Genomic DNA, 112,127 nt, shown 5'->3' with positions numbered 1-112,127 from the left:
GCGCCGCCCTCGACGACGGCGAGCGCACGCTGATCGAGGTAGAGCGGAATCAGCTCGGCGAGCAGCGAGCTGGTCGCGCCGGCGAGCTCGCTCGGCTTGACGACGGCGGCGTTGCCCGCCGCGAGAGCGCCCACCAGCGGATTCAGCACGAGCTGGAGGGGATAGTTCCACGGGCCGATGATGAGCACGACGCCGAGGGGCTCCGGAACGACCCGGCCACGCGCGGGCGCGAGCATGAGCGGCAGGGGCACGGTTCGCGCCCGCATCCAGCGACGCAGACGCGGCAGCGCGTAGTCGATCTCCGCGATCACCATCCCGATCTCGGTGATCACCGCCTCAAGGGGGTGCTTTCCGAGATCGTCGTGCAGGGCCTGCTCGATCTCGGGCTGGTTCTCGAGCAGCATCCGCCGCAGCGCCCGCAGCTGATCGCGTCGCCAGCGGCGCGATCGGGTGATGCCGGCGTCGAAGGCGGTTCGCAGCTCGTGGGTCGTCTGCTCGGCGCGGCTCACGACGCCGCCTGCCGGGTGCGGCGCTGCGGCGTGCCCGTCTCGTCGTCGTCCGGAAGCGGCTCGGCCAGGCTCGCCACGGCGCGCGCGGCGGCTCGCACGGCATCCCGGCTGGCCGCGTCGTCGCGGTTGACCAGCCAGTTCAGGGTGAGGCCATCGGTGAGGGCGACCAGCAGCTGCGCGGCCGTCGCCAGCGGTACGGTCCAACGCGACCCGGAGTGCGAGGCCGCCAGCGTCAGCGACTCGCGCGCGATGCGCAGGTACTGGTCGTACTGCTGCTGCGCCAGCGGGCGGCGAGTGCGCAGCGCGTGCTGGGTCAGCTCGAGCATGGCCTGCTCGCGGGCCGGCTCGGCCTGCAGATGCTCGAGGTAGCCGGTCAGCCCGTCGGTGAGCAGCTCGGCGAGGTCGCGCCCCTCGAGGTCGGCCGGCAGCACGGCCTTCTCTTCCGTGGCGAGCACGTCGAGGATGAGCCGGTCGATCAGCTCGTCCCGCGACTCGAACGCGTAGTGGAAGCTCGCCAGCGACATGCCGGCCTCGGCGACGATCGCGCGGGTGGATGCCTCGTGCAGCCCGCGAGAGGCGACCACCCGCAGGGCGGCGGCGATGAGTTCTCGGCGGCGTACATCGACGGGGGTGCGGGCCATGTCTCCTCCTTAGCACGGATGCTGTCACGCAGGTTGCTGGTTGCCTGGCGCAGACCTACTATATTCGTGATGTGGGACACTTGACCCACTCTTCCCGTTCCGCGGTCGTCGACGCCCGCGAGAGAGGTCGAGGATGACCGTCACGCACACACCCTGGCGCGAATGGGCGCAGGCCACCGCCGACGAGCCCCCGCCCTACGCCGTGCTCGACCGGCAGGCCCTGCTCGCCAATGCGGCCGACCTCACGCGGCGTGCCGGAGGCGTGCCGCTGCGCATCGCCAGCAAGTCGTTGCGCGTGCGCCCGGTGATCGAAGAGCTGCTCGCCATGCCCGGCTTCGCCGGGGTGCTCGCCTTCACCCTGCCCGAGGCGCTGTGGCTCTCGCGCAGCTGCCCCGACGTCGTCGTCGGCTATCCCACCGCCGACCGCCGGGCCATCGCCGCGCTCGCGCGTGAAGAGCAGGCGACGCGTGCGGTCACCCTGATGATCGACAGCGTCGCGCAGCTCGACCTCATCGACGCGGTGGTCTCTCCCGGGCAGCGCCCGCCCATCCGGGTCTGCCTCGAGCTGGACGCGGCGTGGCAGGGCCCGCCGCCGCTGGGTCGTCTCGGCGTGCTGCGCTCGCCGGTGCGCACACCGCAGCAGCTGCGCGCGCTCGCCGTCGCGGTTCAGCGGCGGCCGGGGTTCGAGCTGGTCGGGGTGATGGCATACGAGGCGCAGATCGCCGGGGTGGCCGACCGCGTGCCGCATCGTGCGCCGATGAACGCGATCGTGTCGTGGGTCAAGCGGCGCTCGCGCATCGAGATCGCCGAGCGACGAGCGCGGGCCGTGGCCGCCGTGCGCGAGATCGCCGACCTCGAGTTCGTCAACGGCGGGGGCACAGGGTCGATCGAGAGCACAGCGGCAGACGCGTCGGTGACCGAGATAGCCGCCGGCAGCGGGATGTTCGCGGGTCACTACTTCGACGACTACACCGCCTTCCGTCCGCGACCGGCGACCGGCTTCGCCCTCAGCGTGGTGCGCAAGCCGCGGGCCGACTGCGTGACACTGCTCGGCGGCGGCTGGGCCGCATCCGGACCACCCGGGCCCGATCGTCTGCCGCAGGTCGTGCACCCGGCCGGGCTCAGGATGCTGCCGCGCGAGAGCGCGGGAGAGGTGCAGACCCCGCTGCGGGGCAGCGCCGCGCGCAGCCTGTCGGTCGGCGACCTGGTGTGGCTGCGCCACACGAAGTCCGGCGAGCTGAGCGAGCACGTCAACGAGTTCCTGGTCGTCGACGCGGGACGCGTCGTCGACCGGCATCCCACCTACCGAGGCGAAGGGAAGGCCTTCCTGTGACCACCACCACGAGCATCACCGACGGCACCAGCACCGGCACGCGACGCGCATGGCAGAACTGGGGCCGCACGGTGCGTGCGCACCCCCGCGACGTCGTGTGCCCGACATCCGTCGAGCAGGTGTGCGAGATCGTCGCGACCGCCGCACGGTCGGGCCGACGGGTCAAGGCGGTGGGGGCGGGGCACAGCTTCACCGCGATCGCCAAGGCCGACGACGTGCAGATGAGTCTCGACGGGCTGAGCGGGCTGCGCAGCGTGGATTCTGCGCAGCAGACCGTGACGCTCGGCGCCGGAACCCGGCTGCACGAGATCCCCGCGCTGCTCGCGCCGCTGGGTCTCGCGATGGAGAACCTCGGCGACATCGACACGCAGTCGATCGCGGGTGCGGTGTCGACCGGCACGCACGGCACCGGCTCGCGCTTCCGCGGCATCGCCGCGCAGATCGCAGGGGTCACGCTCGTGACCGGCCGGGGTGAGGTGATGCGGGTGGATGCCGAGCACAGCCCGCAGCTGCTGCCTGCCGTGGCCGTCGGGCTCGGGGCCCTCGGCATTCTCGTCGAGGTGACGGTACGGTGCGTCCCGGCCTTCGACCTGCGTGCGCGAGAACGCGCCGAGCCGCTCGCGGCCGTGCTCGACACGATCGAGAGCCGGGTGCGTGACGCCGATCACTTCGAGTTCTTCTGGTTCCCGCACACCGAGACGGCCCTCACCAAGATGAACACCCGAGTGTCTGCCGGCGAGGGCCGTGCGCCCCTGCAGCCGGTGCGGCGCTGGTTCGACGAGACCCTCATGGCGAACGGGATGTTCCGCGCCACGTGCGCGCTGGGGCGGCTGTCGCCGGCGGCGGTGCCGACGATCAACCGCGCCGCAGCGTGGCTCTCGGGCGAGCGCACCTTCTCCGATGTCTCCTCGCGCGTGTTCGCCACCCGGCGCACCGTCCGCTTCACCGAGATGGAGTACGCGATCCCCGCCGATCAGGTGGTTCCCGCGTTCATCGAGGTGCAGGACGCGATCGCGAGAGGCGGCTGGCGCATCACGTTCCCGGTCGAGGTGCGCTTCGCCGCCGCCGACGAGCTGTGGATGTCGACGGCGTATCAGCGTCCGTCGGCGTACATCGCGGTGCACCGGGCCGTGGGTGAGGACCCGCAGCCGTACTTCCGCGCCGTCGAGCAGATCATGCGCGCGCGTGGCGGACGGCCGCACTGGGGCAAGCTGCACGGACGCGCGGCAGCCGATCTCGCCGAGGCATACCCGCGGTTCGCGGAATTCCGCGAGGTTCGGAACGACCTCGATCCGCAGCGGGTGTTCGCGAACCGGTATCTGGAGCGGGTGCTGGGCAGCTGAACAGCGGAGACGAGAACGCCGAGGCCCGGCATCCGATCAGCGGATGCCGGGCCTCGTGCGGTCGTGGGTCAGCGCGCCTCGGCGCGCGCCGCGATCAGCTGCTGCAGCCACCGGAACGACGACTTCGGGGTGCGCTCGCCGGTGGTGAAGTCGACGTGCACCAGGCCGAAGCGCTGCGTGAACCCGGCCGCCCACTCCCAGTTGTCCATCAGCGACCATACGAACCAGCCGCTCAGATCCAGACCCTCCGCGGGCCCGCCGGGCGCGACGGCCGCCAGTGCCGCCGCGAGGTGGTCGCGCAAGAAGGCGACCCGCTCGGTGTCGTCGACGGTGCCGTCGGGGCCGACCTCGTCGGGGAAGCTCGCGCCGTTCTCGGTGATGTACACCGGCGGCAGCACGTCGCCGTAGCGCTCCTGCATCTCGGTGAGTGCGCGGGCGAATCCGGCGGGCTGGATCGGCCAGCCGAAGCCGGTCGTCGGCACGCCCTCGAACTCGAGCAGCCGGAACGGCAGATCCGCCATCGCCGCGCTCGTTCCGTCGGGGCTCTCCCCTTCGCCGGCGCCGGCGGCGACGAGGGTAGGCATGTAGTAATTGAGTCCGTAGAAATCCAGCGGCTGATGGATCTGCGCGAGATCCTCGGACGGGACCTCGTCGAAGGCCGCCAGCGCGTCGCCGAGGAAGTCGGGAGCCTCGGGGTAGCGGCCGAGCAGCACCGGGTCGGCGTAGATCCGGTTGTGCACGAGGTCGAACAGGGCGGCCATCGCGTGATCCTCGGGGGAGTCGGAGGCCGGGATCACCGGGCTGTGCGTGTTGGTGATGCCGATCCGGCCGGGAACCCCCGCCGCGCGCAGCGCCTGCACGGCCAGGCCGTGGCCGAGCAGCTGATGGTGCACGGTGGGCAGCGCGTCGAAGAGCAGGCTGTGTCCGGGGGCGTGCAGGCCCAGCGCATAGCCGTTGAGGGTCACCGTGGCCGGTTCGTTGATGGTGATCCACGAGTCGATCCGGTCGCCGAAGCACTCGCCGAGCAGGCCGGCGAGGTCACCCAGGCGCTGGGCGGTGTCACGATCGAGCCAGCCCTTCGCGTACTCTTCCGGCAGGTCCCAGTGCGAGATGGTCGCGAAGGGGCGGATGCCGGCGGCGTGCAGGCGGTCGAGCAGGCGATCGTAGAAGTCGGCTCCCTCGCGGCTCAGGCCGCCCGACCCGCCGGGCTGCACGCGCGTCCACGAGAACGAGAAGCGATACGCGTCGGCGCCGAGCTCGCGCATCAGCCCGATGTCCTCGGCGTAGCGGTGGTAGTGATCGGCGGTGCGGGAGGTGTCGCTGCCGTCGATGATCCGGCCGGGGTCGGACGCGAAGCGGTCCCACACGCTCGGGGTGCGGTCGCCCGCGGTGGTCGCCCCCTCGATCTGCGCCGCGGCGGTGGCGGTGCCGAGGACGAATCCTTCAGGCAGCGCGCGGGCGAGGGCGTGCGGGGTGGCGGCGGCAGTGGCGTCAGCGAGCATCGTCGTCTCCTGGTGGGCGAAAGTGGGACACTCGTCCCACTTTGACCGATACTAAGCCGCGGAGGCGTCACGGTGCAAGGATGAAGGCTGCTGGACGATTGACTGGGACGCTCGTCCCACAGTACGGTGCTGGACACAGAGCAAGGAGGCTCATCGTGCATCAGGCATCCGTCAGTCCAACCCCCTCCCCGCGCGGGTGGCGATCCCCGACTTCCCGGATGCGACGGCGCCGATCTGGCGGCGCTGCGCTCGCCGCCGCGGCTGTCGTCCTCGGCCTGGCGGCCGCACCGGCCGCCGCGGCCGCACCCGATGGGACAGCCGTGACGACGGCGCCGGGCGCCGGCGCCGTGGCATCCGCTTCGGCATCCGACGGCTGGTGGGATGCCCCGAATCGACCGGCCGAGGAGGTCGAGCTCAACGTCTCCGGCGCGCCGACGACCTCCGGCCCCGGAGAGCCGGTGCGCGGATACATCGACTCGCACACGCACCTGAACTCGAACGAGGGCTTCGGGGGCCGGCTGATCTGCGGTGCACCCTTCTCCCCAGCGGGCGTCGCGGATGCCCTGAAGGACTGCCCCGACCACTACCCGAACGGCGAGCTGGCGATCTTCGAGAACCTCACCGGGGGTGCGAACGGCACGCACGATCCGGTGGGCTGGCCGACGTTCGCGCACTGGCCGAGCACCACCTCGCTCAGCCATCAGGCCGCGTACTACGCCTGGGTGGAGCGCGCCTGGCGTTCGGGACAGCGCGTGCTGGTGAACGATCTCGTCACCAACGGCGTGATCTGCTCGCTGCCGATCATGGTCAAGGATCGCTCGTGCGATGAGATGACGGCGATCCGGCTCGAGGCGAAGAAGGTGCGTGAGATGGAGGCGTACATCGACGCCCTCTACGGCGGGCAGGGCAAGGGCTTCTTCCGCATCGTCACCGACCCCGCGCAGGCGCGTGAGGTGATCCAGCAGGGGAAGCTGGCGGTGGTGCTCGGCGTCGAGATGAGCGAGCCGTTCGGCTGCAAGATGATCCTCGACGTCGCGCAGTGCTCGAAAGCCGACATCGACCGCGGGCTCGACGAGTTCCAGGGGCTCGGCATCTCGAGCATGTTCCTCTGCCACAAGTTTGACAACGCGCTGTGCGGCGTGCGCTTCGATCCCGGCACGATGGGCACGATCATCAACGTCGGGCAGTTCTACTCGACGGGCACGTACTGGAAGACCGAGGCGTGCCGCGGGCCGCAGCACGACAACCCGATCGGCAACGCTCCGGTGCCCGACGGGCTCGAGGGCGCCGATCCGCCGACCTACCCGTCCGGCGCGCAGTGCAACGTGCGCGGCATGACGAAGCTGGGCGAATACGCGCTGCGCGCGATGATGGATCGCAACATGATGGTCGAGCTCGACCACATGAGCGTGAAGGCGGCAGGTCAGGCGCTCGACGTGCTCGAGGCCGAGCAGTATCCCGGCGTGCTGTCCAGCCACAGCTGGACGGATGCCGGATGGACCGAGCGCCTGTACCGCCTCGGCGGCTTCAAGACCTCCTACCCGCACGCGGCCGAGGAGTTCGTCGCCGACTGGCGCGACGAGAAGGCGCTGCGCGAGAAGTACGACAAGGGATACGGATTCGGGCTGGACTTCAACGGGCTGGGCGGACACCCCGCCGGCGGCTCGGCGCCGGTCGAGGTGCAGTACCCGTTCACCGCGGCCGACGGCTCGACCGTCGTCGACCGGCAGGTCAGCGGGCAGCGCACCTTCGACATCAACGTCGACGGCTTCGCCCACACCGGTCTCACGCCCGACTACCTCGAGCAGGTGCGCCTCGCCGGCGGCGGTGCCGAGATCGTCGACAGCATGATGGGCGGCGCGGAGTCGTACCTGCAGACCTGGGAGGCGACGCGCGGGTTCCAGAGTGCGACGAACATCGCCACCGGCAAGGGCGCGTACGCCAGCTCGAACGAGAACAACCCGTTCACGAGCTACGCCGCCAGTCGCGCCGTCGACGGCAAGGCGTCGACCCGATGGGCGAGCGGCAACTGGGGCGCGAGCCCGCAGTGGATCCGCGTCGAACTCGGCGAGCAGCACCTCATCGACCGGGTCAGCATCGACTGGGAGAAGGCGGCGGCGAAGTCGTACGAGATCCAGGTGTCCGACGACGCCGCCGCCTGGCGCACGGTGTGGTCGACGACGACCGGTGACGGCGGCCTCGACACGGCGACGTTCGACGCGGTGACGACGCGGCACGTGCGCGTGCTGTGCACCGAGCGCACGACGACGTACGGCTATTCGATCAAGGAGATCGGGGTGTACCCCGGCTGAGGCTGCGGTCAGTCCAGCCCCGCGGAGATCTCCTCGATCATCTGCGTGATGCGGTGGCGGGCCTCGAGCAACCGGCGGACGTCGGTCTCGAGGCTCGCCAGCCGTGTGGTGGTTGCGTCGTGCCTGCCGGCGATGTGCAGGTTCGCACGGATGCTCATCGCCGCCCCTGACAACCCCGCGGCGAGCGATTCCATCGCCACCGCCAAGTCGACCGCGATGTGCGGATTGCCTGCCGAGGCGAGCACCTGCGCGTCGGAGGTGAGCAGGATGCCGATCGCCCCGAGCCTCGCCACCGACTCGGCGGCGTCGACGGCGGCGGCGCTGACCTGCTCGTCGCGCTGCGGGTCGTCGGACGGCAGTGCCAGTGCCGCCCCGAATCGCACCGACAGCACCCCGTCGGCCTCGACGGCCTGCAGCACATCCGCGCGGTTGCGCTCGAGCCGCGCCGCGCAGGCCGACGCGGCAGCGCTGTCGGGCGTGTACGCCGCCACCATGCCCATCAGGGCGGCGGCGACACCGAGCAGCACGCCGGTCGCCGCCCCGCCGCCGGGGGAGCCGTTGGGCTGGCTGAGGGCGTCGAGCCAGGCATCCATCGGTCGGGATGTCGGAACGTGTGCGGAGTCGGGATCGGCCATGCGGGCCACACTACGACGGTCTCATCCATGACGCCGCTGTTGGCGACTTCTTCATGCGCGACGTCGTCGGCGGTGCGATGCGCGAAGCGCACTGCACCGCCGACGTCGCAGAGCTGTGTGGAGGATGGTGCTGCGTGCTGAGCTTGTGACCCGCGCGCATCGGGTCGCGACGTTCGTGGGCCGACCCGACCATTCCGCTGCTCTGTGATGAACGTTCTGTTTGCTCAGTAAAGACCGATGACCATGCGTGCGCAACCGATGGGTCACCGGCTGGACAATATGACTAGTGTTGTGAGCGAACAGACGTCAGGAGTGAACACCATGACCGCTTCGCTCGACGCGACCGATCGACGCATACTTCTCGCAATGGACGACGACCCGCGGATGCCGGTGGCGATCCTGGCGCAGCGTCTGAACCTCGCACGCGGAACCGTCCATGCCCGGCTGGAGCGGATGAAGACGGCCGGCCTGCTGCGCCCGCATTCCACCCGCCTTCGCCCGGAGGCGCTCGGCCGACCGGTCGCCGCGTCCGTCCGGGCGGAACTCGACCAGCACCAGATCGCCGAGGCCATCGACGCGCTGAAGAACATCCCGGAGGTTCTTGAATGCTTCGCTCCTGCGGGCGATGATGATCTGCTTCTGCGCGTCGTGGCGGCAACTCCGGATGACCTGTACCGAGTCAGCGAGGAGATCCGGCTCTGCCCCGGTATCGTGCGTACCTCGACGAGCCTGTTCCTGCGCGAGGTCATCCCGTACCGAGTCACCGGTCTGCTGAGCACGCCCGAGACGCCCGAGAAGAGGTAGCGGTGTCTATCCCCGCGAGAGATGAGGCGGCAGCCGGTTCCGTGCGGTCAGGGCAAAGCAAAACCCCCGCCATGTAGAAGCTAGGCGAGGGTTTCTGGGCTGATTGTAATGATCAGCCGTGTGGCTCCGACCGGCATCGATCCGGTGACCTTTCGATTTTCAGTCGAACGCTCTACCAACTGAGCTACAGAGCCGTGCGGCACATCGTGATCTGCCGCATCTTAGACGAAGAGCCTCCTCGAAAGAAGGCTCATCGCTCAGAGCGACCCTGACGGGACTTGAACCCGCGACCTCCGCCGTGACAGGGCGGCACGCTAACCAACTGCGCTACAGGGCCATAACTTTTCAATTGTATCGGAAGAGTGACCCCAACGGGATTCGAACCCGTGCTACCGCCGTGAAAGGGCGGCGTCCTAGGCCGCTAAACGATGGGGCCGAAGAGATTCCCGGGGGTTTCCCTTGCCGACGCTCAAGCATAAGGGCTGTCGCGGCGAAAAACGAAATCGAGGGCGCGTCGGGTTACATCCCGGGCGTTTCGGGAGGACTATGTACAGACGAGGCGTGTGCCTCTCGTCTTCCTGCGTGGTTGCGGGGAAGCCGGCACCTGGTGCGACTGTGACGAATGTTGTTACTGTTACAGCTGTGAATCCGGCGAAAGGAGCCGAGTGAACGAGCACGTTACTGCGGATGCCCGGTCCGCAGGGGCCGACTGCGGCTGCGCCCCGACTGCTGCAGAACGCGAGGCCCTCTGGTCGCGCTCGAAGCTCACCCGCCGAAGCGCTCTCACCGTCGGAGCCCTGAGCGCCGTCGCCCTCTCGGCCTTCGGCGTCTCTGCGACCACGCACAGCGCCCGGGCCGCCGGCTACCCCAGCTGGGATGACGTGCAGCGCGCCAAGGCCAGTGAAGGGGCGAAGGCGTCGGAGATCACGCGCATCGAAGCGCTGATCCAGCAGCTCACCGACCAGGCCGCAGCAGCCGAAGCAGCCGCCCGTAAGGCCGGCGAGGAGTTCTTCACCGCGCAGCAGGCGTACTTCGACCAGGCCGCCAAGGCGGACGACCTCCAGGCGCAGGCCGACGAGCAGGCGAAGATCGCCGCCGACAGCGCCCGCAAGGCAGGCCAGGTCGCCAACCAGCTGTACCGCAGCGGCGGAGACGAGGCGGCCCTCGAGCTCTTCCTCTCCGAGTCCTCCAACGGGGCCGACGACCTGCTCGCTCGCCTCGGCAGCATGGACAAGCTCGTCGAGTACAACCGCACGGTCGCCGAGCGTGCGGCATCCGCTCGCGACACTGCTCAGTCGCTCAGCAATCAGGCATCCACCGCCCGCGACGAGCGCGACCGTCTGCAGAAGATCGCCGAAGAGAAGATGCAGGCCGCGCAGCGCGCCGCCGACGCGGCGCAGGCCGCGCTCGAAGAACGCCAGGCCAACCTCGTGACGCTGCAGGCGCAGCTCGCCGCGCTCAAGGACAACACCACCGCGACGGTCGCCGGCTATCAGGAGGGCGAGCGCATCCGGAAGGAAGAGGAAGCGCGTCGTCGCGCCGAAGAGGCCGAACGGCTTCGCCGCGAGGCCGAGGAGGCCGCCAAGAACAACCAGGGCGGCGGCGGCGGTGGCGGCGGTGGCGGTGGCGGAGGAGGCGGCGGAGGTGGCGGCGGCGGGTCGGGGTCCGGTGCCTGGCGACGTCCGCACGGCGGGTACATCTCGTCGCACTTCGGCCCGCGCCCGCCGGTGTGCACCGGCGGCGTCTGCCGCTCGACCAACCACGGCGGCACCGATTTCGCGAACGGGTGCGGCGCGCCGATCTACGCGGCATCATCAGGCCGGGTGGATGCCGCGTTCTACAACAGCGGCTTCGGCAACTGGGTGCGCATCCAGCACGGCGGCGGCATCGCCACCAGCTACGCCCACATGTCGCGCTACGCGGTCTCGAACGGCCAGCAGGTCAGCGCCGGTCAGGTCGTCGGGTACGCGGGCAACACCGGCGCCTCCCAGGGGTGCCACCTGCACTTCGAGGTGTACATCAACAACAACCGCACCAACCCGTACAACTTCCTGGCTGCTCGCGGCGCGCTCTGATCCGCACCCGAGGTGAGAACCGAAGAACCCCCGGCCGAGCGGCCGGGGGTTCTCGCTTCGACAGGCTCAGCGACCTATCGGACAGGCTCAGTGCCCTTCGCCGGCGAAGCGCTCGATGGCCTCGTCGAGGATGCGCTGCGCCTCGGCGGCGTCGCCCCAGGCGTCGACCTTGACCCACTTGTTGGGCTCGAGGTCCTTGTAGTGCTCGAAGAAGTGCGCGATCTCCTTCTTCGTGTACTCGGGCAGGTCGTCGATGTCCTGGATGTGCGCCCAGCGCGGGTCCTTCGACAGCACGGCCACGAGCTTGTCGTCGCCGCCGGCCTCGTCGCTCATCTTGAGCACGGCGACGGGTCGCACGTTCACGACGACGCCGGGGAAGATGGCGTGGTCGAGCAGCACGAGCACGTCGAGCGGGTCGCCGTCCTCGCCGAGCGTGTTGTCGAAGTAGCCGTAGTCGGCCGGGTATCCGAAGGTGGTGTACAGGACACGGTCGAGGTGGACGCGACCGGTCTCGTGGTCGACCTCGTACTTCACGCGGCTGCCGCGCGGGATCTCGATGACGGCGTCGTGTGCGCCCATGTGCTGTTCTCCTTGAAATGACGGTCGGATGCCGGGCACCAGCCTACCCGCGCAGCCGCAGCAACCCCCGCTCGAGCGGTCCGACCAGCACGAGCAGCAGCAGTGCGAGGTAGCCGATCGGGTGCACCCACGCCGCCAGGGCCAGCGCGACGAGGAAAAGGATGATGGCCGAGATGTCTCCCGCGCAGCCGCGTCGCAGCGCTTCGACGGGGATGTCGGCGAGATCGCGATGGCGCAGCAGGTAGAGCTTCGAGGTCAGTGTGGCGACCTGCGTCAGGATGAGTGTGCCGATGTATACGGTCGCCTGCACGGCATCCATCGACAACTGGCCGAGCATCGCAGTCGGCACCGGCAGCCACACGATGGTCAACAGCCAGCCGATGTTGATCCACAGCAGGGCGGGCGTGATCGCCGCCACCCGGAGATACATCCGGTGGTGCTCCATCCAGAACGTGGCGATGAGCACGAAGCTGAGGACGAAGCTGATCAGCTGTCCCGACGTCTCGTGAAGGAATTCCGCAGTCCGGATGCCGCGACCGGCGGCGTCGGTGACCGATTCCAGCAGCGGCAGGATCAGCAGGGTCATCGCGATCGCGACCACGGCGTCGGTGAACGCCGTGAAGCGCTCTCGCGCGAACCGGGTCGGCGCCGTCGCCTTGCTCACGGCCCCAGGGTACGTCCGCGCGCGCTGCGCGCGCCACCGCTACCGTGGAGTCGTGCCCTCGCTCGACCCCGCCATCGCCGAAGTCCGCCGCGCTGTGCGCGCCGCCCTCGGATCGCTGCCCGACGGTGCCACGGTGGTCGTCGCTCTGTCCGGCGGTGCCGATTCGCTCGCGCTGACCGCTGCCACGGTGTTCGAGGCGCGAGCTCGCGACATCACGGTGCTCAGCCTCACCGTCGACCATCAGCTGCAGCAGGGCTCGGGCATGGCTGCGGCAGCCGCAGCCGTCACCGCCGAGGGCATCGGCGTGCACGACGCGCTGCAGACGAAGGTCGCGGTCATCAGCGACGGCGAGGGCATCGAGGCCGCCGCCCGCGGATCCCGCTACGCGGCGATCGGCAGCATCGCCCGCGCCGAGGGTGCCGCCGCCGTGCTGCTCGGGCACACCCTCGACGACCAGGCCGAGACCGTGCTGCTCGGCCTCGCGCGAGGGTCGGGGGCGGCGAGCCTGCAGGGAATGGCGCCGGTTCGCGCGGGAGACGACGGGATGCTGTGGATCCGGCCGTTGCTCGGGGTGCGCCGCGCCACCACGCGGGCGTGCTGCACGGCATCCGGACTCGAGATCTGGGACGACCCGCACAACCTCGACGACCGCTACGCCCGCGTCCGCACCCGTGAGCGGGTGCTGCCGGTGCTCGAGGCGGAGCTCGGACCCGGCATCACCGAGGCGCTCGCGCGCACAGCAGAGCAGCTGCGGGAGGATGCCGAGGCGTTCGACGAGATGATCCACGAGACCATCGAGGACATCGTCGAGCACGCCGAGGCGGGCATCGCCGTGAGCGTCGCGGCGCTCGCCGCGAACCCGGCGGCGCTGCGCAACCGCATCATCCGTCTCGTCGTCGACAGCGAGTTCGGGGTGAGCCTGACGCGCACGCAGACGCTCGAGGTGGCCCGCCTGGTGACCGAGTGGTCGGGTCAGGGGCCGATCGACCTGCCCGCCTGCACCGCGCGGCGGGCCGGCGGGCAGATCGTCTTCACCGCGCGATAGCGACTACTTCCGGCCGCCGAACAGCCCGCCGAGGATGTCTCCCAGGCCGCCGAGACCGCCGCCGGACGAGCCCGGCGCGGTGCGGTCGCCGCCGAGCAGGCCACCCAGGATGTCGCCCAGACCGCCGCCGCCACTCGAGGCGCCCTTGCTGCGGTTGGCGATGATGCCCATGATGATCGGCGCGAGGATGGGCAGCAGCTTGCCGAAGTCGATGCCGCTGGCCGTCTTCTCGCTCTTGTTGAGCGTCTCGGCGACCTCGCCCTTGCGCTCGCCGAAGACGTGCTTCACGATCTTCTCGCCATCGGCCTGATCGACGTCATCGACCGTGGATGCGCCCGAGAAGCCGCCGTGGCGGTTCAGCGCCTTCTCGATCGCGGCCGACCCCTCGCCGCTCTCGGCGTTCTTGGACAGGCCGCCGAGCAGAGTCGCGCCGCCCTCCTGCACGGCCTGCCGCGCCACCTCAGGGCTGACGCCGAAGCGCTTCGCGATGTCATCGATCGGCACCTGCTTCAGGATCTCGTCGACGTTCATGTCTTCCTTCCCCGCAGGACGGATGCCCTGCTTCACCGCTCACAGTAGTGGGGGCGCATGAGCGGATCGACCTAAGATCGATCCATGCGCGCTGCCGACATCCAGGACGACCTCAGCCAGATCCTCGTCACCGAGGAGGAGATCCTCGCGAAGCTCGATGAGCTCGCAGCCCGGGTCGCCGAGGACTACGCAGACAAGGACCTCATCCTGGTCGGCGTGCTCAAGGGGGCAGTCATGGTGATGGCCGACTTCGCCCGCGCGCTGCCGATGGACGCCCCGATGGACTGGATGGCGGTGTCGAGCTATGGTGCGAGCACCAAATCCAGCGGTGTGGTGCAGATCCGCAAGGACCTCGACACCGACCTGCACGGCAAGCACGTGCTCATCGTCGAGGACATCATCGACTCGGGGCTGACGCTCAGCTGGCTGCTCGAGAACTTCGAGTCGCGCGGTGCGGAGTCGATCGAGGTGCTCGCGATGCTGCGCAAGCCCGAGGCGGCGAAGGTGCAGATCGACTGCAGGTACGTCGGTTTCGACATCCCGAACGAGTTCGTCGTCGGCTATGGACTCGACTACGCCGAGAGCTACCGCAACCTGCGTGATGTCGCCGTGCTGGCTCCGCACGTCTACAGCTGACCCTGCGGTGGGCTCAGGACCCAGCGGGTGCGGTACGCCCGTGGTGAACGTTCAGCGGACGCCTGAGCGCCGAGCGGTACGCTGAACGCATCATGGACGTCAAGAAGGTCTCCCGCAACCCGCTGATCTACATCGCGTTGATCGGCGTGCTGCTCTTCGCCGGTTTCCTGCTGATCTCGAACCTCTCGGCACCCGCGCAGGTGACCGTGCAGCAGGGGCTCCAGCTGCTCGAGGGCGACACGGTGATGAAGGTCGTCAACACCGACGGCGACCAGCGGGTCGACCTGACGCTCTCGAAGGAGTTCGAGGGCGCGAAGAACGTGCAGTTCTACTACGTCGAGGCGCGTGCCGACCAGGTCGTGAAGGCCATCGACAGCGCCGACATCAAGGCGAAGGACGTGACCGACGTCGTACCGCGCGCGACGTGGTTCGACGGCTTCATCTCGCTCCTGCTGCCACTCGTGCTGCTGGGCCTGCTGTTCTGGTGGCTGCTCTCGTCGATGCAGGGCGGCGGCAGCAAGGTCATGCAGTTCGGCAAGTCCAAGGCCAAGCTCGTCAACAAGGAGACCCCGACCGTCACCTTCGGCGACGTCGCCGGTGCGGAGGAGGCCATCGAGGAGCTGCACGAGATCAAGGAGTTCCTGCAGGATCCGGCCAAGTTCCAGGCCATCGGCGCCCGCATCCCGAAGGGCGTGCTGCTGTACGGCCCTCCCGGCACAGGCAAGACGCTGCTGGCCCGCGCCGTCGCGGGTGAGGCCGGAGCGCCGTTCTACTCGATCTCCGGATCGGACTTCGTCGAGATGTTCGTCGGCGTCGGAGCCTCCCGCGTGCGCGACCTGTTCACGCAGGCGAAGGAGAACGCCCCCGCCATCATCTTCATCGACGAGATCGACGCCGTCGGACGTCACCGCGGTGCCGGCATGGGCGGCGGCAACGACGAGCGCGAGCAGACGCTCAACCAGATGCTCGTCGAGATGGACGGCTTCGACCCGAACGCGAACGTCATCGTGATCGCGGCGACGAACCGCCCCGACATCCTCGACCCCGCCCTGCTGCGCCCCGGACGCTTCGACCGCCAGATCGGCGTCGACGCGCCCGACATGAAGGGCCGTCAGCAGATCCTCGAGGTGCACGCCAAGGGCAAGCCGCTCTCCCAGTCGGTCGACCTCGAGGTCGTCGCGCGGAAGACCCCCGGCTTCACGGGTGCCGACCTCGCGAACGTCCTCAACGAGGCCGCTCTGCTAACCGCCCGCTCGAACGCACAGCTGATCGACAATCGCGCGCTCGACGAGGCGATCGACCGTGTGATCGCAGGTCCCCAGCGACGCACCCGGGTGATGAAGGACAAGGAGAAGCTCATCACCGCGTATCACGAGGGCGGTCATGCCCTCGCGGCGGCGGCGATGAACTACACCGACCCGGTCACGAAGATCACCATCCTGCCGCGCGGCAAGGCGCTCGGCTACACGATGGTCATGCCGCTCGATGACAAGTACTCCGTCACCCGCAACGAACTGCAGGACCAGCTGACCTACGCCATGGGCGGCCGCGTCGCCGAGGAGCTCGTCTTCCACGACCCCACCACCGGTGCCTCGAACGACATCGAGAAGGCGACCAGCATCGCCCGCAAGATGGTCATCGAGTACGGCATGACCACGCAGCTCGGCCCGGTCAAGCTCGGTTCCGAGGGCGGCGAGCCGTTCGCCGGTCGCGACATGGGCCGCGGACGCGAGTACTCCGAAACGGTCGCCGAGCGCGTCGACGCCGAGGTCCGCGCGCTGATCGAGCAAGCGCACAACGAGGCGTACCAGGTGATCAGCGAAAACCGCGACATCCTCGACCGCCTGGCCCTCGCGCTGCTCGAGGAGGAGACCCTCGACCACAACCAGATCGCCGAGATCTTCACCGAGGTGCGCAAGCTCCCCGAGCGTCCGCAGTGGCTCTCGAGCGAGGAGCGCCCGGTGTCGACGCTGCCCCCCATCGCGGTGCCCCGTCGCGTCGAGGAGGGCGTGGCCGCGCAGAGCGTGCATCCGACCGAATCGGCCCGCACCGCGAGCGCGCCCGCGACCGGCGGGCAGGCCCGACCGGCGACGGCGTGACGTGAGCGTCGACAGGGCGCGCATCGAGCGGCTCACCCGCGAACTGCTCGAGGCGATCGGGGAGGATCCCGACCGTCCCGGGCTCACGCAGACCCCGAGTCGCATGGCCGAGCTGTACTCCGAGTTCTTCGCCGGCGTCGGCGAGGATCCGGCGACGCACCTCGCGCGCACCATCAGCGTCGCGCGAGGGCCCGCGCCCGACACCCTGCCCTCCGGTGCGGTGCTGCTGCGCGACATCCGCTTCCGCTCGGTCTGCGAGCATCACCTGCTGCCCTTCGCCGGCGTGGCGCACATCGCGTACCTGCCGGGCGAGCAGGTGGTCGGGCTGGGGGCGCTGGTGAAGGTCGTCGAGACGCTCGCCTCCCGCCCGCAGGTGCAGGAGCGGCTGGGTGAGCAGGTGGCGGATGCCATCGCCGACAACCTCGACACCCGCGGCGTGCTGGTCGTGCTCGACGCCTCGCACGGCTGCGTGACGACGCGCGGCGGCCGGCAGCCGCTCGCCACCACGGTGACCATCGCGGCCCGTGGTGAGTTCGTCGAGCCCGCGGCGCGGGCTGAGCTCATCGTCCTGATCGGCGGCCCTTCGGCAGGCTCGGGGACCCAGGGTGGCGGGGGTCACGGATGACGGGCATCTGGGGCATCCTGAACATCACCCCCGACTCGTTCAGCGACGGCGGCCGGTATGTCGAGCTCGACATCGCCGTCGCCCGCGCCCGCACCATGCGGGCACTGGGCGCGACCATGATCGACGTGGGCGGCGAGTCCACCCGGCCCGGCGCGGAGCGCATCGGCAGCGTCGAGGAGCAGCGGCGAGTGCTTCCCGTGATCGAGGCGCTCACTGCCGACGGCATCCCGACATCGATCGACACCCTCAACGCCGACACCGCCGCAGCGGCCGTGCGCGCAGGATCCCGCATCGTGAACGACGTCTCGGGCGGACTCGCCGACGAGCGGATGCTCGCGACGGTCGCCGAGCTGGATGCCGACATCGCGATCGGTCACTGGCGCGGGCCGTCGGCCGACATGTACGCCCGTGCGCAGTACGTGCGGATCGCCCGCGAGGTCGCATCCGAGCTCCGCGCACGTGTCACCGCGGCGGCCGTCGCCGGGATCGCCCCGTCGCGCGTCATCCTCGACCCGGGCATCGGCTTCGCGAAGTCGGGCGAGCAGAACTGGGACGTGCTGCGCGGGCTGGACGAGATCGTCGGGCTCGGACACCGCGTGCTGATCGGCACGTCGCGCAAGCGCTTCCTCGCCGAGACCCTCGACGGGGAGGCCGACCAGTCGCGCCGTGACCTCGCGACGGCGGTGACGAGCGCGCTCGCCGCCCGAGCGGGAGCGTGGGCGGTGCGGGTGCACGACGTGGGCGCGACCCGCGATGCTCTCGCCGTGGCGACCGCGTGGGATGGAGTCTGACATGAGCGAGCTCGACGAGATCACCCTCACCGGACTGAGCGTGTTCGGGTATCACGGCGTGTTCGACTTCGAGCGCCGGCAGGGCCAGGAGTTCACGATCGACCTCACGCTGCAGCTGTCGCTCACGGCGGCGGCCGCGTCGGACGACGTGGCAGACACCGTGCACTACGGCGAGCTGGCGGACAGGGTCGCGGGGATCGTCGCGGGCGAAGCGGTGAACCTCATCGAGACTCTCGCGCAGCGCATCGCCGATGCGACGCTGGACGACCCACGCGTGCACAACGTCACGGTCACCGTGCACAAGCCGCACGCGCCGATCGAGCAGACGTTCGCCGATGTGTCGGTCACCATCCGGCGGGGGAGGCGATGATGGATCGACGTCTCACCCACCTCCCCGAACTGCCCGACCCGCGGCCAGGGCGCGAGCCGCAGGTCGCGGTGATCGCACTCGGCTCCAATGAGGGCGACCGCGGGGACATGCTGCGCGCCGCGGCCGAGCGGCTGCGCCGTCTGCCGCTGGTCGACGAGCTCGTGATGTCGGAGCCCATCGAGACGGTGGCGGTGAAGCTCGACGGTCCCGACCCCGATGCACCTGCCTACCTCAACGCCGTCGCCCTGATGACCACCCGTCTTGCACCACAGGTGCTGCTCGGCATGCTGCATGCGGTCGAGGAGGAGCAGGGCCGGGTGCGACGGGCGCGCTGGGGTGACCGCACGCTCGACCTCGACCTCATCGCGTACGGCGACTTCACCAGCGACGCCGAGCATCTGCAGGTGCCGCATCCGCGGGCCGCCGAGCGGCTCTTCGTGCTCGAGCCCTGGCTCACCATCGACCCCGAGGCCGTGCTCCCCGGAGCGGGACGCGTCGACGAACTGGTGCGCACGCTGCGCTCATCGGACGATCGATGAAGCGCACCTCCGCAGCGTCGCTGCTCGTGCTCGCGCTGCTGGCGACCGGCGCGGGCTTCGCCTTCGACCACATGCTCACCGTCACCGGCCGCGCCACCTTCACGCCGTCAGGCTTCCTGCCGGTGCTGCTCGCGCTCATCGCGGTCGCCGTGCTGCTGCTGGCCCTGCCCGTGCGTCGCAGCACCCGCGGCGGCCGGAGGATCGATCCGTTCCGCGCGCTGCGCGCCGCGACGCTCGCACGCGCGTCGAGCCTGCTCGGTGCGATCATGCTCGGTTTCGGAGCCGGCCTGCTGCTCTTCCTCTCCACCCGCCCGGTGCCGGCGCCGGTAGGGTCGGTGGTGGCGATGATCGCCCTCATCATCTGCGCAGCGCTGCTGGTCGGGGCGGCCCTCATCGCGGAACAGTTCTGCACCCTGCCGAAGGATCCTGATGAGCGACAGCCAGACGACCCCGCCTCGTGAACCGAGCCTGACGCCACCCGCTCCCGTAGCGGCCGACGTGCTCGACGAGGGGACGTACTCGGGCATCCGCGCCCCGCGCGGCAGCGGCGCCCTGGCGCTGGACGGCACGTGGCATCAGATCTCGCCGCGTTACGTGACGTCGCAGTTCGTGCAGAACGCGATCATCATCCTCATCGTCGCGATCGCCGCGGCGGTGGCCGCCTTCGCGCTCGACATGACGTGGGTCTGGATCCCCGCCGGCGCCGTCATCGCGATCGACCTCGTCACGCTCGCCATCCTGCCCCGACAGGCGAGGGCGCTGGGCTACATGATGCGCGCCGACGACATCGTCTTCCGCCGCGGCATCCTGTGGCAGCGGATGGTGGCCGTTCCCTACGGGCGCATGCAGCTCGTCGACATCACGCAGGGTCCGCTCGACCGCGTCTTCGGGCTCTCGCAGCTGAAGATGGTCACGGCCGCTGCCGCCACTGGTGTGCAGATCCCCGGGCTCACACAGGCTGCGGCCGAGGCGCTGCGCGATGCCCTCATCGAGGTCGCCGAGACCCGACGGACCGGTCTGTGAGCACTCCCGAGCACCCCGACACCGCGCCCGGTCCTGTGCCGCCGGGCGGACTGCCGCCGGGCGGATCATCGTCGCTCGCCGACGGCGACTGGCACCGGATGCATCCGCTCACCCCGCTGTTCAAGGGCGGCCTCACGCTGCTGGTCGTGGCGGGCATCATCATCGCCAACATGCGCGACAAGCTGATCGACTGGGTCGTGCGGCTCTTCGCCCCCGACTCGGGCTTCCGCACCAGCGGGGGTGACCCCGTCGACTGGGTGCTCGAGAACGACCTGGTGCTGCTCGCACTGCTCGCCGTGCTCGGGCTGGTCGTGCTGCTCATCGCCGTCTTCTGGTTCCTCTGGCGCTTCCAGCAGTTCCGCATCACCGGAGAGCATGTCGAGATGCGCAAGGGGCTGCTGTTCCGGTCGCACCGGCGTGCCCCGCTCGACCGTGTGCAGGGCGTCAACCTCACCCGTCCGTTCCCCGCGCGTCTGATCGGGCTGGCGAAGCTCGAGGTCGTCGGCGCGGGCAACGACGCCAACGTGCCGCTCGAGTACCTGTCGACGGGGGTCGCCGAGGCCGTGCGCGCCGACATCCTGCGGCTCGCGGCCGGCGCCCGCAGCGCCCGCCAGGTGGCATCCGGAACGACGCCTGCCCCGACCGCCCGCGAGGCGCTCATCGGATCGATGAACGCGGGAGTCTCGGGACTGATCGAGGGCGTCGACCTCGCCGACATCGCACCCGAGAGCGTCGTCAGGATCCCCGCCGGGCGGCTGAGCGGATCGCAGCTCGTCTCGGCGGTGCTGTGGGTGCTCTTCTTCGGTGCCATCTACGTCGTCTCCATCGTCGCGATGTACCTCGGCATGACGGCCGACGGAGAGAACCCCGCCGACATCGCGCTCGCGATCCTCGCGCTCAGCCTCGGGATGGGCATCCCGCTGATCATCGCCGTGGTCGGCATCACCTGGGCCCAGATCTCGAAATCTCTGCGCTACTCGATCGCCCCGACGCCCGACGGCGTGCGCATCACGTTCGGTCTGCTCACGACCATCACCGAGACGCTGCCGCCGGGAAGGATCTTCGCCGTCGAGGTGTCGCAGTCGCTGCTGTGGCGCCCGTTCGGCTGGTGGACGGTGAAGATCAACCGCATGACCGGCAAGAGCGTCGCGCAGCAGTCCTCCAGCAACGCGCAGCAGTTCAACATCGTGCTGCCGGTCGGCCGCCGCGCCGACGTGGAACGCGTGCTCGCGCTGGTGCTGCCCGGGATGACCCCACCCGAGGTCTCCGAGCTGTGGGAGAACGGCGTCGTGGGTCCGGCGGCCGACGACCCGTACCGCACGATTCCGGCGCGGGCCGCCTGGCGGCGCCCCCTGTCGTGGAAGCGGCACGGGTACCGCCTCACCGAGCACACGGTACGGGTGCGCCGCGGCTTCCTGTGGCGCCGTCTCTCGGTGTTCCCCCTCGCGCGGCTGCAGAGCGTGTCGATCTCGCAGGGGCCGATCGACCGGCTGCAGCGCGTCTCGCACGGGCAGATCCATTCAGTCGCCGGTCCCGTCACGGGCACCATGTCGGGTCTCGAACGCGATGACGCGATCGCGCTGCTCGACGGCGTCAGCCGGGCTGCCGCCCTCGCGGCATCGGCTGACCGCACGCACCGCTGGGCCGAGCATCACGTCGATCCGGTGCCGTCCGACGACGAAGCAGCACAGCCGGGTGCCGAGGCGGTGCGCACCGACCACGGGCAAGCGCAGCCGCCAGGATGGGCGCAGCCATGACGCGAGACGGACGTCTGGGCATCGGCATCATCGGCGCGGGGCGGGTCGGACCGATCATCGGCGCCGCGCTCGCCGGCGCCGGCCATGCGATCACCGGCATGACCTCGGGTTCGGATGACGACCGCGCGGCCGCCGTCCTGCCCGGCGTGCCCGTGCTGGACGCTCTCGAGGTGACCCGGCGCAGCGAGCTCGTCATCGTCGCCGTGCCGCACGACGAGCTTCCCCGACTGGTCGGCGGCATCGCCGAGGTCGGCGGCTGGCAGATGGGCCAGCTCGTGCTGCACACCGACCCCGCCTACGGCATCGAGGTGCTGCGCCCGGCCGCCGAGCGCGGGGCGATACCGCTCGCCGTGCATCCGGCCATCGCCTTCACCGGCACCACCATCGATCTGCGGCAGCTGCAGGCCGCCTTCGCCGCCGTGACCGCACCCGCGGCCGTGCTGCCGATCGCGCAGGCGCTCGCGGTCGAGATGGGCTGCGAGCCGGTCGTCATCGCCGAGGAGGATCGGCCGATGTACGCCGAGGCGATCGCCACGGCATCCGAGTTCTCCCGCTCGATCGTGCAGCAGGCGACGAGCCTGCTGCGGGGCGTGGGAATCGACAACCCCGGCGGCTATCTCTCGGCCCTGGTCGGCTCGACCGTCGAGCAGGCGCTGCGCGCGGCATCCGACCCGCTCTCCCCGCCCGCCGAGCACTGAACCCGTCGGAGAGCAGCGGTCAGCGTCCGCCGGAGAACCCGCCGCCTCCGCCGCCGCCCGAGAAACCGCCCCCGGTCGACCCGCCGGACGATGAACTCGAGGGCGTGTAGGTGGCTGCGGTGTTCATCGAACTCGAGTAGCTCGACAGGCGCGATGCGAGCGAGACGCCGACGTAGGTGCTGACCCAGTCGGGGTCGCGACCGGTGTCGGCGTACGTGGTCTCCAGCACCCTCGACCAGCTGCGCTCCTCGCCGAAGAGCATCGCGTACGGCAGCAGCCTCTCGTACAGATGGATCACGTCGATCGAGCCGTCGGAGCGTCGTTCGGCACCCTCGACCGATTGCAGCATGCGCAGCCGATCGGTCTCGGCGACGCGGATGAACTCCCGCACGCCCAGCAGGTACTCGGCCTGCTCAGCCCCTTGCGGGGTGAGCACGGTGTGCCGGCTGAACGCCACGATCGCCGAGACGCCGACGCCGACGGCCGCGAGGATGAAGGTGATGACCGACAGCGGCAGCAGGTCGCGATCTTTCGAGGCCGTCCAGATGAGCAGAGCGAGGGTGACCACCAGCATCCCGACCGACACCCAGCCGATCGTCATCGCCGCGCGGCTGCGCTCGGAGGCGAGCCAGCCGCGTCTCTTCGCTTCGGCGGCACCCTTCGCGACGAGCTTCTGCATGCGCTTGGCGAACTTCGCGTCCTCGCTCGGGATGCGCCGGACGGTCGTCTTCCGGGGGAAGAGAGCATCGATCATGGCCGAGTCCAGCGGATGCCCGGACCGGGTCCTGTCGATCAGGCGCAGGGCCGGACCATCCTCGCCGTCGTCCTCCAGGCGCAGTGCGCCCCGCACCGCCAGGTGCACCATCTCGGCGGGCGCCGGGTTCGGTGCCCGCACGATGAGCGGAGCGGCGAGGAGGGGAGGCACGTCTGCGGGCACGTCGAACTGCGCGATGACGATGCCCGTCGCGGTGCGGCGTCGGCGGCGCATGCCCGCGACCGCGATCCAGGCACCGGCGGCGGTGACCAGCGTCGCTCCGCCGGCGACCACCGGCGCGAAATCCGCCACGGGATCGGGCTCGCGGGCTGCGGGCTGAGCCACCGTGCCGGCGGCGAATCCGATGGCCACCGTCACGCCCTCGCCCGCCTCAAGGGCGCCGGAGCGCACCCGGAACGTGGAGCCGTCCTGCGGCTTCTCGAGGTCGCAGGCGCGACGCTCGCCCTGCAGGCCGGAGTAGCAGGCGGTGTCGCCGGTGGCCGCGGCCGCGAGATCGGGAGCGAAGCGGATCTCGGCGTCGAAGCGCCCGATGTCCTGCGTGCTGTTCAGCGGCAGCAGGTTCCAGTAGAACTCGTCGTTGCCCGACTCGGCGCCGTGCATCATGAAGTCGCGCATGGTCGACCGGATCACGTACGTCGTCGAACCGTGCACGTAGTCGTCGGTGCCGGTGAGCACCAACACCATGTCGTCCTCGGTCTCGACCTCGAAGGGCACGTCGCGCCCCTCGGCATCCGTCACCGAGACGATGTCGATGTCGAGTCCCGCACCGAGGTAGCGCTGCGGGTAGCCCCGGATGATGCCCTTGTTCTGATCGTGCTGCGGGAACTCGGCGACCAGCGTCTCGGTGACATGCGCGAACGCGCGACCCTCGTCATCGAGCGAGACGTCGTAGCGCGCATCCCACGACGAGTACGAGAAGTCGTCCACATCGGCGGCCGCCGGGGCGACGGGCAGCAGCGCGGCGAGCAGCCCGACGGCGAACGCGAGAGCGCCGAGCGCCCTCCGGGCATCGAGCAGGGCGGGAATTCGCTGAGCACGCATGTCGAGAGGCTACCCCGCAGCCGACGACAGTCTCAGGGCCGCGGCGCGCGCGCCGGTAGACTCGAGGGGACTTTCCAAGGAGCCACACCCATGACTGACGCGCCCGCGCCGACCCCCGCATCCGCCGAGCTCGTAGACGATGTCTTCGAGCAGAAGGCGGTTCGCCTCGCGAAGCGGGAGCGGCTGATCGAGAAGCGGATGGACGCCGGTGGCGGCGCGTTCCCCGTGTCGGTGCCGGTGACGCACAGCATCCCGGCGCTGCGCGCCGAGTACGGCGAGCTCGAGCCCGACACCGCGACCGGAGTCGTCGCGGGCGTCGCCGGTCGTGTGGTGTTCAGCCGCAACACCGGCAAGCTGTGCTTCGCGACGCTGCAGGCCGGCGACGGCTCGCGCATCCAGGCCATGGTCTCGCTGGCGAACGTGGGCGAGGAGTCGCTGGCCGACTGGAAGGCGCTCGTCGACCTCGGCGACCACGTCTTCGTGCGCGGCGAAGTCATCTCCAGCCGTCGCGGAGAGCTGTCGATCATGGCCGAAGCCTGGCAGATCGCGTCGAAGGCGATCCTGCCGCTGCCGAACGCGTACTCGGAACTCAACGAGGAGGGCCGCGTGCGCAGCCGCTTCCTCGACCTCATCGTGCGCGACCAGGCCCGCACCACCGTGCGCGCCCGCGCCGCCGTGAACGCCAGCCTGCGTGCGACGTTCACCTCGCACGAGTTCCTCGAAGTCGAGACCCCGATGCTGCAGGTGCAGCACGGCGGAGCCTCGGCGCGCCCGTTCATCACCCACTCGAACGCGTTCGACACCGAGCTGTACCTGCGCATCGCCCCCGAGCTGTACCTCAAGCGCGCGGTCGTCGGCGGCATCGAGCGGGTCTACGAGATCAACCGCAACTTCCGCAATGAGGGTGCCGACTCGACGCACAGCCCCGAGTTCGCGATGCTCGAGGCGTATCAGGCGTACAGCGACTACAACGGCATCGCCGATCTCACCCAGGAGCTCATTCAGAACGCGGCGATCGCGGTCGCTGGCTCCACGACGGTCACCTGGGCCGACGGCACCGAGTACGACCTCGGGGGCGAGTGGGATCGCATCTCGATGTACGGCTCACTGTCGGCCGCCGCGGGGCGCGAGTTCACCCCGCACGACGATGTGGCAGACCTCATCGCGTACGCCGAGTCGAACGGGGTCGACATCCCCCCGCACCCCACGCACGGCAAGCTGATCGAAGAGCTCTGGGAGCACTTCGTGAAGGTCGAGCTCACGCGCCCGACCTTCGTGATGGACTTTCCGGTCGACACCTCGCCTCTCGTGCGCGAGCACCGCTCGATCCCGGGCGTCGTCGAGAAGTGGGACCTGTACGTGCGCGGTTTCGAGCTGGCCACCGGGTACTCCGAGCTGGTCGACCCGGTCATCCAGCGTGAGCGCTTCGTCGAGCAGGCAGGGCTCGCCGCCCGCGGCGATGTCGAGGCGATGCCCGTGGACGAAGAGTTCCTGCGCGCGCTCGAGCACGGCATGCCGCCGTCAGGCGGCATGGGCATGGGCATCGACCGTCTGCTGATGGCCATCACCGGCCTCGGCATCCGCGAGACCATCCTCTTCCCACTGGTGAAGTGACCGGAGCCCGGGCATGACGCCGAACGTCGTCGACCTGCTGATCGCCGTGCTGCTGATCGCGTCGGTCGCGACAGGGCTCGGTGCGGGGCTGTTCGCCGTGCTCGGCTCGGTGTGCGGTCTGGTGCTCGGAGCCGTGGCCGCCCCGTGGGTGCTGCCCCTCGTGGCGCGCACCGTTCCCGAGAGCGGGCCGAGAGGACCCCTGCTCGTGCTCACGGCCGTCGCGCTGCTCGCCGTGGGCGCGAGTATCGGCGCGGCGATCGGCCGCGTCGTGCGCCGCGGGGCCGACCGGCTGCGGCTTCGGCTGGCGGAGCGGCTGCTCGGCGGGCTCACCGCCCTGATCGCCGCAGCCCTGGCGATCACGATGGTCGGCTCCGCGATCGCGTCTGCGGGTGTTCCCGTGCTGTCTGCCACGGTTGCATCGTCGAGCGTGCTGCGCACCGTCGAGCGGTACATCCCGCCGCCTCTCGCGGAGGCGGCGGCCCGGCTCAACGCGTTCGCTTTCGGCGAGACGGTGCTCCCCACTCTCGAGGGGCTGCTGCAGCCCGGGCAGCTGGATGCCGCTCCCGAGGCGACACCGATCGAACTCGCCACTCCCGAGCTCGAGCGCGCGGCCGGTTCTGTCGTGAAGGTCTCGGGCGCGGCGGACGGCTGCGGGGTGATCTCGACGGGAACCGGGTTCGTGATCGCTGAAGACCGGATCATGACCAACGCGCACGTCCTGGCCGGTGTGCGCGCCCCGATCGTCGAGGTGCCGGGCGAGCCCGCACGCGACGCCACCGTGGTGTACTTCGACCCGATCGACGACATCGCCGTGATCGCCGCCGACGTGCAGGCACCGCCGCTCGGGCTGGCCGAGGCGCTGGCTCCAGGCGAGAGCGGCGCCGTCATGGGGTACCCGTTCGGCGGACCGTTCCGCGTGACGGCGGCCGGAGTGGTCTCGTCGTCGAGCGCGCCCGTGAGCGACATCTACGGCGGCAGCACGGCTCCCCGCAGCGTCTACGCGCTGCGGGCCCAAGTCGAACCCGGCAACTCGGGCGGCCCGCTGCTCACCGCGGGAGGACAGGTCGCCGGGATGGTGTTCGCGAAGGACGCCGCCACGCCCAACGTCGGCTACGCGATGACGAACGAGGAACTGCTGCCCGTCGTCGCCCAGCTCGGCACCGCCTCGGCGCCCGTGTCGGTCGGCGCCTGCATCCGCTGACCCACGTGCGGTCACGGCCGGCGCAGCGCCCACTCGGGCAGCATCGCCGCAGCGAGGATGCTCGAGATGAGCGACGCCATGCTGTGGCCAGGCTCGAGGCGCAGCGCTTCGTCGACGTAGGCACCCGCGTGCGACGAGCGGCCCATGGCCCACGCCAGCCACGCCGCGGCGGTGAGCGCGCCGGCCTTGGCGTGGCGCGGTGCACGCGCGGCGGCAGAGCGCACCACCTGCAGCGCGCACCCGAGCCGGTCGAGATCCGGCCGCGGGCCGCGGCCCATGAACACCTCGCCGATGGCATCCGGCACCGTGGTGCGATCACTCGAGAAGGCGAGCTGCGCGTCGAACGCCCGATACCCGAAATCGAGGTCGGTGGCCCACTGCACGAGGATCGCGTCTCGCAGCGGCGGGCGGCTGAGGCACCACAGCAGGGCGGCGCAGGCGAACGGGTCGTCGTCGAGGGGGGAGTCGAGGAGATGCTCGACGAAGTGCGGCAGGTCGTCGAGCAGCACTTCGGCGGCCACGATCGCGAGGGGAGTCCCGGTGCCGGTGCCGGTGCCGGTGGCTGTGCCGTGGGTCCTGTGCTCGATCGCGTCGCCGAGGTCGCGCAGGGCGCGGCCCACGCTCTCGCGCTCGACGAGATCGCTGCGCGGCAGCTCGGCGCCGGCGAGCTGATCGCCGCTGACGTCGCCGACGCCCGGCACCGCGGGAGCCGCGGGGATGTCGTCGAGCGGGCGGATCTGCGGGACGTCGTCGAGGTAGTCGCCCCAGCCGTGCGGGGTGACGCACAGCGCCTCGACCACCCGCAGCCCGGCGTGGGCGCACACGTCGACGATCGCCTCGGCGACGGAGAGGTGCGGCAGCAGCAGCCCGTCGGGTACCTGCGCCGCCCCGTCGTCCGTGTAGGCGACGACGGCGACCGCGTCGGTGTCGGGCACCTGCAGCAGGGCGCGCAGTGCGACGTCGGCGAAGTCGTCGGGATCGATGTCGTCCGTCGGCAGGTCGATGCGCATCGCGCCCTGTGTGCGTGTGCCGCGGAAGGGCAGCATGACGATGCTGTTGCGCGGGGTGAAGCCGGCGAGCGCCGGTACGAGGCCGAGGAACTCGGCCGGATCTGTGGCGTGGATGATTGTGGTCATGAAGGGGAGTGTGCTCGACGCCGCCTACACCCGATCGGAGGCTGGGGCGCCCTCCCCGGCTGCGGTGCACAGGTGCCGGCAGAGGCCACGGTGTGGAGGAAGGATACCCGCGCATGCGCCCCCGGCGGCCCGCTCACAGACGCGGGCGGTACGATGGCAGCGTGGAGAGTTTCTGGGTTGCTGTGGCGTGGTCACTTCTGCCGACCGTCGCCGTGAGCGTGGTCTTCGTGATCGTGCTCCGCGGCATCCTGCGTTTCGATCGCACAGAGCGCAAGGTGCACGCCCAGATCGAGGCCGAAGAGCGCGCAGCTCGCGGCCTGCCGCCGCGCGTCTGAAGCACGGGCTACGCTGAGCCGAGGCTATCGGCAGGGGAGGGTCTGTGCTCGACGTGAACAGCTGGCCCTGGTGGGCGGTGCTCGTCTACGTCATCATCGACCTCAGCGTCCGTGTCTTCGCGGTCATCGTCGTCCCCCGCAATCGCCGCCCCACCGCGGCGATGGCGTGGCTGCTGGCGATCTTCTTCATCCCCGTCCTCGGCATCCTCCTCTTCCTCCTGATCGGAAACCCGAGGCTGCCCCGGGCGCGCCGGCGCCAGCAGGAGCGGATCAACGAGTACATCGCCGACACCGCCAGCAATCTGCGTCTCGGCTCGCTGCGCCCCGACCCGCCGGAGTGGTTCCCCCCGCTGGTCAGGATGAGCCAGGCGATGGGCGCTCTGCCGCTCTCCGGCGACAACTCCGCGCATCTGATCAGCGACTACCAGACCTCGCTCGACGACATGGCCGAGGCCATCCGCGGCGCCGTGGACTACGTGCACGTGGAGTTCTACATCCTGCAGGCGGACTCCTCGACAGACAACTTCTTCCGGGCGATGGAAGAGGCGGCGGCCCGCGGCATCCCGGTGCGCGTGCTGCTCGACTACTGGGCCAACCGCTGGAAGCCGAAGTACCGCGAGACCATCCGGCGCCTCGAGAAGATGGGGGCCGACTGGCACCTCATGCTGCCCGTGCAGCCGCTGCGCGGCCGCATCCAGCGACCCGACCTGCGCAACCACCGCAAGCTCCTCGTCATCGACGGCGCGGTCGGCTTCCTCGGTTCGCAGAACATCACCGACTCCTCGTACAACCTGCCCAAGAACATCCGTCTGGGGCTGCACTGGGTCGACCTCATGGTGCGCGTCGAGGGGCCGGTCGTCGCGAGCCTCAACGCCGTGTTCCTCAGTGACTACTACGCCGAGACCGACACCGTGCCCGAGGGCATCGACATCACGCGCGTAGAGACCAGCCACGGCGATCTGGACTGCCAGATCGTGCCGTCCGGGCCGGGCTTCGAGGTCGAGAACAATCTGCGCCTGTTCCTCGGCCTGCTGTACGCCGCGCAGGATCGGATCATGATCGTCAGCCCCTACTTCGTGCCCGATGAGGCGCTTCTCGCGGCCGTCACGTCGGCAGTGGACCGCGGCGTGCAGGTCGAGCTGTTCGTCTCCGAGCAGGGCGATCAGGCGATGGTCTACCACGCGCAGCGCAGCTACTACGAGGCGCTCCTGCGCGCCGGCATCCGCATCTGGATGTACCCCAAGCCGTACATCCTGCACACCAAGAGCCTCACGATCGACGATCAGGTCGCGGTGATCGGCTCGAGCAACATGGACATCCGCTCGTTCGGCCTGAACATGGAGGTGTCGATGCTCGTGCGCGGGGAGGAGTTCGTCGACGAGATGCGGGTCGTCGAAGACGACTACCGCTCGCTCAGTCGCGAGCTGACGCTGGAGGAGTGGATGCAGCAGCCGCTGCGCTCGACGGTGCTCGACAACCTCGCACGCCTGACCTCCGCGCTGCAGTGAGCCTCGGGCGACGCCACCCGCTTTGGGACGTTCGTCCCCACCGTGACACCATCAAGACATGAGACTCCTCCGCGCATCCTCCGCCGTCGCGGTACTCGCCGCCGTCGCCCTGCTCGCCACGGCGTGCGCAGGAACCCCCGGTTCGGACGCGCCGACGAGCTCCCGCACGCCGAGCGAGGACTCGACCCCGCCGATCGCCGACGGAGTCAGCGAGGTCGACGTGGCGTGGCTCGACGGCGGCCGTGCGATCGCCGTGCTGACCTGGGGCTCGTCGTCATGCGCTCCGACGCTGGGTGATGTCGCGAAGGCCGAGCACGGCATCCGGGTGACCCTCGCCGCAAGCGGCGAGAAGGCGTGCACCGATGACCTGGCGCCGCGTGCGCTGATGGTTCCGGTGCCCGAGGGAGTCGACGTCACCTCGGACGTCGAGGTCGAGATCGTGCACGGACAGCGCACCGACACGGTCGACCTGAGCGCGCTCGCCGAGGCCCCGCAGGAGCAGACCGAGTACCAGCCGTCGGCGAGCTGGTTCGACGACGGCGGCATCGTGCTGTTGACCTGGGGGTCGAGCTCGTGCCCGCCGGTCGTGAACGACATTCAGACGACCGATGCCGGTGCGACCGTTACGCTGCAGGACATCGACCGCCCCTGCACGATGGACGTCGCCCCGCGCCTGACCCCCCTCTCGATCCCGGAAGCTCACGACGGCGGTCCCTACGAGCTGACCCTGGTCGGCGGAGGTCTCGACGGAAAGGTCGCCGTCGAGGGCTGATCGTCGCCGACGCTCAGAAACCGGACGTGTCGTGTCCGTCGGGCAGCACGATCGTGAGTCCACCGCGCTGCACGCGGCACACCATCCGCACCGCGACGCCCAGCTCATCTCCGTCGAGCTCGATCGAGGTCGGCCCGATCATGGCGGCATCGGCCTCGGCTCCGCGCAGGTAGCGGATCGACGCGTCTCGGCCGCGCCGCTCGAGCACCCGCCGTCCCGCACGCGTGCGGCGCAGCACGGAGTTGTCCCACCACACCTTGCGCCAGATGCCCAGCCATCCCAGGGGGCCCGTGGCCTGGATGAGAGCGATGTCCATCGCGCCGTCATCGAGTGAGGCATCCGGCAGCAGAGCGATACCCGCCGGCAGGGCGCCGCAGTTGGCGAACAGCATGCTGTGCACCTTGGTCGAGTGCAGCCGGCCGTCATCGACCTGATAGACCACGCGGAACGGCTTCGCGCCCGGAAGGGATCGGGCGGCGCCGTCGAGATAGGCGACCCAGCCCACCGAGCGCTTCAGGTCGGCTCGCGTGTTGGCGATCATGTCGGCATCGAGCCCCATCCCCGCGAGCACGACGAAGCCGTGCTCGGTGATGGTGCCGTCGGGGCGGTTCAGCCGAGCCCATCCCATGTCGACCGGGTAGGTGAACCCGGTGAAGACGGCCTGCATCACCTTCTCGATGTCGAGCAGCGGCAAGCCCAGGTTGCGGGCGAAGAGGTTGCCGGTGCCGCCGGGAAGGACGGCGAACGGGATGCCCGTGCCGGCCATGCTCTCGGCGACGGCCCGGATCGTGCCGTCACCGCCCGCGGCGATGACGGCCGCTGCTCCCGCCTCGATCGCGGTGCGGGTGATGCCCTGGCCGGGATCCTCGATGCTCGTCTCGTAAAAGCGCGGGGGAGCCCACCCGTGCGCGCGGGAGAGCGAGACGAGTCCGGAGCGCAGCCGCTCGACGTCCACCTTCACCGGGTTGAGCACGAGGGCCGCGTGCGCGTGCTCGCTCCCGGATGCCGACATGCCGCCACTCTACGACCTGCGCGCGCTGGTTCCTCACCGCCCGAGCGCGGCGAACGCGCTCGGTAGACTTGGCCCATGATCGATCTCGCCCTGCTCCGCGACGACCCCGAGCTCGTCCGACGCTCACAGATCGCGCGCGGGAACGCCCCCGAAACCGTCGACGCGGCGATCGAGGCCGACCGATCGCGCCGTGACGCGCTGAACGCCTTCGAGACGCTGCGCGCCGAGCAGAACGCCTTCGGCAAGACGGTCGCCAAGGCGCCCAAGGACGAGAAGGCGGCCCTGGTCGCCCAGGCGAAGCAGCTCGCCGACCGCGTCAAGGCCGCCCAGCAGGCGTCGAACGAGGCAGCGGATGCCGCGACCGCGGCGCTCGAGCGCATCGAGAACGTCATCATCGACGGCGTTCCCGCCGGCGGCGAGGAGGACTTCGTCGAGCTGCGCCGCGTCGGCGACGTGCCCTCGTACGACTTCGAGCCGCGCGACCACCTCGAACTCGGAGAGATGCTCGGCGCCATCGACATGGAACGCGGCGTGAAGGTGTCGGGCTCGCGCTTCTACTTCCTGAAGGGCATCGGCGCCCGTCTCGAGATCGCGCTGATGAACCTCGCGCTCGACAAGGCGCTCGCGAACGGCTTCACGCCGATGATCGTGCCGACGCTCGTGCGGCCCGAGATCATGCGGGGCACCGGGTTCCTCGGCGAGCACGCCGACGAGGTCTACCACCTCGACAAGGAGGACCTGTTCCTCGTCGGCACCAGCGAGGTTCCGCTCGCCGGATATCACAAGGACGAGATCCTCGACCTCGGTGAGGGAGCGCACCGGTACGCCGGCTGGTCGACCTGCTATCGCAGCGAAGCCGGCTCGTACGGCAAGGACACCCGCGGCATCATCCGCGTGCACCAGTTCAACAAACTCGAGATGTTCGTCTACACGACTCCCGAAGACGCCGAGGCCGAGCACGATCGCCTCGTCGCACTGCAGGAGGAGATGCTCACCGCTCTGGGGCTCGCATACCGCGTGATCGACGTGGCTGCGGGCGACCTCGGCTCGAGTGCGGCACGCAAGTTCGACATCGAGGCATGGGTGCCCACCCAGGGCGCTTTCCGCGAGCTCACCTCGACCTCGAACTGCACGACGTATCAGGCCCGCCGCCTCGACATCCGGTACCGCCCGGAGTCAGACGATGTGGCACCGGCGAAGACGCGCACCGTGGCCACGCTGAACGGCACCCTGGCCACGACGCGCTGGATCGTCGCGATCCTCGAGACGCACCAGCAGGCCGACGGCTCGGTCACCGTGCCGGAGGTGCTGCGGCCGTATCTCGGCGGCATCGACGTGCTGCGGCCGATCGGCTGGTCGGAGCCGTCGAACGCCGCGCAGGGCACCGAGTGAGCTCCCGGGGCCTGGTCGGGCTCGACGTCGACGGCACCATCCTGCTGCAGGATGAGACGCTCAGCCCGGGCGTCGCCGAGGCGATCGCCGAGGTGCGCGATGCCGGGTACGAGGTCATGATCGCGACGGGACGCAGCTGGAGCGGCACCAAGAGATACGTCGACGAGCTCGGCCTGACGGCCGATCACGTCGTCTGCTCGAACGGTGCGGTCGTGATGCGCCGTGCGGGCGGGGGATGGGAACGCTGGCGCGTCGAGGTCTTCGATCCCGCTCCCGTGCTCGGGCTGCTGCGCGATACCCTGCCCGAGGCGCGGTACATGGTCGAGCTCGGATCCGGTGCGCGGCTGTACACCGATGTGCTCGACGACTGGACGCTCGACGGCGGTCGTCGGGTGGAGTTCGACGAGCTCATGCGGCAGCCGGTCTCGCGCGTCGTGGTCGTCTCACCCGAGCACGACGAGGCCGACTTCCAGCGCATCGTCGCCGAGGCCGGGCTGAACGAGGTCTCGTACGCCGTCGGCTGGACGTCCTGGCTCGACATCGCCCCGAAGGGCGTCGACAAGGGGACCGCGCTGGAGCGTGTGCGTGCGCAGCTCGGGGTGGCGCCCGAGAACGTGCTCGTGGCCGGTGACGGCCGCAACGACCTCGGCATGTTCGCCTGGGCGCTCGCCGGCGGCGGGCGGGCGGTGGCCATGGGGCAGGCGGTGGCGGAAGTGCAGGATGCTGCCGGCGAGCTCACCGGCGCCGTCGAGGACGGCGGTCTGGCATCCGCCCTCCGCACCCTGCTCTGACTGCTTTTTCGACCGCCTTGCCCAGAAGATCCCCAGGCGGCCGCGCGACAATGAGTCGTCCTGATGGGCTTTCCTGAAACCGATAGACTCGACGACTGACCGTCCGGTGCGAACCGGCGTCGGGAGGGTTGTCCGAGCGGCCGATGGACCTGGTCTTGAAAACCAGTGGGCAGCAATGTCCCGTGGGTTCGAATCCCACACCCTCCGCTTCCTGTCGAAAGGCCACCCGAGTGAGCACGTCCGTCAAGCGGCGCCAGCCCGTGGCGCGCCATGGTCAGCTGCGGTCGCCGAGTGCGGTGGGGCAGCTGCTCAAGATCGTCGGCGTGGTGCTCGCGGTCGTGCTCGTGAGTGGCGTGGGTGTCGCCGGGTACGTGCTCAGCAGCTTCACGACCACGGTGAGCGCCAACGCGGTCGAGCTCGAGGACACCAAAGAGCTCCCGCCGGACATCGGCGCGTATCCAGGCGGGTTCGACATCCTCCTCGCCGGCGTCGACACCTGCGAAGAGAAGTACGCGCATCTGTTCGGCGCGCGCTGCACCGGAAAGGACTCCAGCGGGACACTCAACGACGTGAATCTGCTCGTGCACGTCTCGGCCGAGCCGCGCCGCGTCACCGCCGTGAGCTTCCCACGAGACCTGATGCTTCCCATCCCCGCCTGCACGGACGCGAACGGCCGCACCAACTCGGCCATGAGCAAGCAGCCGCTCAACGTCGCATACGAGCACGGCGGTGAGGGCGGCGGGCTGAACTGCGTCGCCCAGACGATCTCGAAGCTGACCGGCGAAGACATCGAGTTCGCCGCGAAGGTCACCTTCGGCGGAGTGATCGAGATCACGGATGCCATCGGCGGCGTCGACGTGTGCCTCGCGAACCCCATCAAGGACAAGTACACCGGTCTCGACATGCCGGCCGGCACGCACACCATCCAGGGCATGCAGGCGCTGCAGTTCCTGCGCACCCGTCACGGCGTCGGCGACGGGTCGGACCTGGGCCGCATCGGCAATCAGCAGCAGTACATGTCGAGTCTCGCCCGCAAGATGATCAGCGGCGAGGTGCTCGGCAATGTGCCCACGATGCTGCGCCTCGCCGACACCGGGCTCAACAACCTCGAGGCGTCGACCTCGCTGGCCGACCCGATGAAGATCGTGCAGATCGCGTTGGCCGTGAAGAGCGTGCCGTTCGAGGACATCGTCTTCGTGCAGTACCCGACCGCCACAGACCCCAACGATCCCAACAAGGTCGTCCCGGACAAGCAGGCGGCCACCGCGCTGTGGGATGCGATCGCCGCCAACAAGCAGCTGCAGATCACGCACGAGAACACGAAGGACGACGGCGTGGTCGTGCAGCAGCCGGAGGCTCCTGCGGCGCCGGAGACCGACGCACCGGACCCGACCGCGACCGAGACCCCGGTGCCCGACGACGTCGCGCAGCTGCCGAGCTCGATCAAGGGCAACTCGGCCGCGGTGCAGACCTGCTCCAACGGCAACGTGCGCCGCTGATCGCGGCGCCGCACGCTGAGCGGGTCGCTGGCGGTGCGGGTCGGTAAGATCGTCGGGTGACCACCCTCCCCATCGCTCGCCGCGGCGAGGGCGGCTACGCGCAGTACCGCATTCCCGCTCTCGCCGTGACCGCCCGCGGAACTCTGCTCGCCGCTTACGACGGCCGCCCGAACCTCGACGATCTGCCCAGCCCGATCGACCTGCTGCTGCGGCGCAGCGTTGACGACGGTGCGACGTGGGGTCCGCAGGAGGTGGTGCGCACCGGCACCGGGCTGCAGGGCTTCGGCGACCCGTCGCTGCTGGTGGACACCGCGACCGAACGGGTGTTCATGTTCCACGCGGCCGGCACGCGGGCCGGCTTCTTCGAAGCGGTCGAGGGCACCGAGCCCGTGGATGAGGTGCAGCACGTCGACGTATCGGTGTCGGACGATGACGGACTCACCTGGGAGCACCGGCGCCTCACCGCGCAGCTCAAGCGGCCCGGCATCACGGGCATCTTCGCCGCATCCGGCACAGGCGTGCGCATCGATGAGGGCGAGTACGCCGGGCGTCTCGTGCAGCCCATGGTGCTGCTGGACAGCGGCGAGATCACGGCGGCCGCCGCGTACAGCGATGATCACGGCGAGACCTGGATGCTGGGAGCCGCCGTGCGCGCCGGCACGAACGAGTCGTCGATCGCGGCGCTGCCCGACGGGTCGCTGCTGCTGCACTCGCGAGGCACGCCGCACCGGCTGGCCTCGCGCTCGACCGACGGCGGTGCGACATGGAGCGCCGTCGAGCAGGTCGCCGGTCTGCCCGACCCCAGCGACAACGGATCGCTGCTCGCCCTCACGGACGCGTCCTCAGCGCCCGGAGCGCTGCTCGTCACCTCGAACCTCGACCCCCAGATGCGCCGCAACACGGCGGTGAGCCTGTCGTTCGACGGTGGAGTGACCTGGCCGCACCAGCACGTGATCTGCGAGGGCAGCTCGGCGTACTCGTGCGCGACCGCCCTGCCCGATGGGCGTATCGGGGTGCTGTACGAACGTGAGGGATACTCCGAGATCGTCTTCACCACCGTGACTCTGCCGCAGATCCAGGATGCCGGCCCGATCGACCCCGAGACCGCCCGGGTCGGTGCGCCGTCCGCGCCCACCCTCGAGGTCATCCTGCGTTCGATCACACCCGGACTGCCCGACGAGTGGGTGCACGTCGGCGAACATCACGTCTACCCCGTCGACGCGGGAGGCGTCGCCGCGAGTGCGTGGAAGGAAGTCGGCCAGGCCTACGGGGCGGCAGGCGGCATGATCCTCGGCACCCGCGAGGCGCAGCTGCGCAACTACGGGCCTCCGCAGCCGGGGCTGCGCGCAGGAGACATCCTCGCGTTCCACGTGCGTGTGCGTGTGCCGGCGGATGCGGGGGCTCGGAACGTCGTGCTCGAGCACCCGGGTGGAAGCACCCCGCCGCAGGACATCCCCTCCGGAGGCCGGCTGCTGTTCTCTCAGCCCTACCCCGCACTCACCGTGACGGACGCCGACATCGCTGCGGGCACCGTCACTGCGCGGTTCACCGTTCCGGCGCTCGGGCTGGCGCGCGAGCTGCGATTCGACTGCGCGACCGGTCGCCCGATCTGACCGTACGGACTCGATTCGTGGGGAGCCTCGCCCAACCGTTATGATTGCAAGGCGCATCCGGTGGAAGTCGGATGCCTGGAGACGTCGCATAGTCAGGCCTAGTGCACCACCCTGCTAAGGTGGAGTCCCCTTATGGGGACCGAGGGTTCGAATCCCTCCGTCTCCGCCAATCGAAACCGCGCCCCGCACTCGCTCCTCGGTAGAGTGCACCGCATGACTGCGTTGAAGGTGCTGTTCATCGGCGGAACGGGAATCATCTCCTCTGCGGCGAGCGAACTCGCAGCGCGGCGTGGCATGGAGGTGACGCTGCTGAACCGCGGGCAGTCGCGCCGAGCGCCGGCGGACGGCATCGAAGTGCTGACGGCTGACATCTCGGATGCCGATGCCGTCGACGCTGCGCTTCGTGGTCGCGAGTTCGACGCGGTCGCCGACATGATCGCCTTCACTCCTGATCAGGTGCAGCGCGACATCGACCGCTTCGAAGGCCGCACGGGTCAGTACGTCTTCATCAGCTCAGCATCCGCCTATCAGAAGCCGGTTGCGCGCCTGCCGATCACGGAGTCGACCCCGCTTCGCAATCCGCATTGGCAGTACTCGCGCGACAAGATCGCGTGCGAGGAGCTGCTGACCAGGGCGTATCGCGATCGCGACTTCCCGGTGACGGTGCTGCGTCCCTCGCACACCTACGACAAGTGGACGATCCCGGCGTTCGGCGGGTGGACAGCGATCGACCGGATCCGCCGAGGCGAGGAGATCGTCGTCCACGGCGACGGCACGTCGCTGTGGACCCTCACCCACGCGAAGGACTTCGCCGTCGGATTCGTCGGACTCCTCGGTAACCCGCTCGCCTACGGGGACACCTTCCAGATCACGAGCGATTTCGTCTACACGTGGAACGAGATCTATTCGATCCTCGGGCGGACCGCTGGAGCTGAGCCGCGGCTGCGGTACGCACCGAGCACCGAGATCGAGCGGCTCGCTCCCGAGCGGGCGGGCCAGCTGACCGGCGACATGGCGCACTCCGTCGTCTTCGACAACACCAAGATCCGCCGCCTCGTCCCCGATTTCGCGCCGACCGTCGCCCTCCATCAGGCGGCGCGCGAGATCATCGATTGGCATGACGCGCATCCCGAGCTGCAGCGGGTCGACCCTGCTCTGGACGCCCTGTTCGCCGAACTCCTGTCGCCCAGCCGCCGCGGCGCCGACGATGCGGCCACGCCCTAAGCTCGATCGCATGCAGCATCGCACTCTGGGTCGCACTGGTCGCGACGTCTCCGTCATCGGTCTCGGCACATGGCAGCTCGGCGCCGACTGGGGCGAGGTGAGTGAAGCGGATGCCCGAGCCGTGCTCGATGCGAGCGCCGCAGCCGGCGTCACGTTCTTCGACACCGCCGACGTTTACGGCGCCGGGCGCAGCGAGTCGCTGATCGGGGCATGGCGGCGCGACAACCCGGATGCCCCGCTCACGGTCGCCACCAAGATGGGGCGCCGCGTGGAGCAGATCCCGGCGAACTACGTGCTCGAGAACTTCCGCGATTGGACCGACCGGAGTCGCCGCAATCTCGGCGCCGCCACGCTCGATCTCGTGCAGCTGCACTGCCCGCCGACCGCGGTCTACGCCGATGACGCCGTGTTCGACGCGCTCGACACCCTCGTCGCCGAACAGGCGATCGCCGCCTATGGCGTGAGTGTCGAAACGACCGCCGAGGCGCTCGCCGCCATCGCGCGTCCGGGTGTCGCGACCGTGCAGATCATCCTCAACGCCTTCCGCCTGAAACCGCTCGACGAGGTCCTGCCGGCAGCCGTCGACGCGGGCGTCGGCATCATCGCCCGCGTGCCGCTCGCGAGCGGGCTGCTCTCGGGGCGTTACTCCCGCGACACGGAGTTCGCCGCGAACGATCACCGCAGCTTCAACCGGCACGGCGAGGCCTTCGACCAGGGTGAGACCTTCTCGGGCGTCGACTACGAACAGGGGGTGGAGGCGGCGCAGGAGTTCTCCGCGCTTGCCGCAGGAGCAGGTCTCGCTCCTGCGACCGCGGCTCTGGCATGGGTATCGCAGCTTCCGGGTGTGTCGTCCGTGATCCCCGGTGCGCGCAGCGTTGCACAGGCGGAATCGAACGCGGCCGCGGGGTCGGTTCCCCAGCTCGGCGAGGCCTTCACCTCTGCCGTGCGGGATCTCTACGACCGTCGGTTCCGTGCGGACGTCCACCCGAGGTGGTGAGCAGCAGATGCTGGCCCCCGGGCCTCTATCACGCTCGTCGCTCAGCGGCCAGGGTCTCGCCCGTGCCGCCCGCGTGCGCGATGGTCGAGACATGAGCGAGAAAGATCACGGCGTCGACGGGATGACAGACGAGCAGAAGCTGCGCGATCAGTTCCTCCGTGCCGAGCACTCGACCGAGGCCGATGCCGCACCCCGCATCGAGGTCACGGAGCACGAGGGCAACGTGCGCATCGACATCGCCGACACCGCGGCAGTGCGTCCCGGGCCCGGCCCCGGCGTCGACGGGGCCGATGACTCAAGCGCCGATCTTCACGGCTGAGCGCATCGGCGGGGCCAGCCGTCAGATCCCGGCCCTCCGGTAGCCTCGGAACATGGCGAATGCAACGACGCACACCAGAAAGCGCGAGGCCTTCGGGTCGCGCAACGTCTTCATCATGTCGGCGATCGGATCTGCGGTCGGGCTCGGCAACATCTGGCGGTTCCCGTACGTCGCGTACGAGGGCGGTGGCGGTGCGTTCCTCATCCCCTACCTGTGCGCGCTGCTGACCGCCGGCATCCCGCTGCTCTTCTTCGACTACGCGATCGGCCACCGCTTCCGCGGGTCGGCACCGCTCGCGTTCCGGCGGATGAGCCGCGCGGCCGAGCCGCTCGGCTGGTGGCAGGTGCTGATCTGCGTCGTGATCGCCACGTACTATGCCGTGATCATCGCCTGGGCGGCGATGTACACCTGGTTCTCGGCCCAGATCGCCTGGGGCGAGGGCAACGAGCAGGATTACTTCTTCTCCGACTTCCTCGAGATGGGCGACATCAAGAACGGCATCTCGCTCGAGTTCGTGCCACAGGTCGGCATTCCGCTCATCGGCGTGTGGCTCGTCGTGATCACCATCATGGCGCTGGGCGTCAAGCGCGGCATCGGTGTGGCCAACATGATCCTCATGCCGCTGCTGACGCTCATGTTCGTCACCCTCGTCGTGCAGGCGCTGTTCCTCCCCGGTGCCATGGACGGGCTGAACGCGTTCTTCACCCCGAACTGGGAGGCGCTCGCCGACCCGGGCGTGTGGGCATCGGCCTACGGCCACATCTTCTTCTCGCTGTCGGTGGCGTTCGGCATCATGGTCACCTACTCGTCGTACCTGAAGCGCAAGACCGATCTGACCGGGTCCGGTCTCGTCGTCGGCTTCGCGAACTCCGGTTTCGAGATCCTCGCCGGCATCGGCGTCTTCGCTGCGCTCGGCTTCATGGCGCAGGCCCAGGGCACCGACGTCTCCGGCGTCGCATCCTCGGGCATCGGTCTGGCGTTCATCGCCTTCCCGACGATCGTCTCGCAGGCGACCGGCGGCTCGATCTTCGGCGTCCTCTTCTTCGGCGCCCTGGTGTTCGCCGGCATCACGTCGCTCATCTCCGTGCTGGAGGTGGTCGTCGCCGCGCTGCAGGACAAGCTCGGGTGGGGCCGGGTACGCACCACGCTCACGGTGGCGATCCCTGTGGCGCTGATCTCGATCGCGTTCTTCTCGACCACCACCGCATTGCAGGTGCTCGACACGACCGACGCGTTCATCAACGCCTTCGGCATCATGGCCGTGGCCCTGGTCGCCGTCATCCTCGTGGCCTGGATCCTGCGCAAGCTGCCGGTGCTGCGCGAGCACCTGAACAGGCGATCGAGCTTCCGGCTCGGCTGGACGTGGATGCTGCTGGTCGGCGCGCTCGCCCCGGTCGTGCTCGGCTACCTGTTCGTCAGCGAGATCATGGCCAAGGTCACCACGCCGTACGAGGGCTATCCACTGTGGTTCCTGGCGATCTTCGGCTGGGGGACGGTGGTCGCGATCATCGTGTTCGCGATCCTGCTGTCGCTGCTGCCGTGGAGCCGTCGCTCGCACGCGAAGGACGATCCCGAGTACGACGAGTTCCTCGACGTCGAGAACTACGAGCCGGATGCCGAGACCGCGAGCATCGCCATCGCGGATGCCCGCACGAAGGGAGCACGACCATGACCCCCACCGCTGTCGTCATGATGATCGTCGCGATGGTCACCGTGTGGGGAGGGCTCGCCGTCGCCGTCGTGAACCTGGTGCGTCACCCCGAAGTGGCGGAAGACGGACCCGCACCGCCCGCCGAGCTCTGACGGACTCGCCGGAACAGGCGGAATGCCGGAACACTGGCTGAATCGGCCGGGTGGTGGTTGAATCCGATCATGCCGTCAGATGAAACGTCCGGCCTCGAATCGGAGCGTGTCGCGGATGCGCTCCGAGAAGACATCATGTCGGGTCGACGCCCACCGGGTTCCCGACTGGTCGAGCGCGACATCGCCGCCGAGCTGCAGGTGTCGCGGTTGCCAGTACGCGAGGCGATCAAGTCGCTGGTCGCCGACGGGATCGTCGTGGCACGGCCGCGCAGCTGGGCGACGGTCCGCGAGTTCTCACCGCACGACCTGCAGGGCTTCTTCGAGGTCCGAGAGGCGCTCGAGACACTGTCGTTCGTGCTCGCCGCCCAGCGCGTCGACGAGGTCGGCATCGCGCTGCTCGAGTCGCTCGTCGCGCAGGAGGCCGCTGCCGCGGCGCTCGACGACGTCGAATCCGCGCGGCACGCGTCGACGGCGTTCCACATGGCCGTCGTCCGGCTGTCGCAGAACGCCATGCTGGTCGAGTTGGCGGGCTCTCTGGTCACCAGGCTGCGCTGGCTGTTCGGGCAGCACGACGACCTCGCCGACATGGCATCCACTCACCGTGAGATCCTCGACGCGATCCGCGCGCGAGACATCGAGGCCCTGCGGCGGCTGGTTCCCGCGCACCTTGCGGAAGGACGGACAGCCGCTCACGAGCGCATGTTCGGGGCATCCGCTCCGCGCGAATGAACCCACCCCACCGCTGTCGGTGGGGTGCCGGTACGCTCGACTCGGGAGGTACTCGTGGGACGAACAGCTGATGCCGTCGCCGAGGGCGTCGCGATCGCCACGGCGGCCGTTCGGCTGACCGTGAAGAACCAGATCCTGGTCGGTACGATCGCACAGGGCGGTGCCTTCGAGATCGACCACTACATGGACGAGGCACGCGTCGCGCTGCGTGCCATGGCCGACGAATCCGAGCAGGCCGCCGAGCACCTCACGGCCCTGCGCAAACGGGCCCGGGGTCGGCACTCCGACCCGCACGGCACGCACGACTACCGCGATCGCGACGTGCGCAATCTGCGTCGTCGCGCGAAGCAGTCGCTCGGGGTCGCCAACCACCTGCGCGAGATGACCGAAGACCCCGAGAGGCTGCGCGCCCTGGTCGAAGAGGCGAGGGCGGCGGCGTGGACCGACGTGCGCAGCAACCTCGATCGCCGGCTGCGCGTCGAGGGGATGCGGGCGGATCAGGATCCCGAGTACGAGCAGATGCGCGAGGCGCGGATGCAGGCCCTCAAACTCGTCGACCTGCAGGCGCTCTCGTCGGAGCAGCGCGCTCGCCGCAAGCGCGAGAAGGCGGCCGAGAAAGTGGCGGAGAAAGACGACTCGCGCGCCGAGCGAGACGGCAAGCGTGCGCTCTGGACGCGCCGGGCGTGAGCCCGCCCTGCCCGGATTTCGCTTCTCGACGAAACGTGTTGTAGGCTGTTCTTCGGCCCGCTGAGCGGGTCGTGCGCCCCTAGCTCAATGGATAGAGCATCTGACTACGGATCAGAAGGTTGGGGGTTCGAGTCCCTCGGGGCGCGCACTGTGTTGAGACAGTAGTGAAACCCCCGTCGCGAGAGCGGCGGGGGTTTCGCCTTTCCTGCGGGATGCTGCGCAGGACCGGGCGGGAGCGTGTCGGTATGGATCCCTGCAGGGGGTGGCCGATCGGGCGGCGGCCCGGAAGAGCCCTGGTGGACGTAGGCTGGAGGCGTGACTGCGTACGTCTCGGCTTTCGATCTGTTCTCCATCGGTGTGGGGCCGTCGAGTTCGCACACCGTCGGTCCTATGCGCGCCGGCGTGGACTTCGCCGCTCGTCTGAGGGCCGAAGGACTGCTCAGTCGCGTCGCTCGTGTTCGGTGCGAGCTGTTCGGCTCGCTGGGAGCGACCGGGTTGGGTCACGGCACTCCGGATGCCGTCGTCGCCGGTCTGCAAGGACTGCACCCCGAGAGCTGCGACCCCGACGAGGTGCGCGAGCTGTGGAGCCGCTGGCCCGAGGCGCGCGATCTGATGCTGGCGGGGGAGCACAGGATCCCGTTCGCGAAAGACGACATCGCCTTCGTCCCGCGCACGCGGCTGCCCGGCCACCCCAACGCGATGACCCTGCAGGCGCTCGATGCCGAGGGCGCGCCGGTGCTCGAGCAGACCTACTACTCGATCGGTGGCGGCTTCATCCGCCGCGACGGCGAGGAGGCGCGGGTGGCCGCGGCCCCGCAGCCGTACCCGTACGACACCGCCGAAGAGCTGCTCGCACTGTGCGACGAGACGGGCATGTCGATCGCCGAGATCGCCCGCGGGAACGAGATGGCGGTGCGCTCCGAAGAGCAGGTCGCGACGGGTCTCGACGCGATCTGGGATGCCATGGCGTCGTGCGTCGATGCGGGACTGCACTCCGGGGGCACACTGCCCGGCATCCTGAAGGTGAAGCGCCGCGCGGGCGACATCCGCCAGCAGCTCGAGGCGGCCGAAGCCGACGGGCATCCGGCGCTTCCCGGCGAATGGCTGGGTGCCTTCGCACTCGCCGTGAACGAGGAGAACGCGGCGGGCGGACGCGTCGTCACCGCCCCGACGAACGGTGCGGCCGGCATCCTGCCCGCGGTGGCGATGTACTGGTGGCGCTTCCTCGCCGACTCCGGCCTGGGCGTCGGCAACGCGGTCACCCCGCACGGGGAGCTGGTCGGCAGCGCCCTGCTCGGCTTCCGCCCTTCGGATGGGTCGATGAGCACACCTGCTGGGTCGATGAGCTCCCCCGATGGGTCCCTGAGCCCACTGGAGGGCGAAGCGGTGGCAGAGGCGAACCGGCGCCGCGGCATCCGACGGTTCCTGCTCACCGCGACCGCGCTGGGCTCGCTGTTCAAGGCGAACGCGTCGATCTCGGGTGCCGAGGGCGGCTGCCAGGCCGAGGTCGGCTCGGCATGCGCGATGGCGGCCGGCGGCCTCACCGCGGTGATGGGCGGCACGGTGCGGCAGATCGAGAACGCCGCCGAGATCGCGATGGAGCACCACCTGGGGCTCACCTGCGACCCGATCGGCGGGCTGGTGCAGATCCCGTGCATCGAGCGCAACGCAATCGCCGCCTCGACCGCGGTGACGGCGGCGCGTCTCGCGCTGCGCGGCGACGGCCACCACTACGTCTCGCTGGATGCCGTGGTCGAGACCATGCGCCAGACCGGTCTCGACATGTCGACGAAGTACAAGGAGACCAGCGAGGGCGGCCTGGCGGTGAACGTCATCGAGTGCTGACGATTGCTCACCCGTGAACTCGTGCGCGGGTGAATAATCGACGCATGATGAACCCGGCGGACGCCGTCGTCATCGACGGGCTGCGCGTGCGACGCGGGCACCATGACGTGCTCGACGGGCTGTCGGTGCGCATTTCCGGCGGGCAGGTGATCGGCCTGCTGGGGCCGTCGGGGTGCGGCAAGACGACGCTGATGCGCTCGATCGTCGGCGTGCAGCGCATCCACGGCGGCACGGTGACCGTGTTCGGCGAACAGGCCGGTTCGCCCGGGCTGCGGCACCGTGTCTCGTACGGCACACAGGGCTCCGCCGTCTACGACGACCTGAGCGTGCGCGAGAACCTCCGCTACTTCGCATCCGTCGTCGGCGCATCGCGCTCCGACGTCACCGGCGTGATCGAGCGAGTGGGGCTCGCACGCCACGCGCAGCAGACGGTCGCCGATCTCAGCGGCGGTCAGCAGAACCGTGTCTCGCTCGCGGTCGCGCTGCTCGGCGACCCCGAGCTGGTCGTGCTCGACGAGCCGACGGTCGGTCTCGACCCCGTGCTGCGGGCCGAGCTGTGGGGGCTCTTCCGGCAGATCGCCGACGCAGGCACGACCATGCTCGTCTCGAGTCACGTCATGGACGAGGCGCTGCGCTGCGACCGGCTGCTGCTCATGCGCGACGGACGGCTGATCGCCGACACCACGCCACGGCAGCTGCTCGAAGACACCGGGCAGACCGACGCAGAGAGCGCGTTCCTCACCCTGATCGAACGCGACGCCGGTCACGAGACGCGCCGCTCCCGGCGCGGGGTCGAGCGATGAGCATCCGCCGCGCGATCGCCACCGCCGGGCGAGTGCTTCACCAGCTGCGCCACGACCCTCGCTCGATCGCTCTCATGCTGATCGCGCCGAGCCTGCTGGTCGGGCTTTTCGCCTGGCTGTTCGCCGATCAGGAAGGCATCTTCGACCGGTTCGGCGGAGCGATCCTCGCGCTCTTCCCGTTCATCGTGATGTTCCTGATCACCTCGATCACCACCCTTCGCGAGCGACGCTCCGGCACGCTCGAACGACTGATGACGACACCGCTCGGCAAAGCAGACTTCATCATCGGCTACGCGCTGGCCTTCGGGCTGATGGCCGTCGTGCAGGCGATCATCACGGTGACCTTCGCCGTGTACGTGTGCGGTCTGCAGGTGGACGGCCCGCTCTGGCAGCTGGGTCTGGTCGCCGTGGTCGACGCCATTCTCGGCACGGCACTCGGGCTGCTGGCAAGCGCGTTCGCGCAGACGGAATTCCAGGCGGTGCAGTTCATGCCGGTGCTCGTGTTTCCGCAGATCATCCTGGGCGGGCTGTTCATGCCGCGCGACCAGATGCCCGACGTGCTGTACGCGATCTCGGACTGGCTGCCGCTGAGCCACGCGATCGACGCGATTCAGGCTGTCACGGCGGGCGAGGAGGGCTGGGACGTCGGTTCGCCGCTGCTGATCGTCGGGGCTTTCGCGGTCGGATGCCTCGTGCTGGCGCCACTGACGCTGCGCCGACGCACGCCGTGAGCGACGGGTTCAACGCCGCGGCGGGGAGTGACAGGGCATGCACCCGTCACTCTCGGGCGGTGCGCTTCGTGGTGCGCCGGGTGGGTGCGGCGGCCCAGGGGTCCTCGGGCCACGGATGCTTCGGATACCGGCCGCGCATCTCCGCTCGCACCTGCGCGTACGGGCCCGACCAGAACGAGGCCAGATCGGCAGTCACTGCGAGGGGTCGACCGGCAGGGGACAGCAGGTGGAACAGCACCGGCACGCGCCCGCCGACGAGCCGTGGTGTCTGCGCCCAGCCGAAGCACTCCTGCAGCTTGACCGACACCACGGGTTGCGCGTCGGGTTCGTCGAGCGGGGGATAGCCGATCCGGATGCGCGTGCCGCTGGGTACCTCGAGCCGTTCGGGAGCGAACGCGTCGAACTCGGCGGCGGCCGGCCACGGCAGCAGCCGGCGCAGCGGCGTCACGAGGTCGATGCGATCGGCCGGAGTGCCGCCCGCGAGGGCCGTGAGCTCGGGATCGAGCCACTCGCCAAGGCGGTCCAGCAGGGCAGCGTCTGAGACGTCGGGCCAGGGCTCGTCCAGCTCTCGGTGCAGCAGGGCCATCCGTCGGCGCAAACCGTCGGCGGCATCCGACCAGGTGAACACGTCGAGACCGTCTGCCTGCACGGCGCGCTGCACGGCATCCCGCCCCGCTGCGGCAGACGCACGCACCGGGACGGACGAGCGCACGATCGCCCCGACGCGTCGCTCGCGGCGGGCGCTGACACGGCCGCCGATCAGCTGCGCCTCGACCCGGTCGGTGATCAGGTGATCGGCGGCGCGTTCGACGTGCTGCTCGGTGATGGCCGCGGCGGCGCGGATCACCGCGCCCGAGCCGGCGGCGACGCGACCGGATGCCCGTGCCACGTCGGCCACGGCCAGCCACTCGGCGTCGGCGAGGGGGCCGCTGATCCCCGCTCGGGTTCCGGATGCCAGCAGGAACGTCGCCCCGTCTGACGAGCGTTCGACCCGCTTGGCGATCCGTGCGGGGAAGGCGAGCGCGACGACGAGCCCGACGTCATCTGAGCGGCCCCGCGCAGACCCTTCCGATGGCAGGAGACGCACGAGGCGGTCGACCTCCCGAGCCCACCGCTGCGCATCCGGGCTTCGACCGTGACGCAGCGCGCCGATCGCGGCGGCGATGTCGGCATCGCGCACGCGGATGTCACCGCCGACCAGCGCGACGACTTCGGCCGCCGCCCGTGCGCCGACCAGGCTCGATCCGTCGCGCAGCGCCCGGGCAAGGCGCGGATCGGTCGGGATGCGCGCGAGCGCGCGCCCCTCGTCGGTGACGCGGCCCGCGTCGTCGAGCGCGCCGAGGGCGTGCAGCACCGCGGTCGCGTCGCTCAGGCTGTCGGCCGGCGGCGGGTCGATGAGTCTCAGGCCCACGCCACCCGGGGCGCCCCAGCACGCGAGCAGCAGCGCGGCGTCGGCGAGGTCGGCCGTCGCGATCTCGGGGGCAGGGCGAGCCGGGACGGTGGCGTACGCGCGCTGGTCGAGGCACCGCACGACCGTGCCGGGACCCTGCCGGGTGGCGCGTCCGGCGCGCTGCACACACGACGATCGGGATGCCGCGGCCGTCACGAGTCCGGTCATGCCGCGGGCAGCATCCCGCTGCGGCTTCCGGGCAAGGCAGCTGTCGACGACGAGGCGCACGCCCGGCACGGTCACCGACGACTCGGCGAGCGACGTCGTGACGATGATGCGCGGTCGGCCACCGGCGTCGCGGCCGCGGATAACCGCATCCTGAGCGGCCGACGGCAGCTGCCCGTGCAGTTCTCGCACATCGAAGTCCGGCGCCATGTCGGCGATGCGGCGGGCGATCTGGGCGACCTCCCTGGCGCCCGGGGCGAAGACGAGGGTGTCGGCGCCGGGGGCGCTGCCGACGAGAGCGCGAGCAGCGGATGCCGCGGTGCCGGCGACATGATCCAGGAAGGACCGGGTCACGCCGCGCTCGTCGAGCCGCGGTGCCGGGCTGGGCGCCCACCGCTCGGTGAGCGGATGCGCGGGAACACGGTGCTCGACGACCGGCGCGGGCGAGTTGGGGGTGCCGATGACGGAGGCGACCCGCTCGGCATCGAGCGTGGCCGACATCGCGACCAGCGTGAGGTCGTCGCGCAGCTCACGCACCTCGCCCAGCAGCCCGATCAGCAGATCGGTCTCGAGCGCGCGCTCGTGCACCTCGTCGATGATCACGGCATCGATGCCGTCGAGGCCGGGGGCATCGAGCATCCGGCGCAGCAGGACTCCCGCCGTGACGAACTCGACGCGCATCTGGGGACTCGTTCTGCGCTCGCCGCGCACGGTGAAGCCGACGCGGCTGCCGAGCGGTGACCCGTCGAGTTCGGCGAGGCGCCGGGCGGCCGCGCGGGCAGCCACGCGCCGCGGCTGCGTGACGATCACGCGCCCTCGGGTGCGCGTCGCGAGCAGGGGAGGCACAAGCGTGGTCTTGCCCGTGCCCGGCGGGGCGCTGATGACCAGCGCCGTGCTCGTGTCGAGGGTGCGGTCGACGTCGTCGAGCGCTGCCGCGAACGACAGCCCCGCGCTGATGCGGGCGAGGTCGAACGAGCGGGAGGTCACGGTTCCAGTCTGCCCGCTCGATTCCGGTTCGGTGAACCTGGGGCCGCTGCGAGGTCGATTGTGTACGCCCGCGGCGCGAGAAGCGTACGAAAGTGACCCCGGATGCCGGATGCCGGATGCCGGATGCCGGATGCCGGATGCCGGATGCCGGGCGACACTCCAGATGTCGGACGGATCCCGTGCATCCGGCCGACATCTGGAGTGTCGGCCCCCGATGTGTGTGCGCGAAGAGCCGCCTCGCATGGCGAGACGGCCCTTCGCGGGCGGCGGGCTACTCGGCGGCGGGGCGCCCGACAGCGGGCTAGCCGTCAGCGGGCTACGCGCCGGCGTCGGGTTCCGCCGGGTCGTCGAGGGTGCGCTCGACGACCGCGGTAGTCGCGCCCGTGGTGGAGGATGCCGAAGGCGAGGCATCCGTCGACTGAGCGACACCGGCGCCGAAGCCGCGGCCGACGGCCTGACCCTGGATGATCGCGGCGAGGTCGAGACCGGTCGCGGCGCTCACACTGTCGAACACCGAGCGCATCGCTTTGGCGTTGTCGCTGCCCACGACGCTGGATGCACCGTCCTCGCCGTTGCCGCCAATGATCGAGACGTTGCCGATGGCGGAGTAGCCCTTGGCGAACTCGGCCATGATCTGGGGCAGCACCTCGAGCACGCGCTGCGACAGGAACGCCTCCTGGTTCGAGGCGATCGCCTTGGCCTCAGCCTCGACGGCGGCCGCGCGCGCCTCACCCTCGGCGCGGATCGCCTCGGCCTCGGCGCTGGCACGCAGACGCCGGGCCGCAGCTTCCGCGTCGGCCTGCGCCCGTAGCGCGTTGGCGTCACCGGTGGCCTTCGCCTCTGCTGCGGCGGCCTCACCGGCGGCGCGCGCACGGTCGGCCTGGGCCTGCTGCTCGGCGATGCGGGTGCGGGCCTCGGCCTGCTTCACCTGCTCGATCGCGGCGGCCTCTGCGGCCTTCTCACGGGTGAACAGCTCCGCCTGCGCACGGGTCTCTGCCTCGTATCGCTGCGCGTCGGCGACGCGCTTGACGTCTGCGTCGAGCTGGGCCTGCTTGTTCTCGGCCTGCTGCTGCAGAACAGCCTGCTCGGCCTGTGCGCGAGCCAGGTATTCGGCCTGCTCGGCCTCGGCACGGGCGCGACCGATGCCGGCGTTGGCGTTGGCCGTATTGGTGTCGAGCGCGGTCTGCTCGATCAGGTTCGCCTCGTTGTTGGCGATGTTCTTCTGGTTGATCGCGCGGTCGGCGTTGGTCTGCGAGATCTCGGCGGCCTGGCGCTTCGCCTGGATCTCGGGAGCGCCCAGCGACTGGATGTAGCCGACCTTGTCGGTGATGCCCTTGATCTGGAACGAGTCGAGGATGAGCCCCTGATCGGCCAGTTCACTGGAGACGTCGGCGGCGATCTGGTCGGAGAACTTCTTGCGCTCGCGCATCAGCTCGACAACCGACAGGGTGGCGACGATGCCGCGCAGTGCGCCCTCGAGCTGCTCGGTGGTGAACTGTTCGATCGCCTTGTCCTGCGAGGCGAAGCGCTCGGCGGCGCGACGCACGTAGAGGGGGTCGGAGCCGATCTTGACGATGGCGACGCCGTCGACGTTGAGCGTGACGCTGTCGAGCGACTGGGCTTCGGCGTTCAGCAGGACCTGACGCGAGCGCAGCGAGATGATCTCGTGACGCTGCGTGATCGGGTTGACGAGCGACTTCCCGTTGACGATCACCGTGACCGGTGACTCGGCCATTTCAGAGCTGGTGCTGCCGTCGGCATTGATGACCGCCCGTTGCACCTTCTGTTTGCGGCCCGAGATGACGAGCGCCTCATCGGCTCGGGCGACCTTGATCCAGCTGCGCGCGAACAGCAGCAGGATCAGTGCGATGACGATCGCGGCGACGACCGCGATTCCGATGATGACCAGGATGCCGATTGCTCCGGCGATCTCCATGGTGACCTTCCCTTCCCCCTTGCAGGTGTCAGGTACACCCTGCCAGAGTCTCGGCGATCATATTCCCCGCAGCTTCTGCGTGAGGCGCAGCAGGGTGGCGAGCTCGGCGTCGTCGAGGGGCGACATCTTCTCGGCGATGGTGCGCCCGTGCACCGTCGCCAGCTGACGGAACGCCTTGGCGCCGGCATCCGTCGCGGTGATCAGCGCACCGCGACCGTCGTCGGGATCCATCGCCTTCGTGATGAGGCCGCGCGTCACCATGCGGTCGATGAGCCTCGACACGCTGGGCTGGCTGATGAGTGACTTCGCGGTGATGTCGCGCAGCCGTGAGGTCATCTCGGGCGCACGCGCGACGGTGAGCAGCACGTCGTATTCGCCTTGCGTGAGGTCGGATCCGTCGAAGTCGACGGCCATCTCCGCCAGCAGCTGGTGCTGCGCGCGGAACAGGCTCTCCCAGGCCTGCAGGGCGAGCTCGCGGTCGGTCATGATCTCAGCGTACTGTCGCGCACCGACGTCGGATGGCAGCAGTAAGGGCCGGTCGGAGAGGCTTCCGACCGGCCCTTGTCCCTTGCACCAAAGAGAGTCCTGCAATCACATGCGGTGGATGCCACAGCAAACATTCACCGCGCGATGAGCATATAACGGCCGGGTAACGAATGCAACGGTTTGGTTACGAAACATCTCCACCTCCTTGCTCCGGCGCGTTTCCGATGACGCGTGGTCGACAGGCGAACCATCCTGCGACGACCCCGACAGCCGCTGTGATGCCGAGGACGAGGAGCGGGAGGGTCCAGGACCCGGTGCCCTCGCGCAGGAGGCCAAGTCCGATCGGTGCGAGGCACGCGACCCCGTATCCGGTGCCCTGGACGAAGCCCGACACGGCGGACGCGTCCTGCGCGGTCCTGGCGCTGCGGTTGATGAGGGTCATGCAGAGGGGGAAGGTGCTGACCCCGATTCCGAGCAGGCAGACCCACAGCAGGGTTGCGTTCAGCGGCGAGAGGAGCAGGCCGAGGTAGCCGAAGACCAGGGAGACCGCGCAGACGAGGACGATGAGGAACGGGCTCGCCATGCGCGTCACGAGACGGGGTACGACGAACGCGGCGACGACACCCCACCCGGAGTAGAGAGCGACCATGGTGCCGCCCAGGGCGAGGTCGGCCCCCGCGTCGGTCAGGATGGTCGGCATCCAGGTGATGATGCCGTAGTTCGATACGGACATCATCGCGAAGAGACCGACCAGTCCCCACGCCACCGACGAGCGGCTGACCTTCGTCGACGACCCCGTCGTCGGTCCAGCGGGAGGGCGATGATCGGGGGAATGTCGACGCGTCGTGACGATGAACCAGATGGCCGCGGCCGCGGCGATGGGTACCGCCCACACGCCCACCGAAAGCCGCCAATTCGTGGCCTCCGCGACGGGGACCGCCAGTAGCGGAGCGAGGAACTGTCCGGTCTGCATCGAGACCAGGTACAGCGATGTCCAGAGGGCGAGGGTGTTCGGGAACCACGCCTTCACCAGAGGGACGATGACCACGTTGGCCGCGCCGATGCCGGCCAGGGCGAGGGCGGTCGAGAGCGTCAGGGTGAGCGGGGTGGGGGAGAGCGCCCGCAGCAGGATCGATACGGCCGTGACCCCCAGCGCGATTGAGGCGGTGCGTTCGAGCCCGAACCGCCGCGTCACGGTCGGCGCGAGGTATCCGAACACCGCGAACGACGCGGCGGGTAGCGGCAGCTCTCAGGCGGGTCCCGTCGTGACTACCTCGAGCTGCGCCTCGCGCTCGACAGCGCTGCGCCGTCGCTCGCAGCCGCCCACCGAACGGACGCCGACGTCGAGCTGCTGGCCGATCTGCTGAGTCGACGGCGGGCCAGCTGGTCGACCGATGACCTCGACCTGCGCGCCAGCACCGACCTGGATCTGCACAAGGCCATCGTCGCTGCGACGCACAACCCGCTCTTCGTCACGCTGTACTCCAGCATGCTTCACGTTTTCGCCGCACATATGCGCCATGAAACCAGCGCAGATGCGGACATCGCGCACACGCTGCACGCCGACCTCGTCACTGCGATCGCCTGGGGAGATGCCGACCATGCCGCCGACGTCGTCGCCGCGATCTTCGCACCGCACATGAGCTGAGCCGCGTCCCGGCCTATAGGCAGGACGGGAAGAAGCGCGATTGCCGATGACTTTCGTGAGACGACCAGCGCTCTCGGCAGCGCACCACTCACCTGTCTTTCGAGGGAAGTCGTGTCTCGGCGACTGACGCCTTCATGAGATCGGATATCCGCCAGATGACGCTGGGCGAAGATGGCTTCATGAGCTACGACGCAGAGGAGACGTTCTTCGAGCACGCGGGACTGCGCATCACGCTCGAGACGAACGCCCAGTTCGATGCGATGACGGCGGCGTTCGAGCGGGCAGTTCCCGCACTGTCTCAGGAGCAGGCGCTCGAAGAGCTCCGCAGCGGCGATTGGGCCGGATTCGTGCGCGGTCTGCAGTGGGAGACCCCGAACGGATTCGTGCGGGTATGGACCTCGCGTCCTGACGAGCTCATGCAGCACGCGGGCAACGCGGCGCGCAGCGTGGTGTGGATGATCTCGCACCACGCGATCGCCGCCCGGCTGTACCGTCACGATCCAGGTGCGGTGCTCTATTCGCCGCTGCGCATTGAGGCGCACACGACAAAGCGGCCGGGAACGACCCTGAGCTTCGAGGTGCCCAGCGCTCAGCTTGCGGGGTTCGGCGTCAACAAGATCGCGCAGGCCGGCGCCGAGCTCGACCGAGCGCTCGGCGACCTGATTGAAGAGCTCGGTCTGCCGAGACCCTCTGCACTGAGGCGCTGAGCCGGCGCGAACTCGTGCCCGCTCGACGACCGTCGCGGCGCACCGCGCGTCAGCGCCCCACCACGCCCAGCTCGTACGCACGGATCACGGCATCCACACGGTTGCGCAGCTCGAGCTTCGAGAGCACCCGACCGACGTGGGTCTTCACCGTGGAGTCGCTCAGGTGCAGGGCAGCGGCGATCTCGCCGTTCGTCCGCCCCCGACCGATCAGCATGAAGATCTCGCGCTCTCTCGCGGTGAGATCGCCGAGCGCGCGTTCGGCATCGCGGGGCTGCCGGCCGCCGAGGTGCGGAGCGGCGGTCGCGATCAGGTGCGCGGTGATCCGGGGTGAGACGACGGCATCCCCGACGTACACAGCATGGATCGCGGCGATGAGCTGTTCGGGTCTGGTGTCTTTCAGCAGGAATCCCGCCGCGCCGGCGCGCAGCGCTCCGAAGGCGTACTCGTCGAGGTCGTAGGTGGTGAGCACGAGAACGCGGGTGCGAGGCAGGCGGGCGAGGATCCGCCTAGTCGCCTCGATGCCGTTCGTGCCAGGCATCCGCACATCCATCAGGATCACATCCGGATGCAGGCGCTCCGCCGCCCCGATCGCCCGCTCGCCGTCGTCGGCCTCGCCGACGACGACGATGCCGGGCGTCGCATCGAGCATGAGCCGGAAGCCGTAGCGCACGAGCTCCTGGTCGTCGACGAGCAGTACGCGGATCTCGTCGTTCGTCATTCTCTCTCTCCCCGTTCGTCCCGTCGAAGGCGAGCGGAGACCCGCCACCCTCCGCCGTGCGGGCCGGCCTCGATATCGCCGTCGTACAGCGCGACACGTTCTTGCATGCCTACCAGGCCGCGACCCGGCGAGCGCTCGGCGGTCGGCAGCAGCGGGGCAGCTGAGAAGTCCTGCACGATGATCCTCACTTCACCGTCGTGCCACGCCACCTCGACCTCCACGGAGCGGATCTCCCGGCCGTGTCGAAGGGAGTTGGTGAGCGATTCCTGCACGATCCGGTACACCGTCAGCCCGAGCGCAGCGTCGGCGGGCGGGCTGCCCGTGACAGCGAGCCGCACCGGCAGGCCGGCAGCAGCGAACTCCTGCACAAGCGAGGGCAGGCGAGCGGCGTCGGGTTGCGGAGCCTGCAGCACGTGCGGCTCGGTGTCGTCGGCACGCACGCTCCCGAGCAGCCGCCGCACCTCGCCGAGCGTTCTGCGTCCGGTCTCGGCTACCCGACCCATCGCCTCCTTCGCCTGCTGCGGCTTCTCGTCCGCGGCCAGGCGCGCGCCGTCCGATACGGCGATCATCACGGTCAGACTGTGCGCGATCACGTCGTGCATCTCGCGCGCGATGCGCTCGCGCTCCTGCGCGCGAGCCGTCTCGGCCTGCTGATCGCGTTCGCGCACCAGCTGCGCGGCGCGTTGCCGAAGCTCCCCGAGCTGGCGTCGACGGTGCCCCGCGTTGATCCCCAGCAGTGTCGTGATCAGCAGCAGCGCGGCGAGCAGGCTGAAGAAGTTCAGCCAGTCCAGCAGGGTGTCCCGCGCCTCGATCGGAGGCGCGGACCCGAGCATGTGCGGCAGTCGCGTGCCGCGCAGAGTGAGGGCTCTCGCACCCGCCGCGGCGAGCAGCAGCGCCACGCCCAAGGCCGACCAGGCCGTCATCGGCCGGGCTCGCAGTCCGACCAGGTACATGGCGCCGACGGCGAGCATCCCCTCGGCCCCCGATCCGACCGCCGTCGACGCCAGGGCGAGGGCCATCGCGCCCGCGAAGGCTGCGGGGGGATGTCGATGCCGCAGGACCAGCACGACGATCCCGCCCACTCCGAGTGCGACCAGCGACCACAGCGGCGTGACGAACGGCGGCTCGAGCGAGAGTGCGGCCATCGTGATGGCCGTAATAAGGTACAGCGCCGGCAGCACGGCATCCGCGATCGAGAACCGGCGCGACGGACGCGGCGCCCCTGGAGAGGCGCCGCGCACGCCGGCCGATGCGGTGTTCAGACGTCCCCCCGGCGCAGGCGCAGGATTCCCAGCACCAGGAACACGGCCGCCCAGATCGCGGCGATCATCCACCCGGCACCCCAGCTGATGTATCCGTCGACGAGGTTCACGAGCGCTCCTTGGTTCTCGGGTGCGTTGCTCATGGCATCCCCCGCCTTCGACATCGTGAGCAGCTGAATGTTGCGCACCGTCTGCGACGCGGGCAGCGCCGACAGCACCACCGGCAGCAGCAGCGTCAGCACGACCGCTCCCGCCACACTGGGCGCGACAGCGCGCAGCAGCGCGCCGATGCCCAACCCGAGGATAGCCGAGAGCCCGAGGTAGAACGAGGCGCCGATGAGCGCCGGCAGCACGCCAGGCGCCGACAAGCCGACCGCGAGATCCAGAGCATCGAAGAACGGCAAGGTCACGGCCCACGAGCCGAAGGCCCCGAGGAGTCCGGTGGCGGTGGCGGCGACGAACACCACGCAGGCTTTCGCCACCAGCACCGGGGTGCGGGTGGGCACGGCGATCATGGTCGGCTGGATCGAACCACTCGCGTACTCGCCGCTGATCGCCATCACGCCCAGCACGACGGCGACCAGCTGGCCGAACAGCACGGTGCCGAGAGTGATCTCATCGAGCATGAAATCGACGGACGGCAGGTCGGGAACCCCCGCACCGACCATCGTCACGGCCAGGGCCAGACTGGCGCCCATGCCGAGCAGGACGATCGAGACGAGCATCGCGACGTTCGAGCGCAGGCTGAAGAGCTTGATGAACTCCGAGCGCAGGATGCCGGGGAAGCCGAGCCTCGTAGGGGCGGGGATGAAGGTCGTGCGCTTGTGGTCGATGGCGGTCATCGAAGTGCTCCTGCGTCGGTGGCGGTCGAGGTGAGGGACGAGCGGTATTCGACGTCTCCGGCGGTGAGTGCGAGATAGGCGTCTTCGAGGGACCCCGACGAGGTCATGACCTCGTACAGCACGATGCCCGCAGCCGAGGCCGCCGCGGCGACGAGCTCGGCGCTCAGCCCGGTGATCTCATAGGCGTCGTCACCGACCGTCGACACCGACACATGAGCGTCGGCGATCGCGGCCATCAGGCGCGCTCCATCGTGGGTACGCACTCTCACCACCTGCCGGGTGACCTTCGCCACGACGTCGCCGACCGTGCCGTCGGCCAGAATTCGACCCCGCCCGAGGACGATCAGCCGGTCGGCGGTCTGCGACATCTCGCTCATCAGATGGGAGGACAGCAGCACCGTCCGGCCTTCGGCGGCAAGCGTGCGCATCAGCGTGCGCACCCATCGCACGCCCTCCGGGTCGAGCCCGTTGACCGGCTCGTCGAGGATGACGATGCCCGGGTCGCCGAGCAGCGCCGTGGCGATGCCGAGACGCTGGCCCATGCCGAGCGAGAAGCCGCCCACCCGTTTGCCCGCGACCGACTCGAGGCCGGCGAGCTCCAGCACCTGGCGTACCCGCGAGGCGCCGATACCGTGCGTCGCGGCGATGGCGCGCAGGTGCTGGTACGCGGTGCGGCCGCGGTGGGCCGCCTTCGCGTCCAGTAGCACGCCCACCTCGCGCAGCGGTGCCCCGTGCTCGCGATACGCCCGCCCGTTCACCTGCACCGACCCGGAGGTCGGTCGGTCGAGGCCGACGATCATGCGCATGGTGGTGGACTTGCCGGCACCGTTCGGGCCGAGGAACCCGGTCACCTGACCGGGCTCGACGGTGAAGTCGATGCTGTCGACGGCGGTTCTGGAGCCGTAGCGCTTGACGAGCGCTTCGGCCGATATCACTGGTTTCTCTTTCGCATGCCACCGACAGTACGAACGTCGCCCGGTCGGCCACATCGGACGTGAGTGCACCCTTTCCGGAGCGACCGGTACCTGGGTGCCGGCCACTCCGGAAGGAAATCAGCGCCGGACGATCGCCGCCGACTCCGCGAGCAGAGTCGTGTCGCCGGCCGTCGACGCGACCTCGCGCGTCGCGAGCAGAACCTCCCCGGCGACATCGAACGCGACATCGGCGGAGGTGAGGTTGATCAGGATGCTCAGACCCCCGCGATCGATGCGGAACGCGCGGTGCTGCGGCTCGTCGCTCGGCACGATGAGGGCGACAGACGGCTCCCGGATGCCGGGCTCGGTCAGCTCGGGATGTTCGCGCCGCAGCGCCGCGAGCCGTCGGTACAGGTCGAGCAGCCGGGCGTGGTCGGGAGACGTCAGCTCGTCCCAGTGGAGATGGGATCGTTCGAAGGTCTCCGGATCCTGCGGATCGGGGACGACGGCGGGATCCCATCCCATCCGGGCGAACTCGGCGATGCGGCCCTCGGCGGTGGCCCGGCCCAGCTCGGGTTCGGGGTGCGAGGTGAAGAACTGCCAGGGGGTGGATGCTCCCCATTCCTCGCCCATGAACAGCATCGGCGTGCCCGGCGCGGTGAGCGTCAGCACGGCGGCGACGGCGAGACGGTCGTCGGACAGGGTCTGGCTGAGCCGGTCGCCGGTGGCTCGGTTGCCGATCTGATCGTGATCCTGCGCGAAGGTGACCAGTCGCCAGGCGGGCACCTCGTGCGGGATCGGTGAGCCGTGCACCCGGTCGCGGAACGACGAGAAGGTGCCGTCATGGAAGAAGCCGCCGTCGGTGACCTTCTCGAGGGCATCCGCAGCGGCGAAATCGGCGTAGTAGCCGGAGGTCTCACCGGTGAGGGCGACGTGCACCGCATGATGCCAGTCGTCGGACCACTGAGCGGTCAGCCCGTAGCCGCCCGCCTCGCGCGGCAGGATCAAAGCCGGATCATTGAGATCCGACTCGGCGATCAGCGTGAGCGGCCTGCCCTCGTGCGCCGAGAGGGCGTCGACGCGCTCGGCGAGCTCCTTCAGAATGTGCACGCGGCTGTCGTCGTGCAGCGCGTGCACGGCATCCAGGCGCAGGCCGTCGACGTGCCGGTCGCGCAGCCACATCAGCGCATTCTCGATGATGTACTCACGCACGGGGGTCTGATCGAGGTCGATCGAGTCGCCCCAGGTGTTGCGGCTGCCCTCGCGCAGGTACGGCCCGAACTCGGGCAGGTAGTTGCCGCTCGGTCCGAGGTGGTTGTACACGACGTCCTGGATCACGGCGAGCCCCTGCGCGTGGGCGGCGTCGACGAACCGCTGGTAGCCGCGCGGGCCACCGTATCCCTCGTGCACCGCGTACCAGAGCACGCCGTCGTAGCCCCAATTCCACTGTCCGTTGAACGCGTTCACCGGCAGCAGCTCGACGTGCGTGACGCCGAGGTCGACGAGGTGCCCCAGCCGCTCGATCGCCGCATCGAAGGTGCCTGCCGGGGTGAAGGTGCCGATGTGCAGCTCATAGATGAGCCCGCCGGCCAGCTGCCGCCCGGTCCACCTGCTGTCGGTCCAGGTGAACGCCGTCTCGTCGAACGCCGCCGATGCCGCATGCACGCCGTCGGGCTGCCGGCGAGAGCGCGGATCCGGCCGCAGCTGGTCGCCTTCGTCGATGACGAACCCGTAGCGCTCGCCGTCGGCCAGCCGGACGTCGGCCTGCCACCAGCCGCCGGCGGCGGTCATCTCCCGCTCATCCAGTGTCGAGCCGTCGTCGCCCACCCGCCGCAGTCTCATCCGGGTCGCGCGTGGCGCCCATACGTCCATCACCGCACCTCCCGCAGCAGCGCGATCGGGTAGTGCTCGAGCAGTTCGGCCAGCCGCACCGGACCGCCGCCGAAGCGTCGGCCGGTGAGCACGTCGACCGACGGCATCTCTGAGCGCATCAGCACCGTCTCGCCCCACCCGCCACGTCGTTCCAGTTCGACGGGCAGGCGGGTGGTCACGACGGTCAGTCCGCCGCGGTCGACCGCGACGGCGTGCGCCGCGGCCGGCCCGGCGACCGTCTCGGGGCGGTAGGTCGTGAACAGCTCGGGGTGATCGCGGCGCAGCCGCAGCGCGCGCGACGTCACCAGCATCTTCGCCGCGCCCGAGTCGTCGATCGCCGGCAAGGCGCCCTCCGCGACGGCCGCATCGAGCTCCGCCAGCATGCGCTCGCGCTGGGCGAAGTCCACCGGCCGGCGGTTGTCTGGATCGACGAGCGACAGATCCCACAGCTCGGTGCCCTGATACACGTCGGGCACACCGGGGCCGGTGAGCTGCAGCGCCTTCGCCGACAGTGAGTTCGATCGCCCGTGCCCGATGATCTCCGCCACGAACCGCTCGAGAACAGGTTTCGCGGCACCGTTCGCCGCCTCGGCGATCGCCTCGAGCCCCTTCTCGAACTCGGCATCCGGATGCTGCCACGCTGTCGACTCAGACGCCTCGCGGGCCGCCTTCTGCGCATACGCGAGCAGCCGCTCCGACGAGATCGGCCAGGCGCCGACCGCCGCCTGCCACAGCATGCTGTCTAGCGGGCCATGCCCGGTCGATGCGATGCCGCGCAGCTCGTCGAGAACCTCGGCCCAGCGCTCGGGCACCTCGGAGAGCACGGCGAGGCGGGCACGGACGTCCTCGGAGCGCTTGGTGTCGTGCGTCGACAGGGTCGTCATCGAGCACGGCCAGGCGGCCAGGCGCCGCTGCTGCGCGGCGTGGAAATCCGCGACTGAGAGCGACGCGACCGACGGGTCGCCGCCGACCTCGGTCAGCGTGCCGAGGCGGGTGTACCGGTAGAACGCGGTGTCCTCCACGCCCTTCGCCATGATCGCGCCCGACGTCTGCTGGAAGCGCCGCGCCACGGGCAGACCCGGATCGGCGAGCAGAGGCTCGAGCTCGTCGATCGCAGATGCGAGATCGGGCCGTCGACGGCTCGCCTCCTCCACCGCGTGACGCAGGTGCTCGCGCCCGGCCGGCAGGTAAGAGCGGTAGACGGGGAAGCAGGCGAGCAGCTCGGCCAGGGCGTCCCACGCCCGCACGATCCCGAACGGCAGGTCGTGCACCAGCCGGCGCACCTCCGACTGCAGCAGTCCGTCGGCCATCGCCCGCTTGGTGTCGTGGATGAGATCGTGCCAGTCCTGCGCCTCGGGAAGGCCGCTCTCCGCCCGCAGCCGGGCATCAAGGGCAGTGAGCTCGTCGACTCCGTCGGGATCGATCAGCACCCGGTCGATCTCGCCGAGGGCGTCATACCCCGTGGTGCCGTCGGTGCGCCACCACGGTGGCAGGTCCTCGCCGTACTCCAGGATCTTCTCGATCAGCGTGTACGCGCCGCCCGTGGCATCGGCGAGCCGCTCGAGGTACCCCTCCGGGTCGTCGAGGCCGTCGGGATGGTCGACCCGGATGCCGTCGGCGAGACCCTCGCGAATCCAGCGCACGATCTCCTCGTGCGACTGCGCGAAGACATCGGGAAGCTCCACGCGCAGCGCCGCGAGCTCGGAGACGGCGAAGAAGCGTCGGTAGTTCAGCTGATCGTTCTGATCTTCCCAATGGCGCAGCTCGTAGTGCTGCGCGCCGAGCAGGGCGGTGAGGTCATCGCCCACCCGCCCCGTGCCCGGCGCCAGCGGGAGAACGTGCTCGAAGTACGACAGCGTGCCGTCGGGGGCATCCGGGGCCGGGGTCGGATCGACCACGATCTCGCCGCGCTCGATCACCTCGACCGGCGTGCCGCCGAGGATCGGCAGACGCACCCTGTCGCGCCCGCGCTCCCAGTCGATGTCGAACGCGATGGCGTGAGCCGAGCCGCGTCCGAGGCGCAGCACGTCCCACCACCACGGATTCTGCCGCGGCGACGCGACCCCGACGTGATTCGGCACGATGTCGACCAGGATGCCGAGGCCCTCCGCGCGCGCAGCGGCCGAGAAGGCCGCCAGGCCAGCTGCCCCGCCTCGGGACTCGTCTATGCGAGAGTGATCGACCACGTCGTAGCCGTGGTCCGAGCCCTCGGTCGCCGCCAGCAACGGGGAGAGATACGCCCAATCCGCACCGAGACGGTGCAGGTAGCCGGTCACCTTCGCCGCCTCGTCGAGCGTGAAGCCCGAGGTGATCTGCAGTCGGTAGGTGGAATCGGGGCGGCTGGTCATCTCACACCTCGGGTTTCGGCGCGGGGGAGCGGGTCGCGGCGTTCTCGACCTGCATGCGCAGCGACGCCTCGACGGAGTCGTCGGTCGGCTCATCCGCCCCGTCGACCTCGCGGAGCACCAGCATCGATCCGGCTGCGAGCTGCACGGCCCCCGCAGCCGACAGCGGGTCCGCGTGGGTGAGCTCGCCGGCCGTGTCGACCACGGCTTCCCAGCTCGCGCCGTGCCTGGCATCCGGAAGCACGACGTCGACCGACTCGTCGCCGCTGTTGAAGTACACCAGGAAGTTCACGTCGTCGACGGGGCGGCCCTGACGGTCCTTCTCGCGGATGCCGCGGCCGTTGAGGAACATGCCGATCGACAGCCCGAAGCCCGACTCCCAGTCCTCGGGCTGCATCGTGCGCCCGTCCGGGCGCAGCCACTCGATGTCGGGCACCGAGCCGTCTTCGGTGCGCACGGGCTTGCCGTCGAAGAACCGACTGCGCCGGAAAGTCGGGTGCAGGGCGCGCAGCCGGGTGAGCGCCGCGGTGAACTCGACGAGCGGCAGATCCGCAGAGTCCCAGTCGATCCAGGTGATCTCGTTGTCCTGCGCGTAGCCGTTGTTGTTGCCGTTCTGGGTGCGCCCCAGTTCGTCGCCGTGCGAGATCATCGGCACGCCCTGCGACAGCAGCAGAGTGGCCAGCATGTTGCGCTGGCGCATCGCGCGGCGGCGGTTCACGTCGGGATCATCGGTGTGCCCCTCGACGCCCAGGTTGTCGGAGCGGTTGTGCGATTCGCCGTCGTTGTTGTCTTCGCCGTTGGCCTCATTGTGCTTCTCGGCGTAGCTCACCAGATCGCGCAGGGTGAAGCCGTCGTGGGCCGTGATGAAGTTGACGGATGCCACCGGGCGTCGCCCCGAGTGCTCGTAGAGATCGGCCGACCCGGTGAGGCGCGAGGCGAACTCGCCCAGCGCCTGCGGCTCGCCGCGCCAGAAGTCCCGCACCGTGTCGCGATACTTGCCGTTCCACTCCGACCACTGCGGCGGGAAGTTGCCCACCTGATAGCCGCCGGGCCCGATGTCCCACGGTTCGGCGATGAGCTTGACCTGCGAGACCACGGGATCCTGCTGCACGAGCTCGAAGAAGGTCGCCAGCCGGTCGACGTCGTAGAACTCCCGCGCGAGCGTCGAGGCGAGATCGAACCGGAATCCGTCGACGTGCATCTCGGTGACCCAGTACCGCAGCGAGTCCATGATCAGCTGCAGCGCGTGCGGGTTACCCACGTTGAGGCTGTTACCCGTGCCCGTGTAGTCGGTGTAGTACCGGCGGTCCTCCTCGAGGCGGTAGTACGCCTCGTTGTCGATGCCCCGCATCGACAGGGTGGGGCCGAGATGGTTTCCCTCGGCGGTGTGGTTGTAGACCACGTCGAGGATGACCTCGATGCCGGCGGCGTGCAGCGCGCGCACCATCGCCTTGAACTCCTGCACCTGCTGGCCGTGCTCGCCGCTTGACGAGTACGTGTTCTGCGGCGCGAAGAACGACAGGGTGTTGTAGCCCCAGTAGTTCGACAGCCCCTTGTCCTGCAGGGTGCTGTCGTTCACGAACTGGTGCACGGGCATGAGCTCGATCGCGGTCACGCCCAGGCGCGTCAGATGGTCGATGATGGCCGGGTGGGCGACGCCGGCGTAGGTTCCCCGCAGCTCTTCGGGCACGTCGGGATGCCGGATGCTGAGGCCCTTCACATGCGCCTCGTAGATGACCGTCTGCGCATAGGGCGTCTTCGGCAGCCGGTCGCCGCCCCATTCGAAGAACGGGTTGATCACGACGCTCTTCGGCGTGCTGGCCGCAGAGTCGTCCTCGTTGTGCGAGTCGGGGTCGCCGAAGTCGTACGAGAACGGCGCCTGCCCCCACTCGACCTGTCCGGCGACGGCTTTCGCGTACGGGTCGAGCAGCAGCTTGCTGGGGTTGAAGCGCTTGCCGTCGGCGGGTTCGTACGGGCCGTGCACGCGGTATCCGTACAGCTGCCCCGGCTGCACTGACGGCAGGTACCCGTGCCAGACGTACGCGTCGACCTCGACGAGATCGACGCGGATCTCTTCGCCGGCATCGTCGAACAGGCACAGCTCGACCCGTTCGGCGCACTCGCTGAACAGGGCGAAGTTCGTGCCCTGACCGTCGAAGGTCGCACCGAGCGGATGGGCGGATCCGGGCCACACGTCGACGGTCATGCCGCGAAAAGCCCGTGGCCGCGGGGGGCCGGCGAGTGCGGCGACGCTTCGCGCACCAGGCGCACGGCCTGCTCGAAGTCGAAGACCTGCGCCATCTCGATCGCCTTCGGGTAGGGGTGGCCCGAGTAGCAGATGAACAGGGGCGGGATCACCTCGACGTAGCCCACAGGGCCGTGGTCCAGCACCTCGTAGCGATCGATGTCGACGAGTTCGTACGCGGGCTCGACGGAAGCGGCCGGGGGCGGGGAGGTCGGCTCGGCCGACCGAGCTATCGCGTGTCCGGTGGGTGTGCGTGCGGCAGACATGAGGGCTCCTGTCTCGACTGCCTTCCGGCGATGCGCCTCGAGGTCACTGCTCTATGAGGAGAAGCTACGCGGATGGCGTGGGTGCGGCTACGGGGTTGTCACACGAGGAAGTTCGGGGTAGCACATACAGCGGGCACCTTCTAAAAGACGTGATGCTTGCTTTTAGAGCGCGGCGGGTGTCTGATGGAAGGAGGCACAGGAGGTCGAAATGACGATGGCAGCGATCCATGAACGGGACGAGCTCGCTGGGGCGCCGCAGGCACCCCAGCGCGTGCGGATCGAGGCTGCTCCGCAGCCCGTGGATCTCGTCGCCGCCGAGCGCGCGGCGCATCTGCTGCTCGCGGCGCTGGGGGTCGACCCAGACGCGATCGACACCCCCGACCTGGCACGTACGCCCCGGCGCTTCGCGGAGGCGTACGCCGAGCTGCTGTCGCCCCAGCCGTTCGACTTCACGACGTTCGCCAACTCCGAGGGCTACGACGAGCTCGTGCTCATCCGCGACATCCTGGTGCGCTCGGTGTGCGAGCACCACCTGCTGCCGTTCACGGGCATCGCCCATGTGGCCTACCTTCCGGGTGAGAGCGTGGTCGGGCTGTCGAAGATCCCCCGCATGGTCGACCACTACGCACGTCGGCCGCAGACGCAGGAACGCCTCACCGTGCAGATCGCCGACGCCCTCGCCGCGCGGCTGCAGCCGCGCGGCATCGGCGTCGTCGTGGAAGCCACCCACACCTGCATGACGCTGCGCGGCGCTCGCGCCGTCGGCTCGACCACCACCACGTCAGCCCTGCGAGGCACGCTGCGCGAAGACGCGCGCTCGCGGGCCGAGTTCTTCGCGCTGACTGCCGACCGCAGTCGATGAGAACCATCCACGCCGGAGGAAGGAAGACCATGAGCATCGCCATCGTCGGCGGCGGCCTCGCCGCCGCCACTGCAGCCACGGAGCTGCGAGAGCGCGGATACGACGGCGACGTCGTGATCTACTCGGGCGAAGACCATCTGCCCTACGAGCGTCCGCCGCTGTCGAAGGACGTGCTGCTCGGCAAGAAGGACATCGACTCCGCGATCGTGCACGACGAGGCCTGGTACAGCGCCAACCGTGTGCGTCTCGAACGCGGAGTCACCGTCACCTCGATCGACCCGTCGGCGCGCACCCTGTGCGCCGAGCCGACGGGTGGCGGCCTGAGCACAGAGCACGGCTACGACCGACTGCTGCTCGCCACCGGAGCCACCCCACGCCGCTTCGCCCTGGCCGACCGGGTGGCCGATCCCATCTACCTGCGCACCGTCGAAGACAACACGCGCCTGCGCGCGGCGCTGCGGCCCGGTGCGAAGGTCGTGATCGTCGGCGCCGGGTGGATCGGCTTGGAAGTGGCATCCGCCGCCCGGCAGAAGGATGCCGAGGTGACCGTCTACGAGACGGCTGCACTGCCCCTGGTCGCCGTGCTCGGGCCCGAGGTCGCGCGGCTGTTCGCCGACCTGCACCGCGCGCACGGCGTCGATCTGCGCCTCAGCACCGTCGTCGACGAGGCCGCCCTCGCCACCGCTGACGTGGCGGTGGTGGGCATCGGCGCGATCCCGTCGACGCAGCTCGCCGAGCAGGCCGGCCTCGACGTCGACAACGGCGTGCTCGTCGACGAGCGGCTGCGCACCTCCGACCCTGACATCTACGCCATCGGCGACGTCGCGAATCATCAGCATCCGGTGCTCGGGCGACGCATCCGCGTCGAGCACTGGGACACCGCGATCGAGCAGGCCAAGGTGGCCGCGCACAACCTGATGGGCGGCGACGAGCCTTATACGCACCTGCCGTACTTCTTCACCGATCAATACGATCTCGGCATGGAGTACTTCGGCAGCGTCGGGCCCGACGGCTGCGACCGCGTCGACTTCGAGGGCGACACCGACGTCGCGAACGGGGGCGCGTTCCGCGCCTACTGGGTGAAGGACGACACCGTGCTCGCTGCCATGCACGCGAACGACTGGGACTCCTCCGAGGCGGTGCGCGACAGCGTGGGCAGCGAGCGGTGATGCGCCGGTGACGGTTTCCCGAGCCGAGTCCGCGATGCGCCGCCGCATCGGCGCCCGCGAGTTCGACTTCGCGCGGCAGGTCGCAGTCATGGCCGTCGTCAACCGCACGCCGGACTCGTTTCACGATCGGGGAGCGACGTTCGTTCTCGACCGCGCGGTCGCGAGCGCGCTGCGCGCCGCCGACCTCGGCGCCGACTGGGTCGACATCGGCGGCGTGCCGTTCGGCCGCGGACCGGTGGTCAGCATTCGGGAGGAGATCGACCGCGTGGTACCGGTCGTCGAAGCGGTCGCCGCCGAGCGGCCCGAGCTGGTCATCTCGGTCGACACGAACCGCGCCGATGTCGCCGAGCGGGCGATCGCGGCCGGCGCCGCCGTGATCAACGACACCAGTGGCCTCGGCGACGCGCGCATGGCCGACGTCGTCGCGGCCGGTGAGGCTCACATCATCATCACGCACAGTATCGGCCCGCCGCGGACCGAGAAGCCGCCGGCCGCCTACCAAGACGTCGTGGCCGAGGTGCGTGGCTTCCTCGCCGAGCGCCTGCAGCGGGCCGAGGCCGCCGGCGTCGCGCGGGAGCGCCTGATCATCGACCCGGGCCACGACCTCGACAAGAACACGCTGCATTCACTCGAGCTCACCAGGCGACTCGACGAGATCGCGTCTCTCGGGGCGCCGCTGCTCGTCGCCGTGTCGAACAAGGACTTCGTCGGCGAGGCGATCGACCGGCCGCGGGGCGAGAGGCTGGCGGGCTCGCTCGCGGCGATGACCGCGTGCATTCTCGCCGGCGCCCGCATCGTCCGGATGCATGATGTGGCCGAGACCGTCGACTCGGTCCGCATGATCGAGATGATTCTCGGCTGGCGTGCTCCGGCCCGCCTCGAGCACAACATCCACCCCACCTGCAACGTCTGAGAAGGGCATCCCGAGCATGTACACCCCCATCGACCGCATCTGGCCCGACCCGGCGGCCGCTCTCGACGACGAGGCACTGCTCGAGGCGACCCGTTTCCCCGCCGAGGGCACCTGGATGCGGGCGAACTTCGTCTCAAGCCTCGATGGCGCGGCCACCCGCGACGGTGTCTCCGGTGGCCTCGGCGACGATGCCGACCGTCGCCTGTTCGCGCTGCTGCGCCGCGCCGCCGACGTTGTGCTCGTCGGCGCCGGCACCCTGCGCGATGAGGGGTATGACGGGCTGCGTGTCGACGACGCCTCGGTCGCCTGGCGCGGAGCGGCCGGGATGCCCCCGCATCCCACCCTCGCGATGATCAGCCGCAGCCTGTCCGTCGACCCCGAGTCGCCGCTGCTGGCCGACGCCCCAGTGCGGCCGATCGTCTACACCGTGGCATCCGCTCCCGCCGCGCGGCGGGATGCGCTGCAGTCGGTGGCCGACGTCGTGATGGTCGGCGAGACGGATGCCGATCCCCGACGCATCCGCGACGACCTGACCGCGCGAGGCCTGCGGCGCATCCACGCCGAGGGCGGCCCGCGCGTGTTCGCGGCGCTGCTCGCTGCGGGAGTCGTCGACGCCCTGCACCTCACGCTCGCGCCGACGCTGGAAGGGAGGGATGCCGGGCGCATCGTGCGCGGTGACGTGGCCGGTGACCTCCCGGTCAACGCACGCCTGGCGACGGTGCTGCGCGCCGGCGACGAGCTGCTGCTGCACTATTTGCTGGGTTGAGGGTTCGAGTCCGGCGGGAGCCCCGCTGAATCAGCTTCCGCCTCCGGCGCGAGCATGAGCAGGATCCGCTGCAGGTGCATCGCGCTCAGCACGCCGGGGCCGGCGATGGCATCGGTCTCGAGCGAACGCGTGTGCACCGCGCGCAGCAGAGCCTCGACAGCCGTCGTCGCGCGCGCACGCAGCTCCTCGGCATCCTCCTCGGTGCCCGCGAGCAGATCAGCGACCGCCTGGCACGCCTCGGCGAGGGGATCGACCAGCGCCGGATCGAGGGGGAAGCCCGACGGCCGATCATTGATCGTGTCGCTGAGGCATCCGGAGACATCCCGGATCTGGTGACCCACCTCGACCAGCATCTCGAGACGAGCGTGCTCTCTGCTCGTGTCGCCCCGGCCGCGCCAGGCTCGTGGATTCCCGCGACGACTCTCGTCGGCTTCGGCGACGGCATCGCGCAGCGACCGGCTCGTCTCCGCGAGCGCCCCGGCATCCCGCATCCATCCGTCGCGTTCCGGCGGCCAATCCTCGGTCAGCGCGGCCGCGATGTCGTCGAGATGTGCGGCCAGTCGCTGCTGGAAGGCATCGATCCGGGCCGCCGCCTCCGACACCAGGGGCGCCGGCGGGATGACGGCGTTCACCAGGAGGCCGACGACCACACCCACCGCGGTCTGGGTGACGTACCCGAAGGAGTAGTCCTCGGCATCCGCGCCTCCGATGATCAGCACGAACAGCGCCGCCATCGGGATGTACTCGCGGCCGGCGCCGAACCAGCCCGTTCCTGAGACGATCACCCCCACACCGACCACCGCGGCGATCGACCAGAGGCTCGGCCCGACGGTCATCAGCACCAGTGTCGCGAGCCCGATTCCCGCGCCCAGGCCGAGCAGGGTCTGCAGACCGGTCTTCGCCGACGACATCAGCGTCGGGTACATGCTGATCAGCGCGCCGAACGGGGCGTAGTACGGGTACTGATCCGCGCTCCCTGGCATGTGCGGGGCGATGCTCCACGCGATCCCGACGGCGAGCGCGGTCTTCGCGGCGAAGAGCAGGCGGGCGCGGCTGACCGCGCCGCGCGCCGCCGTTCCGATGCCTGCGCCTCGCAGGCGGATCGGTCTTCTCATTCGCACTCTTCTCGATCACTCCATGTGGGTTGCATCCTGTGCCGCGCCGGCGACCTTCTCGACGATGTTCGGCATGTCGGTCGTGCCGTACAGCCTGGCATCCGGACGCGTGTGCGGGGGCATCGGCGCGCGGGTGGTCGGGCCTTCGTGGTAGCTGAACTCGCCCTTGCCGTCGGGGGCGGGGCCGGATGCCCACCTGCCCTCCGACGCCGCCGGGCCGTCGCTGAAGTTCAGGTACTGATACGACACCTCGGTGTGCTCCTTCGACTGCGGGAAGTTGCTCGGTACCGGCAGCTTCTCCGCGCCCTCAGCCTTGAGCTCTGCGACAGCGGCCTCCCACTGGTTCTGGTGCATCGTGTCGCGGGCCAGCAGGAACGCGAGCATGTCCCGCACGCCGTGGTCGTCGGTCATGTGGTACAGCCGCGCGACCTGCAGGCGGCCCTGCATCTCGGCATTGGCGTTCGACGTGAAGTCGGCGAGCAGATTGCCGCTGGCGGTGACGTACGCGCCCGACCAGGGATTGCCGTTGCTGTCGACGGGACGGGCTCCGGCACCGGCGACGATCGCGTGCTGCACGTCCGTGCCGCCCACGATCGCAGCCACCGTCGGGTCGTCCTGTACCGCGTCTTCGGTGATCCCGAGCGGCGACTTCTCGAGAAGCTGCGCGATCATCACCGCGAGCATCTCGACGTGCCCCATCTCTTCGGCGCCGATGCCGAACACCAGGTCGCGGTACTTGCCTGGGATGTGCATGTTCCATGCCTGGAACTGGTACTGCATGGCCACCGTGATCTCGCCGTACTGACCGCCGAGGACCTCCTGCAGCTTTCGGGCGTACACCGCATCGGGGGCCTCCGGCGTCGCCGAGAACTGCAGCTCCTGCTTGTGGAAAAACATCGTGTCGTCCTTCGTCTCGTGGGCAATGAACGGCCCACGTAACGCCTCGTACTCGGATCCGGGGAGGGGCTTTCGCGAAGGGATAGCGCCTGCGACAATCGCGGTCGGACGACGGGGCGAAGCTACGGCGGCAGGGCTTTGAGGTCAAGCCCCCTGCCTCGCCCGCGTGACCGGGTCACACTGCCCGGATGGACCCCATCGGCGACCACCTCGACCGGCATCTCGACGAGCTGACGGAGAGGTTGGCCGAGTGGGTGACGATCCCGTCGATCGCCGGCGACACCGAGCACCGCGGGGATCTGCGGCGCTCGGCACACTGGCTCGCCGACGAGATGCGCGCGGCCGGGATCGAGGCATCCGTTCTGGAATCAGGCGAGTCCTGGGCCGTTCTCGGCGAGTTCGCCACCGACCCCGGCGCGCCGACGGCGCTGGTCTACAGCCATCACGATGTGCGGACGGTGAAACCCGAGGAGTGGGCCGAGGCCGAACCGTTCACCCCCGTGCGCCGAGACGGGCGGCTGTACGGCCGGGGAGCATCGGATGCCAAGGGGCAGGCGCTCGCGCACGTATGGGCGTTGCGCGCCCTGCGCGACCTCGAGGGAGGTTCGCCGATCAACGTTGTACTGCTCATCGAAGGCGAGGAGGAGATCGGCTCCCCGAACCTCGCGGCCCTGCTGGAGGCGCACGCCGAGCGGCTCGCCTGCGACGTGATCGTCTTCTCGGACACCGTGCAGTGGCGGGTGGACGCCCCAGCAGCGGTGACCTCGATGCGCGGCACCATCAACGCGACGCTGACCGTACGCGGACCCGACCGAGACGTGCACAGCGGGGTCGTGGCAGGCGCCACGGTCAATCCGGCCGCCACTCTCGCTCAGGCGCTCGCAGCCCTGCACGACGAGCAGGGCCGAGTGGCGGTGCCGGGGTTCTACGACGATGTGGCGGAGCTGACCGACCAGCGCCGTGCCGAGTTCGCTGCGCTGCCCTTCGATGAGCACGACTGGATCACTCGCACCGAGACGCGCACGATCAGCGGTGAAGACGACTTCACAGTGCTGGAGCGACTCTGGGCTCGGCCGTCGATCGAGGTGATGTCGCTGCTCGCCGGAGATCCGCTGGGGCTGCCCCGCTCGGTCATCCCGCGAGAGGCGACGGCCAGCCTGAGCATCCGTACGGCCGCCGGTCAGCGCATCCCCGCCGTCGCCGAGCAGCTGCGTGGCTTCTTCGCCTCGGTGCTGCCTGCCGACGCCGAGTACGAGCTCTCGATCGGCGAGGCACTCGGGCAGGAGCCGTACGAGACGCCGCGCGGGCCTCTCCTCGGCGCGCTGGAGCGCGCGCTCGAGCGCGGTTACGACATCCCGCTGCGCGGACGGATGGGCAACGCGGGTGGCGGGCCCGCCGACCTGCTCACGCGCACCTTCGACGCCCCCATCGTCTTCCTCGGCACCGGGCTTCCCGAAGACCACTGGCACTCCAGCGACGAGAGCGTCGACCTGCGGATGCTGCAGCGGGGCGCCGCGTCGATCGCGCATCTCTGGCATGAGCTGGCCGAGGTTCTCCGGCAACGCCGCTGAGTGCGGTCGCCCGGCCGCGCCGGCCCCGTCGCGGGCCTGTGCTGGCCGTCGGCGGCCCGGGATAGGGTCGGGCTCATGAGCGCGGACAGCGAGACGGGGTGGCTTCGACGCAGGCATCCGGTCGCCGCGGTGAGCCGGAATGACGACGCCCCAGAGCCGGGCGAGCGGTGGCCGACGAGCATCCCGGCGGTCGCCCAGCTGCTGCGCGACGGGATCCGCCTCTCACCGGGCGTGACGTTCCTCGTCGGCGAGAACGGCAGCGGCAAGTCGACGATCGTGGAAGGGATCGCGCTGGCATACGGGCTGTCCCCGGAGGGCGGGTCGCGCAATGCCCGTCACAGCACCCGGCCCACCGAATCGCCGCTGTCGGACTGGCTGCGGATCGAACGCGGCATCGGTGCGAGTCAGTGGGGGTTCTTCCTGCGAGCCGAGACGATGCATTCGTTCTACACGTACCTCGAGCAGAACCCGTCCTCGAGTCCAGAGGCCTCGTTTCATGAGATGAGCCATGGCGAGTCGTTCCTCGCCCTTCTCGACACCCGGTTCGATTCGCCCGCCTTCTACTGCCTCGACGAGCCCGAGGCCGCCCTGTCGTTCGCCTCGACCCTCACCCTGATCTCGGTGCTGCGGCGCATCGCCGACGATGGCGGACAGGTGCTCTGCGCCACCCACTCACCGGTGCTCGCCTCGCTGCCCGGTGCGACGATCCTCGAGGTCGGCGAATGGGGCCTGCGCAAGACGACCTGGGACGAGCTGGAGCTGGTGCGGCATTGGCGGTCGTTCCTCGGCGATCCGGATCGCTACCTGCGGCACCTGCTCGACTGAGAGCTCAGGCGGGCTGCTGCGAGAAGGCGCGAGTCAGCTTGTGCGGGTTGCAGACCTGGCGGATGCCGCGGATCATCCCGGTCCGATCGAACTCGAGTGTCAGCACGTCGACGCGTCCGCTGTGGCTCAGGGCCAGGGCGAACTCGCCGTTCACCTCGATCGGGCTGATCGAGAACGGGAGATCGGGATCGTATGCCTGTGCCTTCTCACGCACGCCGAGATAGAAGCGGTGCACCTTCTCTGCTCCGAAGATCGGATTGCGCGTCGCCGCCACCACTCCGCCGCCGTCGGTCCACAGGATGCTCTCGTCGGTCAGCAGGGAGAGCAGCGTGTCGAGGTCGCCGTCCTGCACGGCGGTCAGCAGTCTGCTGAGGGCCTCCGGATCCGCGGGATGCGGTGCAGCGGAGTGCTCGTCGATCTGCAGCCGCCGCTCGGCGCGTGAGATCAGCTGCCGCACCGCCGCCGGCGACTTCTCGATGACCTCGCCGATCTCGACCGCGGTCATCCCGTACGCGCGGTGCAGCACGACGGCGGCGCGCGCCTCGGGCGAGAGCTGCTCGGCGAGGTGCAGCAGAGTCAGCGACAGCAGCTCGCGATCGGCCACCGCATCCTCCGGAAGCCGATCGGTGGACACCGGCTCCGGCAGCCAGTGCCCGGCGTACTCCTCGCGCACGGCGACCAGCGAACGCACCCGGTCGATCGACCGGCGCACGCACGTGGTCGTCAGCCATGCCGGCCAGGAGCGCACCGCTGCGGCATCCGCCCGCTCTGCCTTCAGAGCTTCGATCGCGACCTCCGACACGACGTCCTCGGCGTGGCCGAAGTCGCCCAGCATCCGGTACGCGATCCCGATCAGCCGGCCCCGCTCGGCGTCCCAGGCCAGGGCGGCGGACGTGGCGACGGTCATGTCGCTCACGCTACCGCCCGGGGTGCATCGACGGCCGTCGTGCTCGGCGACTGCCGTCGTGCTCACACGACCGGGTGCTTGTCATCGACCGGCGGTGCGATCTCGGTGGCGATCGCGATGCGGTTCCACACGTTGATCGTGCAGATCGCCATCACGATCGCACCGAGCTGCGCGTCGTCGAAGTGCTCGGCTGCGGCATCCCAGATCTCGTCGGTCACCGTGTCGGGGCCGAGCTTCGTGATCGCGTCGGTCAGCGCGAGAGCGGCGAGCTCCTTCGGCTCGAAGAGGTTGCGCGCGTGCTGCCATGCGCCGACGGCGTGCATCGTGCGCTGCGGGATGCCGTGCTTCGCGCCGGCGGTCGCGTGCATGTCGACGCAGAAGCCGCAGCCGTTCAAGATCGAGGCGCGCAGCTTGATGAGCTCGTACAGGCGCTTCTCCACAGCCCTGCTCGAGTACGCCTCCATCCCGATCACGGCGGCGTAGCCGAGCTTGTTCGTGCGAGCCATGTCGATCCTGGTCATGATGGTCCTCTCTGCCTGGCATCCGATCGATGCCGTCATGTGTGTGTCGTGCGGGGTGCTCGATGTGTGACAGGTGTCATCCGGCCTCGTCGTCGCGGCGATCCTGCGAGAATGGAGGCCCGACGACCCGAGGAGCCCTCGTGCTGTACATCTCCACCCGCGGCGGCATGCAGCCGCAGCCGTTCAGTGAGACGCTGCTCGAGGGGCTCGCGCCCGATGGCGGGCTGGCCGTGCCGCAGGAGCTGCCGCAGGTCGGCAGCGAGACGCTGGAGCGCTGGCGGGCCCTCACCTACCCGCGGCTCGCCACCGAGGTGCTCTCGCTGTTCGCCACCGACATCCCCCGCGAAGACCTCGCGCGGATGACGGCTGCGGCATACGCCGACTTCCCGGATGCCGTGGTGCCGCTGCGCTCGATCGGCGGCGGGCTCACGCTCGTCGGGCTCTCGGAGGGGCCGACGCTGGCGTTCAAGGACATGGCGATGCAGTTCCTCGGCCAGGTGCTCGAGTACGTCCTCGAGAAGAAGGACCGCGTGCTGAACATCGTCGGTGCGACCTCGGGCGACACCGGATCGGCTGCAGAGCACGCGCTGCGCGGCAAGGAGCGCGTGTCGGTGTTCATGCTCTCGCCGCAGGGGCGGATGAGCTCGTTCCAGCGCGCGCAGATGTACTCGCTGCACGACGAGAACGTGCACAACATCGCCGTCGACGGGGTCTTCGACGACTGCCAGAACCTCGTCAAGAAGCTCGCCGGTGACCTCGAGTTCAAGCGCGCGCAGAATCTCGGCGCGGTCAACTCGATCAACCTCGGCCGCATCGCCGCGCAGGTCGTCTACTACTTCTGGGCGTGGCTGCGGGTGACGGATGCCGTCGAGCCCGAGTTCCGTGAGGGTTTCGAGGTCTCGTTCACCGTGCCGTCGGGCAACTTCGGCAACATCCTCTCGGGCTTCTTCGCCAAGGGCATGGGTGTGCCGATCCGCCGTCTGGTGCTGGCCGCGAACGAGAACAACGTGCTCGACGAGTTCTTCCGCACCGGTGTCTACCGCCCCCGCTCGGCCGCCGACACGCACGCCACGTCGAGCCCGTCGATGGACATCTCGAAGGCATCGAACCTCGAGCGCTTCATCTTCGACCTGGTCGATCGCGACCCTGCTCGAGCGGTCGCGGCGTGGGACGCGCTCGACGCCGTCGGCGCCATCGACTTCTCGGCCGAGCAGCCTCGCTTCGAGAGCGAGTTCGGCATCGTCAGCGGCACGTCGACCCACGCCGACCGCCTCGCCACGATCCGCTCGGTGTACGACGAGACCGGCGAGATCATCGACCCGCACACCGCGGACGGCGTGAAGGTCGCCCGCGAGCACGTCGAAGCCGAGGTGCCGATGCTCGTGCTGGAGACGGCGAAGCCTGAGAAATTCGCCGAGACGATCACCGAGGCGATCGGCGTCGAACTGGAGTTCTCACCGGAGCTGCGCGAGATGATGGCCGCTCCGCAGCGCGTGACCGAGATGGCCGACGACGAGCAGGCGCTGCGCGCCTTCGTCGCGGAGCACGCGCTGCGCTGACCTCCGGGGTCCTGCGCGCGCTGTCAGCCGCGCGGCTGCGCGGCCGCGTGGTCGAGCGGCTGCTCGCGGGGGTGCAGCAGCCCCGAGAGGGCGCCCAGTGCGGCGCCCGCGAGAGTGTCGATCACCCGCTCCAGGGCGACCGACATGTCGCCGGTGCTTCCGGTCGCCGCGCCGAGAAGAAGCAGCACCAGCGGCGTGATGAGCATGAGTGCCAGCGCGTAGTGACGCACGACCACCAGCTCGATCGTGAACTGCAGCACTCCCAGCAGTGCCGCCAGCCACAGGCCGCTCGGATGCAGCAGCGCGAGCAGGGCGTACACTCCGGCGCCCGCGATCGTGCCCAGCATCCGGTGCGTCGCGCGCTGCAGCGCCGCCCGCCTGCTCGAGGCGATGCCGATCACGGCGACCGCGGCGCCGACGATCCAGTAGGCCCGCGCGGGGTCGAGGAAGAGGCTCACGATCACGCCGGTCACGCTCACGAGCACGACGCGCAGCACCAGCATCCGGGCATCCGCATCCCATGACGGGCCGTGGAAGAGCTGTCGCAGTGGACGAGCGGGGCGGGCGCGGACCCTCGCCAGCACCAGCGGCGACACCGCGATCAGGTACGAGAACGCGCATCCGGCGGCGATCGCGACGATGTAGCCGGCGGGCGTGATCGGAGCGGATCGCATCACTGTGGCCGACAGCCCGAACACGAGCACGAAGAACAGCGGGCCGGGTGGACCCAGCCGGTACCCGAAGGCGAGGGCCGCGCTCACGATCGCGACCAGGACGATGCCGATGCTGACCAGCAGGGGGGTGTGTGCGGCTGCGACGCCGAGCGCCGCGCAGATGATGAGACCGCCGCCCACGAACGGCAGCATCATCGCCCGCTCGACGACCGGCAGAGATCCGGCGAACAGCACGGTGAACGCTCCGGATGCGGCGATGTAGCCGAGCATGGGCTGGCCGAGCATCGTCATCACCGCGACCGGTACCGCGATGCCCAGAGCCGCCTGCAGCCCGAGCTGCCAGCGCGGGCCGCGGGAGGGACCGAAGGCGAACAGGCTCACCCGACCATTCTCCCAGCGAGCGGGCGCGTGCCCGCTGAATGCCGACGGCACGACGGCTGCGGTCGGCGATCACGCCGGCCAGGCCGCGCAGTGCATCGCGACGTTGCGCGGCGCACTCGCAGCAGCGGTCGCCGATCTGACCGATGTGATCAGCACACGTGTGCTCGTCGCCTCGACGCGCCAGGCCGTCACGGTGCTCGGGTGCGACGATCAGCTCGTCGAGATCGAAGCCGTCGCAGCGCTCGTCGACTGATTCACGACCCGGTGTCGATCGAGAGCATCCAGGCGACGCCGAACCGGTCGACGAGCATGCCGAAATCGCCGCCCCACGGCGCGGCACCGAGCGGCGCTGTCGCGGTGCCGCCGTCGAGCAGCCCGTCCCAGATCGCGCGCAGCCGGTCGACCTCGGTGCCGCTGATCGAGATGGCGACGCCCTGCGGTTCCTGGTACTCCATGTGCGCCGGAGTGTCGGAGGCCATCAGGATCAGGCCGTCGTCGGTGGTGAGCTGACCGTGCAGGACGAGTTCGCGCTCGCTCGAGTCTTGAGGCAGTTCCGGCATCGAGCCGAACGTCATGATCTGCAGCTCGCCGCCGAGCACATGCTGGTAGCGCTCAAGAGCCTCGCGTGCGTTGTCGCGGAACGAGAGGTACGGGTTGAGGATGGGCATGATTCCTCTTTTCGCAGGCGGATGTCGGACGTGGTGGCGTCGATAAGTATTCGCCGCGTCGCCGGCCTGCGCAATGGCTGTTGCCTGCCGCCAACGCGGCACACGAATCACAGTGGTTCGCGTGAAATGGAGGAGCGATGTCAGGCATCCCTCCTGCATTTCGTGAGACCTCCTGCGTTTCGCGAGGCGCTCAGGCCGAGCGCCGGTCGAGAACCCGGAGGATCTGCGGCCATGCTCGTTCGCCGAGCTCTGCGTCCGCCTTCGGCGTGCCTCCGCGAGCCATCCGCATTCCACCGGTGGCCGGCTGCTCGCCGGGCAGAAGCAGCCGGTGCCCGGCATCCGGATGCGAGACCAGCGTGCTACGGAGCCCTGCTTTCTCTCTCGCCGAGATGATCTGCTGCGCGAAGCAGGCGGATGGCCAGACCTGATCGTCTCCGCCCGCGACCAGCAGCACGTCACCCGTGATCTTCTCGACGGGGATGCGGGCTGCCGCCGCTTTCTTGGGGAAGCGCTGCATGCTCGAGGAGTAGAGGCTGCGGAACGCGGGCGGATCGGCATCCGGAGCCCAGTCGTGATCGAAGGATGTGTATGGCAGCGGATCACCGGCGAGTGTCCAGTGCGACGACCAGGCGCCGTCGTGTGCACCTGCCCACACGATCGAGGTCGGAGCTACAGCGATCACCGCGTCGACCGAGCAGAGGGTCGCCGTCACCAGCGCCGCTTCTGCGCCGAAGGACGTTCCGAATGCGATCACGCGGTCGCAGTCTCGGCGGAGAACGCCTATCTGCTCGATAAACAGCTCGATCGGCACCTCATGGGGGGTGGGCCGCTGATCCTCGCCGCCGAACCATCGCACCGCTCGCACTCGAGCGCCGTGCGTCGCGAGCAGCATCGCTCGGCCGCTCTCGAGTCGTCCACTGGAGCCGGCGAGCAGCAGCACCCCCGTGCCGTTCGACTCAGCCGGGTGCGCGTCGAAGAGATCGGCTTCGGCGAGCACGGGCTGCACGCGAGAAGTCGGATCAGGCATGCGTTCAGTCTGTCGCACGCGTTCCCACCCCGGCGGGTGCTCGAGACTTGCGTTCCAGCACGAGCCTCAGGTTCAGGGCATCCGTCTGGTGCTGGAAACCAAGTCTCGCCGGAACGCACTAAGGCGAGAGCGGCAAAGCGTCAGTGTGGAGCGTGGTACTCCGCCTCGTCGCGCTTCCAGTAGCCCTTCACGATCGCCTTCGACACGTCGACGTCCCAGCGAGCCAGCAGCGCGCGGCCGGGTCTGACGATCTGCTGCTCGGCGGCGATGAAGACGAAGGGGTCGGCGCCCACGGCATCAGTCTCGTCGAGACCGTTGAGGAAGGCGATCAGCGACGACCCGGCCGGCGCGTCTCCGCGGTGCAGCCACTCGACGGCGACCGGCGCGTCGATGTCGACCTGGTCGGCCGGCGAGACCACCTCGACCACGATCCGCGCCGGCGCACCTGCGGGAATCATCGCCGCGAACCGACGGATCGCCGGGATCGCGGTCTCGTCGCCGACCAGCATCCACGAGCCGGGCGTGCCGGTCAGCACCGCAGAGCCGCGCGGCCCGCCGACGCCCACGAACGAGCCGAGCGGAGCGGATGCCGCCCACGGTGCGCCCACACCCTCGCCGCCGTGCACGGCGAACTCGACGTCGAGCCAGTCCTCGCCCCATGCGAGCGGGGTGTACTCGCGGCTCGGCGAGGCGCGCAGCTCGTCGACCGATTCGGTGGCCGAGGCAGCGAAGAACAGGCGCATGTGGTCGTCCGCGCCCAGCGATTCGAAGCCGGCGAGCTCCGCGCCGGTCAGCCGCACGCGCACGTAGCTCGGCGCGAGCCATTCCCGCTCGGCCAGGGCGGCGGCGCGGAAGCGCAGATCGATTCCCTGCCGTTCGATCGAGAAACCTGATTTCACTTCGCTCATAAAGTAAGGCTAACCTAAGTCGCGGCGAGATCGCACTCGCCGCCGCGCGGCTCGCGCACCATCCCCGCAGAACAGGAGACTCTCCATGTCCATGCCCCGAATCCTCGGCGGAACCGCACTCGGTCTCGTCAGCGTCCTCGCGCTCGCCGGCTGCGCCGCGGGCCCCGCTGCCGAAGCCGAAGAGGCCGCGCCCACCAGCGCCACCGTCACCATCGAGGACAACAACGGCACGCACAAGATCTCCACCCCGCCGAAGTCTGTCGTGGCCACCGACAACCGCACCTTCCAGACCCTCAGCGACTGGGGCGTCGAGCTCAGCGCCGGAGCCGTCGCCCTCATGCCCACGACCGTCGACTACAAGGCCGACGACAGCATCATCGACCTGGGCAACCACAACGAGCCCGACCTCGAGTCGATCGTCGCCGTCGAGCCCGACCTCATCATCAACGGTCAGCGCTTCACCCAGCACCACGACAAGATCGCGAACCTCGTGCCGGACGCCACCATCCTCGAGCTCGACCCTCGCGAAGGCGAGCCGTTCGACGACGAGCTCAAGCGGCAGGTGACCGTGCTCGGCGAGATCTTCGGCAAGCAGAAGGAGGCGAAGAAGCTCGTCGACGATTTCGACGCCGCCGTCGCCCGCGTGAAGGACGCGTACGACGACGCCGACTCGGTCATGGCGGTCACCACGTCGGGCGGCGAGATCGGCTACATCGCACCCACGGCCGGCCGCACGCTCGGTCCGATCTTCGACATCCTCGGCCTCACCCCTGCGCTCGAGATCGAGGGCGCCACCGACGACCACCAGGGCGACGACATCTCGGTCGAGGCCATCGCGAAGTCCAACCCCGACTGGATCCTCGTCATGGACCGTGACGCCGTGTTCGCCGACCGCGAGCCCGGCTACGTGCAGGCCGCCGAGATCCTCGAGAACTCCGAGGCGCTGACATCCGTCACCGCCGTCAAGGACGACCAGATCGTCTACATGCCCACCGACACGTACCTCAACGAGGGCATCCAGACGTACACGACCTTCCTCAACGACTTCGCCGACGCGCTCGAGAAGTCCGCGAAGTGACACCCGCGCGGTGGCATCCGACCGACTCCGGATGCCACCGCGCACCCGCACCATGACACGCACCATTCCTCTGTCTGCACCTGCTCCCGCTACCGCCGGGCGCGGGAGCGCGGCGACCCGCGGGCGTCTCTTCGACGGCAAGCTGCTGATCGGCATCCTCGTCGTCGCAGCCCTGCTGGTCGCCTCGCTGTTCACCGGCGTCTACGACATCTCGGGCGGCCCTGACGGCGTCGAGATGTTCCAGATCACGCGCATCCCCCGCACCATCGCGCTCGTGCTCGCGGGAGCATCCATGGCGATGGCCGGACTCGTCATGCAGCTGCTCACGCAGAACCGCTTCGTCGAGCCGACCACGACCGGCACCACCGAGTGGGCGGGACTCGGCCTGCTCACGGTCATGGTGCTCGTGCCGCACCCATCGCTGCCGCTGCGCATGGCGGGGGCCGTCGTCGCCGCGTTCATCGGCACGATGATCTTCTTCCTCTTCCTCAAGAGGGTGTCGCTGCGCTCGTCGCTCATCGTGCCGATCGTGGGCATCATGCTCGGCGCAGTCGTCGGCGCCGTGTCGACGTACCTCGCACTCGCCACCAACACGCTGCAGAGCCTGGGCGTCTGGTTCGCCGGCAGCTTCACCTCGGTGCTGCGAGGCCAGTACGAGATGCTGTGGATCGTCGCCGTGGTCGGCGTGATCGTGTTCATCGTCGCCGATCGCCTGACCGTCGCCGGCCTCGGCGAGGAGATCGCCACCAACGTCGGGCTCGACTATGACCGCATCATGCTGCTCGGCACCGCGCTCATCGCCGTCGTCACCGGGATCGTGACCGTGGTCGTCGGCAATCTGCCGTTCCTCGGACTGATCGTGCCCAACATCGTCTCGATGCTGCGCGGCGACGACCTGCGCAGCAACCTGCCGTGGGTGTGCCTGCTCGGCATCGGGATCGTCACGCTCTGCGACTTGATCGGCCGCATCATCGTGATGCCGTTCGAAGTGCCGGTCTCGCTCATTCTCGGCATCGTCGGCGCGATCGTGTTCGTGCTCCTCCTACTCAGGCAGCGTCGTCGTGCTTAGGCGGGTAGACGCGCTCAGGCGGCCGGACGAGGTGCAGCCGCCGCCGGTGCGCGCCGCCGCGGGATGGTTCGCGGATGCCCGTGCCAGGCGCCGCTACCTGATCGTGCTCACCATCCTGATCGTCCTCTCGGCCGGGTTCGGCATCGGTCTGCTTGCCTGGGACAACCCGATGCCGTTCGGAACAGTCGGCTTCTGGCGCATCGCTCAGCTGCGCTTCACCAACGTGCTCGTGATGATCATCGTCGCCGTCTGCCAGGCTGTCGCGACCGTGAGCTTCCAGACGGTCGCGACGAACCGGATCGTCACCCCGTCGATCCTCGGATTCGAATCCCTGTACCGTGCCGTGCAGACCTCGTCGGTCTACCTGTTCGGCATCGCCGGCCTCGTCGCGATGCAGGGGCTGCTGCAGTTCGGCATCCAGATCGCCGTCATGGTGGCCCTCGCGATGCTGCTCTACGGCTGGCTGCTCACCGGCCGCTACGCGAACCTGCAGATCATGCTGCTGATCGGCATCGTGATCGGCGGGGGTCTCGGAGCGATCGCCACGTTCATGCAGCGCCTGCTCACGCCCAGCGAATTCGACGTGCTCGCCGCCAGGCTGTTCGGCAACATCTCGAACGCCGACGCCTCGTACCTTCCGGTGGCGGTGCCGCTGTGCGTGGTGGCATCCGCTCTGCTGTGGATGCGCGCCCGCCGGCTCAACGTGATGGCGCTCGGCGCCGACACGGCGAACGCGCTCGGCGTGAACCACCGGCGCGAGCTGATGGTCACGCTTTTCCTGGTCGCCATGCTGATGGCGACGTCGACAGCGCTGGTCGGGCCGATGACCTTCCTCGGGTTCCTCGTCGCGACGCTGGCCTACCAGTTCGCGGGGTCCGACGATCACCGTCTGGTGTTCCCTGTGGCCGTGCTGACCGCCTTCACGATCCTGTCGGGCGCGTACTTCGTGATGCGCAACGTCTTCTACGCGCAGGGCGTCGTCTCGATCATCATCGAGCTGGTCGGCGGGGTCGTCTTCCTCATCGTCATCCTCAAGAAAGGCCGCCTGTGATCACCATCGAGAAGGTTCGTCGCGAGTACGCGACCGATGTCGCGATCGGGCCGGTCGACCTCGTCATCCCCGAAGGGGGGATCACGGCGCTGATCGGACCGAACGGCGCCGGCAAGTCCACGCTGCTCACGATGGTCGGCCGACTGATGGGGATGGATGCCGGTGCGATCGCGATCGCGGGACTCGACGTCGCCTCGACCAAATCGGCCGATCTTGCGAAGGTCGTCTCGATCCTGCGTCAGGAGAACCACTTCGTCACCCGGCTGACGGTGCGCCAGCTGGTCGGCTTCGGACGCTTCCCGCACTCGAAGGGCCGGTTGACCAGAGCGGATGAGGATGTGATCAGCCGCGCGATCGACTTCCTCGACCTCGGGAAGCTCGAGCACCGCTACCTCGACGAGCTGTCCGGAGGTCAGCGGCAGCGGGCATACGTCGCGATGGTGCTCGCGCAGGATACCGATGTCGTGCTGCTCGACGAGCCGCTGAACAACCTCGACATGAAGCACGCGGTCACGATGATGGCGCAGCTGCGCCGCGCGGCCGACGAGCTGGGCCGCACGATCGTCATCGTGCTGCACGACATCAACTTCGCCGGCCACTACGCCGACCGCATCTGCGCCATGAAGGACGGCCGGGTCGTCGAGTTCGGCACTCCCGCCGAGATCATGACCGACGAGGTGCTCACGCGCGTGTTCGAGACGCCGGTGCAGGTGATCGACGGCCCGCAGGGTCCCCTCGCCGTGTACTACTGACCCGCCCTGGTCACCGCGGGACGACAGGTGCCGCAGTCGCTGCCAGTGAGGCGGCGAGGGTACGGCCCGAGTCAGCGGTCGCGGTGGTCCTCGGGGGCGAGGCGGGCGCCGCGGCGCGGCTCGCGAGACCCGGATGCCCAGATCAGGCGGATGATGCGCTGCCGGTGCCCGCTCCACGGAGCGAGCAGCTCGAGCATCCCGACGTCATCAGTGCGGTGACCGGTGAGCGCGAACCCGACCTCGTGAGCAAGGTGGTAATCGCCCACGCTCACGGCGTCGGGGTCGCCCAGTGCCCGGATGCGCGTCTCGGCGGAGGTCCACACGCCCACGCCGTGAAGGCTCGTCAGCACGCGATCCCGGTCGGCTCCGTCGACGGCGGCGAGAGCTGCACGCTCGACGCTCGCGCCGCGGCGCGCCGCGGCGACGATGGTGCGCGACTGCGGGGGCTCCACGGCCGCCCGGTGCCATTGCCATGACGGGATGCCGCGCCACACCTCGTGGGAGGGGGAGGCGAACATGGGACGGGGCACAGGGCCCGGGGCGCGCTCGCCGAACCGGCTCACGAGATACCGCCAGGCGCCGAACGCCTGCATGCCGGTGACCTTCTGCTCGATGATCGCGCACGCGAGGGCGTCGAAGACGCGGTCGGTGCGAGCCATCCGGATGCCGGGATGCCGCCGCGCGACGTCTTCGAGCCGTGGGTGGTCGATGACGAACCCGGCATCATCGTCTTCGGCGCCGCACAGCCGAGGCACCGCGTCGAGCGCCTCTTCGGTGCCAGGCCCCCAGGCCGAGGCGTGGATCCCGTCGGACCCCTGCCGAAGGCACAGCGTCGCGATCCCGGCATCCGTCCGGAAGGTCATCCAGATCCGCCCGCCGTCGATGACCATCGTGGGATCGCCGCCGCCGCGTCGCAGCATCCCCACCGTGCGGCCGAGGTCAAGCGGATGCGGCGGACGATAGACGGACTCGCGCGCCGGCGCGGGAGCGGCGGCATCCGTCATCAGGGTCATGCAGGCACTTTACGCGCCGTCCCTGACATCGGCCCCGGGAGGGAGCGCCGGAGGAGAAGCGTCAGAAGCGGTCGGGCGACGGGGTGCCGTGGCCGTAGCGGATCGACACGTCGGCGTGGCGGTCGAAGCGGTAGCCTACGCCTCGCACGGTGCGCACGATGTCCTCATGGCGCCCGAGCTTGGCGCGCAGGCGACGCACGTGCACGTCGATGGTGCGCTCGCCGGGGGCCTCCTCGTCGGACGACGCCTGCCACAGAGCCGAGACGAGCTCGCTGCGCTCGATCGTGCGGCCCTCGCGCAGCACCAGGTACTGCAGCAGCTCGAACTCCTTGTAGGTGAACGAGGCGGATTCGCCGTCGAGCAGCACGCGCTTGCGGGAGATGTCGACGACGACGCCCGACTCCTCGTCCTTCTCCTCCTCGACCGCGGCGTTGGCCCGGGCGATGGCGCCGGGCTCGTGCAGGGCGAGGCGCACCACGTCGAGGTCGCGGCCGCCGGCCGACTGCGGCGCGAGGGCGACGGTGGCGTGCGTCTCGGCGCTCGGAGCGAGTTCGGCGAGCGTGCGGCGCAGCGCGTCGACGAGCACGGGCAGGCTGACCCCCGACGCGGCGGCCTTGATCTCGTCGATGCCGACGTAGAGCGCGAAGCCGCGGGGCGAGCGGACGGAGGGGAGGTCGGCGGCGGCGTCTGCCGCCGAGATGGCGCGGACGGGAGCGGTGACGGGACGGTCGAGAAGAGCGGTGGTCGACATGATGATGGATCCTTGCGTGAGCCGAGGAACTCGGAGAGCGTTGCACGAATGACCGGGCGGAGCCGGTGGGGTGATGAGCGCGAAGGGTGGGCGCTCAGAGACTCGTCCTCAGATCGAGGAGAATTCAGCGAGTCAGGCTGGGTGGTTGCGCCTTAGCAACACATTCGGCAACACATGCCAACGCGACCGGGCATCATCATCCCGGCAGTCCCGTTCGCCTCCTGGGCGGACAGAGGGCTTGCGTTGGTGGTCATGGGGGCGATTATTTCCCACCGTGACCTGCCATGTCAAAACGTGACGATCCCGCGCGCGAAACACGACGTAACGTTGCAGAGATGAACTCAACCGCCGATGCCGCTGATTTCGTGTTCCGCGATGACCAGGATGCCGCGCGCTGGACCCTCGCCCGCGACGGCGAACTGCTGAGCGTGCTCGACTACCGCGATGACGGCGCCACCGTCGCGATGACGCGCGCCTACACGATCCCGGCGCATCGCGGGCACGGGTACGCCGCCCGTGTGGTGGCGGGCGCCGTCGCCGAGATCGAGGCTCGCGGCGACCGCCGCATCGACCCGGTGTGCTGGTACGTCGCCGACTGGTTCGACGCGCATCCCGACAGGCGGCATCTGCTGCGCCGCCGCTGAGGCGGTCCGGGCAGTGCGCCGGAGCGCGGCACGCCTCGGACACGATGTCGGGGGCCCCGCATACCGTGTGGATATGCGCATCCTGCACACCTCCGACTGGCACATCGGCCGCACGTTCCACGGGCACTCCACGCTCGCGGCGCTGGCCGAGGTGCTCGACGCGCTCGTCGCACAGGTGCGCGAGCACGCGGTCGACGTGGTGATCGTCGCGGGCGACGTGTTCGATTCCGCCACGCCTGCGGCATCCGCCTACACACTGCTCGACGACGCCCTGCTGGCATTGCACGAGACCGGCGCCACCGTGGTCATGACGAGCGGCAACCACGACTCCGCCGCTCGGCTGGGCTTCCACTCCCGCCTGCTGCGCGACGGCATCCACGTGCTCACCGACCCGCTCGAGATCTCGACGCCCGTCACCGTGCACGATGAGCACGGCCCGGTGCACTTCTTCGGCATCCCGTACCTCGAGCCCGCCATCGTCCGCCAGCACTGGAACGACGACGAGCGCCTGCTGCGCACGCAGGCTCAGGTGATGCAGCACGCCATGGATCTGGTGCGAGAGGGCGTGACGGCCCACGCCGGGCGGTCGGTCGCGATCGCGCACTGCTTCGCAGCCGGGGTCGACCCGACGGCGGGGCTCGAGCGCGAGGTGCGACAGGGCGGGCTCGACATGGTGCCGCTGGCCGGCTTCGACGGGCCCGACTACGTGGCCCTGGGGCACATCCACGGCCGGCAGCAGCTGAGCGACCGGGTGCGCTATTGCGGCGCGCCCCTGCACTACAGCTTCGGCGAGCAGCACAAGCAGCGCGGCTCCTGGCTGGTCGACCTCGACGCGGCCGGCCTCGCGTCGGTCGAGTGGCTTGATCTTCCGATTCCGCGCGCTCTCGTGACGCTCACCGGCACCCTCGACGAGATCCTCAGCGACGAGAACGCCGCCCGTCACGGCGACGACTGGGTGTGCGCGATCTACACCGACGCCGTGCCGCAGCACGAGCCGATGCGGCGGCTGCGCGAGCGGTTCCCGTTCTGCGCGCTCGTGCAGCACCAGCCCGAGGGGGCGGATGCCGCTGACGAGCGCTCGTACACGCAGCGCCTGCGTGCCGCCGTCAGCGACGCCGACCGCATCGAGGCGTTCCTCGAGCACGTGCGTGCGGGCCAGGGCGCGACCGAGCGTGAGGCCGAGCTGATCCGTGAGGTGCTCGACGACCGGGTGCGCGCCGAGGCGCTCGTCTGATGCAGCTGCACCGCCTCGAGATCGAAGGGTTCGGGCCATTCCGCGAGCGGCAGAGCATCGACTTCGACGCCTTCGCCGATGACGGCATCTTCCTCATCGCCGGGCGCACCGGCGCGGGCAAGTCGAGCATCCTCGATGCCGTGTGCTTCGGGCTGTACGGCGGAGTGCCGCGCTACGAGAAGGGCGGCGAGAAGCGTCTGCGCAGCGACCACTGCGAGCCCGACGACATCACCGAGGTGGTCGTCGAGTTCAGCACGGTCGCCGGCCGGTATCGCGTGGCGCGCTCGCCCGAGTACCAGCGCCCGGCCAGGCGCGGCGGGGGGCTCACCAAGCAGGCGGCCGCCGTGTCGCTGGACGAGCTCACCGATGCCGGGTGGGTGGGGGTCGCGGCTCGTGCCGTCGATGTCGCGAACGCGATGGACGAGATCCTCCAGCTCACGCAGGAGCAGTTCCTGCAGGTCATCCTGCTTGCGCAGAACCGGTTCGCCGACTTCCTGCTCGCCGACAGCCGAGAACGCCAGGCGCTGCTGCGCCGCCTGTTCGGCACCGAGCGGTTCGCCGACTATCAGGCCCGTTTCGACGAGCGCCGCCGCGATGCCGAGCAGTCGCTGGGCGGCAGCAGGGCGACGGTCGACGCACGCCTCGACGAGGCCGAGCGGATCGTCGGCGATGCCGAGCTGTGGGGCGACGACGCCGACGGCGTCCCGGACACGACGGATGCCAGGATCGAACGTCTTCGCCGCGCGATGGCCCGCGCCGACTACCGCGTCGAGCGGCTCGGCACCGAGCGGGTCGCCGCGGAGAAGGTGCTCGCGTCGGCCGACGACGCGCTCACCGTGCTCAAGGAGCAGCGCCAGGCGCAGTCCGACCGCGACCGCGCGCGCTCGGCGCTCGCCGCGTTGGACGCGCAGGCCGGCCAGATCGCGGATGCCACGACCCGGCGTGACCGCGCCCGCGCGGCCGACGCTCTGCGCACCCTCATCACCGCCGCGACCCGGGCATCCGCCGCCCGCGCCGCCGCCGCGCAAGCCGAGGATGTCGCCGTCACCGCCGCCGCGGGCCTCGTTCGTGCGGATGCGACGTCGCCCAGCGCGCACTCCGACCGCACGGCTCCCGACGCCGTCGCCTACCGCGACCTGGCATCCGAGCGCACGCGCGAGTGCGGTGCCTGGCAGCAGGCAGCCGAGCTCGAAGCCGGCGCAGCGCAACGCGCCACCGAGCTCGACGCGGCTCGGACGGCGGCGCGCACGGCATCCAAGGCGCTCGCCGCCCTCGACGCCGAGCGAGCGGCGCTCCCCGCGCGAATCGACGAGCTGACCGCCGAACGCGACCTCGCACGTCGCGACGGCGACCGGCTCGACAGCGCTGCGCAGGGCGTCGCGCTCGCCGAGAAGCAGCACGCGGGTGCCCTGGATGCAGAGCGTCTGAGAGCGGCCGTGGCCGCAGCAGCCTCCGCCGAGTCCGATGCCTCGGATGCGCACACCCGAGCCCAGGCTGAACTCGCACACCTGCGACGGCGCCGTCTCGATGGATACGCCGGCGAACTCGCGACGGCTCTCGTCGACGGTGAGCCCTGTGCCGTGTGCGGCTCGACCGCGCATCCGGCGCCGGCCGCGCACGCCGACCCGGTGTCGGCCGCCGACATCGACGGCGCTGAGGTCGCACGCGACGCGGCCGCGACCGCCGAGCGCGCCGCGTCGCGCACCCTCGCCGAACGCACCGCCGAACTCGCCGCCGCCCTCGAGCGCTCCGGCGGTCTCAGCGTCGACGACGCGAGCGAACACCTCGCCCAGGCCGTCGCCGCCCGAGACGCCGCCGACACCGCCGCCGCTCGCGCGCGGCAGCTCACCGCGAGACTCGACGAGCTGCGGCTCGGCCTCGCCGACCTCGAGCAGCGCCGAGCGGCGACATCCGACACCCTCGCCACCTCCCGCACAGACCTGTCACTGGTCGAGCAGCGCAACGCCGACGCCGACGCCGTCGTCGTGCAGGCGCGCGGCGAGCACGAAACGGTCGCCGGCCGGATCGCCGAGGCGCGGGCGCAGATCGCCCTCGCCACCGCTGCGGCTGAGGCGATCGAGGCGCACGCCGACGCCGCCGGGCGGGACCGCGCGGCGGCCGCCGAGCTCACCGAGGCGCTCGACGCCTCGGTCTTCGTCGACGTCACCGATGCCGAGCAGGCCATGCTCAGCGCGACCGAGCTCTCGGCGCTCGACGATCGCATCACGGCGTACGCGGTCGACGTGAAGAAAGAGCGCGCGCTGCTGCTCGACCTCGAGATGCGCGTGCTTCCCGAAGAGCCGATCGACCTGGCGCCCGCCGAGCAGACCGCGCAGCACGCTCGCGACGCCTGGCAGAGAGCGGTCGACGCCGACAGCCGCGCGCGCAGCGTGCAGGAGGGTCTCGCAGCGACCGTCGACTTCGCAGCGCGCGCCCATGAGGCGTCGGCGGATCAGGCCGCCGAGTTCGAGGTGATCCGGGGTCTCGCCGATGCGCTCGCCGGCCGGTCGGGGAACACGCACAAGATGAACCTCGAGACGTTCGTGCTCGCCGCCGAGCTCGAAGAGATCGTCGCTGCCGCCAACCTGCGCCTGCACGACATGTCCGATGGCCGCTATCAGCTGCGCCACTCCGACGCGCTCGCGGCGCGCGGCGCGGCATCCGGCCTCGGCATCGTCGTCTTCGACGCGTTCACCGGGCAGACCAGACCCGCCAAGTCGCTCTCCGGCGGTGAGACGTTCCTGTCGTCGCTCGCGCTGGCGCTGGGGCTGGCCGAGGTCGTCACGGCGCGCGCCGGAGGCATCCGGCTCGACACCCTCTTCATCGACGAGGGATTCGGCTCACTCGACGCCGACACGCTCGAGACGGCGATGCGCACCCTCGACGAGCTGCGCCAGGGCGGGCGCACGGTCGGGGTCATCAGTCACGTCGAGGCGATGCAGGAGCAGATTCCCGCCCAGCTGAGCGTGCGCACGGTTCCCGACGGGCACAGCGTCATCGACGCCCCGCGGCGCGCGGGCTGATCAGACCGCGTACTCGCTGCGCATGTGCTGCCAGAGCTGCGCGCTGCACGCCGCGACGACGTCATCCCACACCTGCGTCGCGCCGTCCTGAGCGCGGTCCGAGACCACGCGCATCACACGGATCGGCACGTCGAACTGCTGCGCCACCCAGATGAACGAGAACGTCTCCATGTCGACCAGCACGCCGCCGAGTCCGCGGATCCGGGCCACCGCGTCGGCGTCGTCGACGAAGATGTCGCCCGTCGCGATCGTCACCCCGTCGCGACCGGTCTCGACCCGAGACGGCAGCGACACGTGCTGCCCGATCACGCCGTCGAGATCCTGCACGTCGTGCTGGATCGCCGCGCTCACGTCATAGATCCCCGACTCGACCGAATCGTCCACCGCGCCCGCGGTGCCGACCACGACGATCTCGTCGTAGCGCCGGGCATCGAGCGCGCGGGTCAGCCCGTAGGCGGCCATGAGCTTACCGGGGCCGGTCACCAGCCGATCGAATCCGGGCAGCTCAGCGGGGAAGGCCTGAAGTTCGGATGCCAGGGCAGCGACGAGAAGTCTCACGCCACCATCCTCTCAGCTGGGGGAGACTGGTACCGACGAAGGAGACGCCATGAGCATGCAGCAGCGGATCATCGAAGACCTGGGCGTGAAGCCCGAGATCGACCCAGCGGCCGAGAACGAGAAGAGGATCGGCTTTCTCGTCGACTACCTGCGCGCCACCGGGGCGAACGGGTTCGTGCTCGGCATCTCGGGCGGGCAGGACTCCACGCTCGCCGGTCGCCTCGCGCAACTCGCGGTCGAGCGCGTGCGCGCCGGCGGCGGCGAGGCGACGTTCGTCGCGGTGCGCCTGCCGTTCCGGGTGCAGGCGGATGCCGCTGACGCGGAGGCCGCGATCGACTTCGTCGGCGCCGACCGGTCGGCGACTATCAACATCCAGCACGGCGTCGAGGGTCTCGAGCGAGATCTCGAGGAGGGCCTGGGCGAGAGCATCACCGACTTCAACCTCGGCAACATCAAGGCGCGCCTGCGCATGGTGGTGCAGTACGCGCTCGGCGGCCACGACGGGCTGCTCGTGATCGGCACCGACCACGCAGCCGAGGCGGTGACCGGCTTCTACACGAAGTTCGGCGACGGGGCGGCCGACCTGCTGCCGCTCTCCGGGCTCACCAAGCGGCAGGGCCGGGCGATGCTCAAGCAGCTCGGTGCGCCCAAACACCTGTACATGAAGGTGCCCACGGCCGACCTGCTCGACGGCATGCCGGGTCGCCCCGACGAAGACGAGCTCGGCCTCACCTACGAGCAGATCGACGACTACCTCGAGGGTCGGGAGGTCAATCCCGGAGTCGCGGCGATCATCGAGGAGAAGTACCGGGCATCTCGTCACAAGAGACATCTGCCGGTCACACCAGCCGACGGCTGGTGGCGCTGACGCGCGCGCACCCCACCCGCGCACCCCACCCGCGCCGGGTGATGTCCGAGCCTGCGGATAGTGTCGAGAGCAGGCAAGGGAGAGGGGCATCGTGCGGGTCATCGCAGCGGAGAACCGGGTCGTCTGGAGTGCCAGCGACCTGAAGCTGGCGGCGGAGTGCGAGTTCGCCTGGGCGCGCGCGCTCGACGCGAAGCTCGGTCGCGTCCCCGCGGTGGAAGAGCCCGAAGACGCCACGCTCGAACGGGCCGCTCGTCTCGGCGACCGCCACGAAGAGAAGGTTCTCGAGAGGTACCTCGGCGAGCTGGGCGAGTCGGTCGACGGCGGCCCCGGCGTGGTGGTGCTGCCGAAGGTCTCGTCGGCGGATGCCGGTGAGCTGGCGGCCACGGTCGACGCGACCGAACACGCGCTGCGCTCGGATGCGTCGCTGGTGTTCCAGGCTGCGTTCTCGACTTCGGAGTTCGTCGGGTTCGCGGATTTCATCGCCCGCGACGAGCCTCTGCCGGGGGAGAGCGGGGGCCGTTGGCGGGTACAGGACTCCAAGCTCGCCCGCACCGCGCGTGCGACCGCGCTCATGCAGCTCGGAGCATATGTAGATCAGCTCGACCGGCTCGGCATCCCTCGTTCCGACGAGGTCGACCTGATCCTCGGCGACGGCTCGACCAGCACGCACCGGGTCGACGACCTGCTGCCGCTGTTCCACGTGCGTCGTGCGCGCCTGCGCAGCCTGATCGACGACCGCCGTGTCGCCGACGGCGCCGCGGGCGCGCCGCTGGCGTGGGGTGACGATCGCGGCGACCTGCAGATCACCGCGTGCGGACGCTGTGCGACGTGCGACGAGCAGGTGACCGCACACCGCGACCTGCTGATGGTCGCCCGCATGCGCCCGGTGCAGCGACAGCGGCTGCGCGCGGCAGGCATCCACTCGCTCGACGATCTCGCCGATGCCGCGGATGCGCCGGTCGGTATGAACGCCGACACTTTCACCGCGCTGCGCGCGCAAGCCCGGCTGCAGGCCGGAGTGCCGGTCGACCCGGGCGCGGTTCCGCCGTTCGAGCTCGTGTCGGCGAACGCCATCGGCCTGATGCCGCGACCCAGCCGGGGCGATCTGTTCTTCGATTTCGAGGGCGATCCGCTCTACACCGAGGCCACCGCGCCCGGTGAGAGCCCGCGGTGGGGCATCGACTATCTGTTCGGCTGGACCGACAACGACGAGCAGTATTCGGCGCTGTGGGCGCACACCTTCGCCGACGAGAAGACGGCGCTGCTCGACTTCCTCGAGTTCGTGAAGCTGCGCCGGCAGACGCATCCCGACATGCACATCTACCACTACGCGCCCTACGAGACCTCGCACCTCGCGGCGATGGCGGCTCGGCACGGGGCCGGTGAGGCCGATGTCGATCGGCTGCTGCGTGAGGGCGTTTTCGTCGACCTGTATCCGATCGTGCTGCGTTCGGTGCGCATCGGGTCGCGCTCGTACTCGATCAAGAAGCTCGAGCCGCTGTACATGGGCGACGAGGTGCGCACGAGTGACGTGCAGAAGGGCGACGACTCGATCGTGCGGTACGTGCAGGCGCGCGAGCTGCACGCATCGGGTCGGGATGCCGAGGCGCAGGCGATCCTCGATGACCTCGCCGACTACAACCGCTACGACTGCGTGTCGACCAGGCGACTGCGCGACTGGCTGATCGGGCTCGCGCGAGAGGCCGGAGTGGTTCCCGCCCCGCCGGACGACCCCGAGACGCGCGCGTACGAGCCGTCGCCGCTGTCGCTCGCACTGCAGGCCGAGGCCACTCGCGCCGGCGATGACGCGTCCGCGACGTCGTACCGGGTCGCCGCCGCGGCGATCGACTACCACCCGCGCGAGGCGAAGAGCTTCTGGCAGGGGCACTTCCAGCGACTGCGTGAGCCGGTGTCGATCTGGGAGTCGACCCGCGACGTGCTGCGCGTCGATCAGGCCGCCAGCCGTGTCGACGCCGACTGGGCTGTCGACGAGGGACGACGTGCCCAGACCCGGCTGGTGCGACTGCGCGGCGAGGTGGCGCCGGGCAGCACGCTCAACGTCGGCGGCCGCCCGTTCGCGCTCTACGCGGTGCCGACCCCCTTCGACCTGCCCGCACCCTCGCGCGTCATCCACGTGCCGCACGAGGTCGAGATCGTCGAGATGCTCGATGACGGCTACGTGGTGCGCGAGCGCACCGTGCAGGGTCAGGTGTGGGACGAGCTGCCCGTCGCGCTCGCGCCGGCCGCGCCGCCGAACGTCCTCTCCCAGCAGGGCGCCATCGAGGAGTGGGCGGCATCCCTGCATCACGCCGCACCGGTCTACCCGAACGACGCCGCCACCGACATCCTTCGCCGCATCCCGCCGCGCACCGTCTCCGGCTCGCCACTGCCGTCGGCAGACGATGCGGGCGACGTCGTCGACGCGATCGTCCGCGGGATCCTCGACCTCGACGACAGCTATCTCGCGGTGCAGGGCCCTCCCGGCACCGGCAAGACGTACACCGGATCACACGTGATCGCACGGCTGGTGCGTGATCACGGCTTCCGCATCGGGGTCGTCGCGCAGTCGCACGCCATCGTCGAGAACCTTCTCGAGCGCGTCGTCGCCGACGGGGTTCCGGCAGCGCAGGTCGCTAAGGCGCCGAAGGATCCGGATGCTCCCGAGCCGGCGTTCACGGTCATCCGCAAGGACGGCATGGCGGCCTTCCTCGCCGAGCACGCCCACCAGGGTGCGGTCGTCGGCGGCACGGCATGGGACTTCAGCAACACCCGGCGGGTAGACCGGAAGGGTCTCGACCTGCTGGTGATCGACGAAGCAGGGCAGTTCTCACTCGCCTCCACCATCGCGGTCGCCTCAGGCGCGAGGCGCCTGCTGCTGCTCGGCGATCCGCAGCAGCTGCCGCAGGTCAGTCAGGGTACGCATCCCGAGCCGGTCGACACGTCCGCGCTCGGCTGGGTGATGGACGGCTCGTCGGTCATCGACCCGCGGTACGGCTACTTCCTCGCCGAGTCGTGGCGCATGCATCCCGCGGTCGCCGCGCCCGTCTCGCGCCTGTCCTACGCGAGCCGGCTGGCCTCGGCGGCGGGCGCAGAGCGTCGCCTGGTCGACGGCGTCGAACCGGGCCTGCACATCGTGCCGGTACGGCATCGCGGCAACGCCACCCAGTCGGCTGAAGAGGCCGCCGAGGTGGTGCGCATCGTGCACGAGCTCATCGGCCGCACGTACGTCGACGGCATGTGCGACGACCCGCCCCGCCCGCTCGAGCAGCGTGACATCATCGTCGTCGCTCCGTACAACGCGCAGAAGCAGCTCATCCATGACGAGCTGTCGGCGGGAGGATACGGCGGGGTCGCGGTCGGCACGGTCGACAACTTCCAGGGCAAGGAGGCGGTCGTCTCGATCACGTCGCTCGCCGCGTCAAGCGGACGCGACGCCCCGCGCGGACCGGAGTTCCTGCTGCTGCAGAATCGACTCAACGTCGCCATCTCCCGCGCGAAGAGCGTCGCGTATCTCGTGCACTCGCCGGCACTGCTCGACGACCTGCCCTGGACTCCCGAGGGCGTCGCACGGCTGAGCGCCTTCGCCCACCTGGTGGGCGCGGGCCGGGAGTGACCCGGGTCGCGGCCCGCTCAGGTCGCGAACGGCAGCAGGAGGGGTATCACCGGTGTCGCTTATGAGCGGATGCTCCGGGATGATCGGATGCGGAGCCCCGGAGCCCAACCCCCTTGACGAGCGCGATCAGCGGCGCCTCGTTCGCGGATCAGACCGTGCCGTACAGGCGGTCGCCGGCGTCGCCGAGTCCGGGCACGATGTAGCCCTTCTCGTTCAGACGCTCGTCCAGGGCGCCGAGCACGAGGGTCACGTCGGCGTCGCCGACCATCCTCTCGATCGCCGCGACACCCTCAGGGGTGCCGAGCAGGCAGATCGCCGTGACGTTCTTGGCGCCACGATCGAAGAGGAACTGGATCGCAGCGGCCAGCGAGCCGCCCGTGGCGAGCATCGGATCGATGGCGAAGCACTGCCGGTCGCTGAGGTCGTCGGGCAGACGCTCGGCGTAGGTGGTCGGCTCGAATGTCTCTTCGTCGCGCACCATGCCGAGGAATCCGACCTCGGCGGTGGGGATCAGCTTGACCAGGCCCTCGAGCATCCCGAGACCGGCTCGCAGGATGGGCACGACGATCGGGCGCGGTTCGGCGATCTTCACGCCGGTCGTGGTCGTCACGGGGGTCTTCACCTCGATCGGCTCGACCTTGACGTCGCGTGTCGCCTCGTAGGCGAGCAGCGTCACGAGCTCCTCGGTCAGCTGGCGGAAGACCGGCGACGAGGTCCTCTCATCCCGCAGCACCGTGAGCTTGTGAGTGATGAGCGGGTGATCGGCCACATGAACGCGCATGGGTACAGATTACTTGCCGACCGTCCGCTCACCAGCACGGGCAGCACGTTGTACTCTCGCCGCGGCGTTGATGCGCTTCGCGTTCGCGGCGACGACGACCGATCCGATCAGGGCGGGAAGCGTCGTCAGCATGATCACGAGTGCAGGGTTGTTGTGCATGTCTTCACGCTATGCGCCCCTGCGTGGCTGGTCATCCGCCTCGCGGGGGAGATCGTGCCGTCCGCCGCGCGGTGGAGGGATGCCGCGATGCGTCTCACCGCCGCGTCTCGAAGAACGCCCGCAGCTGCTCCGTCGCCTCGTCGGCCCGTACGCCGCCGACCACCTCGGCGCGATACGGCAGCCGCCGGTCGCGCAGCACGTCGTACATCGAGCCCGCGGCTCCCGCCTTGTCGTCCCAGGCGCCGAAGACGACGCGGCCGACGCGCGCCTGCAGAATCGCGCCCGCGCACATCACGCACGGCTCGAGGGTCACGACGAGAGTGTGGTCTTCGAGATTCCAGCCGCCATGCACCTCTGCGGCAGCGCGCAGCGCGATGATCTCCGCGTGCGCGGTCGGATCGTGCGTCTGCTCGCGGAGATTGCGTCCCTCGCCGACGACGGTGCCTCCCGGATCCAGCACGACTGCCCCGACCGGCACGTCGCCGCCGTCAGCCGCCTCCGCGGCGAGCGCGAGGGCGCGGCCCATCGCGTCGTGGTCTGCGGCGGTCATGGAAGCGAGCCTAGCCTCCGGTCGTTCGGCGGTCCCATATGGTCGCTTCGCCTCGGGGGAGGCGGCCATATGGGCCCCGAGCGAAGGGGTCGGAGGCCGACGCCTTCAGTCCGACGACGGGAAGACGAACGCGTCGGTCGACGGCTCGGGGTCGAGCGACGGGCGGTACACGTCGGGTTCGAGATAGATCACGCGTGCGGCGGGAACGGCATCCCGGATCCTTCTCTCGATCTCGTCGATATCGGCCGCCGCCTCGCGCACGGTCTTATCGGAGGTGAGCGCGACCTTCGCGGCGACCATCAGCTCGTCGGGGCCGAGATAGAGGGTCTTGATGTGGATGAGCTTCTCGACGTCGGGGCCGCCGACGATGGCGTCGACGATGCGGTCGTGATCTGCGCTGTTCGCTCCCTCTCCGACCAGCAGGCTCTTCGTCTCGATCGCCAGGACGACCGCGATCAGGATCAGCAGCATGCCGATCATCAGCGTGCCCAGCGCGTCGTACAGCGGGTCGCCGGTGAGCAGCGTCAGACCCACGCCGAAGAGCGCGAAGGCCAGGCCGATGAGTGCGCCGGTGTCTTCCAGCAGCACCACCGGCAGCTCGGGCGCCTTCGACCGGCGGATGAACGAGATCCACGACTGGCCGGGCTCGCGCACCGCGTTGCTCTCGCGCACGGCGGTGCGAAGCGACATCGATTCGAGCACGATCGCGATCAGCAGCACGGCGAGCGGCAGCCACCACCATGTCTGGTCGATCTCGTGCGGGTCGACGATCTTCTGCACGCCCTCGTACACCGCGAACAGGCCACCGAGCGAGAACAGGATGATCGACACGACGAAGGCCGACACATACCGTTCACGGCCGTACCCGAACGGGTGCGAGCGATCGGCTTGGCGGGTGGCCTTGCGATTGCCGAGCATGAGCAGCAGCTGATTGCCCGAGTCGGCGACCGAGTGGATCGCCTCCGCCAGCATCGACGCAGAGCCAGACAGCGCCCACGCGAAGAACTTCGCCAGCGCGATGCCCAGGTTGGCCAGGAGGGCCGCGATGATCGCCTTGGTGCCGCCGGATGCGCTCATGGCCCGAGTCTACGACGACAACGTGCGCCGATCGCGAGGGCACGACACGCCGCCGTACGCGCTCGTAGGATGGGCGGCATGACCGATTCCCTCCCCGCACTCGCGTTCCTCGGAGCAGGCTCGATGGGAGGTGCGATCCTGCAGGGCGTCGTCGCGTCCGGCGTCCAGGTCGACGGCGGGATCGTCGCGACCAACCGCACACGCGAGAAGGCGGACGCCCTGGCATCCCTCGCCGGGGTGACCAGCATCGCCCTCGAAGAGAACCCCGCCGGCAACACCGAGGCGGCGGCAGCGGCGCGGATCATCCTGGTCGGCGTGAAGCCGGCCATGGTTCCCGATCTGCTGCGCGAGATCGTTCCCGCGCTGCGCGACGACGCGATCGTCGTGAGCCTCGCCGCCGGCGTCACCCTCGCGACCTTCACCGAGGCGCTCGGTGAGACGGTGCATACGGTGCGGTCGATGCCGAACACCCCGGCGACGGTCGGTCGTGCCGTGACCGGCATCGCGGCGGGTCCGGCGGCGACGGACGACGACATGGCGCTCGTGCGTGCACTGTTCGAGAAGGTCGGCGCGGTCATCGAGATGCCGGAATCGCAGATCGACGCGCTGTCGACCGTCTCCGGCTCCGGCCCCGCCTACGTCTTCCTGCTGATCGAGAAGCTGGCCGAGGCGGCGCGGGGGATGGGATTCTCGGATGCCGACGCCCGACTCATGTCCGAGCAGACCTTCATCGGCGCCGCCGCCCTGCTCGCGGCATCCGGTGAGGAACCGGCCGAGCTGCGCCGGCGCGTGACCAGCCCGAAGGGCACGACCGAGCGAGCCGTGGCCGTGCTGCAGGATGCCCGCCTCGACGAGGTGTTCGCGGATGCGACCGCCGCTGCGCTGGCGCGCGCGAAGGAGCTCGCCGCCGGTTCGCAGGGACCGGGTCCTGGCATCCGCTCTCGATAACTCATCCGAGGCAGGTGATCAACCGGACGCAGGAGAATCTGAGCCGAATCGTCCTGCGCGCGCGTGTTGCCCTACCTTCGGTGATCGGCGGGACGCGGAGAGCGCGCGACTACCGGTCCAGCCCCGCGAACCGCTCGATGTCGACGCTGGTGCCCGACACGATGATGAGGTCGTGGTTGGTCACCACGGTGTTCGCCTCGGCGTAGCGGAACGGCTTGCCGGGGCTCTTCACGCCGACGACGGTGACGTTGTACTTCGTGCGCACGCCCGATTCGTTCAGCCCCACGCCGCGGATGAACTTGGGCGGATACATCTTCGCGAGCACGAAGTCGTCGTCGAAGCGGATGAAGTCGAGCATCCGTCCGCTGACCAGGTGCGCGACGCGCTCGCCGGCCTCGCGCTCGGGGTAGATGACGTGGTTCGCGCCGACGCGCGCAAGGATCTTGCCGTGGGACTGCGAGACGGCCTTCGCCCAGATCTGCGGCACCTTCAGGTCGACGAGGTTCGCGGTGATCAGCACGGATGCCTCGATGAGCGACCCGACGGCGACGACGGCGACCTGGAAGTCCTGCGCGCCGATCTGCCGTAGCGCGTCGATGTTGCGCGCATCCGCCTGCACGGTGTGCGTGACCCGCTCCGACCACTTCTGCACCAGGCCGAGGTCGGCGTCGATCGCGAGCACCTCGCGGTCGAGGCGGTCGAGCTCCCCGGCGCAGGCGGCGCCGAAGCGGCCGAGTCCGATCACGAGCACCGGGGCGTCGCCCCGCACCATCTCAACCAACGATCGGCCTTTCGACGGGCAGCGAGTAGAGCTGCGAACGGGACGTCGCGGCGACCGCCGCGGCGAGTGTCACTGTACCAACGCGCCCCATGAAGATCGTCGCGGCGAGAACGTAGCTGGCCGAGTCCGGAAGCTCTGCGGTGAGACCCGAGGAGAGTCCGACGGTGCCGAACGCGGAGATCACGTCGAAGAGCACGTCGATGATGTCGGCCTTGGTGATCTGGGCGATGATCACCGTCGAGAGGGCGACGACGGTCGCGCCCCAGGCGACGACCGACAGGGCGATGCGCTGCACGTCAGACGGGATGCGGCGGCCGAACACCTCGACCGACTGGCGGCCCTTCGCCTCGGACCACACCGCGATGGCGAGGACGGCGAGGGTGGTGACCTTGATGCCGCCGGCGGTGGATGCCGAGCCCCCGCCGACGAACATGAGCATGCACGCCACGAGCATCGACGACCCGTTCAGGTCGGACATCTCGATGACGTTGAACCCGCCCGAGCGCGTCATCGCCGACAGGAAGAGGGCGTTCATGGTCGTCTCGCCGGCGTCCATCGACCCGAACGTGGCGGGGTTGTCGAATTCGAGCAGCAGGAACGTCGCGGCCCCGAGAACGAAGAGCAGCCCGGTGGTGATGAGCGTGAGCTTGGAGTGCAGCGACCAGCGCTTCACGTGCCACACGTGCTTGGCGAGCGTGTAGATCACCGGGAAGCCGATGCTGCCCAGGAACATGCTGACCATGAGGATGGTCAGCACGAGATAGTCATCGGCGAAGACGGTGACGCCGCCGGCGTTGGGCGTGAAGCCCGTGTTGGTGAACGACATGGCCGCGTAGTACGGCGCCTCCCACAGGGCGGCGAACGGGTCGATCCCCGCCCACACGAGCGCGGGGTAGAGCAGAATCGCGACGCTGAGCTCGATCACGAGCGTCGACAGCGCCACCGTGGTGAGCAGCTGGCCGACCTCGCCGAGCCGCACGGTCTGACTCTCGTTCACCGGACCGCCGTGCGCGCGCATCGGGTTGGTGTCTCCGGCCGCGAGCAGCTTGGCGCGCAGCCCGAGGCGCTTCGAGATCACCATGCCCATCACCGACGCCAGGGTCAGCACGCCCATGCCGCCGATGTTCACGCCGATGAACAGCAGCACGTTGCCGAAGGGCGACCAGTGGCTGGCCATGTCGACCGTCGAGAGCCCCGTGACGCAGATCGTCGACATCGCGGTGAACAGCGCGTCGCTCAGCGGCGTGATCGTGCCGTCGGCCGACGAGAGCGGCAGCGACAGGAGAACGGTGAAGAGCAGGATCAGCGAGGCGAAGATGATGATGGCGAAGCGCGACGGCGAGGAGGTCACCAGGTGCTTCGCGCGCCGGCCGAAGCCGCGCAGCGTGTCCTGTGGGGACGATGCCGACACGATGCCCGACATCGCTCCCCTCCCCGCCGGCGTCGTTCGCCGAGCCCTCGTCATGGTACTCCCGTGCGGTGCCTACTACCCTGAGGGCATGACCGACATCTTCGACGTGATCGCGGACGGCACGAGGCGAGACATCCTCCGGCTGCTGCTGAGCGAGTCCGCCGAGAGCGAAGGCGGCACCAGCGTGACGCAGATCGTGAGCCGACTGGGCATCAGCCAGCCGACCGTGTCGAAGCACCTCAAGGTGCTGCGCGAAGCGAGCCTGGTGACGGTGCGCGAAGAGGGCCAGCGCCGCTTCTACAGTCTGTCGGTCGGTCCGCTCGAAGAGGTCGACGACTGGCTCGTGCCGTTCCTGATCGATGCCTACGGCGACCAGGCGCCGCTCATCGACATCCCGTTCGCGCCCCTGCCGGCCAAGACCACGCACGCGGCCGAGGTCGTCGGCCGGGCCGCAGCCTCGGCGAAGCACGTCGTCACGTCGGCGCTCAAGAAGCTGGGCACCTGACGGAGCACGGCACCTGGCCGCCAGTCACATCCGTCTCACGTGTTTACAGCCGTCGCAGCAACCCCATAGGCTGTGCTTCAGCAGAAAGGGGTGCTGGGGATGCCCGACGTTCACGACGTTCGATTCCTGACGGTGGCCGAGGTCGCCGAGATCATGCGCGTGTCCAAGATGACCGTGTACCGGCTCGTGCACGCGGGCGAGCTGCCGGCGATCCGCTTCGGACGCAGCTATCGCGTACCCGAGTCGGCGGTGGCGGATGCCCTGCGCACGCCGGACGCCGATGTCGGCTGACTACCGATTCGGGCGGCGTGCGACCGTTTGCTAGAATCGTCCGAGGCATTTTTTTTCGTGCCCGTACCCGGGTGTCGTTTCCATGGCACCCAACCCCTGACTTAGTGAGGTTTCCGTGGGTTCAGTCATCAAGAAGCGCCGCAAGCGCATGGCGAAGAAGAAGCACCGCAAGCTGCTTCGCAAGACTCGCCACCAGCGCCGCAACAAGAAGTAAGCGGCACGACACCGAGCGCCCCTCATGGCTCCTGAGCCTGTCGCAGGGGCGCTTCGTGTCTGCGCCGACAGAAGGAGAACCGTGAAGACGATCACCGTCGACCAGCTCGCCCAGCGAGAGGGCGTGCCCCTGATCGATGTGCGCGAGCGCGATGAGTTCGAGGCCGCGCATGTGCCCGGCGCGATCAATCTGCCGATGTCGGAGCTGGGCGTCCGCCTGGACGAACTGCCGAGCGAGGCGTTCGACGTGATCTGCGAGCTGGGCGGACGCTCGGCTCGGGTGGTCGACGCGCTGTCGGATCGCGGGCACGACGCGACGAACGTCGAGGGCGGCACCGCAGCCTGGGTGGCCCAGGGGCGCCCGGTCGCGCAGTGACCACGCTCACGATCATCGGCAAACCCGACTGCCATCTGTGCGACGTCGCGAGCGAGGTGGTCGACGCCGTCGTCGCCGAGATGCCGGATGCCGCTGCCGAGCGGCTCGAGATCGTCGAGCAGTCCATCGCCGACGATCCCGCGCTCTACGAGCGCTGGTGGGAGAAGATCCCCGTCGTGCTGATCGACGGCGAACTGCACGCGCACTGGCGCGTCTCGCCGGATCGGCTTCGTCACGCACTCGAGGAGGCCATGAAGTGATCCGTCACGTCGTCAGCTGGAAGCTGGCCGCGGAGGATGCCGCCGAGCGCGCCGAACAGGCCGCCGAGGTCGCTCGCCGCCTGAACGCACTCATGGGCATCGTTCCCGAGCTGCGCGCGGTGTCGGCCGGTGCCAACGTCGCGCATCCCGAGGTCAACTGGGATGTCACGCTGGTCGCCGACGTCGACTCGCTCGACGCGCTCGAGGCCTATCAGGTGCATCCGGCGCACAAAGAGGCCGGCGCGTACATCAGATCCGTCGTCGCATCCCGGGTTGCGGTCGACTTCGAGATCTGACCGCATCGACAGTGCAACGCAAATGTGATCGCGCGAAATCCCGTCCTTCACCGCAAGGTCTCGGGTCGCGTGCCAAGATGAGTTCAACCCGCACCCGGGCGCAAGCCCCTGTCACGAAGGAGTGGCCATGAAGCGCCGTCCCCTGATCCTCGGCACCGCCATCGCCGCCGCTGCCGTCCTCGCTCTCTCCGGCTGCGCGAGCAGCTCGGACGGCGACAACTCCGCATCCGGTTCCGAGTACGACCTGGTCGCCGACGGCACGCTGACCGTCTGCTCCGAGGTCCCGTACCCGCCGTTCGAGATGGAGGGCGGCGACAACGGAAGCGGCTACACGGGCTTCGACATCGATCTCGCCGCCGCCATCGCGAAGAAGCTCGACCTCAAACTGAGCGTGCAGGACGTCGGCTTCGACGGACTGCAGTCGGGAACGACGCTCGTGGCGGGCACATGCGACTTCGGCGCATCGGCGATGACCATCACCGATGAGCGCAAAGCCAACATCGACTTCTCCGACCCGTACTACGACTCGCTGCAGTCCCTGCTCACGAGCACGGATTCGGGCATCAAGAGCATCGCCGACCTCAAGGGCAAGAATGTCGGCGTTCAGCAGGGCACCACAGGCGAGAGCTATGCGCAGGAGAATGCCAAGGGCGCCACTCTCGTCCAGTACCCCGGCGACGCTGAGCTCTGGCCGGCGCTGCAGGCGGGCCAGATCGACGCGATCCTGCAGGACCAGCCGGTGAACCTCGAGCACGAGAAGGCAGACGACACGTACAAGATCGTCGAAGAGTACGACACCGACGAGTCCTACGGCTTCGCCTTCGCGAAGGGCGAGAAGAAGGAGCTGCGCAAGGCGATCGACGACGCGCTCGCCGAACTGCGTGACAGCGGCGAGTACGACAAGATCTACGACAGCTACTTCACGGCCAAGTGATCGCCGCACCCGATCGGAGCCCGTGGCGATGGCATTGAAACGCAGGACCAAGAGCAAGATCTATCGCTACACGATGTACGGGATCTTCCTCGTCGCCGTGCTGCTGGTGGTTCTGCTCACCGACTGGCCGAAGATCGGCAAGCAGTTCTTCAACCTCGAGGTCGCGGCCAAGCTGTTCCCGGACATCGTCGTCCTGGCGCTGCGCAACACCATCCTGTTCACGCTCATCGCGTTCACCGGAGGGTTGCTGCTGGGTATCCTCTTCGCGCTGATGAAGCTGTCGGTCATCGCTCCCTTCCGGTGGTTCGCGACCGCGTGGATCGAGCTGTTCCGTGGGCTTCCCGCCCTGCTGACCATCTTCGCGATGGCGTTCATCCTCCCGATCGCCTTCGGCGTCAAGCCGCCAGGCGGCCCGGTGGGAGCGGGACTGATCGGTCTCATCCTGGTGGCGTCCGCCTACATGGCCGAAGTGATCCGGGCCGGCATCCAGGCCGTTCCCAAGGGACAGGCCGAGGCGGCGCGCTCGCTGGGCATGTCGCCGATGAAGACGATGTTCTGGATCGTTCTTCCACAGGGGTTCCGGATCATCATCCCGCCGCTGACCAACGAGTTCGTGCTGCTGCTGAAAGACACCTCGCTGCTGTTCATCGCCGGCACCTTCATCTGGTCGAAGGAGCTTACGAGCTTCGCCCGTGACGCGAACACCACGTACGCGAATGCGACGCCGCTCATCATGTCGGCGCTGCTGTATCTGGTTGTGACGATCCCGCTCACACGCTTCACGGCGTGGCTCGAGCGGCGGATGGCGAGGGAACGATGAGCACGGATCTGATCGACGTCCATGCCCCTGCGATCGACATCCAGGGCCTGGTGAAGAGCTTCGGAGACAACGAAGTCCTCAAGGGCATCGACCTCACCGTGCACAGCGGCGAAGTCGTGTGCATCATCGGCCCGTCCGGGTCGGGCAAGTCGACGCTGCTGCGGTCGGTGAACCTGCTCGAGCAGCCGACAGGCGGTCACATCTTCATCGAGGGCATCGACGTCACCGACGAGGACACCGACATCGACCGAGTGCGCCAGCGCATCGGCATGGTCTTCCAGAGTTTCAACCTCTTCCCTCACATGTCGGTGCTGGGCAACCTCACGATCGCGCAGCGGCGCGTGAAGAAACGGAGCAAGGAGGAGGCCGAGCAGGTCGCGCGCGAGATGCTCGATCGCGTGGGACTGGCCGAGAAGGCGGATGCCTTCCCCAGCCATCTCTCCGGCGGTCAGCAGCAGCGCGTCGCGATCGCGCGTGCCCTGTGCATGAACCCCGACATGATGCTCTTCGACGAGCCGACCTCGGCTCTCGATCCCGAGCTGGTCGGCGAAGTGCTGCAGGTGATGCGCACGCTGGCAGACGAGGGCATGACGATGCTCGTCGTCACGCACGAGATGGGCTTCGCCCGCGAGGTCGGGTCCAGGCTGATCTTCATGGACGGCGGCCACATCCTCGAGCAGGGCGACCCGCGCCAAGTGCTGGCGAACCCGCAGCATCCGCGCACGCAGGACTTCCTCTCGCGGGTGCTCTGAGCGTGAGCGGCGGAGCCCAGTCCGTCGTGTCGGGCGAGGGCGCGCCGATCTGGCATCCTGAACTGTGATGGAGATCGGCGCGTTCCTCGGCCTCGAGCAGCTCACCTGGGGCATGCTCATCCTCGTCGTCATCGCCGCATTCGGCGCCGGATGGATCGATGCGGTCGTCGGGGGTGGCGGCCTGCTGCAGCTGCCCGCCGTGCTGCTGATCCCCGGCATCACCCCGGTGCAGGCCCTGGCGACCAACAAGCTCGGCTCGATCTTCGGCACGGCCACGAGCAGCGTCACGTACTACCGCCGGGCCAGACCCGACATCCGCACCGCGCTGCCGATGGCGGCGATCGCCCTGGCCGGCTCGTTCGGCGGAGCCGCCGTGGCGACGGTGCTTCCGGCGTCCGCCTTCAAACCCATCATCGTTGTGGTCCTGCTGGCCGTCGCCCTGTTCACCGCGTTCAAACCGCAGCTCGGCGCGGCGACCGCGCTGCGCTTCTCGGGCCATCGCCACCACATCACGGCCGGCGTGGCCGGCCTGGTGATCGGCTTCTACGACGGCCTGATCGGGCCGGGCACGGGAACGTTCCTCGTGATCACGCTCGTGGCGCTGCTCGGATACGACTTCCTGCAGTCGAGCGCGAAGGCGAAGATCGTGAACTTCGCCACCAACGCCGGCGCCCTCATCCTGTTCATCCCGCACGGTGCGGTGCTGTGGGTGCTGGGCCTCGTCCTCGGCGTCGCGAACACCGCCGGCAGCTACCTCGGCTCCCGCATGGCGATCTCGCGCGGGTCCGGCTTCATCCGCGTCGTGTTCCTCGCCGTCGTCATCGTGCTCATCGCGAAGCTCGGCGTCGACGTGTGGAATGAGAACGTCGCGCCTCTGCTCGGGGCCCGCTGATGCCGGCTTCCGAAACCGGTCATCCGGCGGATCGAACGAACGCGACCCTTGCCATGACCGGTGTCTTCCCGCGTAGACTCCGAACTGCGCTCGATCGGGCGCGCCGGTGCTCCCAACGGAGGAGGGGACGATGAGGTCACTAGGCACGATTCGGATCATGGTCGGATTCGCCGGTCTCACCGCGGCGGCGGTCGCGCTGAGCGGATGCTCGGGATCGGGGGATCCGGGCGACGGCGACCAAGTCACCCTCGAGGTGCAGTCGGCGATGGCCGAGGGGACGCCCCGCTACGAGGTGCTCAGCGCGCTGGCGAAGGCGTACGAGAAGGACAACCCCGACGTCAAAGTCGACGTCGTCGCGATGGGCAGCGACTACGAGGGCGACATGAAGGTGCGGATGGGGTCGGGGGATCTGCCGGATATCTGGGCCACCCACGGATGGTCGCTGCTGCGTTACAGCGAGTTCCTCGAGCCGCTCGACAAGCAGCCATGGGCGGACCAGCTCAACCCCGTGCTCGACTCGACGATGAAGAACGGCGACGGCGAGTTCTTCGCTCTGCCGCTGACGACCGACGTCGCCGGCATCCTGTACAACAAGACCGTGCTCGAGGATGCCGGAATCGACCCCGCATCGCTCGGCAGCATCGAGGCGTTCGACGGTGCGCTCGCAAAGATCAAAGATGCGGGCGTCGTGCCCATCTCGAGCTCGGGCAAGGACGACTGGTTCGCGGGCAACGTCGCCGACTGGCTCGGCTCTGGCTCGTACGACGAGGCGGAGTCCGAGAAGCTCGCGGAGGGGGAGTTCGTCGACAGCGGCTTCGAGGCCATGTTCACCAAGCTGGAGGAGTGGGCGAAGGCCGGGTACTTCAACCCCGACTTCTCGTCGGCGACCAGCGACGACATCGCCACCGCGCTCGGACAGGGAACGACCGCGTTCGTGATGATCCAGAACAGCCTCGCCGGCAGCGCCAAGCAGTTCGTGCCGGACGCGGAGATCGGATTCATTCCGGTGCCCGCGATCAACGGCGACGACGAGTACCTCATCGGCGGCGAGGGCGTCGCCCTCGGTGCCTGGCGTGACGGCAAGAACAAGGAGGAGGCGCTCGACTTCCTCGCCTTCCTCGCCGAGCCGGACAACATCGGTCAGTTCGCCAGCGAGGACGGCAACCCGGCAGGTCTCACCGACATCGACGTCGACCTCGGCGACCTGTCCGACAGCTACCAGCAGTTCTTCACACCGGGAGAGGTGCGCATGGTGCCGTACTTCGACCGCGCGTACCTGCCGAACGGCATGTGGAACACACTCATCTCGACGACGTCGGGCATCGTCACCGGGCAGAACACGGTCGGCTCGGCGGTGAAGCAGGTCGAGACGGAGTTCGGCACGCTCTACGGGCAGCAATAGGCCACGCGAGAGGTGGCTTCACGCTCGACGGGGATCTTCCCGCGCCGACTCAACTGGTTCTACGTGCCGGCGCTCGCGCTGTTCGCGGTGTTCTCGATCTACCCGTTGGTCAGCGGCGTCAGCCTGTCGCTGACCAACTGGAACGGGTACAGCCGCAGCAAGGCGTTCGTCGGGTTCGACAACTATCTGCGTCTGCTCGACGACGAGGTGTTCCGCACCGCCCTGGTCAACACGCTGATCTACGGTGTCGGCAGCACGGTCATCCAGCAGGTGCTCGGTCTGGGTCTCGCCGTCGTTCTCGACCGGATCGTGCGCGGGGCCGCGCTGCTGCGCGCGGTCATCTACCTGCCGGTGATGGTGTCGCCGGTGGTGCTGGGCACGATGTACTACCTGATCTTCCGGTACAACAACGGCGCCCTGAACGATGCGCGGGCGCTGTTCGGTGCAGACAAGGTCGCGTGGCTGTCGGATGCCGCGTTCGCCATCACCGCCATCGTCATCGTCAACTCCCTGCAGTTCGTCGGCATCTCGATGGTCATCTACCTCGCGGGTCTGCAGAGCGTGCCGACCGAGTACTACGAGGCTGCGCAGCTCGACGGCGCGACCTGGTGGCAGAGCTTCCGCAGCATCACGCTGCCGCTCCTGCAGCCGGCCTTCGCCACGAGCATCGTGCTGAACCTGATCGGCGGGCTGAAGCTGTTCGACATCGTGCAGGTGCTCACCGGCGGCGGGCCCGGTCAATCCACTCACTCGGTGTCGACGCTGATCGGCGAGACGTACTTCTCGAACCAGGCGGCCGGCTACTCGGCCGCGATCGGGGTCGTGCTGTTCGTCCTGATCGTCGCGGTCACGTTCGTGCTGAACTCGCTGCTCAACCGGAAGCGGGTCGAGCTGTGAAGAACACCTCCGCGCCGTCGAAAGCGCTCATCTATGCCGGCCTGGCATTCATCGCCGTGCTGCAGCTGCTGCCGTTCTACTTCGGGCTCACCACGGCATCCAAACCCAAGACCGACCTGTCGTCGCCGTGGATCTTCCCCGGCGAGATCCACTGGACCAACTTCCAGACGGCGATGCAGCAGGGGAACATCCTGCAGGCGATCGGCAACAGCGCGCTGGTGACGGTCGTGTCGACGGTGCTCGTGTGCCTGCTCGGCGCGCTCACCGCCTACCCCCTCGCGCGGCGGGTCACGCGCGGCAACAGGCTGATCTACGCGTGCATCATCAGTCTCATCATGATCCCGCCGCTGTCGGTGCTCGTGCCGCTGTACACGCTCATGAAGGACCTCGGCGGGCTGAACACGCACTGGGGCATCATCGTGCTGATGATCACGGGCAATCTGCCGCTCGCCGTGTTCCTGTACACGGCGTTCATGCGCAGCCTGCCCGTGTCGATCGAAGAGGCGGCGACCGTCGACGGTGCGGGGCCGCTGCAGGTGCTGTTCCGAATCGTCTTCCCCATGCTGCGACCCGTCACGGCCACCGTCGCGATCCTCGCCGGGATCGGCATCTGGAACGAGTTCGCGCTGAGCACGTACTTCCTGCGCACCGACGAGACCCGCACGATCGCCCCGGCCGTGGCGGGGTTCTTCGCGGCGCAGGGCAGCAATCCGGGTGCCGCTGCCGCGGCATCCGTGCTCTCGGTCGTGCCGGTGCTGCTGGCCTACCTGTTCCTGCAGCGCAGCTTCATCAGCGGAATGGTCGCCGGATCGCTGAAGTGAGCCGACGCGCGGCGAACGCGATCAGCGCGGCAGGTGGTACTTGAACCCGACGTGCGAGCCGGTGTAGCCGAGGCGCTCGTAGAAGCGGTGCGCGTCGGCGCGCGCGGCATCCGAGGTGAGCTGCACCACCGCCGCGCCGAGCGCGGGGGCCGCCTCGTCGGCCACCCAGCGCATCACGGCCGACCCGATGCCGCTGGATCGCAGGTCGCTGCGCACCCGCACCGCCTCGACGAGCAGCCGGCGCGCTCCCCGCCTGGCCATCCCGGGGATCGAGGTGAGCTGCAGGGTGCCGACGATCTCTCCGTCGAGCTCGACGACGAGCAGGTCGTTCGACGGTTCGGCGAGGATCTCGTCGAGAGCGGTCAGGTAGGCCGGGCGGTCGGCACCCGACGCCTGATCCCCGCGGGATGCACTGATCGGGTCGTCGGCGAGCAGCGCGATGATCCCGTCGATATCCGCCCGAGTCGCGCGCCGCAGCACGCCGCGCCCGACGCGCGATTCGATCGGGTGGGGAAGGAGGATGGAAGCCAGCATCCAGCCAGTCTCCCAGCATCCCCTCCCCGCAGCTCCGCGCCGCCGCTCGGCGGGAAGTGGGGCGTCAGCGGAAAGGCCGGGTCAGACCTTCGCACGTATGGCGACGGGGACGGGGTCGACGGTGAGAAAGACCCGCTCGCCGAAGGACGCATGCGCGTGCGCGTCGTGCTGCACCCGCACCCTTTCGCCCGAGTCGGTTCGAACCAGAGTGCGGCGGATGCTGCCCAGGAACGTGCTCTCCTCGACGACGCCGGCGGTCGCGGCATCCGCCTCGCCGGTGAACCGCAGGTTCTCGGGACGCAGGTGCACGTCAACAGCGCCGGTGGCGGACACGTTCATGGGAAGCGACCGCCCCCACACGGTGACCGAGTCGCCCGAGGCCACACCCGAGACGACGCTCGACAGCCCGATGAACGACGCGACGTGCGCGGTCGCGGGGCGCAGGTACAGCTCCTCCGGTGTGCCGATCTGGTCGATGCGACCGGCATCCATCACCGCGATCCGGTCGGAGACGGCCAGGGCCTCCTCCTGATCGTGCGTCACGAAGACGGTCGTGATCCCCAGGCGCAGCTGGATGCGGCGGATCTCGTCCCGCAGCTGCACGCGCACCTTGGCGTCCAGCGCCGAGAGCGGCTCATCGAGCAGCAGCACTCGCGGCTCGGTGACGAGGGCCCGGGCGAGCGCGACCCGCTGCTGCTGCCCGCCGGAGAGCTGGTGCGGGAAGCGGTCGGCGAAGGCCTCCAGACCGACGAGGGCGAGCGCGTCGAGCGCCCGGCGCGCGGCCGCGGGCTTGCCCACGCCGCGCCGACGAAGCCCGAACGCGGTGTTGCCGGCGACGTCGAGATGCGGGAACAGCGAGTACGCCTGGAACACCATGCCGATGTCGCGCCTGCTGGTGGGGACGCGCGACACGTCCTGACCACCCAGCAGCACGGCGCCGGCATCCGCATGCTCCAGACCTGCCAGCACCCGCAGGGCGGTGGTCTTGCCACAGCCGGAAGGCCCGAGCAGCGACACGAACTCGCCCGGCGCGATGTCGAGGTCGACACCGTGCAGCACCCGGTGTGCACCGTAGCTCTTCTCGATGCCCTGGAACTGCACACGCGTGCCCTCGCCCGCCTCGGCGAGCAGCACGTTGTCCGCGGTGGCGGGAAGGGGACTCGGGGAGGTCATTGGTCAGCCTTTCGGTTGCCGCGCGCGGCGCGGCCGATGATGAGCAGCAGCAGGAAGCAGAACAGCAGCGCGAGCAGCGTGAAGATCGCCGGCACGTAGGCATCCTGCTTCTGCACGACGATCATCGCGGTCTGGAACACCTGACGGTTCAGCAGCGACGCGATCGTGAACTCGCCCAGCACGACGGCGATCGAGATGAGGGATGCCGAGAGCAGCCCCTGGCGCAGGTTCGGCGCCAGCACCCTCACCACCACCGTCGGCCAGTTCGCGCCGAGCGAGCGGGCGGCTTCGGAGAGCGTGCGCAGGTCGGCGGCGTCGATCGATGCCTGGATCGAGCGGTACGCGAACGGCAGCACGGTGATGCCGTAGGCGAAAGCGAGCGTCCAGGTGCCGGTGCCGAGTGCGCGACCGATCTGGAGGTAGATCGGAGAGAGGCCGACGACGAGCACGATCGCGGGGATCGAGATCGGCAGGAGCGCCGTGAACTCGAAGACCGGCTTCAGATTCGGGAAGCGCAGGTTCACGAGGATCATCGTCGGCGCGAGCAGCACCAGCACGATCACCACGGTGACGATCGCGAGGATGAGTGAATTGCCCAGGCCGGTCCAGATCGGCTTGATCGCTGCCGACGCTGCAGGATCCACCACCGCTGCCCAGCGCGCGAAGGACAGGCCGCCCTCGCCGTCGCGCAACGTGTAGAAGAAGGTCGCGACCAGCGGGATCGCGAAGAAAGCGCCGATCAGGATGGCGATGATCCACCGCGTCGCGGAGGAGGGCGCGATGCGGTTCACGATCGCCACCTCGCCGCGCGGCGCTGGATGAGCGAGTACAGCCCCATCACGGCTCCGACGATGACGATCATGCCGAGCGCGAGCGCTCCGGCGAGATTCTCGCGGCCGAGCACGGTCTCGCTGGTGAGCGCCGCGCGGATCTGCAGCGGGACGATCTGCGATCCCTGGCTGGCCAGCGCCGCGGCAGTCGCGTACGACGAGAACGCGTTGGCGAACAGCAGCAGCAGGCTCGCGAGGAACGACGGGGCGAGCACCGGGATGCCGACGCGCACCCAGAATCCCAGCCGGGTGCCGCCGAGAGTGAGGTTCGCCTCCGCCCACTGCGGCTTGAGCGCCGCGAGAGCCGGCATGAACGTGATCACCATGAGGGGCACCTGGAAGTAGATGTAGGGCAGGACGAGGCCGGGGACGTCATAGAGCCACACGCCGTCCGCGAAGATGTCCACCCCGAAGGTGTCTTCGAGCAGCACGGTGACGACGCCCTGCAGGCCGATCGTCGCGATGAATGCGAACGCGAGCATGACGCCGCCGAACTGCGCGAGAACGCCCGCCGCGGCATCCACAGTCTGGCGCACGGCGCCCTGCGGGTTCATTCCCAGCATGGCGTAGCAGACCACGGCGCCCGCCAGTGCGCCGACGACGGCGGTCAGCAGCGACAGCCACCCGGAGTTCGCGAACGTGTTCAGCACCACCGGGTCGACCAGCGCCGTGATGTTCGTCCAGGTGAAGACGCCGTCCCCGTCGAAGAAGCCCGATCCGATCGCGAGGAGCGTCGGCACGGCCAGGAACAGCACCACGTAGACGCCGAAGGGAACCAGTCCCAGCCACGCCCAAGACAGACCCGACCGCCGGGCCGTCGGAGACC

The 112,127-nt window shown here is 69.4% G+C and carries 111 protein-coding genes and 6 tRNA genes (1 of these 117 running past the window's edge); 71 read left to right on the top strand and 46 right to left on the bottom strand.

Features of this window, described 5'->3' with window-relative positions:
• Window positions 1-509: the beginning of an aldehyde dehydrogenase family protein gene (locus ACWGSM_RS08195; protein WP_452322428.1), read on the bottom strand. The gene continues 877 nt to the left of window position 1, outside the view; 509 of the gene's 1,386 nt are visible here — the first part of the coding sequence; its start codon is at window positions 507-509; its stop codon lies off the left edge, out of view.
• Window positions 506-1,150 (bottom strand): TetR/AcrR family transcriptional regulator, encoded by a 645-nt coding sequence (locus ACWGSM_RS08190; protein WP_452322427.1) that lies wholly within the window; start codon window positions 1,148-1,150, stop codon window positions 506-508. Before ACWGSM_RS08190 ends, ACWGSM_RS08195 begins: the two co-directional genes overlap by 4 nt.
• Before the next feature lie 133 nt (window positions 1,151-1,283).
• On the opposite strand from ACWGSM_RS08190, the gene ACWGSM_RS08185 reads away from it, so the two are divergent.
• Both ACWGSM_RS08185 and ACWGSM_RS08180 read left to right on the top strand, forming a co-directional pair.
• Window positions 1,284-2,483, top strand: a complete 1,200-nt coding sequence (locus ACWGSM_RS08185; protein WP_452322426.1) for an alanine racemase — start codon at window positions 1,284-1,286, stop codon at window positions 2,481-2,483.
• A complete protein-coding gene (locus ACWGSM_RS08180; RefSeq protein WP_452322425.1) occupies window positions 2,480-3,826 on the top strand; it encodes a D-arabinono-1,4-lactone oxidase in 1,347 nt (448 codons plus the stop codon). The genes ACWGSM_RS08185 and ACWGSM_RS08180 overlap by 4 nt, the downstream gene beginning before the upstream one ends.
• A 68-nt stretch (window positions 3,827-3,894) precedes the next feature.
• Here the strand turns inward: ACWGSM_RS08180 and ACWGSM_RS08175 are convergent, their stop codons facing one another.
• Entirely contained in the window at window positions 3,895-5,328 is a 1,434-nt protein-coding gene (locus ACWGSM_RS08175) for a glycoside hydrolase family 1 protein (protein ID WP_452322424.1), read from the bottom strand.
• A gap of 218 nt (window positions 5,329-5,546) precedes the next feature.
• Here ACWGSM_RS08175 and ACWGSM_RS08170 point away from each other — a divergent pair, with 218 nt between their 5' ends.
• On the top strand, window positions 5,547-7,640 hold the full coding sequence (locus ACWGSM_RS08170; protein WP_452322423.1) for a galactose-binding domain-containing protein: 2,094 nt from the start codon (window positions 5,547-5,549) through the stop codon (window positions 7,638-7,640).
• Window positions 7,641-7,648: 8 nt separating this feature from the next.
• Here ACWGSM_RS08170 and ACWGSM_RS08165 read toward each other — a convergent pair whose 3' ends face one another.
• The gene (locus ACWGSM_RS08165) at window positions 7,649-8,275 is read right to left on the bottom strand and encodes a cyclodeaminase/cyclohydrolase family protein (RefSeq protein WP_452322422.1); all 627 of its coding nucleotides are present in this window, start codon (window positions 8,273-8,275) and stop codon (window positions 7,649-7,651) included.
• A gap of 321 nt (window positions 8,276-8,596) precedes the next feature.
• Between ACWGSM_RS08165 and ACWGSM_RS08160 the strand changes: the two genes are divergently transcribed.
• A complete protein-coding gene (locus ACWGSM_RS08160) occupies window positions 8,597-9,079 on the top strand; it encodes an Lrp/AsnC family transcriptional regulator (protein ID WP_452322421.1) in 483 nt (160 codons plus the stop codon).
• Between the two features lie 121 nt (window positions 9,080-9,200).
• On the opposite strand, the gene ACWGSM_RS08155 is transcribed toward ACWGSM_RS08160, so the two are convergent.
• The 3 genes from ACWGSM_RS08155 to ACWGSM_RS08145 all read right to left on the bottom strand — a co-directional run bounded on the left by ACWGSM_RS08155 (window position 9,201) and on the right by ACWGSM_RS08145 (window position 9,515).
• Window positions 9,201-9,273, bottom strand: a tRNA-Phe gene (locus tag ACWGSM_RS08155).
• 69 nt (window positions 9,274-9,342) lie between these two features.
• Window positions 9,343-9,416: transfer RNA gene (locus ACWGSM_RS08150), tRNA-Asp, on the bottom strand.
• 26 nt (window positions 9,417-9,442) lie between these two features.
• Window positions 9,443-9,515 (bottom strand) — tRNA-Glu (locus ACWGSM_RS08145).
• Between the two features lie 229 nt (window positions 9,516-9,744).
• On the opposite strand from ACWGSM_RS08145, the gene ACWGSM_RS08140 reads away from it, so the two are divergent.
• Window positions 9,745-11,154: a M23 family metallopeptidase gene (locus ACWGSM_RS08140; RefSeq protein ID WP_452322420.1), complete on the top strand. Its 1,410-nt coding sequence runs from the start codon at window positions 9,745-9,747 to the stop codon at window positions 11,152-11,154.
• An 87-nt stretch (window positions 11,155-11,241) separates the two neighbouring features.
• On the opposite strand, the gene ppa is transcribed toward ACWGSM_RS08140, so the two are convergent.
• Both ppa and ACWGSM_RS08130 read right to left on the bottom strand, forming a co-directional pair.
• The gene (ppa, locus tag ACWGSM_RS08135; protein WP_452322419.1) at window positions 11,242-11,733 is read right to left on the bottom strand and encodes an inorganic diphosphatase; all 492 of its coding nucleotides are present in this window, start codon (window positions 11,731-11,733) and stop codon (window positions 11,242-11,244) included.
• A gap of 43 nt (window positions 11,734-11,776) precedes the next feature.
• Entirely contained in the window at window positions 11,777-12,397 is a 621-nt protein-coding gene (locus ACWGSM_RS08130; RefSeq protein ID WP_452322418.1) for a TMEM175 family protein, read from the bottom strand.
• 52 nt (window positions 12,398-12,449) lie between these two features.
• Here ACWGSM_RS08130 and tilS point away from each other — a divergent pair, with 52 nt between their 5' ends.
• Window positions 12,450-13,442 carry a tRNA lysidine(34) synthetase TilS gene (gene tilS, locus ACWGSM_RS08125; RefSeq protein ID WP_452322417.1) on the top strand — a complete coding sequence of 331 codons (993 nt, stop codon included), beginning with the start codon at window positions 12,450-12,452 and terminating at the stop codon, window positions 13,440-13,442.
• 3 nt (window positions 13,443-13,445) lie between these two features.
• Here the strand turns inward: tilS and ACWGSM_RS08120 are convergent, their stop codons facing one another.
• A complete protein-coding gene (locus ACWGSM_RS08120; RefSeq protein WP_452322416.1) occupies window positions 13,446-13,973 on the bottom strand; it encodes a DUF937 domain-containing protein in 528 nt (175 codons plus the stop codon).
• Between the two features lie 84 nt (window positions 13,974-14,057).
• Between ACWGSM_RS08120 and hpt the strand changes: the two genes are divergently transcribed.
• The 10 genes from hpt to ACWGSM_RS08070 all read left to right on the top strand — a co-directional run bounded on the left by hpt (window position 14,058) and on the right by ACWGSM_RS08070 (window position 22,511).
• Complete coding sequence (hpt, locus tag ACWGSM_RS08115; RefSeq protein WP_452322415.1) at window positions 14,058-14,609, top strand: hypoxanthine phosphoribosyltransferase; 552 nt, start codon at window positions 14,058-14,060, stop codon at window positions 14,607-14,609.
• Window positions 14,610-14,701: 92 nt separating this feature from the next.
• Entirely contained in the window at window positions 14,702-16,708 is a 2,007-nt protein-coding gene (ftsH, locus tag ACWGSM_RS08110) for an ATP-dependent zinc metalloprotease FtsH (RefSeq protein ID WP_452322414.1), read from the top strand.
• A gap of 1 nt (window position 16,709) precedes the next feature.
• Window positions 16,710-17,333: a GTP cyclohydrolase I gene (gene folE / locus ACWGSM_RS08105; RefSeq protein ID WP_452322413.1), complete on the top strand. Its 624-nt coding sequence runs from the start codon at window positions 16,710-16,712 to the stop codon at window positions 17,331-17,333.
• Window positions 17,330-18,124: a dihydropteroate synthase gene (gene folP / locus ACWGSM_RS08100; RefSeq protein WP_452322412.1), complete on the top strand. Its 795-nt coding sequence runs from the start codon at window positions 17,330-17,332 to the stop codon at window positions 18,122-18,124. Before folE (ACWGSM_RS08105) ends, folP (ACWGSM_RS08100) begins: the two co-directional genes overlap by 4 nt.
• Before the next feature lies 1 nt (window position 18,125).
• On the top strand, window positions 18,126-18,494 hold the full coding sequence (folB, locus tag ACWGSM_RS08095) for a dihydroneopterin aldolase (protein ID WP_452322411.1): 369 nt from the start codon (window positions 18,126-18,128) through the stop codon (window positions 18,492-18,494).
• The gene (gene folK, locus ACWGSM_RS08090; protein WP_452322410.1) at window positions 18,494-19,033 is read left to right on the top strand and encodes a 2-amino-4-hydroxy-6-hydroxymethyldihydropteridine diphosphokinase; all 540 of its coding nucleotides are present in this window, start codon (window positions 18,494-18,496) and stop codon (window positions 19,031-19,033) included. Before folB ends, folK begins: the two co-directional genes overlap by 1 nt.
• Window positions 19,030-19,494: a DUF3180 domain-containing protein gene (locus tag ACWGSM_RS08085; RefSeq protein ID WP_452322409.1), complete on the top strand. Its 465-nt coding sequence runs from the start codon at window positions 19,030-19,032 to the stop codon at window positions 19,492-19,494. Before folK ends, ACWGSM_RS08085 begins: the two co-directional genes overlap by 4 nt.
• Window positions 19,463-20,056: a PH domain-containing protein gene (locus tag ACWGSM_RS08080; protein ID WP_452322408.1), complete on the top strand. Its 594-nt coding sequence runs from the start codon at window positions 19,463-19,465 to the stop codon at window positions 20,054-20,056. Before ACWGSM_RS08085 ends, ACWGSM_RS08080 begins: the two co-directional genes overlap by 32 nt.
• The gene (locus ACWGSM_RS08075) at window positions 20,053-21,813 is read left to right on the top strand and encodes a PH domain-containing protein (protein ID WP_452322407.1); all 1,761 of its coding nucleotides are present in this window, start codon (window positions 20,053-20,055) and stop codon (window positions 21,811-21,813) included. The genes ACWGSM_RS08080 and ACWGSM_RS08075 overlap by 4 nt, the downstream gene beginning before the upstream one ends.
• Window positions 21,810-22,511 carry a DUF2520 domain-containing protein gene (locus ACWGSM_RS08070; RefSeq protein ID WP_452322406.1) on the top strand — a complete coding sequence of 234 codons (702 nt, stop codon included), beginning with the start codon at window positions 21,810-21,812 and terminating at the stop codon, window positions 22,509-22,511. The genes ACWGSM_RS08075 and ACWGSM_RS08070 overlap by 4 nt, the downstream gene beginning before the upstream one ends.
• Before the next feature lie 19 nt (window positions 22,512-22,530).
• Here ACWGSM_RS08070 and ACWGSM_RS08065 read toward each other — a convergent pair whose 3' ends face one another.
• The gene (locus ACWGSM_RS08065) at window positions 22,531-24,327 is read right to left on the bottom strand and encodes a DUF2207 domain-containing protein (protein ID WP_452322405.1); all 1,797 of its coding nucleotides are present in this window, start codon (window positions 24,325-24,327) and stop codon (window positions 22,531-22,533) included.
• Between the two features lie 90 nt (window positions 24,328-24,417).
• Here ACWGSM_RS08065 and lysS point away from each other — a divergent pair, with 90 nt between their 5' ends.
• Together lysS and ACWGSM_RS08055 are read left to right on the top strand one after the other, a co-directional pair.
• A complete protein-coding gene (gene lysS / locus ACWGSM_RS08060; RefSeq protein ID WP_452322404.1) occupies window positions 24,418-25,941 on the top strand; it encodes a lysine--tRNA ligase in 1,524 nt (507 codons plus the stop codon).
• A 13-nt stretch (window positions 25,942-25,954) separates the two neighbouring features.
• A complete protein-coding gene (locus ACWGSM_RS08055) occupies window positions 25,955-27,142 on the top strand; it encodes a MarP family serine protease (RefSeq protein ID WP_452322403.1) in 1,188 nt (395 codons plus the stop codon).
• A gap of 11 nt (window positions 27,143-27,153) precedes the next feature.
• Here the strand turns inward: ACWGSM_RS08055 and ACWGSM_RS08050 are convergent, their stop codons facing one another.
• A complete protein-coding gene (locus ACWGSM_RS08050) occupies window positions 27,154-28,278 on the bottom strand; it encodes a DUF4192 family protein (RefSeq protein ID WP_452322402.1) in 1,125 nt (374 codons plus the stop codon).
• A 161-nt stretch (window positions 28,279-28,439) separates the two neighbouring features.
• Here ACWGSM_RS08050 and ACWGSM_RS08045 point away from each other — a divergent pair, with 161 nt between their 5' ends.
• The 3 genes from ACWGSM_RS08045 to ACWGSM_RS08035 are packed head-to-tail and all read left to right on the top strand — an operon-like array spanning window position 28,440 to window position 30,893.
• A complete protein-coding gene (locus ACWGSM_RS08045; protein ID WP_452322401.1) occupies window positions 28,440-28,613 on the top strand; it encodes a hypothetical protein in 174 nt (57 codons plus the stop codon).
• 44 nt (window positions 28,614-28,657) lie between these two features.
• Complete coding sequence (cls, locus tag ACWGSM_RS08040) at window positions 28,658-30,121, top strand: cardiolipin synthase (RefSeq protein WP_452322400.1); 1,464 nt, start codon at window positions 28,658-28,660, stop codon at window positions 30,119-30,121.
• Between the two features lie 58 nt (window positions 30,122-30,179).
• Window positions 30,180-30,893 (top strand): hypothetical protein, encoded by a 714-nt coding sequence (locus tag ACWGSM_RS08035; RefSeq protein ID WP_452322399.1) that lies wholly within the window; start codon window positions 30,180-30,182, stop codon window positions 30,891-30,893.
• A gap of 13 nt (window positions 30,894-30,906) precedes the next feature.
• On the opposite strand, the gene ACWGSM_RS08030 is transcribed toward ACWGSM_RS08035, so the two are convergent.
• Window positions 30,907-31,905, bottom strand: a complete 999-nt coding sequence (locus ACWGSM_RS08030) for a diacylglycerol/lipid kinase family protein (protein WP_452322398.1) — start codon at window positions 31,903-31,905, stop codon at window positions 30,907-30,909.
• Between the two features lie 75 nt (window positions 31,906-31,980).
• Between ACWGSM_RS08030 and serS the strand changes: the two genes are divergently transcribed.
• From serS to ACWGSM_RS07945, 17 genes are all read left to right on the top strand, one after another.
• A complete protein-coding gene (gene serS, locus ACWGSM_RS08025; RefSeq protein ID WP_452322397.1) occupies window positions 31,981-33,297 on the top strand; it encodes a serine--tRNA ligase in 1,317 nt (438 codons plus the stop codon).
• Window positions 33,294-34,088, top strand: coding sequence for an HAD family hydrolase (locus ACWGSM_RS08020; RefSeq protein WP_452322396.1), 795 nt, complete (start codon window positions 33,294-33,296; stop codon window positions 34,086-34,088). Before serS ends, ACWGSM_RS08020 begins: the two co-directional genes overlap by 4 nt.
• Window positions 34,089-34,210: 122 nt before the next feature.
• Window positions 34,211-34,295 (top strand) — tRNA-Ser (locus ACWGSM_RS08015).
• A gap of 23 nt (window positions 34,296-34,318) precedes the next feature.
• On the top strand, window positions 34,319-35,587 hold the full coding sequence (locus ACWGSM_RS08010; protein ID WP_452322395.1) for an LCP family protein: 1,269 nt from the start codon (window positions 34,319-34,321) through the stop codon (window positions 35,585-35,587).
• A gap of 56 nt (window positions 35,588-35,643) precedes the next feature.
• Entirely contained in the window at window positions 35,644-37,200 is a 1,557-nt protein-coding gene (locus ACWGSM_RS08005; protein ID WP_452322394.1) for a sialidase family protein, read from the top strand.
• 77 nt (window positions 37,201-37,277) lie between these two features.
• Window positions 37,278-37,369, top strand: a tRNA-Ser gene (locus ACWGSM_RS08000).
• Between the two features lie 44 nt (window positions 37,370-37,413).
• Window positions 37,414-38,424 (top strand): SDR family oxidoreductase, encoded by a 1,011-nt coding sequence (locus tag ACWGSM_RS07995; protein WP_452322393.1) that lies wholly within the window; start codon window positions 37,414-37,416, stop codon window positions 38,422-38,424.
• 10 nt (window positions 38,425-38,434) lie between these two features.
• A complete protein-coding gene (locus tag ACWGSM_RS07990; protein WP_452322392.1) occupies window positions 38,435-39,421 on the top strand; it encodes an aldo/keto reductase in 987 nt (328 codons plus the stop codon).
• Between the two features lie 91 nt (window positions 39,422-39,512).
• Window positions 39,513-39,740 (top strand): multidrug transporter, encoded by a 228-nt coding sequence (locus ACWGSM_RS07985; RefSeq protein ID WP_452322391.1) that lies wholly within the window; start codon window positions 39,513-39,515, stop codon window positions 39,738-39,740.
• A 52-nt stretch (window positions 39,741-39,792) separates the two neighbouring features.
• Complete coding sequence (locus ACWGSM_RS07980) at window positions 39,793-41,412, top strand: sodium-dependent transporter (protein WP_452322390.1); 1,620 nt, start codon at window positions 39,793-39,795, stop codon at window positions 41,410-41,412.
• On the top strand, window positions 41,409-41,543 hold the full coding sequence (locus tag ACWGSM_RS07975) for a methionine/alanine import family NSS transporter small subunit (protein WP_452322389.1): 135 nt from the start codon (window positions 41,409-41,411) through the stop codon (window positions 41,541-41,543). Before ACWGSM_RS07980 ends, ACWGSM_RS07975 begins: the two co-directional genes overlap by 4 nt.
• Window positions 41,544-41,612: 69 nt before the next feature.
• A complete protein-coding gene (locus ACWGSM_RS07970) occupies window positions 41,613-42,272 on the top strand; it encodes a GntR family transcriptional regulator (RefSeq protein ID WP_452322388.1) in 660 nt (219 codons plus the stop codon).
• 54 nt (window positions 42,273-42,326) lie between these two features.
• Window positions 42,327-42,959, top strand: a complete 633-nt coding sequence (locus ACWGSM_RS07965) for an asparagine synthase (protein ID WP_452322387.1) — start codon at window positions 42,327-42,329, stop codon at window positions 42,957-42,959.
• 73 nt (window positions 42,960-43,032) lie between these two features.
• Window positions 43,033-43,105: transfer RNA gene (locus ACWGSM_RS07960), tRNA-Arg, on the top strand.
• Window positions 43,106-43,274: 169 nt separating this feature from the next.
• Window positions 43,275-44,804 carry an L-serine ammonia-lyase, iron-sulfur-dependent, subunit alpha gene (locus ACWGSM_RS07955; protein ID WP_452322386.1) on the top strand — a complete coding sequence of 510 codons (1,530 nt, stop codon included), beginning with the start codon at window positions 43,275-43,277 and terminating at the stop codon, window positions 44,802-44,804.
• 44 nt (window positions 44,805-44,848) lie between these two features.
• Window positions 44,849-45,607 carry an ABC transporter ATP-binding protein gene (locus ACWGSM_RS07950; protein ID WP_452322385.1) on the top strand — a complete coding sequence of 253 codons (759 nt, stop codon included), beginning with the start codon at window positions 44,849-44,851 and terminating at the stop codon, window positions 45,605-45,607.
• Window positions 45,604-46,338, top strand: a complete 735-nt coding sequence (locus ACWGSM_RS07945; protein ID WP_452322384.1) for an ABC transporter permease — start codon at window positions 45,604-45,606, stop codon at window positions 46,336-46,338. Before ACWGSM_RS07950 ends, ACWGSM_RS07945 begins: the two co-directional genes overlap by 4 nt.
• Before the next feature lie 46 nt (window positions 46,339-46,384).
• Here the strand turns inward: ACWGSM_RS07945 and hrpB are convergent, their stop codons facing one another.
• The 4 genes from hrpB to ACWGSM_RS07925 form a co-directional block, all read right to left on the bottom strand.
• Window positions 46,385-48,940, bottom strand: a complete 2,556-nt coding sequence (hrpB, locus tag ACWGSM_RS07940; RefSeq protein WP_452322383.1) for an ATP-dependent helicase HrpB — start codon at window positions 48,938-48,940, stop codon at window positions 46,385-46,387.
• A 316-nt stretch (window positions 48,941-49,256) separates the two neighbouring features.
• The gene (locus tag ACWGSM_RS07935; protein WP_452322382.1) at window positions 49,257-50,876 is read right to left on the bottom strand and encodes an SPFH domain-containing protein; all 1,620 of its coding nucleotides are present in this window, start codon (window positions 50,874-50,876) and stop codon (window positions 49,257-49,259) included.
• Between the two features lie 57 nt (window positions 50,877-50,933).
• Entirely contained in the window at window positions 50,934-51,362 is a 429-nt protein-coding gene (locus ACWGSM_RS07930) for a MarR family winged helix-turn-helix transcriptional regulator (RefSeq protein WP_452322381.1), read from the bottom strand.
• Between the two features lie 184 nt (window positions 51,363-51,546).
• Entirely contained in the window at window positions 51,547-52,608 is a 1,062-nt protein-coding gene (locus tag ACWGSM_RS07925) for an MFS transporter (RefSeq protein WP_452322482.1), read from the bottom strand.
• 33 nt (window positions 52,609-52,641) lie between these two features.
• Between ACWGSM_RS07925 and ACWGSM_RS07920 the strand changes: the two genes are divergently transcribed.
• Together ACWGSM_RS07920 and ACWGSM_RS07915 are read left to right on the top strand one after the other, a co-directional pair.
• The gene (locus ACWGSM_RS07920; RefSeq protein ID WP_452322481.1) at window positions 52,642-53,010 is read left to right on the top strand and encodes a FadR/GntR family transcriptional regulator; all 369 of its coding nucleotides are present in this window, start codon (window positions 52,642-52,644) and stop codon (window positions 53,008-53,010) included.
• Window positions 53,011-53,189: 179 nt separating this feature from the next.
• Entirely contained in the window at window positions 53,190-53,717 is a 528-nt protein-coding gene (locus ACWGSM_RS07915) for a hypothetical protein (protein WP_452322380.1), read from the top strand.
• Window positions 53,718-53,766: 49 nt separating this feature from the next.
• Here ACWGSM_RS07915 and ACWGSM_RS07910 read toward each other — a convergent pair whose 3' ends face one another.
• The 8 genes from ACWGSM_RS07910 to ACWGSM_RS07875 form a co-directional block, all read right to left on the bottom strand.
• Window positions 53,767-54,435, bottom strand: coding sequence for a response regulator (locus tag ACWGSM_RS07910; protein ID WP_452322379.1), 669 nt, complete (start codon window positions 54,433-54,435; stop codon window positions 53,767-53,769).
• Window positions 54,432-55,676 (bottom strand): sensor histidine kinase, encoded by a 1,245-nt coding sequence (locus tag ACWGSM_RS07905; RefSeq protein ID WP_452322378.1) that lies wholly within the window; start codon window positions 55,674-55,676, stop codon window positions 54,432-54,434. Before ACWGSM_RS07905 ends, ACWGSM_RS07910 begins: the two co-directional genes overlap by 4 nt.
• A gap of 17 nt (window positions 55,677-55,693) precedes the next feature.
• On the bottom strand, window positions 55,694-56,539 hold the full coding sequence (locus ACWGSM_RS07900) for an ABC transporter permease subunit (protein ID WP_452322377.1): 846 nt from the start codon (window positions 56,537-56,539) through the stop codon (window positions 55,694-55,696).
• Window positions 56,536-57,474, bottom strand: coding sequence for an ABC transporter ATP-binding protein (locus tag ACWGSM_RS07895; protein WP_071642220.1), 939 nt, complete (start codon window positions 57,472-57,474; stop codon window positions 56,536-56,538). The genes ACWGSM_RS07900 and ACWGSM_RS07895 overlap by 4 nt, the downstream gene beginning before the upstream one ends.
• 117 nt (window positions 57,475-57,591) lie before the next feature.
• Complete coding sequence (treZ, locus tag ACWGSM_RS07890; protein ID WP_452322480.1) at window positions 57,592-59,325, bottom strand: malto-oligosyltrehalose trehalohydrolase; 1,734 nt, start codon at window positions 59,323-59,325, stop codon at window positions 57,592-57,594.
• Window positions 59,325-61,673 (bottom strand): malto-oligosyltrehalose synthase, encoded by a 2,349-nt coding sequence (gene treY / locus ACWGSM_RS07885; protein WP_452322376.1) that lies wholly within the window; start codon window positions 61,671-61,673, stop codon window positions 59,325-59,327. The genes treZ and treY overlap by 1 nt, the downstream gene beginning before the upstream one ends.
• A gap of 1 nt (window position 61,674) precedes the next feature.
• Window positions 61,675-63,876, bottom strand: a complete 2,202-nt coding sequence (gene glgX / locus ACWGSM_RS07880) for a glycogen debranching protein GlgX (RefSeq protein ID WP_452322375.1) — start codon at window positions 63,874-63,876, stop codon at window positions 61,675-61,677.
• Window positions 63,873-64,181, bottom strand: coding sequence for a hypothetical protein (locus ACWGSM_RS07875; protein ID WP_452322374.1), 309 nt, complete (start codon window positions 64,179-64,181; stop codon window positions 63,873-63,875). The genes glgX and ACWGSM_RS07875 overlap by 4 nt, the downstream gene beginning before the upstream one ends.
• Window positions 64,182-64,389: 208 nt before the next feature.
• On the opposite strand from ACWGSM_RS07875, the gene folE (ACWGSM_RS07870) reads away from it, so the two are divergent.
• The 4 genes from folE (ACWGSM_RS07870) to ACWGSM_RS07855 are packed head-to-tail and all read left to right on the top strand — an operon-like array spanning window position 64,390 to window position 67,891.
• Window positions 64,390-65,043, top strand: coding sequence for a GTP cyclohydrolase I (folE, locus tag ACWGSM_RS07870; RefSeq protein ID WP_452322373.1), 654 nt, complete (start codon window positions 64,390-64,392; stop codon window positions 65,041-65,043).
• 29 nt (window positions 65,044-65,072) lie between these two features.
• The gene (locus tag ACWGSM_RS07865) at window positions 65,073-66,212 is read left to right on the top strand and encodes an NAD(P)/FAD-dependent oxidoreductase (RefSeq protein ID WP_452322372.1); all 1,140 of its coding nucleotides are present in this window, start codon (window positions 65,073-65,075) and stop codon (window positions 66,210-66,212) included.
• 34 nt (window positions 66,213-66,246) lie between these two features.
• The gene (gene folP / locus ACWGSM_RS07860; protein WP_452322479.1) at window positions 66,247-67,125 is read left to right on the top strand and encodes a dihydropteroate synthase; all 879 of its coding nucleotides are present in this window, start codon (window positions 66,247-66,249) and stop codon (window positions 67,123-67,125) included.
• 16 nt (window positions 67,126-67,141) lie between these two features.
• Entirely contained in the window at window positions 67,142-67,891 is a 750-nt protein-coding gene (locus tag ACWGSM_RS07855) for a dihydrofolate reductase family protein (protein ID WP_452322371.1), read from the top strand.
• Here the strand turns inward: ACWGSM_RS07855 and ACWGSM_RS07850 are convergent.
• Both ACWGSM_RS07850 and ACWGSM_RS07845 read right to left on the bottom strand, forming a co-directional pair.
• A complete protein-coding gene (locus tag ACWGSM_RS07850; RefSeq protein WP_452322370.1) occupies window positions 67,876-69,006 on the bottom strand; it encodes an FUSC family protein in 1,131 nt (376 codons plus the stop codon). The two genes, ACWGSM_RS07855 and ACWGSM_RS07850, sit on opposite strands and share 16 nt — an antisense overlap.
• 15 nt (window positions 69,007-69,021) lie before the next feature.
• A complete protein-coding gene (locus tag ACWGSM_RS07845; protein ID WP_452322369.1) occupies window positions 69,022-69,903 on the bottom strand; it encodes a manganese catalase family protein in 882 nt (293 codons plus the stop codon).
• A 188-nt stretch (window positions 69,904-70,091) separates the two neighbouring features.
• Here ACWGSM_RS07845 and ACWGSM_RS07840 point away from each other — a divergent pair, with 188 nt between their 5' ends.
• Both ACWGSM_RS07840 and ACWGSM_RS07835 read left to right on the top strand, forming a co-directional pair.
• Window positions 70,092-71,474 carry a M20/M25/M40 family metallo-hydrolase gene (locus ACWGSM_RS07840; RefSeq protein WP_452322368.1) on the top strand — a complete coding sequence of 461 codons (1,383 nt, stop codon included), beginning with the start codon at window positions 70,092-70,094 and terminating at the stop codon, window positions 71,472-71,474.
• A 75-nt stretch (window positions 71,475-71,549) separates the two neighbouring features.
• Entirely contained in the window at window positions 71,550-72,299 is a 750-nt protein-coding gene (locus ACWGSM_RS07835) for an AAA family ATPase (protein WP_452322367.1), read from the top strand.
• Window positions 72,300-72,303: 4 nt separating this feature from the next.
• Here the strand turns inward: ACWGSM_RS07835 and ACWGSM_RS07830 are convergent, their stop codons facing one another.
• Entirely contained in the window at window positions 72,304-73,206 is a 903-nt protein-coding gene (locus ACWGSM_RS07830) for a sigma-70 family RNA polymerase sigma factor (RefSeq protein ID WP_452322366.1), read from the bottom strand.
• A 62-nt stretch (window positions 73,207-73,268) separates the two neighbouring features.
• Window positions 73,269-73,727, bottom strand: a complete 459-nt coding sequence (locus ACWGSM_RS07825; protein WP_452322365.1) for a carboxymuconolactone decarboxylase family protein — start codon at window positions 73,725-73,727, stop codon at window positions 73,269-73,271.
• 140 nt (window positions 73,728-73,867) lie between these two features.
• On the opposite strand from ACWGSM_RS07825, the gene thrC reads away from it, so the two are divergent.
• On the top strand, window positions 73,868-75,286 hold the full coding sequence (gene thrC / locus ACWGSM_RS07820; protein ID WP_452322364.1) for a threonine synthase: 1,419 nt from the start codon (window positions 73,868-73,870) through the stop codon (window positions 75,284-75,286).
• A 23-nt stretch (window positions 75,287-75,309) separates the two neighbouring features.
• On the opposite strand, the gene ACWGSM_RS07815 is transcribed toward thrC, so the two are convergent.
• A complete protein-coding gene (locus tag ACWGSM_RS07815; protein WP_452322363.1) occupies window positions 75,310-76,341 on the bottom strand; it encodes an FUSC family protein in 1,032 nt (343 codons plus the stop codon).
• Between ACWGSM_RS07815 and ACWGSM_RS07810 the strand changes: the two genes are divergently transcribed.
• Entirely contained in the window at window positions 76,271-76,594 is a 324-nt protein-coding gene (locus tag ACWGSM_RS07810; RefSeq protein WP_452322362.1) for a RidA family protein, read from the top strand. The genes ACWGSM_RS07815 and ACWGSM_RS07810 overlap by 71 nt on opposite strands.
• A gap of 1 nt (window position 76,595) precedes the next feature.
• Here the strand turns inward: ACWGSM_RS07810 and ACWGSM_RS07805 are convergent, their stop codons facing one another.
• The 3 genes from ACWGSM_RS07805 to ACWGSM_RS07795 form a co-directional block, all read right to left on the bottom strand.
• Window positions 76,596-77,009, bottom strand: coding sequence for a VOC family protein (locus tag ACWGSM_RS07805; RefSeq protein WP_452322361.1), 414 nt, complete (start codon window positions 77,007-77,009; stop codon window positions 76,596-76,598).
• 190 nt (window positions 77,010-77,199) lie between these two features.
• Window positions 77,200-78,036: an alpha/beta fold hydrolase gene (locus ACWGSM_RS07800; RefSeq protein ID WP_452322360.1), complete on the bottom strand. Its 837-nt coding sequence runs from the start codon at window positions 78,034-78,036 to the stop codon at window positions 77,200-77,202.
• Between the two features lie 140 nt (window positions 78,037-78,176).
• Window positions 78,177-78,944 (bottom strand): siderophore-interacting protein, encoded by a 768-nt coding sequence (locus ACWGSM_RS07795; protein ID WP_452322359.1) that lies wholly within the window; start codon window positions 78,942-78,944, stop codon window positions 78,177-78,179.
• 85 nt (window positions 78,945-79,029) lie between these two features.
• On the opposite strand from ACWGSM_RS07795, the gene ACWGSM_RS07790 reads away from it, so the two are divergent.
• From ACWGSM_RS07790 to ACWGSM_RS07775, 4 genes are read left to right on the top strand one after another with little or no spacing between them, the layout of a single operon-like run.
• Window positions 79,030-80,022, top strand: coding sequence for a siderophore ABC transporter substrate-binding protein (locus tag ACWGSM_RS07790; protein ID WP_452322358.1), 993 nt, complete (start codon window positions 79,030-79,032; stop codon window positions 80,020-80,022).
• 31 nt (window positions 80,023-80,053) lie between these two features.
• A complete protein-coding gene (locus tag ACWGSM_RS07785) occupies window positions 80,054-81,091 on the top strand; it encodes an ABC transporter permease (protein WP_452322357.1) in 1,038 nt (345 codons plus the stop codon).
• Window positions 81,084-82,142 carry an iron chelate uptake ABC transporter family permease subunit gene (locus ACWGSM_RS07780; protein WP_452322356.1) on the top strand — a complete coding sequence of 353 codons (1,059 nt, stop codon included), beginning with the start codon at window positions 81,084-81,086 and terminating at the stop codon, window positions 82,140-82,142. The genes ACWGSM_RS07785 and ACWGSM_RS07780 overlap by 8 nt, the downstream gene beginning before the upstream one ends.
• Window positions 82,139-82,894: an iron ABC transporter ATP-binding protein gene (locus ACWGSM_RS07775; protein ID WP_452322355.1), complete on the top strand. Its 756-nt coding sequence runs from the start codon at window positions 82,139-82,141 to the stop codon at window positions 82,892-82,894. The genes ACWGSM_RS07780 and ACWGSM_RS07775 overlap by 4 nt, the downstream gene beginning before the upstream one ends.
• 71 nt (window positions 82,895-82,965) lie before the next feature.
• Here ACWGSM_RS07775 and ACWGSM_RS07770 read toward each other — a convergent pair whose 3' ends face one another.
• Entirely contained in the window at window positions 82,966-83,907 is a 942-nt protein-coding gene (locus ACWGSM_RS07770) for a DNA-3-methyladenine glycosylase family protein (protein ID WP_452322354.1), read from the bottom strand.
• Window positions 83,908-83,968: 61 nt separating this feature from the next.
• Window positions 83,969-84,658, bottom strand: coding sequence for a winged helix-turn-helix domain-containing protein (locus ACWGSM_RS07765; protein WP_452322353.1), 690 nt, complete (start codon window positions 84,656-84,658; stop codon window positions 83,969-83,971).
• 335 nt (window positions 84,659-84,993) lie between these two features.
• Between ACWGSM_RS07765 and ACWGSM_RS07760 the strand changes: the two genes are divergently transcribed.
• From ACWGSM_RS07760 to ACWGSM_RS07750, 3 genes are all read left to right on the top strand, one after another.
• On the top strand, window positions 84,994-85,302 hold the full coding sequence (locus ACWGSM_RS07760; RefSeq protein WP_452322352.1) for a GNAT family N-acetyltransferase: 309 nt from the start codon (window positions 84,994-84,996) through the stop codon (window positions 85,300-85,302).
• A gap of 73 nt (window positions 85,303-85,375) precedes the next feature.
• Window positions 85,376-86,536, top strand: a complete 1,161-nt coding sequence (locus ACWGSM_RS07755; RefSeq protein WP_452322351.1) for an exonuclease SbcCD subunit D — start codon at window positions 85,376-85,378, stop codon at window positions 86,534-86,536.
• Entirely contained in the window at window positions 86,536-89,559 is a 3,024-nt protein-coding gene (locus ACWGSM_RS07750; RefSeq protein ID WP_452322350.1) for an AAA family ATPase, read from the top strand. The genes ACWGSM_RS07755 and ACWGSM_RS07750 overlap by 1 nt, the downstream gene beginning before the upstream one ends.
• Here ACWGSM_RS07750 and ACWGSM_RS07745 read toward each other — a convergent pair whose 3' ends face one another.
• The gene (locus ACWGSM_RS07745) at window positions 89,560-90,117 is read right to left on the bottom strand and encodes a phosphorylase family protein (protein WP_452322349.1); all 558 of its coding nucleotides are present in this window, start codon (window positions 90,115-90,117) and stop codon (window positions 89,560-89,562) included.
• A gap of 49 nt (window positions 90,118-90,166) precedes the next feature.
• On the opposite strand from ACWGSM_RS07745, the gene nadE reads away from it, so the two are divergent.
• A complete protein-coding gene (gene nadE, locus ACWGSM_RS07740; protein ID WP_452322348.1) occupies window positions 90,167-90,985 on the top strand; it encodes an ammonia-dependent NAD(+) synthetase in 819 nt (272 codons plus the stop codon).
• A 91-nt stretch (window positions 90,986-91,076) separates the two neighbouring features.
• Window positions 91,077-94,598 (top strand): TM0106 family RecB-like putative nuclease, encoded by a 3,522-nt coding sequence (locus ACWGSM_RS07735; protein WP_452322347.1) that lies wholly within the window; start codon window positions 91,077-91,079, stop codon window positions 94,596-94,598.
• 148 nt (window positions 94,599-94,746) lie between these two features.
• Here ACWGSM_RS07735 and upp read toward each other — a convergent pair whose 3' ends face one another.
• The 4 genes from upp to ACWGSM_RS07715 all read right to left on the bottom strand — a co-directional run bounded on the left by upp (window position 94,747) and on the right by ACWGSM_RS07715 (window position 97,165).
• The gene (upp, locus tag ACWGSM_RS07730) at window positions 94,747-95,379 is read right to left on the bottom strand and encodes a uracil phosphoribosyltransferase (RefSeq protein WP_101188094.1); all 633 of its coding nucleotides are present in this window, start codon (window positions 95,377-95,379) and stop codon (window positions 94,747-94,749) included.
• Window positions 95,380-95,388: 9 nt separating this feature from the next.
• Complete coding sequence (locus tag ACWGSM_RS07725; RefSeq protein WP_452322346.1) at window positions 95,389-95,538, bottom strand: hypothetical protein; 150 nt, start codon at window positions 95,536-95,538, stop codon at window positions 95,389-95,391.
• A 94-nt stretch (window positions 95,539-95,632) separates the two neighbouring features.
• Window positions 95,633-96,088 carry a tRNA adenosine(34) deaminase TadA gene (gene tadA, locus ACWGSM_RS07720; RefSeq protein WP_452322345.1) on the bottom strand — a complete coding sequence of 152 codons (456 nt, stop codon included), beginning with the start codon at window positions 96,086-96,088 and terminating at the stop codon, window positions 95,633-95,635.
• A gap of 105 nt (window positions 96,089-96,193) precedes the next feature.
• Window positions 96,194-97,165: a cation diffusion facilitator family transporter gene (locus ACWGSM_RS07715; RefSeq protein ID WP_452322344.1), complete on the bottom strand. Its 972-nt coding sequence runs from the start codon at window positions 97,163-97,165 to the stop codon at window positions 96,194-96,196.
• Between the two features lie 78 nt (window positions 97,166-97,243).
• On the opposite strand from ACWGSM_RS07715, the gene proC reads away from it, so the two are divergent.
• Complete coding sequence (gene proC, locus ACWGSM_RS07710) at window positions 97,244-98,113, top strand: pyrroline-5-carboxylate reductase (RefSeq protein WP_452322343.1); 870 nt, start codon at window positions 97,244-97,246, stop codon at window positions 98,111-98,113.
• A gap of 109 nt (window positions 98,114-98,222) precedes the next feature.
• Here the strand turns inward: proC and ACWGSM_RS07705 are convergent, their stop codons facing one another.
• Both ACWGSM_RS07705 and ACWGSM_RS07700 read right to left on the bottom strand, forming a co-directional pair.
• Window positions 98,223-98,885 (bottom strand): potassium channel family protein, encoded by a 663-nt coding sequence (locus ACWGSM_RS07705; protein ID WP_452322342.1) that lies wholly within the window; start codon window positions 98,883-98,885, stop codon window positions 98,223-98,225.
• A gap of 1 nt (window position 98,886) precedes the next feature.
• The gene (locus tag ACWGSM_RS07700) at window positions 98,887-100,317 is read right to left on the bottom strand and encodes a TrkH family potassium uptake protein (protein WP_452322341.1); all 1,431 of its coding nucleotides are present in this window, start codon (window positions 100,315-100,317) and stop codon (window positions 98,887-98,889) included.
• A gap of 76 nt (window positions 100,318-100,393) precedes the next feature.
• Between ACWGSM_RS07700 and ACWGSM_RS07695 the strand changes: the two genes are divergently transcribed.
• The 13 genes from ACWGSM_RS07695 (at window position 100,394) to ACWGSM_RS07635 (ending at window position 108,764) form a co-directional block, all read left to right on the top strand.
• Window positions 100,394-100,810, top strand: a complete 417-nt coding sequence (locus ACWGSM_RS07695) for an ArsR/SmtB family transcription factor (protein WP_452322340.1) — start codon at window positions 100,394-100,396, stop codon at window positions 100,808-100,810.
• Between the two features lie 99 nt (window positions 100,811-100,909).
• On the top strand, window positions 100,910-101,101 hold the full coding sequence (locus ACWGSM_RS07690; RefSeq protein WP_313356687.1) for a helix-turn-helix domain-containing protein: 192 nt from the start codon (window positions 100,910-100,912) through the stop codon (window positions 101,099-101,101).
• 115 nt (window positions 101,102-101,216) lie between these two features.
• Entirely contained in the window at window positions 101,217-101,315 is a 99-nt protein-coding gene (locus ACWGSM_RS07685) for a 30S ribosomal protein bS22 (protein WP_003792170.1), read from the top strand.
• A gap of 81 nt (window positions 101,316-101,396) precedes the next feature.
• The gene (locus ACWGSM_RS07680; protein ID WP_452322339.1) at window positions 101,397-101,690 is read left to right on the top strand and encodes a rhodanese-like domain-containing protein; all 294 of its coding nucleotides are present in this window, start codon (window positions 101,397-101,399) and stop codon (window positions 101,688-101,690) included.
• Window positions 101,687-101,950 carry a glutaredoxin family protein gene (locus tag ACWGSM_RS07675; protein WP_452322338.1) on the top strand — a complete coding sequence of 88 codons (264 nt, stop codon included), beginning with the start codon at window positions 101,687-101,689 and terminating at the stop codon, window positions 101,948-101,950. Before ACWGSM_RS07680 ends, ACWGSM_RS07675 begins: the two co-directional genes overlap by 4 nt.
• Window positions 101,947-102,246, top strand: coding sequence for a Dabb family protein (locus ACWGSM_RS07670; protein ID WP_452322337.1), 300 nt, complete (start codon window positions 101,947-101,949; stop codon window positions 102,244-102,246). The genes ACWGSM_RS07675 and ACWGSM_RS07670 overlap by 4 nt, the downstream gene beginning before the upstream one ends.
• A 127-nt stretch (window positions 102,247-102,373) precedes the next feature.
• Window positions 102,374-103,180: a basic amino acid ABC transporter substrate-binding protein gene (locus tag ACWGSM_RS07665; protein ID WP_452322336.1), complete on the top strand. Its 807-nt coding sequence runs from the start codon at window positions 102,374-102,376 to the stop codon at window positions 103,178-103,180.
• A gap of 28 nt (window positions 103,181-103,208) precedes the next feature.
• A complete protein-coding gene (locus ACWGSM_RS07660; RefSeq protein ID WP_452322335.1) occupies window positions 103,209-104,000 on the top strand; it encodes an amino acid ABC transporter permease in 792 nt (263 codons plus the stop codon).
• Window positions 103,997-104,752: an amino acid ABC transporter ATP-binding protein gene (locus ACWGSM_RS07655; RefSeq protein WP_452322334.1), complete on the top strand. Its 756-nt coding sequence runs from the start codon at window positions 103,997-103,999 to the stop codon at window positions 104,750-104,752. Before ACWGSM_RS07660 ends, ACWGSM_RS07655 begins: the two co-directional genes overlap by 4 nt.
• A gap of 67 nt (window positions 104,753-104,819) precedes the next feature.
• The gene (locus ACWGSM_RS07650; protein ID WP_452322333.1) at window positions 104,820-105,644 is read left to right on the top strand and encodes a TSUP family transporter; all 825 of its coding nucleotides are present in this window, start codon (window positions 104,820-104,822) and stop codon (window positions 105,642-105,644) included.
• Window positions 105,645-105,801: 157 nt separating this feature from the next.
• Window positions 105,802-107,046, top strand: a complete 1,245-nt coding sequence (locus tag ACWGSM_RS07645; RefSeq protein WP_452322332.1) for an ABC transporter substrate-binding protein — start codon at window positions 105,802-105,804, stop codon at window positions 107,044-107,046.
• 12 nt (window positions 107,047-107,058) lie between these two features.
• On the top strand, window positions 107,059-107,943 hold the full coding sequence (locus ACWGSM_RS07640) for a carbohydrate ABC transporter permease (RefSeq protein WP_452322331.1): 885 nt from the start codon (window positions 107,059-107,061) through the stop codon (window positions 107,941-107,943).
• Window positions 107,940-108,764 carry a carbohydrate ABC transporter permease gene (locus tag ACWGSM_RS07635; RefSeq protein WP_452322330.1) on the top strand — a complete coding sequence of 275 codons (825 nt, stop codon included), beginning with the start codon at window positions 107,940-107,942 and terminating at the stop codon, window positions 108,762-108,764. Before ACWGSM_RS07640 ends, ACWGSM_RS07635 begins: the two co-directional genes overlap by 4 nt.
• A gap of 21 nt (window positions 108,765-108,785) precedes the next feature.
• Here ACWGSM_RS07635 and ACWGSM_RS07630 read toward each other — a convergent pair whose 3' ends face one another.
• The 4 genes from ACWGSM_RS07630 to ACWGSM_RS07615 form a co-directional block, all read right to left on the bottom strand.
• Window positions 108,786-109,298, bottom strand: coding sequence for an N-acetyltransferase family protein (locus ACWGSM_RS07630; protein WP_452322329.1), 513 nt, complete (start codon window positions 109,296-109,298; stop codon window positions 108,786-108,788).
• Between the two features lie 81 nt (window positions 109,299-109,379).
• Window positions 109,380-110,471: an ABC transporter ATP-binding protein gene (locus ACWGSM_RS07625; protein WP_452322328.1), complete on the bottom strand. Its 1,092-nt coding sequence runs from the start codon at window positions 110,469-110,471 to the stop codon at window positions 109,380-109,382.
• Window positions 110,468-111,262, bottom strand: a complete 795-nt coding sequence (locus ACWGSM_RS07620; protein ID WP_452322327.1) for an ABC transporter permease — start codon at window positions 111,260-111,262, stop codon at window positions 110,468-110,470. Before ACWGSM_RS07620 ends, ACWGSM_RS07625 begins: the two co-directional genes overlap by 4 nt.
• Window positions 111,259-112,127: ABC transporter permease (locus tag ACWGSM_RS07615; RefSeq protein WP_452322326.1), on the bottom strand; the 869-nt coding region annotated here is incomplete at its 5' end. The genes ACWGSM_RS07615 and ACWGSM_RS07620, both read right to left, overlap by 4 nt.

Source organism: Microbacterium sp. NPDC055521 (genome assembly GCF_053619695.1).
Note: the sequence above shows the minus strand (reverse complement) of the source record. Positions and strands in the feature narration are given on the sequence as shown.

Excerpts from the sequence above, each read along its gene's own strand:
- ACWGSM_RS08035 (WP_452322399.1), top strand. The coding sequence starts at position 30,180 with ATGAGACTCCTCCGCGCATCCTCCGCCGTCGCGGTACTCGCCGCCGTC.
- ACWGSM_RS07900 (WP_452322377.1), bottom strand. The coding sequence starts at position 56,539 with ATGACCGCCATCGACCACAAGCGCACGACCTTCATCCCCGCCCCTACG.
- ACWGSM_RS07625 (WP_452322328.1), bottom strand. The coding sequence starts at position 110,471 with ATGACCTCCCCGAGTCCCCTTCCCGCCACCGCGGACAACGTGCTGCTC.
- nadE (WP_452322348.1), top strand. The coding sequence starts at position 90,167 with ATGAGCATGCAGCAGCGGATCATCGAAGACCTGGGCGTGAAGCCCGAG.
- ACWGSM_RS07760 (WP_452322352.1), top strand. The coding sequence starts at position 84,994 with ATGAACTCAACCGCCGATGCCGCTGATTTCGTGTTCCGCGATGACCAG.
- ACWGSM_RS07785 (WP_452322357.1), top strand. The coding sequence starts at position 80,054 with ATGCCACCGCGCACCCGCACCATGACACGCACCATTCCTCTGTCTGCA.
- glgX (WP_452322375.1), bottom strand. The coding sequence starts at position 63,876 with ATGACCGTCGACGTGTGGCCCGGATCCGCCCATCCGCTCGGTGCGACC.
- ACWGSM_RS07995 (WP_452322393.1), top strand. The coding sequence starts at position 37,414 with ATGACTGCGTTGAAGGTGCTGTTCATCGGCGGAACGGGAATCATCTCC.
- ACWGSM_RS07850 (WP_452322370.1), bottom strand. The coding sequence starts at position 69,006 with ATGAGAAGACCGATCCGCCTGCGAGGCGCAGGCATCGGAACGGCGGCG.
- ACWGSM_RS07930 (WP_452322381.1), bottom strand. The coding sequence starts at position 51,362 with ATGACCGACCGCGAGCTCGCCCTGCAGGCCTGGGAGAGCCTGTTCCGC.
- ACWGSM_RS08120 (WP_452322416.1), bottom strand. The coding sequence starts at position 13,973 with ATGAACGTCGACGAGATCCTGAAGCAGGTGCCGATCGATGACATCGCG.
- ACWGSM_RS07810 (WP_452322362.1), top strand. The coding sequence starts at position 76,271 with ATGCCCAGAGCCGCCTGCAGCCCGAGCTGCCAGCGCGGGCCGCGGGAG.
- ACWGSM_RS07830 (WP_452322366.1), bottom strand. The coding sequence starts at position 73,206 with ATGACCGTCGCCACGTCCGCCGCCCTGGCCTGGGACGCCGAGCGGGGC.
- ACWGSM_RS07715 (WP_452322344.1), bottom strand. The coding sequence starts at position 97,165 with ATGAGCGCATCCGGCGGCACCAAGGCGATCATCGCGGCCCTCCTGGCC.
- ACWGSM_RS08170 (WP_452322423.1), top strand. The coding sequence starts at position 5,547 with ATGCGACGGCGCCGATCTGGCGGCGCTGCGCTCGCCGCCGCGGCTGTC.
- tadA (WP_452322345.1), bottom strand. The coding sequence starts at position 96,088 with ATGACCGCCGCAGACCACGACGCGATGGGCCGCGCCCTCGCGCTCGCC.
- ACWGSM_RS07865 (WP_452322372.1), top strand. The coding sequence starts at position 65,073 with ATGAGCATCGCCATCGTCGGCGGCGGCCTCGCCGCCGCCACTGCAGCC.
- ACWGSM_RS07935 (WP_452322382.1), bottom strand. The coding sequence starts at position 50,876 with ATGGAGATCGCCGGAGCAATCGGCATCCTGGTCATCATCGGAATCGCG.
- ACWGSM_RS08030 (WP_452322398.1), bottom strand. The coding sequence starts at position 31,905 with ATGTCGGCATCCGGGAGCGAGCACGCGCACGCGGCCCTCGTGCTCAAC.
- ACWGSM_RS07700 (WP_452322341.1), bottom strand. The coding sequence starts at position 100,317 with ATGTCGGGCATCGTGTCGGCATCGTCCCCACAGGACACGCTGCGCGGC.
- ACWGSM_RS07845 (WP_452322369.1), bottom strand. The coding sequence starts at position 69,903 with ATGTTTTTCCACAAGCAGGAGCTGCAGTTCTCGGCGACGCCGGAGGCC.
- ACWGSM_RS08165 (WP_452322422.1), bottom strand. The coding sequence starts at position 8,275 with ATGGCCGATCCCGACTCCGCACACGTTCCGACATCCCGACCGATGGAT.
- ACWGSM_RS07755 (WP_452322351.1), top strand. The coding sequence starts at position 85,376 with ATGCGCATCCTGCACACCTCCGACTGGCACATCGGCCGCACGTTCCAC.
- ACWGSM_RS08085 (WP_452322409.1), top strand. The coding sequence starts at position 19,030 with ATGAAGCGCACCTCCGCAGCGTCGCTGCTCGTGCTCGCGCTGCTGGCG.
- proC (WP_452322343.1), top strand. The coding sequence starts at position 97,244 with ATGACCGATTCCCTCCCCGCACTCGCGTTCCTCGGAGCAGGCTCGATG.
- serS (WP_452322397.1), top strand. The coding sequence starts at position 31,981 with ATGATCGATCTCGCCCTGCTCCGCGACGACCCCGAGCTCGTCCGACGC.
- folK (WP_452322410.1), top strand. The coding sequence starts at position 18,494 with ATGGATCGACGTCTCACCCACCTCCCCGAACTGCCCGACCCGCGGCCA.
- folE (WP_452322373.1), top strand. The coding sequence starts at position 64,390 with ATGACGATGGCAGCGATCCATGAACGGGACGAGCTCGCTGGGGCGCCG.
- ACWGSM_RS08080 (WP_452322408.1), top strand. The coding sequence starts at position 19,463 with ATGAGCGACAGCCAGACGACCCCGCCTCGTGAACCGAGCCTGACGCCA.
- treY (WP_452322376.1), bottom strand. The coding sequence starts at position 61,673 with ATGACCAGCCGCCCCGATTCCACCTACCGACTGCAGATCACCTCGGGC.
- ACWGSM_RS07660 (WP_452322335.1), top strand. The coding sequence starts at position 103,209 with ATGGCATTGAAACGCAGGACCAAGAGCAAGATCTATCGCTACACGATG.
- ACWGSM_RS07915 (WP_452322380.1), top strand. The coding sequence starts at position 53,190 with ATGAGCTACGACGCAGAGGAGACGTTCTTCGAGCACGCGGGACTGCGC.
- ACWGSM_RS07690 (WP_313356687.1), top strand. The coding sequence starts at position 100,910 with ATGCCCGACGTTCACGACGTTCGATTCCTGACGGTGGCCGAGGTCGCC.
- ACWGSM_RS07835 (WP_452322367.1), top strand. The coding sequence starts at position 71,550 with ATGAGCGCGGACAGCGAGACGGGGTGGCTTCGACGCAGGCATCCGGTC.
- ACWGSM_RS07805 (WP_452322361.1), bottom strand. The coding sequence starts at position 77,009 with ATGCCCATCCTCAACCCGTACCTCTCGTTCCGCGACAACGCACGCGAG.
- treZ (WP_452322480.1), bottom strand. The coding sequence starts at position 59,325 with ATGGACGTATGGGCGCCACGCGCGACCCGGATGAGACTGCGGCGGGTG.
- ACWGSM_RS07765 (WP_452322353.1), bottom strand. The coding sequence starts at position 84,658 with ATGTCGACCACCGCTCTTCTCGACCGTCCCGTCACCGCTCCCGTCCGC.
- ACWGSM_RS07750 (WP_452322350.1), top strand. The coding sequence starts at position 86,536 with ATGCAGCTGCACCGCCTCGAGATCGAAGGGTTCGGGCCATTCCGCGAG.
- ACWGSM_RS08185 (WP_452322426.1), top strand. The coding sequence starts at position 1,284 with ATGACCGTCACGCACACACCCTGGCGCGAATGGGCGCAGGCCACCGCC.
- ACWGSM_RS07795 (WP_452322359.1), bottom strand. The coding sequence starts at position 78,944 with ATGAGCGAAGTGAAATCAGGTTTCTCGATCGAACGGCAGGGAATCGAT.
- ACWGSM_RS07665 (WP_452322336.1), top strand. The coding sequence starts at position 102,374 with ATGAAGCGCCGTCCCCTGATCCTCGGCACCGCCATCGCCGCCGCTGCC.
- ACWGSM_RS08070 (WP_452322406.1), top strand. The coding sequence starts at position 21,810 with ATGACGCGAGACGGACGTCTGGGCATCGGCATCATCGGCGCGGGGCGG.
- ACWGSM_RS07790 (WP_452322358.1), top strand. The coding sequence starts at position 79,030 with ATGTCCATGCCCCGAATCCTCGGCGGAACCGCACTCGGTCTCGTCAGC.
- ACWGSM_RS07725 (WP_452322346.1), bottom strand. The coding sequence starts at position 95,538 with ATGCACAACAACCCTGCACTCGTGATCATGCTGACGACGCTTCCCGCC.
- folP (WP_452322412.1), top strand. The coding sequence starts at position 17,330 with ATGACGGGCATCTGGGGCATCCTGAACATCACCCCCGACTCGTTCAGC.
- ACWGSM_RS07705 (WP_452322342.1), bottom strand. The coding sequence starts at position 98,885 with ATGGTGCGGGGCGACGCCCCGGTGCTCGTGATCGGACTCGGCCGCTTC.
- ACWGSM_RS07825 (WP_452322365.1), bottom strand. The coding sequence starts at position 73,727 with ATGACCAGGATCGACATGGCTCGCACGAACAAGCTCGGCTACGCCGCC.
- ACWGSM_RS07980 (WP_452322390.1), top strand. The coding sequence starts at position 39,793 with ATGGCGAATGCAACGACGCACACCAGAAAGCGCGAGGCCTTCGGGTCG.
- ACWGSM_RS07975 (WP_452322389.1), top strand. The coding sequence starts at position 41,409 with ATGACCCCCACCGCTGTCGTCATGATGATCGTCGCGATGGTCACCGTG.
- ACWGSM_RS08050 (WP_452322402.1), bottom strand. The coding sequence starts at position 28,278 with ATGACCACAATCATCCACGCCACAGATCCGGCCGAGTTCCTCGGCCTC.
- ACWGSM_RS07770 (WP_452322354.1), bottom strand. The coding sequence starts at position 83,907 with ATGACCCTGATGACGGATGCCGCCGCTCCCGCGCCGGCGCGCGAGTCC.
- ACWGSM_RS07650 (WP_452322333.1), top strand. The coding sequence starts at position 104,820 with ATGGAGATCGGCGCGTTCCTCGGCCTCGAGCAGCTCACCTGGGGCATG.
- ftsH (WP_452322414.1), top strand. The coding sequence starts at position 14,702 with ATGGACGTCAAGAAGGTCTCCCGCAACCCGCTGATCTACATCGCGTTG.
- ACWGSM_RS07855 (WP_452322371.1), top strand. The coding sequence starts at position 67,142 with ATGTACACCCCCATCGACCGCATCTGGCCCGACCCGGCGGCCGCTCTC.
- folP (WP_452322479.1), top strand. The coding sequence starts at position 66,247 with ATGCGCCGCCGCATCGGCGCCCGCGAGTTCGACTTCGCGCGGCAGGTC.
- hpt (WP_452322415.1), top strand. The coding sequence starts at position 14,058 with ATGCGCGCTGCCGACATCCAGGACGACCTCAGCCAGATCCTCGTCACC.
- ACWGSM_RS07990 (WP_452322392.1), top strand. The coding sequence starts at position 38,435 with ATGCAGCATCGCACTCTGGGTCGCACTGGTCGCGACGTCTCCGTCATC.
- ACWGSM_RS07840 (WP_452322368.1), top strand. The coding sequence starts at position 70,092 with ATGGACCCCATCGGCGACCACCTCGACCGGCATCTCGACGAGCTGACG.
- ACWGSM_RS08055 (WP_452322403.1), top strand. The coding sequence starts at position 25,955 with ATGACGCCGAACGTCGTCGACCTGCTGATCGCCGTGCTGCTGATCGCG.
- ACWGSM_RS07875 (WP_452322374.1), bottom strand. The coding sequence starts at position 64,181 with ATGTCTGCCGCACGCACACCCACCGGACACGCGATAGCTCGGTCGGCC.
- ACWGSM_RS07950 (WP_452322385.1), top strand. The coding sequence starts at position 44,849 with ATGATGAACCCGGCGGACGCCGTCGTCATCGACGGGCTGCGCGTGCGA.
- upp (WP_101188094.1), bottom strand. The coding sequence starts at position 95,379 with ATGCGCGTTCATGTGGCCGATCACCCGCTCATCACTCACAAGCTCACG.
- ACWGSM_RS07630 (WP_452322329.1), bottom strand. The coding sequence starts at position 109,298 with ATGCTGGCTTCCATCCTCCTTCCCCACCCGATCGAATCGCGCGTCGGG.
- ACWGSM_RS07800 (WP_452322360.1), bottom strand. The coding sequence starts at position 78,036 with ATGCCTGATCCGACTTCTCGCGTGCAGCCCGTGCTCGCCGAAGCCGAT.
- ACWGSM_RS08065 (WP_452322405.1), bottom strand. The coding sequence starts at position 24,327 with ATGCGTGCTCAGCGAATTCCCGCCCTGCTCGATGCCCGGAGGGCGCTC.
- ACWGSM_RS07645 (WP_452322332.1), top strand. The coding sequence starts at position 105,802 with ATGGTCGGATTCGCCGGTCTCACCGCGGCGGCGGTCGCGCTGAGCGGA.
- ACWGSM_RS07655 (WP_452322334.1), top strand. The coding sequence starts at position 103,997 with ATGAGCACGGATCTGATCGACGTCCATGCCCCTGCGATCGACATCCAG.
- ppa (WP_452322419.1), bottom strand. The coding sequence starts at position 11,733 with ATGGGCGCACACGACGCCGTCATCGAGATCCCGCGCGGCAGCCGCGTG.
- ACWGSM_RS07910 (WP_452322379.1), bottom strand. The coding sequence starts at position 54,435 with ATGACGAACGACGAGATCCGCGTACTGCTCGTCGACGACCAGGAGCTC.
- lysS (WP_452322404.1), top strand. The coding sequence starts at position 24,418 with ATGACTGACGCGCCCGCGCCGACCCCCGCATCCGCCGAGCTCGTAGAC.
- ACWGSM_RS07970 (WP_452322388.1), top strand. The coding sequence starts at position 41,613 with ATGCCGTCAGATGAAACGTCCGGCCTCGAATCGGAGCGTGTCGCGGAT.
- ACWGSM_RS08175 (WP_452322424.1), bottom strand. The coding sequence starts at position 5,328 with ATGCTCGCTGACGCCACTGCCGCCGCCACCCCGCACGCCCTCGCCCGC.
- folB (WP_452322411.1), top strand. The coding sequence starts at position 18,126 with ATGAGCGAGCTCGACGAGATCACCCTCACCGGACTGAGCGTGTTCGGG.
- ACWGSM_RS07985 (WP_452322391.1), top strand. The coding sequence starts at position 39,513 with ATGAGCGAGAAAGATCACGGCGTCGACGGGATGACAGACGAGCAGAAG.
- ACWGSM_RS08190 (WP_452322427.1), bottom strand. The coding sequence starts at position 1,150 with ATGGCCCGCACCCCCGTCGATGTACGCCGCCGAGAACTCATCGCCGCC.
- ACWGSM_RS08160 (WP_452322421.1), top strand. The coding sequence starts at position 8,597 with ATGACCGCTTCGCTCGACGCGACCGATCGACGCATACTTCTCGCAATG.
- ACWGSM_RS07945 (WP_452322384.1), top strand. The coding sequence starts at position 45,604 with ATGAGCATCCGCCGCGCGATCGCCACCGCCGGGCGAGTGCTTCACCAG.
- ACWGSM_RS07695 (WP_452322340.1), top strand. The coding sequence starts at position 100,394 with ATGACCGACATCTTCGACGTGATCGCGGACGGCACGAGGCGAGACATC.